General features: G+C 63.1%; 108 protein-coding genes, 3 tRNA genes and 5 pseudogenes (1 of these 116 cut by a window edge). 85 read left to right on the top strand and 31 right to left on the bottom strand.

Annotated features, from left to right (window positions below; translation table 11 throughout):
• On the bottom strand, window positions 1-595 hold the 5' portion of the coding sequence (locus IPM20_05175; protein ID MBK9131018.1) for an HDOD domain-containing protein. Its footprint begins 257 nt before the window's first position; 595 of the gene's 852 nt are visible here — the first part of the coding sequence; the start codon lies at window positions 593-595; the stop codon falls past the left edge of the window.
• Window positions 596-691: 96 nt separating this feature from the next.
• Window positions 692-1,732: a folate-binding protein YgfZ gene (locus IPM20_05170; GenBank protein ID MBK9131017.1), complete on the bottom strand. Its 1,041-nt coding sequence runs from the start codon at window positions 1,730-1,732 to the stop codon at window positions 692-694.
• A 99-nt stretch (window positions 1,733-1,831) separates the two neighbouring features.
• Here IPM20_05170 and sdhC point away from each other — a divergent pair, with 99 nt between their 5' ends.
• Genes sdhC through IPM20_05140 form a run of 6 tightly spaced genes read left to right on the top strand, consistent with a single transcriptional unit; the run spans window position 1,832 to window position 5,722 of the window.
• Window positions 1,832-2,218 (top strand): succinate dehydrogenase, cytochrome b556 subunit, encoded by a 387-nt coding sequence (gene sdhC / locus IPM20_05165; GenBank protein ID MBK9131016.1) that lies wholly within the window; start codon window positions 1,832-1,834, stop codon window positions 2,216-2,218.
• Window positions 2,215-2,556, top strand: a complete 342-nt coding sequence (gene sdhD, locus IPM20_05160) for a succinate dehydrogenase, hydrophobic membrane anchor protein (GenBank protein MBK9131015.1) — start codon at window positions 2,215-2,217, stop codon at window positions 2,554-2,556. The genes sdhC and sdhD overlap by 4 nt, the downstream gene beginning before the upstream one ends.
• Window positions 2,553-4,331 (top strand): succinate dehydrogenase flavoprotein subunit, encoded by a 1,779-nt coding sequence (gene sdhA, locus IPM20_05155; GenBank protein MBK9131014.1) that lies wholly within the window; start codon window positions 2,553-2,555, stop codon window positions 4,329-4,331. Before sdhD ends, sdhA begins: the two co-directional genes overlap by 4 nt.
• A gap of 11 nt (window positions 4,332-4,342) precedes the next feature.
• On the top strand, window positions 4,343-5,038 hold the full coding sequence (locus tag IPM20_05150) for a succinate dehydrogenase iron-sulfur subunit (GenBank protein ID MBK9131013.1): 696 nt from the start codon (window positions 4,343-4,345) through the stop codon (window positions 5,036-5,038).
• Window positions 5,035-5,298, top strand: a complete 264-nt coding sequence (locus IPM20_05145) for a succinate dehydrogenase assembly factor 2 (protein ID MBK9131012.1) — start codon at window positions 5,035-5,037, stop codon at window positions 5,296-5,298. Before IPM20_05150 ends, IPM20_05145 begins: the two co-directional genes overlap by 4 nt.
• Window positions 5,261-5,722 carry a hypothetical protein gene (locus IPM20_05140; protein ID MBK9131011.1) on the top strand — a complete coding sequence of 154 codons (462 nt, stop codon included), beginning with the start codon at window positions 5,261-5,263 and terminating at the stop codon, window positions 5,720-5,722. The genes IPM20_05145 and IPM20_05140 overlap by 38 nt, the downstream gene beginning before the upstream one ends.
• On the opposite strand, the gene nadB is transcribed toward IPM20_05140, so the two are convergent.
• On the bottom strand, window positions 5,710-7,347 hold the full coding sequence (gene nadB, locus IPM20_05135) for an L-aspartate oxidase (GenBank protein ID MBK9131010.1): 1,638 nt from the start codon (window positions 7,345-7,347) through the stop codon (window positions 5,710-5,712). The two genes, IPM20_05140 and nadB, sit on opposite strands and share 13 nt — an antisense overlap.
• Before the next feature lie 209 nt (window positions 7,348-7,556).
• On the opposite strand from nadB, the gene rpoE reads away from it, so the two are divergent.
• The 13 genes and pseudogenes from rpoE to IPM20_05070 all read left to right on the top strand — a co-directional run bounded on the left by rpoE (window position 7,557) and on the right by IPM20_05070 (window position 17,885).
• Window positions 7,557-8,132, top strand: a complete 576-nt coding sequence (gene rpoE / locus IPM20_05130) for an RNA polymerase sigma factor RpoE (protein MBK9131009.1) — start codon at window positions 7,557-7,559, stop codon at window positions 8,130-8,132.
• Between the two features lie 38 nt (window positions 8,133-8,170).
• Window positions 8,171-8,890, top strand: coding sequence for a sigma-E factor negative regulatory protein (locus IPM20_05125; protein MBK9131008.1), 720 nt, complete (start codon window positions 8,171-8,173; stop codon window positions 8,888-8,890).
• A gap of 174 nt (window positions 8,891-9,064) precedes the next feature.
• Entirely contained in the window at window positions 9,065-9,580 is a 516-nt protein-coding gene (locus tag IPM20_05120) for a SoxR reducing system RseC family protein (GenBank protein ID MBK9131007.1), read from the top strand.
• 75 nt (window positions 9,581-9,655) lie between these two features.
• Window positions 9,656-11,071, top strand: a pseudogene (locus tag IPM20_05115) (DegQ family serine endoprotease).
• Between the two features lie 93 nt (window positions 11,072-11,164).
• Entirely contained in the window at window positions 11,165-12,961 is a 1,797-nt protein-coding gene (gene lepA / locus IPM20_05110) for an elongation factor 4 (GenBank protein MBK9131006.1), read from the top strand.
• Window positions 12,958-13,788 carry a signal peptidase I gene (gene lepB / locus IPM20_05105; protein ID MBK9131005.1) on the top strand — a complete coding sequence of 277 codons (831 nt, stop codon included), beginning with the start codon at window positions 12,958-12,960 and terminating at the stop codon, window positions 13,786-13,788. Before lepA ends, lepB begins: the two co-directional genes overlap by 4 nt.
• A gap of 86 nt (window positions 13,789-13,874) precedes the next feature.
• Window positions 13,875-14,219: a DUF4845 domain-containing protein gene (locus IPM20_05100; protein ID MBK9131004.1), complete on the top strand. Its 345-nt coding sequence runs from the start codon at window positions 13,875-13,877 to the stop codon at window positions 14,217-14,219.
• On the top strand, window positions 14,216-14,896 hold the full coding sequence (gene rnc / locus IPM20_05095; GenBank protein MBK9131003.1) for a ribonuclease III: 681 nt from the start codon (window positions 14,216-14,218) through the stop codon (window positions 14,894-14,896). Before IPM20_05100 ends, rnc begins: the two co-directional genes overlap by 4 nt.
• Window position 14,897: 1 nt before the next feature.
• On the top strand, window positions 14,898-15,782 hold the full coding sequence (era, locus tag IPM20_05090; GenBank protein ID MBK9131002.1) for a GTPase Era: 885 nt from the start codon (window positions 14,898-14,900) through the stop codon (window positions 15,780-15,782).
• Window positions 15,772-16,623 (top strand): DNA repair protein RecO, encoded by an 852-nt coding sequence (gene recO, locus IPM20_05085; GenBank protein MBK9131001.1) that lies wholly within the window; start codon window positions 15,772-15,774, stop codon window positions 16,621-16,623. Before era ends, recO begins: the two co-directional genes overlap by 11 nt.
• Window positions 16,620-17,363 (top strand): pyridoxine 5'-phosphate synthase, encoded by a 744-nt coding sequence (gene pdxJ / locus IPM20_05080; protein MBK9131000.1) that lies wholly within the window; start codon window positions 16,620-16,622, stop codon window positions 17,361-17,363. Before recO ends, pdxJ begins: the two co-directional genes overlap by 4 nt.
• Window positions 17,360-17,749, top strand: a complete 390-nt coding sequence (locus tag IPM20_05075) for a holo-ACP synthase (protein ID MBK9130999.1) — start codon at window positions 17,360-17,362, stop codon at window positions 17,747-17,749. The genes pdxJ and IPM20_05075 overlap by 4 nt, the downstream gene beginning before the upstream one ends.
• 59 nt (window positions 17,750-17,808) lie before the next feature.
• Window positions 17,809-17,885 (top strand) — tRNA-Met (locus IPM20_05070).
• A gap of 2 nt (window positions 17,886-17,887) precedes the next feature.
• Here IPM20_05070 and IPM20_05065 read toward each other — a convergent pair.
• From IPM20_05065 to IPM20_05055, 3 genes are all read right to left on the bottom strand, one after another.
• Window positions 17,888-18,034: a hypothetical protein gene (locus tag IPM20_05065; GenBank protein ID MBK9130998.1), complete on the bottom strand. Its 147-nt coding sequence runs from the start codon at window positions 18,032-18,034 to the stop codon at window positions 17,888-17,890.
• 649 nt (window positions 18,035-18,683) lie between these two features.
• On the bottom strand, window positions 18,684-18,929 hold the full coding sequence (locus IPM20_05060) for a hypothetical protein (protein MBK9130997.1): 246 nt from the start codon (window positions 18,927-18,929) through the stop codon (window positions 18,684-18,686).
• 51 nt (window positions 18,930-18,980) lie between these two features.
• Entirely contained in the window at window positions 18,981-19,226 is a 246-nt protein-coding gene (locus tag IPM20_05055) for a hypothetical protein (protein MBK9130996.1), read from the bottom strand.
• A gap of 839 nt (window positions 19,227-20,065) precedes the next feature.
• Here IPM20_05055 and IPM20_05050 point away from each other — a divergent pair.
• The 3 genes from IPM20_05050 to IPM20_05040 all read left to right on the top strand — a co-directional run bounded on the left by IPM20_05050 (window position 20,066) and on the right by IPM20_05040 (window position 23,133).
• A complete protein-coding gene (locus IPM20_05050; protein ID MBK9130995.1) occupies window positions 20,066-20,311 on the top strand; it encodes a hypothetical protein in 246 nt (81 codons plus the stop codon).
• A gap of 823 nt (window positions 20,312-21,134) precedes the next feature.
• Entirely contained in the window at window positions 21,135-21,515 is a 381-nt protein-coding gene (locus tag IPM20_05045) for a peptidylprolyl isomerase (GenBank protein MBK9130994.1), read from the top strand.
• Between the two features lie 733 nt (window positions 21,516-22,248).
• Window positions 22,249-23,133 (top strand): sulfotransferase, encoded by an 885-nt coding sequence (locus IPM20_05040; GenBank protein MBK9130993.1) that lies wholly within the window; start codon window positions 22,249-22,251, stop codon window positions 23,131-23,133.
• Window positions 23,134-23,212: 79 nt separating this feature from the next.
• Here the strand turns inward: IPM20_05040 and IPM20_05035 are convergent, their stop codons facing one another.
• A complete protein-coding gene (locus tag IPM20_05035; protein ID MBK9130992.1) occupies window positions 23,213-24,139 on the bottom strand; it encodes a hypothetical protein in 927 nt (308 codons plus the stop codon).
• An 8-nt stretch (window positions 24,140-24,147) separates the two neighbouring features.
• The gene (locus IPM20_05030) at window positions 24,148-25,194 is read right to left on the bottom strand and encodes a hypothetical protein (protein ID MBK9130991.1); all 1,047 of its coding nucleotides are present in this window, start codon (window positions 25,192-25,194) and stop codon (window positions 24,148-24,150) included.
• 395 nt (window positions 25,195-25,589) lie between these two features.
• Between IPM20_05030 and IPM20_05025 the strand changes: the two genes are divergently transcribed.
• The 18 genes and pseudogenes from IPM20_05025 (at window position 25,590) to IPM20_04940 (ending at window position 44,765) form a co-directional block, all read left to right on the top strand.
• Window positions 25,590-25,880 (top strand): hypothetical protein, encoded by a 291-nt coding sequence (locus IPM20_05025; protein ID MBK9130990.1) that lies wholly within the window; start codon window positions 25,590-25,592, stop codon window positions 25,878-25,880.
• Between the two features lie 131 nt (window positions 25,881-26,011).
• Window positions 26,012-27,334, top strand: a complete 1,323-nt coding sequence (locus tag IPM20_05020) for an HlyC/CorC family transporter (protein ID MBK9130989.1) — start codon at window positions 26,012-26,014, stop codon at window positions 27,332-27,334.
• A gap of 615 nt (window positions 27,335-27,949) precedes the next feature.
• Window positions 27,950-28,402: a ribosome maturation factor RimP gene (gene rimP / locus IPM20_05015; protein MBK9130988.1), complete on the top strand. Its 453-nt coding sequence runs from the start codon at window positions 27,950-27,952 to the stop codon at window positions 28,400-28,402.
• A 32-nt stretch (window positions 28,403-28,434) separates the two neighbouring features.
• Window positions 28,435-29,999 (top strand): annotated as a pseudogene (gene nusA, locus IPM20_05010) (transcription termination/antitermination protein NusA).
• Window positions 29,987-32,464 (top strand): translation initiation factor IF-2, encoded by a 2,478-nt coding sequence (gene infB / locus IPM20_05005; protein MBK9130987.1) that lies wholly within the window; start codon window positions 29,987-29,989, stop codon window positions 32,462-32,464. Before nusA ends, infB begins: the two are co-directional and overlap by 13 nt.
• Before the next feature lie 32 nt (window positions 32,465-32,496).
• Window positions 32,497-32,874: a 30S ribosome-binding factor RbfA gene (rbfA, locus tag IPM20_05000; GenBank protein ID MBK9130986.1), complete on the top strand. Its 378-nt coding sequence runs from the start codon at window positions 32,497-32,499 to the stop codon at window positions 32,872-32,874.
• A 5-nt stretch (window positions 32,875-32,879) separates the two neighbouring features.
• The gene (gene truB, locus IPM20_04995) at window positions 32,880-33,797 is read left to right on the top strand and encodes a tRNA pseudouridine(55) synthase TruB (GenBank protein MBK9130985.1); all 918 of its coding nucleotides are present in this window, start codon (window positions 32,880-32,882) and stop codon (window positions 33,795-33,797) included.
• Between the two features lie 106 nt (window positions 33,798-33,903).
• Window positions 33,904-34,173: a 30S ribosomal protein S15 gene (rpsO, locus tag IPM20_04990; GenBank protein ID MBK9130984.1), complete on the top strand. Its 270-nt coding sequence runs from the start codon at window positions 33,904-33,906 to the stop codon at window positions 34,171-34,173.
• A gap of 130 nt (window positions 34,174-34,303) precedes the next feature.
• A pseudogene (gene pnp / locus IPM20_04985) lies at window positions 34,304-36,326 on the top strand (polyribonucleotide nucleotidyltransferase).
• Window positions 36,327-36,475: 149 nt separating this feature from the next.
• A complete protein-coding gene (gene cysM / locus IPM20_04980) occupies window positions 36,476-37,384 on the top strand; it encodes a cysteine synthase CysM (protein MBK9130983.1) in 909 nt (302 codons plus the stop codon).
• Window positions 37,385-37,386: 2 nt separating this feature from the next.
• Window positions 37,387-38,160 carry a 3'-5' exonuclease gene (locus tag IPM20_04975; protein ID MBK9130982.1) on the top strand — a complete coding sequence of 258 codons (774 nt, stop codon included), beginning with the start codon at window positions 37,387-37,389 and terminating at the stop codon, window positions 38,158-38,160.
• Window positions 38,161-38,235: 75 nt separating this feature from the next.
• On the top strand, window positions 38,236-38,703 hold the full coding sequence (locus tag IPM20_04970; protein ID MBK9130981.1) for a CYTH domain-containing protein: 468 nt from the start codon (window positions 38,236-38,238) through the stop codon (window positions 38,701-38,703).
• Entirely contained in the window at window positions 38,697-40,223 is a 1,527-nt protein-coding gene (locus IPM20_04965; GenBank protein MBK9130980.1) for an ABC transporter substrate-binding protein, read from the top strand. The genes IPM20_04970 and IPM20_04965 overlap by 7 nt, the downstream gene beginning before the upstream one ends.
• A gap of 33 nt (window positions 40,224-40,256) precedes the next feature.
• Complete coding sequence (locus IPM20_04960; protein MBK9130979.1) at window positions 40,257-40,742, top strand: L,D-transpeptidase; 486 nt, start codon at window positions 40,257-40,259, stop codon at window positions 40,740-40,742.
• 138 nt (window positions 40,743-40,880) lie between these two features.
• On the top strand, window positions 40,881-41,810 hold the full coding sequence (locus IPM20_04955; protein MBK9130978.1) for an ABC transporter permease: 930 nt from the start codon (window positions 40,881-40,883) through the stop codon (window positions 41,808-41,810).
• A gap of 2 nt (window positions 41,811-41,812) precedes the next feature.
• Window positions 41,813-42,619, top strand: coding sequence for an ABC transporter permease (locus IPM20_04950; GenBank protein ID MBK9130977.1), 807 nt, complete (start codon window positions 41,813-41,815; stop codon window positions 42,617-42,619).
• A 26-nt stretch (window positions 42,620-42,645) separates the two neighbouring features.
• Window positions 42,646-43,689 (top strand): beta-N-acetylhexosaminidase, encoded by a 1,044-nt coding sequence (gene nagZ / locus IPM20_04945; GenBank protein MBK9130976.1) that lies wholly within the window; start codon window positions 42,646-42,648, stop codon window positions 43,687-43,689.
• A 38-nt stretch (window positions 43,690-43,727) separates the two neighbouring features.
• Complete coding sequence (locus IPM20_04940; GenBank protein ID MBK9130975.1) at window positions 43,728-44,765, top strand: c-type cytochrome; 1,038 nt, start codon at window positions 43,728-43,730, stop codon at window positions 44,763-44,765.
• Between the two features lie 39 nt (window positions 44,766-44,804).
• On the opposite strand, the gene IPM20_04935 is transcribed toward IPM20_04940, so the two are convergent.
• From IPM20_04935 to IPM20_04925, 3 genes are all read right to left on the bottom strand, one after another.
• The gene (locus IPM20_04935; protein ID MBK9130974.1) at window positions 44,805-45,641 is read right to left on the bottom strand and encodes a peptidylprolyl isomerase; all 837 of its coding nucleotides are present in this window, start codon (window positions 45,639-45,641) and stop codon (window positions 44,805-44,807) included.
• Window positions 45,642-45,748: 107 nt separating this feature from the next.
• Complete coding sequence (locus IPM20_04930) at window positions 45,749-46,048, bottom strand: YciI family protein (protein ID MBK9130973.1); 300 nt, start codon at window positions 46,046-46,048, stop codon at window positions 45,749-45,751.
• A complete protein-coding gene (locus IPM20_04925; GenBank protein MBK9130972.1) occupies window positions 46,049-46,606 on the bottom strand; it encodes a septation protein A in 558 nt (185 codons plus the stop codon).
• 80 nt (window positions 46,607-46,686) lie between these two features.
• Between IPM20_04925 and IPM20_04920 the strand changes: the two genes are divergently transcribed.
• From IPM20_04920 to lolD, 10 genes and pseudogenes are all read left to right on the top strand, one after another.
• On the top strand, window positions 46,687-47,547 hold the full coding sequence (locus tag IPM20_04920) for a PHP domain-containing protein (protein ID MBK9130971.1): 861 nt from the start codon (window positions 46,687-46,689) through the stop codon (window positions 47,545-47,547).
• 54 nt (window positions 47,548-47,601) lie between these two features.
• Complete coding sequence (locus tag IPM20_04915; protein MBK9130970.1) at window positions 47,602-48,222, top strand: threonylcarbamoyl-AMP synthase; 621 nt, start codon at window positions 47,602-47,604, stop codon at window positions 48,220-48,222.
• Window positions 48,223-48,285: 63 nt separating this feature from the next.
• Window positions 48,286-48,978 (top strand): site-2 protease family protein, encoded by a 693-nt coding sequence (locus IPM20_04910; GenBank protein ID MBK9130969.1) that lies wholly within the window; start codon window positions 48,286-48,288, stop codon window positions 48,976-48,978.
• Between the two features lie 50 nt (window positions 48,979-49,028).
• Window positions 49,029-50,246 carry a tryptophan--tRNA ligase gene (locus IPM20_04905; GenBank protein ID MBK9130968.1) on the top strand — a complete coding sequence of 406 codons (1,218 nt, stop codon included), beginning with the start codon at window positions 49,029-49,031 and terminating at the stop codon, window positions 50,244-50,246.
• Window positions 50,247-50,250: 4 nt separating this feature from the next.
• Window positions 50,251-51,093 carry a segregation/condensation protein A gene (locus IPM20_04900; protein MBK9130967.1) on the top strand — a complete coding sequence of 281 codons (843 nt, stop codon included), beginning with the start codon at window positions 50,251-50,253 and terminating at the stop codon, window positions 51,091-51,093.
• Window positions 51,068-51,787 (top strand): SMC-Scp complex subunit ScpB, encoded by a 720-nt coding sequence (gene scpB, locus IPM20_04895; GenBank protein ID MBK9130966.1) that lies wholly within the window; start codon window positions 51,068-51,070, stop codon window positions 51,785-51,787. Before IPM20_04900 ends, scpB begins: the two co-directional genes overlap by 26 nt.
• Window positions 51,788-51,916: 129 nt before the next feature.
• The gene (locus IPM20_04890) at window positions 51,917-52,813 is read left to right on the top strand and encodes a pseudouridine synthase (GenBank protein ID MBK9130965.1); all 897 of its coding nucleotides are present in this window, start codon (window positions 51,917-51,919) and stop codon (window positions 52,811-52,813) included.
• A gap of 70 nt (window positions 52,814-52,883) precedes the next feature.
• Window positions 52,884-53,582, top strand: a complete 699-nt coding sequence (locus tag IPM20_04885) for an endonuclease (GenBank protein MBK9130964.1) — start codon at window positions 52,884-52,886, stop codon at window positions 53,580-53,582.
• A gap of 50 nt (window positions 53,583-53,632) precedes the next feature.
• Window positions 53,633-54,879, top strand: a pseudogene (locus IPM20_04880) (lipoprotein-releasing ABC transporter permease subunit).
• Window positions 54,872-55,594, top strand: coding sequence for a lipoprotein-releasing ABC transporter ATP-binding protein LolD (gene lolD, locus IPM20_04875; GenBank protein ID MBK9130963.1), 723 nt, complete (start codon window positions 54,872-54,874; stop codon window positions 55,592-55,594). The pseudogene IPM20_04880 and the gene lolD overlap by 8 nt, the downstream one beginning before the upstream one ends.
• 21 nt (window positions 55,595-55,615) lie before the next feature.
• Here the strand turns inward: lolD and IPM20_04870 are convergent, their stop codons facing one another.
• Complete coding sequence (locus tag IPM20_04870) at window positions 55,616-56,146, bottom strand: DUF2062 domain-containing protein (protein ID MBK9130962.1); 531 nt, start codon at window positions 56,144-56,146, stop codon at window positions 55,616-55,618.
• A gap of 64 nt (window positions 56,147-56,210) precedes the next feature.
• Between IPM20_04870 and IPM20_04865 the strand changes: the two genes are divergently transcribed.
• The 6 genes from IPM20_04865 to kdsB all read left to right on the top strand — a co-directional run bounded on the left by IPM20_04865 (window position 56,211) and on the right by kdsB (window position 61,707).
• Window positions 56,211-58,505, top strand: a complete 2,295-nt coding sequence (locus IPM20_04865; GenBank protein MBK9130961.1) for a DNA internalization-related competence protein ComEC/Rec2 — start codon at window positions 56,211-56,213, stop codon at window positions 58,503-58,505.
• Between the two features lie 97 nt (window positions 58,506-58,602).
• Window positions 58,603-59,232 carry a MotA/TolQ/ExbB proton channel family protein gene (locus tag IPM20_04860; GenBank protein ID MBK9130960.1) on the top strand — a complete coding sequence of 210 codons (630 nt, stop codon included), beginning with the start codon at window positions 58,603-58,605 and terminating at the stop codon, window positions 59,230-59,232.
• Entirely contained in the window at window positions 59,229-59,654 is a 426-nt protein-coding gene (locus IPM20_04855; protein MBK9130959.1) for a biopolymer transporter ExbD, read from the top strand. The genes IPM20_04860 and IPM20_04855 overlap by 4 nt, the downstream gene beginning before the upstream one ends.
• A gap of 66 nt (window positions 59,655-59,720) precedes the next feature.
• Entirely contained in the window at window positions 59,721-60,758 is a 1,038-nt protein-coding gene (locus tag IPM20_04850) for a tetraacyldisaccharide 4'-kinase (GenBank protein MBK9130958.1), read from the top strand.
• A gap of 2 nt (window positions 60,759-60,760) precedes the next feature.
• Complete coding sequence (locus tag IPM20_04845) at window positions 60,761-60,940, top strand: Trm112 family protein (GenBank protein MBK9130957.1); 180 nt, start codon at window positions 60,761-60,763, stop codon at window positions 60,938-60,940.
• Complete coding sequence (kdsB, locus tag IPM20_04840) at window positions 60,940-61,707, top strand: 3-deoxy-manno-octulosonate cytidylyltransferase (GenBank protein ID MBK9130956.1); 768 nt, start codon at window positions 60,940-60,942, stop codon at window positions 61,705-61,707. Before IPM20_04845 ends, kdsB begins: the two co-directional genes overlap by 1 nt.
• Window positions 61,708-61,711: 4 nt before the next feature.
• Here kdsB and IPM20_04835 read toward each other — a convergent pair whose 3' ends face one another.
• Complete coding sequence (locus tag IPM20_04835; GenBank protein MBK9130955.1) at window positions 61,712-62,023, bottom strand: hypothetical protein; 312 nt, start codon at window positions 62,021-62,023, stop codon at window positions 61,712-61,714.
• A gap of 93 nt (window positions 62,024-62,116) precedes the next feature.
• Between IPM20_04835 and IPM20_04830 the strand changes: the two genes are divergently transcribed.
• The gene (locus tag IPM20_04830) at window positions 62,117-62,599 is read left to right on the top strand and encodes a low molecular weight phosphotyrosine protein phosphatase (GenBank protein ID MBK9130954.1); all 483 of its coding nucleotides are present in this window, start codon (window positions 62,117-62,119) and stop codon (window positions 62,597-62,599) included.
• Window positions 62,600-62,617: 18 nt separating this feature from the next.
• Here IPM20_04830 and mltF read toward each other — a convergent pair whose 3' ends face one another.
• Complete coding sequence (gene mltF / locus IPM20_04825; protein MBK9130953.1) at window positions 62,618-64,057, bottom strand: membrane-bound lytic murein transglycosylase MltF; 1,440 nt, start codon at window positions 64,055-64,057, stop codon at window positions 62,618-62,620.
• Between the two features lie 94 nt (window positions 64,058-64,151).
• Between mltF and IPM20_04820 the strand changes: the two genes are divergently transcribed.
• The 8 genes from IPM20_04820 to IPM20_04785 all read left to right on the top strand — a co-directional run bounded on the left by IPM20_04820 (window position 64,152) and on the right by IPM20_04785 (window position 74,780).
• Window positions 64,152-64,244, top strand: a tRNA-Ser gene (locus IPM20_04820).
• Between the two features lie 782 nt (window positions 64,245-65,026).
• Window positions 65,027-66,778, top strand: a complete 1,752-nt coding sequence (gene glgP, locus IPM20_04815; GenBank protein ID MBK9130952.1) for an alpha-glucan family phosphorylase — start codon at window positions 65,027-65,029, stop codon at window positions 66,776-66,778.
• 222 nt (window positions 66,779-67,000) lie between these two features.
• On the top strand, window positions 67,001-67,933 hold the full coding sequence (locus tag IPM20_04810; GenBank protein MBK9130951.1) for an acetate/propionate family kinase: 933 nt from the start codon (window positions 67,001-67,003) through the stop codon (window positions 67,931-67,933).
• Window positions 67,934-68,082: 149 nt separating this feature from the next.
• The gene (locus IPM20_04805; GenBank protein ID MBK9130950.1) at window positions 68,083-70,467 is read left to right on the top strand and encodes a phosphoketolase family protein; all 2,385 of its coding nucleotides are present in this window, start codon (window positions 68,083-68,085) and stop codon (window positions 70,465-70,467) included.
• 151 nt (window positions 70,468-70,618) lie between these two features.
• Window positions 70,619-71,302: a TIGR04211 family SH3 domain-containing protein gene (locus tag IPM20_04800; GenBank protein ID MBK9130949.1), complete on the top strand. Its 684-nt coding sequence runs from the start codon at window positions 70,619-70,621 to the stop codon at window positions 71,300-71,302.
• Between the two features lie 134 nt (window positions 71,303-71,436).
• A tRNA-Ser gene (locus tag IPM20_04795) sits at window positions 71,437-71,527 on the top strand.
• 377 nt (window positions 71,528-71,904) lie between these two features.
• A complete protein-coding gene (locus IPM20_04790; protein ID MBK9130948.1) occupies window positions 71,905-73,017 on the top strand; it encodes a mechanosensitive ion channel family protein in 1,113 nt (370 codons plus the stop codon).
• Window positions 73,018-73,172: 155 nt separating this feature from the next.
• Complete coding sequence (locus IPM20_04785; protein ID MBK9130947.1) at window positions 73,173-74,780, top strand: NAD(P)/FAD-dependent oxidoreductase; 1,608 nt, start codon at window positions 73,173-73,175, stop codon at window positions 74,778-74,780.
• Window positions 74,781-74,803: 23 nt separating this feature from the next.
• Here the strand turns inward: IPM20_04785 and greB are convergent, their stop codons facing one another.
• Complete coding sequence (gene greB, locus IPM20_04780) at window positions 74,804-75,352, bottom strand: transcription elongation factor GreB (protein MBK9130946.1); 549 nt, start codon at window positions 75,350-75,352, stop codon at window positions 74,804-74,806.
• A gap of 8 nt (window positions 75,353-75,360) precedes the next feature.
• On the bottom strand, window positions 75,361-77,079 hold the full coding sequence (gene dauA / locus IPM20_04775) for a C4-dicarboxylic acid transporter DauA (protein ID MBK9130945.1): 1,719 nt from the start codon (window positions 77,077-77,079) through the stop codon (window positions 75,361-75,363).
• Window positions 77,080-77,371: 292 nt separating this feature from the next.
• Here dauA and IPM20_04770 point away from each other — a divergent pair, with 292 nt between their 5' ends.
• Window positions 77,372-79,336 (top strand): amylosucrase, encoded by a 1,965-nt coding sequence (locus IPM20_04770; GenBank protein ID MBK9130944.1) that lies wholly within the window; start codon window positions 77,372-77,374, stop codon window positions 79,334-79,336.
• A gap of 322 nt (window positions 79,337-79,658) precedes the next feature.
• Window positions 79,659-80,360 carry a YebC/PmpR family DNA-binding transcriptional regulator gene (locus tag IPM20_04765; protein MBK9130943.1) on the top strand — a complete coding sequence of 234 codons (702 nt, stop codon included), beginning with the start codon at window positions 79,659-79,661 and terminating at the stop codon, window positions 80,358-80,360.
• A gap of 33 nt (window positions 80,361-80,393) precedes the next feature.
• On the opposite strand, the gene msrB is transcribed toward IPM20_04765, so the two are convergent.
• The 5 genes from msrB to IPM20_04740 all read right to left on the bottom strand — a co-directional run bounded on the left by msrB (window position 80,394) and on the right by IPM20_04740 (window position 83,674).
• On the bottom strand, window positions 80,394-80,840 hold the full coding sequence (gene msrB, locus IPM20_04760) for a peptide-methionine (R)-S-oxide reductase MsrB (GenBank protein ID MBK9130942.1): 447 nt from the start codon (window positions 80,838-80,840) through the stop codon (window positions 80,394-80,396).
• A gap of 85 nt (window positions 80,841-80,925) precedes the next feature.
• Complete coding sequence (locus IPM20_04755) at window positions 80,926-81,774, bottom strand: aldo/keto reductase (GenBank protein MBK9130941.1); 849 nt, start codon at window positions 81,772-81,774, stop codon at window positions 80,926-80,928.
• Between the two features lie 117 nt (window positions 81,775-81,891).
• Window positions 81,892-82,494: a DUF4202 domain-containing protein gene (locus IPM20_04750; protein ID MBK9130940.1), complete on the bottom strand. Its 603-nt coding sequence runs from the start codon at window positions 82,492-82,494 to the stop codon at window positions 81,892-81,894.
• A gap of 39 nt (window positions 82,495-82,533) precedes the next feature.
• Window positions 82,534-82,959: a DUF4399 domain-containing protein gene (locus IPM20_04745; GenBank protein ID MBK9130939.1), complete on the bottom strand. Its 426-nt coding sequence runs from the start codon at window positions 82,957-82,959 to the stop codon at window positions 82,534-82,536.
• A gap of 163 nt (window positions 82,960-83,122) precedes the next feature.
• Complete coding sequence (locus tag IPM20_04740) at window positions 83,123-83,674, bottom strand: NAD(P)H-dependent oxidoreductase (GenBank protein ID MBK9130938.1); 552 nt, start codon at window positions 83,672-83,674, stop codon at window positions 83,123-83,125.
• A 172-nt stretch (window positions 83,675-83,846) separates the two neighbouring features.
• Here IPM20_04740 and IPM20_04735 point away from each other — a divergent pair, with 172 nt between their 5' ends.
• From IPM20_04735 to IPM20_04725, 3 genes are read left to right on the top strand one after another with little or no spacing between them, the layout of a single operon-like run.
• A complete protein-coding gene (locus tag IPM20_04735) occupies window positions 83,847-83,993 on the top strand; it encodes a hypothetical protein (GenBank protein MBK9130937.1) in 147 nt (48 codons plus the stop codon).
• Between the two features lie 40 nt (window positions 83,994-84,033).
• The gene (locus IPM20_04730) at window positions 84,034-85,476 is read left to right on the top strand and encodes a DHA2 family efflux MFS transporter permease subunit (GenBank protein MBK9130936.1); all 1,443 of its coding nucleotides are present in this window, start codon (window positions 84,034-84,036) and stop codon (window positions 85,474-85,476) included.
• A 57-nt stretch (window positions 85,477-85,533) separates the two neighbouring features.
• Complete coding sequence (locus IPM20_04725) at window positions 85,534-86,061, top strand: SRPBCC family protein (protein MBK9130935.1); 528 nt, start codon at window positions 85,534-85,536, stop codon at window positions 86,059-86,061.
• 116 nt (window positions 86,062-86,177) lie between these two features.
• On the opposite strand, the gene IPM20_04720 is transcribed toward IPM20_04725, so the two are convergent.
• A complete protein-coding gene (locus IPM20_04720) occupies window positions 86,178-87,119 on the bottom strand; it encodes a LysR family transcriptional regulator (protein ID MBK9130934.1) in 942 nt (313 codons plus the stop codon).
• Between the two features lie 133 nt (window positions 87,120-87,252).
• Here IPM20_04720 and IPM20_04715 point away from each other — a divergent pair, with 133 nt between their 5' ends.
• The 3 genes from IPM20_04715 to IPM20_04705 all read left to right on the top strand — a co-directional run bounded on the left by IPM20_04715 (window position 87,253) and on the right by IPM20_04705 (window position 89,453).
• Window positions 87,253-87,870 (top strand): FMN-dependent NADH-azoreductase, encoded by a 618-nt coding sequence (locus IPM20_04715; GenBank protein MBK9130933.1) that lies wholly within the window; start codon window positions 87,253-87,255, stop codon window positions 87,868-87,870.
• A gap of 151 nt (window positions 87,871-88,021) precedes the next feature.
• Entirely contained in the window at window positions 88,022-88,894 is an 873-nt protein-coding gene (locus IPM20_04710; protein ID MBK9130932.1) for a pirin family protein, read from the top strand.
• A gap of 187 nt (window positions 88,895-89,081) precedes the next feature.
• Window positions 89,082-89,453 carry a homoserine dehydrogenase gene (locus IPM20_04705; protein MBK9130931.1) on the top strand — a complete coding sequence of 124 codons (372 nt, stop codon included), beginning with the start codon at window positions 89,082-89,084 and terminating at the stop codon, window positions 89,451-89,453.
• A gap of 103 nt (window positions 89,454-89,556) precedes the next feature.
• On the opposite strand, the gene IPM20_04700 is transcribed toward IPM20_04705, so the two are convergent.
• The 8 genes from IPM20_04700 to pepN form a co-directional block, all read right to left on the bottom strand.
• On the bottom strand, window positions 89,557-89,910 hold the full coding sequence (locus tag IPM20_04700; protein ID MBK9130930.1) for a phage holin family protein: 354 nt from the start codon (window positions 89,908-89,910) through the stop codon (window positions 89,557-89,559).
• Between the two features lie 102 nt (window positions 89,911-90,012).
• Window positions 90,013-90,279 carry a late competence development ComFB family protein gene (locus IPM20_04695; GenBank protein MBK9130929.1) on the bottom strand — a complete coding sequence of 89 codons (267 nt, stop codon included), beginning with the start codon at window positions 90,277-90,279 and terminating at the stop codon, window positions 90,013-90,015.
• Between the two features lie 310 nt (window positions 90,280-90,589).
• A complete protein-coding gene (locus tag IPM20_04690) occupies window positions 90,590-92,446 on the bottom strand; it encodes an ABC transporter ATP-binding protein (GenBank protein ID MBK9130928.1) in 1,857 nt (618 codons plus the stop codon).
• A gap of 138 nt (window positions 92,447-92,584) precedes the next feature.
• Window positions 92,585-93,235: a TetR family transcriptional regulator gene (locus IPM20_04685; GenBank protein MBK9130927.1), complete on the bottom strand. Its 651-nt coding sequence runs from the start codon at window positions 93,233-93,235 to the stop codon at window positions 92,585-92,587.
• Window positions 93,236-93,244: 9 nt separating this feature from the next.
• A complete protein-coding gene (locus tag IPM20_04680) occupies window positions 93,245-94,666 on the bottom strand; it encodes an efflux transporter outer membrane subunit (protein ID MBK9130926.1) in 1,422 nt (473 codons plus the stop codon).
• Complete coding sequence (locus tag IPM20_04675; GenBank protein ID MBK9130925.1) at window positions 94,663-97,821, bottom strand: multidrug efflux RND transporter permease subunit; 3,159 nt, start codon at window positions 97,819-97,821, stop codon at window positions 94,663-94,665. Before IPM20_04675 ends, IPM20_04680 begins: the two co-directional genes overlap by 4 nt.
• Window positions 97,822-97,864: 43 nt before the next feature.
• Window positions 97,865-99,052, bottom strand: a complete 1,188-nt coding sequence (locus IPM20_04670; GenBank protein ID MBK9130924.1) for an efflux RND transporter periplasmic adaptor subunit — start codon at window positions 99,050-99,052, stop codon at window positions 97,865-97,867.
• Between the two features lie 273 nt (window positions 99,053-99,325).
• Window positions 99,326-101,950, bottom strand: coding sequence for an aminopeptidase N (gene pepN, locus IPM20_04665; protein MBK9130923.1), 2,625 nt, complete (start codon window positions 101,948-101,950; stop codon window positions 99,326-99,328).
• Between the two features lie 202 nt (window positions 101,951-102,152).
• Between pepN and IPM20_04660 the strand changes: the two genes are divergently transcribed.
• From IPM20_04660 to IPM20_04645, 4 genes and pseudogenes are all read left to right on the top strand, one after another.
• Window positions 102,153-103,127 carry a trypsin-like peptidase domain-containing protein gene (locus IPM20_04660; GenBank protein ID MBK9130922.1) on the top strand — a complete coding sequence of 325 codons (975 nt, stop codon included), beginning with the start codon at window positions 102,153-102,155 and terminating at the stop codon, window positions 103,125-103,127.
• A gap of 158 nt (window positions 103,128-103,285) precedes the next feature.
• Window positions 103,286-103,894 carry a transcriptional repressor LexA gene (gene lexA / locus IPM20_04655; protein ID MBK9130921.1) on the top strand — a complete coding sequence of 203 codons (609 nt, stop codon included), beginning with the start codon at window positions 103,286-103,288 and terminating at the stop codon, window positions 103,892-103,894.
• 53 nt (window positions 103,895-103,947) lie between these two features.
• Window positions 103,948-105,131 (top strand): annotated as a pseudogene (locus IPM20_04650) (DNA polymerase IV).
• A 733-nt stretch (window positions 105,132-105,864) separates the two neighbouring features.
• Window positions 105,865-106,407, top strand: coding sequence for a cytochrome b (locus IPM20_04645; GenBank protein MBK9130920.1), 543 nt, complete (start codon window positions 105,865-105,867; stop codon window positions 106,405-106,407).
• Window positions 106,408-106,421: 14 nt separating this feature from the next.
• Here the strand turns inward: IPM20_04645 and IPM20_04640 are convergent, their stop codons facing one another.
• Window positions 106,422-107,903 carry a polysaccharide biosynthesis protein gene (locus tag IPM20_04640; protein ID MBK9130919.1) on the bottom strand — a complete coding sequence of 494 codons (1,482 nt, stop codon included), beginning with the start codon at window positions 107,901-107,903 and terminating at the stop codon, window positions 106,422-106,424.
• A 1,032-nt stretch (window positions 107,904-108,935) separates the two neighbouring features.
• On the opposite strand from IPM20_04640, the gene IPM20_04635 reads away from it, so the two are divergent.
• The 8 genes from IPM20_04635 to IPM20_04600 all read left to right on the top strand — a co-directional run bounded on the left by IPM20_04635 (window position 108,936) and on the right by IPM20_04600 (window position 114,573).
• Window positions 108,936-109,874 (top strand): DnaJ domain-containing protein, encoded by a 939-nt coding sequence (locus IPM20_04635; GenBank protein ID MBK9130918.1) that lies wholly within the window; start codon window positions 108,936-108,938, stop codon window positions 109,872-109,874.
• 4 nt (window positions 109,875-109,878) lie between these two features.
• Entirely contained in the window at window positions 109,879-110,187 is a 309-nt protein-coding gene (locus IPM20_04630; GenBank protein ID MBK9130917.1) for a MerR family transcriptional regulator, read from the top strand.
• 37 nt (window positions 110,188-110,224) lie between these two features.
• The gene (gene trxC, locus IPM20_04625; protein MBK9130916.1) at window positions 110,225-110,659 is read left to right on the top strand and encodes a thioredoxin TrxC; all 435 of its coding nucleotides are present in this window, start codon (window positions 110,225-110,227) and stop codon (window positions 110,657-110,659) included.
• A gap of 156 nt (window positions 110,660-110,815) precedes the next feature.
• Window positions 110,816-111,208: a PA2779 family protein gene (locus IPM20_04620; protein ID MBK9130915.1), complete on the top strand. Its 393-nt coding sequence runs from the start codon at window positions 110,816-110,818 to the stop codon at window positions 111,206-111,208.
• Between the two features lie 77 nt (window positions 111,209-111,285).
• Window positions 111,286-112,170, top strand: a complete 885-nt coding sequence (locus IPM20_04615; GenBank protein MBK9130914.1) for a PA2778 family cysteine peptidase — start codon at window positions 111,286-111,288, stop codon at window positions 112,168-112,170.
• A 605-nt stretch (window positions 112,171-112,775) separates the two neighbouring features.
• Window positions 112,776-113,015 carry a hypothetical protein gene (locus IPM20_04610; GenBank protein MBK9130913.1) on the top strand — a complete coding sequence of 80 codons (240 nt, stop codon included), beginning with the start codon at window positions 112,776-112,778 and terminating at the stop codon, window positions 113,013-113,015.
• 365 nt (window positions 113,016-113,380) lie between these two features.
• Window positions 113,381-114,106 (top strand): M48 family metallopeptidase, encoded by a 726-nt coding sequence (locus IPM20_04605; protein ID MBK9130912.1) that lies wholly within the window; start codon window positions 113,381-113,383, stop codon window positions 114,104-114,106.
• 233 nt (window positions 114,107-114,339) lie between these two features.
• Entirely contained in the window at window positions 114,340-114,573 is a 234-nt protein-coding gene (locus IPM20_04600) for a hypothetical protein (protein ID MBK9130911.1), read from the top strand.
• The last annotated feature ends 211 nt before the right edge of the window (window positions 114,574-114,784 follow it).

Genomic DNA, 114,784 nt, shown 5'->3' with positions numbered 1-114,784 from the left:
ACTTCCAGCTCCCCAGCACCAGCGCCCCGACCCGCGTGTGCAGGATCTCGAGCAGGCGGTTCAGCGCGGCTTCGTCCGCCGCGATGTCCGGCAGCATCTCGGCGTATTCCAGGATCGGCAGTTTGCCGATGTCGTGCACCAGCCCGGCCAGCATGGCCTCGTCGGCGTTCAGCGGCGTGAAGTTGTCCGAGATGATGTAGCACAACGCCGCGACCTGCACGCTGTGTTCCCAGTTGCGCGCGAGCAGCTGCTTCTTGAGCGGCGAGGCAAGCTTGTGCTGGTAGAGCTGTTCCATCGCGAGGCTGGTGACCACGCTGCGCACGTTCGTGTTGCCGAGTCGGGTGATCGCGGTGCGGATGTCCTCGATCTGGTCGTTGACGCGATACAGCGGGCTGTTTACAACACGGAGCAGGCGGGTGGTCAGCACCGCATCGGCGCTGATCACGCGCACGATCTGGCTGGTGGTGACGTTGCGGTCCTCCAGCAGCCGGCGCGTCCTGAGCGCGATCTCCGGCAGGGCCGGCAGGACCACCCGGTTGGCGCGGATGTCCGCGACCAGGTCGTGCCAGAAGGTTTCGATTTGCTGGGATGCCATGGCGTGAATCGATCGTGGATGGGCTGTCTCAGGCTATCGGCGTGTCCGGGAGTTCTTGAAGGCAGGATGCGCGCCACGCGGGCGCCGGACCGGAGATCAGGAGAAGGCCGGCAGTCCCGCGGGGGGCTGGAGGGTGAGCTTAATTTCAGGATTATCTTTTATATACAGATTGTTACCGGAGGAATATTCGGTCGCGACCACGGCCAGCAGGTCGCAGCCGCCGGCCGGGGCCGGGGTGGCTGAGACGATGTGTCCGACGGCCTGGCCATCGTCTCCCGTGGCGTGCAGCGGGGTTCCCGGCGCGGGCGGTTCCACGTCGGCATGGCCGAGGTACATCCGGCGTTTGACGCTGCCGCGGTAGTGCAGGCGGGCGACGATCTCCTGGCCGGTGTAACAGCCTTTCTTGAAATTGATCCCGCCGAGCAGTTCCAGGTTGACGGTCTGCGGGATGAATTCCTCGACCGTCGCGGGGTAGACGTCCGGGATGCCGGCCAGGATGTCATGGCGGTCCCAGGCCGTGGCGCCCACCGGCGTGGCCCGCGCGGCCAGTGTCGTCCAGGCGCGTTCCATGTCGGCGGGCGGGCCGTACAGGGCGAAGCGCGGCTGCCGGCCCGGCAGGCGCAACACGGTCAGGGCGCCGTCGCGGCCCACCGCGTCGGGTTCGGCGGGGACGGTTGCGATCAGGTCCCCGAGGATCGCCTCGGCGTGCGGTCCGGTGAGGCCGATGCCGATCAGCGCCGCGCCGGCGTCCTCCAGCGTGACCTTGGACATCAGTACGTACTTCTTCAGGCGCGCCAGTGTCCCGTCCAGCAACGGGCGGGGCAGTTGCAGATATAAGGCGTCGTCGCGGCGGAAGATGCGCAGCAGGGCGAGCAGGCGCCCCTTCGGGCTGCAATAGCCGCTGAGCTGGCTGTGTCCCTCGACGACGAGGTCGATGTCATTGGTGAGTTGACCCTGGAGGAACTTGCCGGCGTCCGCGCCGCGGACGGCGATCAGGCCGCGATGGCCCAGGTCCGCGATGACATCGCCGCTGTCGGAGGCTTGCAGCTCGCGCGCGGGGTTCCCGAAGTCCTCGACTCGATCGCCCTCGATCCGGGCGCCGGCCTTGAGGAGGAATGTGTTCCAGTGTGGATTCATGCGGATTTATGGATTTACCGATCGGATCTGGGATCATAGCGGAATTCATGCAGGGGTGTAAGGCTGGACGTCGGGAGCGGCTGAGCTACACTAGACGCCGTGACAGCGCCCAATACCAAAAAACGCCCCGCCTTCCTGACGCTGACCCGCATCCACTTCCCGGTGATGGCCGTGCTCTCCCTGGGGCATCGCCTCAGCGGCGTGCTGCTGGTGCTGTCCGTGCCGCTGCTGGCGTACCTGTTCGACCGCTCGCTGGCGAGCGCGGAGGGCTACGCCGGGGTCAGCGCGCTGCTGCGGGGTGACGGTGCGCGCGTCGTCCTGCTGCTGATGGTGTGGGCCTTCGCGCATCATCTGCTGGCCGGGGTCCGGTTTCTGCTCATCGATCTCGATGTCGGCGTCACGCTGCGCCCCGCGCGCGCGAGCGCGTGGGCGGTGCTGATCGGCGGTGTCCTCGCCATGCTCGGCGCGGCGCTGTTCCTGCCGTGAACCGCCGCGCCCGCGGATTGCGCGCCTGGCTCTGGCAGCGCCTGAGCGCGGTGTATCTGTTGTGCTATGCGCTGTTCGCCATGCTGGCCTTCGCCGTGTCGCCGCCGGATTCCTATGCCGCATGGCGCGCCTGGATGGCGGATCCGCTGGTCGGGCTGGCGACTGCGTTGTTTTTCGTCGCCCTGCTGCTGCATGCCTGGGTCGGCATGCGCGATGTCATCATCGATTACGCGGGCGTGCTGTCGCTGCGTCTCGCCCTGCTCACGCTGACCGCGCTCGGCCTCGCCGGCACCGGGCTGTGGGTGCTGCGGACACTCTATTCCCTGCATAGCCCATGAACATTCCGCGCAAAGAGGTGGAGCGCCGCCGCTTCGACACCCTCGTGATCGGGGCGGGGGGAGGCGGCCTGCGCGCCGCCTTGCAACTGGCCCAGGCCGATGCCTCGGTGGCGGTGGTCTCCAAGGTGTTCCCGACGCGTTCCCATACGGTGGCCGCCCAGGGCGGCATGAACGCCGCGCTCGCCAATGTTCTGCCCGACAACTGGCACTGGCATATGTACGACACCGTCAAGGGCAGCGACTGGCTGGGCGACCAGGACGCGATCGAGTACATGTGCCGCGCGGCCGCGCGCCTGGTGATCGAACTCGAGCACTTCGGCGTGCCGTTCTCGCGCCTCGACAACGGCAAGATCTATCAGCGCCCCTTCGGCGGCCAGAGCCAGAACTTCGGCGGCGAGCAGGCGGCGCGCACCTGCGCCGCGGCGGACCGCACCGGGCACGCCATCCTGCACGCGCTGTATCAGCAGAACATTCGCGCCAGGACCCATTTCTTCGACGAGTACTTCGCGATCGACCTGCTCAAGGACCGCGAGGGGTATATCCTCGGTGCGCTGGTGCTGTGCATCGAGACCGGCGAGCCGCTGGTGATCGAGGCCAAGACGACCCTGCTCGCGACGGGCGGCGCGGGCCAGCTCTATCGCACGAATACGAACGCGCGCATCAATACCGGCGACGGCATGGCCATGGCGCTGCGGGCAGGCATTCCGCTACAGGACATGGAGTTCATCCAGTTCCATCCGACCGGCATCGCCGGCAAGGGCATGCTGATCAGCGAGGCGGCGCGCGGCGAGGGCGGCTACCTGGTCAATCGCGACGGCGAGCGTTTCATGGAACGCTATGCGCCGCATGCGAAGGACCTCGCCAGCCGCGACGTGGTGAGTCGCGCCATCGCGACCGAGGTGCGCGAGGGGCGCGGCTGCGGCCCCGATGGTGACCACGTGCTGCTCAAGCTCGATCACCTCGGGGCCGAGGTGATCCACAAGCGCCTGCCCGGCATCCATGCCATGGTGCAGACCTTCCTGCGTATCGATCCAGTGTCGCAGCCCGTGCCGGTGTTTCCGACCTGCCACTACACGATGGGCGGCATCCCGACCAACCGTTTCGGCCAGGTGGTGGCGCCGGAACGGCAGGGGCCCGAGGAGCCCGTGATCGGCCTGTACGCGGTGGGGGAATGCGCCTGCGTGTCGGTGCACGGCGCCAACCGGCTCGGCGGCAATTCCCTGCTCGACATCGTCGTGTTCGGCCGCGCGGCGGGCAATCACATCATCGAGTATCTGAAGGAGGCGCGTTATCACCGTGCGCTCGAGCCTGAGACGATCGAGCAGTCGCTCGCCCGGCTCGCGCGCTGGGACGAACGGCGCGGCGACGAGACGGTGAGCGGCCTGCGGGCGGAGTTGCAGCGTACGATGGAGCACTACTGCGGGGTGTTCCGCAGCGAGGAGGTGCTGCAACAGGGGTTGGCGCGGATGCGCGAACTGGAACAGAGATTGCAGCAGGTTACGCTGAATGACCGCAGCCGCGTGTTCAATACCGCCCGCATCGAGGCGCTGGAACTGGAGAACCTGATGGACATCGCGCTGGCGGCGGTGAGTTCGGCGCTCGCGCGCCGGGAGAGCCGGGGCGCCCATTCGCGCATCGACTACCCGCACCGCGACGACGAGCACTGGCTCAAGCATTCGCTGTACTTCAAGGACGGCGGCGTGCTGGATTACAAGCCGGTGCGCATGAAGCCGAGGACGGTGGAGCCGTTTCCGCCGCAGCCCAGGGTGTACTGATCATGGAACGCATGCGCTTTTCGGTGTACCGCTACAATCCCGAGACCGACGCCGACCCCGTGATGCGCGACTACGAGGTCGACGGCCTTGCGCCCGACATGATGCTGCTCGATGCCCTGGCGCGCATCAAGGCGCAGGACGAGACGCTGAGCTACCGGCGCTCCTGCGGCGAGGGCGTGTGCGGATCGGACGGCGTGAACATCAACGGCCGCAACGGCCTCGCCTGCATCACCCCGCTCAGGGGACTCAAACAGCCGATCGAGATCCGGCCGCTGCCGGGCCTGCCGGTGATCCGCGACCTGATCGTCGACATGGAGCAGTTCTATCGCCAGTACCGCGAGGTTAAACCGTATTTGATCAATCACGATCCGGTCCCGGAGGTCGAGTTCCGCCAGAGCCCGGCCGAGCGCGAACGGCTCGATGGCCTGTACGAGTGTGTGCTGTGCGCCTGCTGTACCACCGCCTGCCCGTCGTTCTGGTGGAACCCGGACAAGTTTCTCGGCCCCGCGGCATTGCTGCAGGCGCGGCGCTTCCTCGCCGACAGCCGCGACCAGGCGACCGAGGAGCGGCTCGATGCGCTGGAGGATGCCTACAAGCTGTTCCGCTGCCACACGATCATGAACTGCGTGCAGGTCTGCCCCAAAGGGCTCAACCCCACGCAGGCCATTGGCGAGATCAAGCAGATGATGCTGAAGCAGTTCATATGAGCGACGCCCGCGAACCGGCGCCGGAGCTCGCGCGGCTGCGCTGGCAATGCCGGCGCGGCATGCGGGAACTGGATCTGCTGCTGGAAGGTTTCCTCGATTTTGGATACACCGATGCAACGGAGTCGGAGCGGGCCGCGTTCCGGCGCCTGCTGGACTATCCGGATCAGCTGCTGCTGGAATACCTGCTGGGCTCCCTGGCCCCGGGCGAACGGGAGATGTCCGATGTCATCCTCAGGATACGCGGCGCCGCTGCGGCTTGACCTGCGTCCGTCGCGCCGGCTCGCGTGCTATCTGTTGGCGGTGCACGGCGGCGCCCTGGCCTGTCTCCCGGCGCTCCCGCTCGGCGCCATGACGGGCGGCCTGCTCGCGGTCCTGATCCTGCTCTGTCTCGCGAGAAACTACACCTCGCGCGTGCTCATGCGGGGCGGACACGACGTCGTGGCCCTGGTCTGGACCCGGGAAGGCGACTGGCGCCTGATCGAGCGCGGCGGACGGGAACGGGTCTGTCATTTGCGGGCGGACTCCTACGTCCATCCGGCGCTGACCGTGCTCAATTTTTCCGGCGAATGCCGCCGTTCGATCGTGCTGCTGGCGGACAGTCTGGAGGGGGAGGTCCATCGTCGCCTGCGCGTCCGGCTCGGCCTGCGCGGCCAGGGGGCGCCGGAGCAGGGCTATCCGGCCTGAGCGGCGACGCCGTCGCGGATTTTCGGCGTGAGGATTGTGTTGCGCGCTATCTGGGCCGGATCGGCTGCCGGGTAATCCAGGGTGTAGTGCAGGCCGCGGCTTTCCTTGCGCAGCAGCGCGGAGCGGATGATCAGCTCCGCGATCAGCACCAGGTTGCGCAGTTCGAGCAGGTCGCGCGTGACGCGGAAATTGCCGTAATACTCATCGATCTCCTGCTTGAGCAGCTCGGTGCGGTGCAGCGCGCGCTGCAGCCGCTTGTCGGTGCGCACGATGCCGACGTAGTCCCACATGAAGCGGCGCAGCTCGTCCCAGTTGTGCGCCACCACCACTTCCTCGTCGGAGTCCGTCACCTGGCTTTCGTCCCACGCCGGCAGCGGACCGGGCGGGGCGAGGTCCTGCAGCCGCTGGAGGATGTCCCCGGCGGCGGATTCCGCGAACACCAGGCATTCGAGCAGGGAATTGCTGGCCATGCGGTTGGCGCCGTGCAGGCCGGTGGAGGTCATCTCGCCGATCGCGTAGAGTCCCTCGATGTCGGTGCGTCCGCGCAGGTCCGTGATGACGCCGCCGCACAGGTAATGCGCCGCCGGTACCACGGGGATCGGCTCGCGCGTGACATCGATGCCGAGATCCAGGCAGCGCTCGTGGATGGTGGGGAAGTGCGTGCGGATGAATTCCGCCGGTTTATGGCTGATATCGAGATAGACGCATTCGATTCCGAGGCGCTTCATCTCGTGGTCGATCGCGCGCGCGACGATGTCGCGCGGGGCGAGCTCGCCGCGCGGGTCGAAGCGCTCCATGAACCGGCTGCCGTCGGGCAGCAGCAGGCGGCCGCCTTCACCGCGCACGGCTTCGGTGATCAGGAAGGACTTCGCCTTGGGATGGTACAGGCAGGTCGGATGGAACTGGATGAACTCCATGTTGGCGACCCGGCAGCCCGCGCGCCAGGCCATGGCGATGCCGTCGCCGCTCGCGATGTCGGGATTGGTGGTGTAGAGGTAGACCTTGCCCGCGCCGCCGGTGGCGAGCACGGTGCAGCGGGCGGCCACGACGGAGACCCGGTTGTTATCGCGCAGATCGAGCAGATAGGCCCCGACGCAGCGGCCGCCGCGCGGGGTGGCCGGGGTCTTCTCCCGGATCAGGTCGACGGCGAGATGGTATTCGAAGACGGTGATGTTGGGATGCTCGCGCGCCTGCCGCTCCAGGGTCGTCTCGACCGCGCGCCCGGTGGCGTCGGCCGCGTGCAGCACGCGGCGGTGGCTGTGTCCGCCCTCGCGGGTGAGATGGTAATCCGCGCCCGTTACGGAGCCCTCGGCCCGGGTGAAGGCAACGCCCTGATCGATCAGCCACTGAATACACCTGCGGGCGTGTTTGACGGTATACTCGACCACCGCGGGATCGCACAGGCCGGCGCCGGTATTGAGAGTGTCCTCGACGTGGGATTGCAAGGAGTCCTCCTTGTCGAGCACCACCGAAATCCCCCCCTGGGCATACAGCGTCGCGCCCTCGCTGAGGGCCGCCTTGGAGATCAGGGCGATGCGGGCGGACGGGGCCAGCCGGAGGGCCAGGCTGAGGCCGGCGGCCCCGCTGCCTATGATCAGAACATCGTAGTGACCGGAGGGGTGCATATCAGCTCGGCCTTAGACCTTGATTAAATTGGGTAATATGACTGATTCGACAGCAATTTTTTGATAGAATCCCACCCACTCGCGCGGGAGGCACTAGCTATATATCATAAAAGCCTGAAACAGAAACCTAATTAGCTGAACTTAACGATAACAACACTGTCACACCACTTGAGCAAGGCGCGATGCCTTTGCGGGAGGGGCCAGCCCGGATGGGCGATAATAATGTTGACCAGGCACTGGTCGAGCGTGTTCAAAATGGCGACAAGAAAGCGTTTGATATCCTTGTACAGAAATATCAATATAGGCTCACTAAATTGATATCGCGCTATGTCTATGATCAGAGTGAAGTTATGGACGTAGCACAGGAGGCATTCATCAAAGCGTATCGCGCCCTTCCCAGCTTCCGCGGCGAGAGCGCCTTTTACACCTGGCTCTACCGCATCGGAGTCAACACGGCAAAGAACTATCTGGTGTCCCAGGGCCGGCGGCCGCCAAGTGTGGACATCGACGCGGAGGAGGCGGGATATCTGGAAGGCGAATCCGAACTCAAGGAATACGCCACTCCCGAGCATCTCCTGGCCAGGGACGAGATTGAGAATACGGTGCACAGTGCCATTGAAAAATTGCCGGAGGACCTGCGCATGGCGATCACCCTGCGCGAGCTCGACGGTCTGAGTTACGAGGAGATCGCCGAGCGGATGAATTGCCCGGTGGGCACGGTCCGTTCGCGTATTTTTCGCGCACGCGAGGTCATCAACGGCAAGCTCAAGCCGCTGTTGGATTGATAACGTTTCGAAATAATAATCGTAGACAGGTGTTGCCCATGATGGAGAAAAACGCGGACAAGGTTTCCCTGCTGATCGATGGCGAACTCGATGAATGCGACATGGCATGCGTCATGCGGGCCATGAAAGAGGACGACACGGCGGGGGCGCGCTGGCGAAACTACCATCTGATCCGGGACGCCTTGCAGGGCAACCTGCCGCGGCACCTGCCGCAGGACCTGGCCGGACGCGTCGCACTGGCCCTCGAACACGAACCCATCCATCTCAATCCCCAGCACCGCCACTCCTCTGCTCCAACCCCTTTCAGAACGTCGTCCAGGGCCCGCGCCACGGTGAGTTTCGCGCTGGCCGCCTCGCTGTCCGCCATCGCGGTATTCGGGGTCGGTGTGATGGAGCTGAACAACGGGTCGCAGCAATCGACGGCGATGAACATGGCCTCCATCACGCCCCCGTTGCCGCAGCAGGCGGCGACGGTCGCCGCCGCGGCCGTGCCGCAGGCTTCCGCGCCGGCGGTACAACTGGTGGCGGAGGCGGCGCCGCCCGCCAAGCCACAGGGTAGCGTCACGGTGCTTGCCTCCGCCAAGCCCGTGGAACCGGCCGCGACGCGCCGTTCCAGCGTGGCGGTGCATGAGGTATCTCCAACGGCGACCGATCTGTACGACTATCTGGTAAATTCCCATCGCTACGCGCCCGGCGCGGCCGATACCCAGGCGATGCTCTCCTATGTCCAGCTGGTCGGTTACGGTCCCGGTCGTTAACGTCCGCGGCAGGTACCTCACGTCATATCCCCGCTCGCACATTGCGCGCCCTGTTCCGGAACTGCCTCCCGGCATATTTCCGCCATTTCCCGGTGAAGCCAGGCAAGGTTCTTCACGCATCGATGGAACCGCGGGCTCTTCTCGCCAGTCATACGACATATCGGTAGCTCGGACATGATGACGGAAACGGCAAAGGTCATTGGAACAGAGGGGGAACATGCCTGGGTGGAAACGCAGCGCATGACTACCTGCGGCAGTTGTTCCGTGCAGAAGGGTTGCGGAACCAGCGTCCTCGCCAAGGTGCTGGGTAACCGCGTCAACCGCATCCGCGTGATCAATACGATCGGTGCCAGGACCGGCGAATGGGTCGTGCTGGGCCTCGAGGATGGCGCGCTGGTGCGCAGCTCGTTTGCCGTATATGCCATGCCGCTGATCTTTCTGCTGCTGGGAGGTATCGGCGGCGGTCTGCTGGCGGACGGCCTCTCGTGGCAATCGAAGGATGCGGCCACGGCCGTGTGCGGTGCGCTGGGCTTCCTGCTGGGCCTGGTCTGGGTGCGTCGGTATGGCCATGCCGTGGCACTGGATCCCCGTCATCAGCCCAGTCTGGTCGGTTTTGCCGATACGGCCGGGGCCGATGAACACAAGATCGTGGTAGAGGACATCGTGCGCGATTACCGGCGCAAGATGTGAATCGGATGGATGATGCAACGAACAGGAGTGCTCATGAAGCGTAATGCGGATCAAGGGAAAGTGTGGCGGCTGTCGATGAGCATGGCCATGCTGGCGCTGTTGACGGTTGCCGCGGGCGCGGGCGCGGCGGTGAAGGACCTGCCCGATTTCACCGAACTGGTGGAGCAGAGCAGTCCGGCGGTGGTCAATATCAGCACCACCACCAAGATCAAGCAGGAGCAGTTCCGCAATCCGCATGGGGAGGCGATGCCCGACCAGCAGCCCTTCGATGATTTTCTGCGACGCTTCTTCGGCGATCGCGGCGACGGCGGCGGTACCGAGGAATTCGATGAGAAGTCCCTGGGTTCGGGCTTCATCATTTCGAAGGATGGCTACGTCCTCACCAACAATCACGTGATCCGGGACGCGGACGAGATCGTCGTGCGGCTCAGTGACCGGCGCGAGTTTCGTCGCCGAGGTGGTGGGCAGCGACAAGAACAGCGACGTCGCCCTGCTCAAGATCGATGCCGACAACCTGCCGGTGGTCAAGATCGGCAGTTCGGCAGACCTCAAGGTGGGCGGCTGGGTGCTGGCGATCGGTTCGCCCTTCGGTTTCGAGCATTCGGTTACCGCCGGCATCGTGAGCGCGAAGGGCAGGAGCCTGCCCAACGAAAACTATGTCCCGTTCATCCAGACCGATGTCGCGATCAACCCCGGCAACTCGGGCGGCCCGCTGTTCAATATGGACGGCGAGGTCGTTGGAATCAATTCCCAGATCTTCAGTCGTACCGGGGGATTCATGGGCCTGTCATTCGCGATTCCGATCGATATCGCGATGAGCGTGGTGGATCAGCTGCGCAACTCGGGACATGTGACGCGCGGGTGGCTGGGGATTCTCATCCAGGACGTGGACCGCACCCTGGCGGAGTCCTTCGGCATGACCAAGCCGATCGGCGCGCTGGTCGCGCGGGTCCTGCCCGACAGCCCGGCGCAGAAGGCGGGCATCGAAGTGGGTGACGTCATCGTCGAGTTCGACGGCAAGGAGGTCGAGAGTTCGGGGGCGCTTCCGCCCATGGTCGGCGTGTCCAAGATCGGGGAGAAGTTGCCGCTCAAGGTCATTCGCAAGGGCAAGTCCCTGACCCTCAAGGTCACCATCAGTGAACTGCCGGAAGAGGACGAGCTCGATCTGGCCGCGGCGAGCGGGGACGGCGACAGCACCCGGATCAAGCGACTGGCCATCACGGTGGCGGATCTGACCGCGGAACAGAAACAGGAACTGGACGGCAAGGGCGGGATCGTGGTCGATTCGATCGAGAGCGGCCCGGCCTCCAAGGCGGGAATCCGCAGGGGGATGTCATCCTGCAGTTCAACAACGCCGATGTGGGGACGGTGGAGCAGTTCAAGAAACTGGTGGCCGATCTGCCGGCCGGGAAGGCGGTGCCGATCCTGGTGCAGCGTCGGGGCAGCCCCATTTTCCTCGCCCTGAAACTGGATGAGGACGCCAAACAGTAACTGTCTGATCATTTCCGGCTCTGTTATGATAGCCAGGGGAGCGCGTTGGGCGCTCCCCTTTAATTTTTATGGACCGGGAAGAATTCGCCATACATGCGGCACATTCGTAATTTTTCGATCATCGCCCATATCGATCACGGGAAATCGACGCTCGCCGACCGCATCATCCAGCGTTGCGGGGGCCTGAGCGAGCGCGAGATGGAGGACCAGATCCTGGATTCCATGGATCTGGAGCGCGAACGCGGCATCACCATCAAGGCGCAAAGCGTCTCGCTCGACTACACGGCGCGGGACGGGACGACGTATCTGCTCAACTTCATCGATACCCCGGGCCATGTCGACTTCGCCTACGAGGTATCGCGTTCTCTGGCCGCCTGCGAGGGGGCCCTGCTGGTGGTGGATGTCTCCCAGGGGGTCGAGGCGCAGACGGTGGCCAACTGCTACACCGCCATCGAGCAGGGGCTCGAGGTGGTGCCGGTGCTGAACAAGATGGATCTTCCGACCGCGGAACCCGAGCGGGTGATCCGCGAGATCGAGGACATCATCGGGATCGAGGCGCGCGAGGCGGTGCGCATCAGCGCCAAGACCGGCCTGGGCATCGATGACCTGCTGGAGGAACTGATCCGGCGCATCCCGCCGCCGCGCGGTGAGGAAAAGGCGCCGCTGCAGGCATTGATCATCGATTCCTGGTTCGACAATTATCTCGGCGTGGTGTCGCTGGTGCGGGTCATGCAGGGACGACTCGATGTCGGCAAGAAGATCACCGTGATGTCGACCGGGCGCGGCTACCCGTGCAACAAGGTGGGAACATTTACCCCCAAGCCGAAGGAGGCGAAATGCCTCAGTGCGGGCGAGGTGGGGTTCGTGATCGCCGGTATCAAGGAGGTCGACGGGGCGCCGGTAGGCGATACCTTCACCATGGCGGAAAACCCGGCCGCCGAACCACTGCCCGGTTTCAAGGCGATCAAGCCGCTGGTGTTCGCCGGCCTGTTCCCGATCAATGCCGAGGATTACGAGGGCTTGCGCGATGCGCTCGGCAAGCTGCGCCTGAACGACGCTTCCCTGTTCTACGAGCCGGAGAACTCGCAGGCCCTGGGTTTCGGCTTCCGCTGCGGATTCCTCGGCATGTTGCACATGGAGATCGTGCAGGAGCGCCTGGAGCGCGAGTACGATCTCAATCTGATCACCACCGCGCCGACCGTGGTCTACCAGGTGCTGACCACCAAGGGTGAGGTGATCGAGGTGGACAATCCGTCCAAACTGCCCGAGGTCGGTTACATCGCTGAAATCCGCGAACCCATCATCCGGGCGGATATTCTCGTGCCGCAAAATTATCTCGGCTCCGTCATCAATCTGTGCGTCGAGAAGCGCGGCACCCAGAAGAAGATGGAATACCACGGCAACCAGGTCATCCTGACCTATGAGATGCCGATGAGCGAAGTGGTGCTGGATTTCTACGACCGCCTCAAGTCGGTCAGCCGCGGCTACGCCTCGTTCGACTACAGCTTCGACCGCTACCAGGCCGCCGACCTGGTCCGGCTCGACCTGCTGATCAACGGCGACCGGGTCGATGCCCTCTCCATCATCGTCCACCGCGACCGCGCCAACTCGCGCGGTCGCGAGCTGACGGAAAAGATGCGCGAACTGATACCGCGCCAGATGTTCGATGTCGCCATCCAGGCTTCGATCGGGGCCCGCATCGTGGCGCGTGAGACGGTGAAGGCGCTGCGCAAGAATGTGACCGCGAAGTGCTACGGCGGCGACATCACCCGCAAGCGGAAGCTGCTGGAGAAACAGAAAGCCGGTAAAAAGCGCATGAAGCAGATCGGAACGGTGGAGATTCCGCAGGACGCGTTTCTGGCGATACTACATACAGGGAAAAAAGAATGAATTTCGACTTTCAAGCCGTAATGGTGCTGGCCCTGCTCGTGACAGGATTGATCTGGGCATTCGACGCCTATGTGCTGCTGCCGCGGCGCGAGCGGGCCGCCGCCGCACTGACGCAGGGCGGGGGACAGGAGGCCGGCGAGGAGCAGGTCAGGCGCGTTCGCAAGGAACCCTTGCTGGTTGAATACGCACGCTCCTTTTTCCCGATCATCCTGGTTGTGCTGGTGCTGCGCTCGTTCCTGGTCGAGCCCTTTCGGATTCCCTCCGGCTCCATGATGCCGACGCTGCTGGCGGGGGACTTCATCCTGGTCAACAAGTTTTCCTATGGAATACGCCTGCCTCTGGTCGGTACCAAGGTGGTGGATATCGGTGAGCCGCAGCGGGGCGATGTTGTGGTCTTCCGTTTCCCCAAGGACCCGGCCACCGACTACATCAAGCGCATCGTCGGGCTTCCGGGTGACCGCATCCGCTATCAGGACAAGATGGTCTACGTCAACGGGGAGAAGGCGACGCAGGAATATGTCGGCATTTACGCCGGCGTCGGCGCCGGTCTGGGGATGAGCGGCGCCAGCCTGCGCACGGAACAGCTGGGCGAGGTCAGGCACGAGATCCTGATTCAGAACAGCCGTCATATCGCCGAAGGCGAGTTCATCGTGCCGGAAGCCCATTATTTCGTCATGGGTGACAATCGGGACAACAGCAACGACAGCCGGTTCTGGGGCACGGTGCCGGAAGAGAATCTGGTCGGCAAAGCGTTTATGATATGGATGAACTGGGATTCCGCCAAAGGCGGCATCACCTGGAACCGTATCGGAAACCTGCTCAACTGAACGCGGTTTTCACCGCTTGGGGCGCGTATGGGGCAATCTCTCAGGGAGGTCCGGATATGAGACGGTGCGGGAATAAGCAGGAAGGAATGACGTTTCTCAGCCTGTTGATAGTGCTGGCGGTGATCGGATTTTTCGCCTACATCGGGATCAAGCTCACCCCCGTGTATCTGGAGCATTTCAGCGTCACCTCATCGCTGCAGTCACTGGCGGAGGAGGAGTCACAGGGGCTGGCCGTCGGCGAGTTGCGTTCCCGGTTGCTGAAACGACTGGAAATCAACAATGTGAGTCACGTGACGGAGAACGATATCAGTATCAGGAGCGATGCCGGCTCGAAGACGGTCACCGTCCAGTATGAGGTGCAGGAACCGTTCTATGGCAATGTCAGCCTGTTGCTGTCCTTTGAAGACAGCGTGACACTCGCTGGCAATTGAATCCCTCCCACGACAAGCTGTGCCGACGGCTCGGATACCCGTGTGCCCGCGAGGATCTGCTGCTGATGGCATTGACCCATCGAAGTTACGGCAGCCCCAATAATGAGCGCCTGGAGTTTCTGGGAGACGCCGCCCTGAGCCTGATCATCGCCGAGATTCTGTACGCGCGCTTTCCCCGCCAGGATGAGGGGGCGCTGAGCCGCCTGCGCGCCAATCTCGTCAACGGCGAGGTGCTCGCGCGCCGGGCGCGTAACCTCGATCTGGGGGAAGAATTGCTGCTGGGGCCGGGGGAGTTGAAGAGCGGGGGTTACCGCCGCGATTCCATTCTCGCCGGCGCGCTCGAGGCGCTGATCGGGGCGGCCTACCTGGAGTCCGGGCTCGATGCTGCCCGCCAGCTGGTGCGGACGGTGCTGGGCGAGGAGATCGAGGCGGTATCTCCGGATCAGGCCACCAAGGATCCGAAGACGCGCCTGCAGGAATATCTGCAGGCGCGCCGGATGCCGTTGCCGGAATACCGGGTCATGACCGTGGAGGGGCAGGATCATGCCCAGTTGTTCCGCGTCGAATGCCGGGTGACCGGCCTGGATGAGGCGCTCTCGGGCGAGGGAAACAGCCGTCGCAGGGCTGAACAGGACGCCGCCGGGAAGGCCCTGCAACTGTTACAGGAGTCGTCCTGAGATGCATCGCTGCGGTTATGTCGCCATCGTGGGGCGGCCGAACGTCGGCAAGTCCACATTGTTGAACCGGATCCTGGGTCAGAAGATCACTATCACGTCGCGCAAGCCGCAGACCACCCGGCATCGGATTCTGGGCATCAAGACGACGCCCACGGTTCAGGCCATTTATATCGACACGCCCGGACTGCATCGCGGTGTACGCCATGCGATCAATCGCGTGATGAACCGCACGGCCACGGCCGCGGTCGCCGACGTCGACGTCGTGCTGTTCGTGGTCGAGTGCCTGAAGTGGGAGGAAGAGGACGAGCACGTGCTCGGCCTGCTGGCGTCGGCGGATGTCCCCGTCATTCTGGTGCTGAACAAGGTCGACCGGCTCAAGGACAAGGAACAGCTGCTGCCATATATCGCCCGGATGAAGGAAAAGCGGGACTTCGCCGCGATCGTTCCCGTTTGCGCGACGCGGGGAACCCAGACGGAGGTGCTGGAGGAGGAGGTCCGGCGGCTGTTGCCGGAGTCGCCGCCGTTCTTCCCGGAGGAACAGGTGACTGACCGCAGCGAGCGTTTTCTTGCCGCCGAGCTGGTGCGGGAAAAACTGACGCGCCTGCTCGGCGACGAGCTTCCCTATGCGGTCACGGTCGAGATCGAGGAATTCAAGGAAGGTCCGGAACTGACGACGATAGGCGCGGTGATCTGGGTCGAGCGTGATGCGCAGAAGGCGATCGTCATCGGCAGACAGGGCCATATGCTGAAACAGATCGGTACGCAGGCCCGCCAGGAGATGGAGCGCCTGTTCGGCGTCAAGGTGTACCTCCAGCTGTGGGTCAAGGTGAAGGAAAAGTGGTCCGACGACGAGCGCGCCCTGCGCAGCCTGGGGTATGGCGACTGAGGCGGTCGTGTCAACGGCCCTGGCGGGCGCCGCCTATGGCAGGGCCGTGCTGGAGCCGGCGTATGTGCTTCACCACCGACCCTATCGCGACAGCAGTCTTCTGCTGGAAATACTCGCCGCCGGATACGGCCGTCTCGCGCTCATCGCCCGCGGGGCGCGGCGCCCGAAGTCGCGTCTGCATGGGCTGCTGCAGCCGTTCCAGTCCCTGTATGCAAGCTGGTCCATGCGCGGGGAGCTGGGTACCCTGACCGCGGTGGAAAGCCGCGCCGGCGAGGGTCCGCGTGGGCGCGCGCTCATCAGCGGGTTCTACATGAACGAATTGCTGATGCGACTGCTGCATCGCCATGACCCGCATCCTACGCTCTTCGCCGTCTATGAATCGGCGCTGCGGGGGTTGGCCGCGCCCGGGCTCCACGCGTCCGCGGAACAGGCGATCCTGCGCATGTTCGAGCTGACGCTGCTGCGCGAGCTGGGTTATGGCCTCGTGCTCGATCGCGAGATCCTGGGAGGCGAGCCGATCCGGCCCGAGGGCGTGTATGATTATTATCCCGAGCGCGGACCGGTCCGTGCGGATGCTGCGGGTTCCAGGGTGGCGGAGACGGGCGCAGAGGAGTATGTCGCGCGCGCACGGCCGGTGCGACTGCATGGCGGCAGCCTGCTGGCCCTGGCGCGGGGGGAGCTGTGTGATCCCGTGCAGCTGTCCGAGGTGAAGCGCCTGATGAGGACGGTCCTGGATGGAAGGCTAGGTGGGAAGCCGTTGGCTAGCCGGAAGCTGTTCCGGCGGGGCGGGCGGATGGAAGCAAATGTGGAACCGATGATGAAAGATGAGGGCCGCCTATGACGGCGCGGGATCAGGACATCCTGCTGGGCGTGAATATCGATCATGTCGCGACGCTGCGGCAGTCGCGTGGCACGCGTTATCCCGACCCGGTTCAGGCGGCCATCGAGTCGGAGCAGGCCGGTGCCGATTGCATCACACTGCATCTGCGTGAGGACCGGCGCCATATCCAGGAGCGCGACGTGGAAATGCTGCGGGACATCCTGCAGACGCGCATGAATCTGGAGATGGCGGTGACGGCGGAAATGCTGGCGTATGCCGAACGCATCCGCCCGCACAACTGCTGCCTGGTGCCGGAGCGGCGCGCGGAACTGACTACCGAGGGCGGTCTCGACGTCGCGGGACAAGAGGCGAGGATCAAGGTCGCCTGTGAGCGCCTGGCCGCTGCCGGATGCATCGTATCCCTGTTCGTCGACGCCGAACTGGCCCAGATCGAGGCGGCGGCACGCGCGGGCGCGCCCGCAATTGAAATTCATACCGGACACTATGCCGATGCCGCCGGTCCGCGCGCCGCGCGGGAGGAGCTGGAGCGGATACGACGGGCGGTCGATGCCGGTCTGGCGGCAGGTCTCCAGGTCAATGCCGGGCACGGGCTGAATTATCACAACGTCGCGCCGATCGCGGCCATCCCCGGTATACGCGAACTGAATATCGGGCATGCCATCGTGGCGCGCGCGTTATTTACCGGCCTGGGTGAGTCGGTACGTGAAATGAAACGGCTGATGGTTGAGGCGCGCCGGTGATCCACGGCATTGGAACGGATATCGTCTCCGTCGCGCGCATGCAGGCCAACCTTGATCGCTACGGTGACCGCTTCGCACGGCGGATCCTTGGTGAGCATGAGTATGAGCAGTACCAGGGGATTATTCATCCCGCGCGTTTTCTGGCCAAACGATTCGCCGTCAAGGAGGCGGTGGCCAAGGCGCTTGGCACGGGCTTGAGCGCCGGGGTCCGGCTGCGGCAGATCCGTGTGGAGCACGACGACCGCGGGAAACCCCGTCTCGCCTACAGCGGGCAGGCCGCAACCCTGTGCCGCGAGGCGCAAATCTGCCAAAGCCATGTCTCCATTTCCGACGAGGCCCAGTACGCGGTGGCCTTTGTCGTCCTGGAGAGCCAGCAGGCTCCATGAGGGCGGCAGCTTGCTTAGGGAGCCCGGGTTCTGTACCATAGGCACCCTTAAAGTTCAGGTGCGGGGTGGAGCAGCCTGGTAGCTCGTCGGGCTCATAACCCGAAGGTCGTTGGTTCAAATCCAGCCCCCGCTACCACATTATATATCTTGCTGTTTTCCTTGTTGTTTGTAGTTTCCTCCAGCAGTCGCCAGCTTAAGCATGCCTGCATAGTCGCCGCGCAGTTCCGCGACCAGCTCATACAACTCCGGCACCATACGCATCGCACCCCACACCAGATTACGCACCGCTGGGCTTGCCCGTTATACATCCCCGAGGCTTATCCCGGCTGGCTTGCACCATGTGTTATTAGGTATCCCTGACACGCGGCAGCGGGCCGTACCAGCTTGTCCTGGGATATGGTGTCCTGCTATGTAACCGAGCCCGCTCGGCTTCTGGTCGTTCTAACTCCACCTTAGTACCGGCGGTTACTATGCCTCGCTTGATGGCAGCCAACAAATGATCGGTATGTCATCCTGATGCACAGGATGCGACCAGGAATTTGAGCGGGAAGCGGTGGCGCTGTAGAAAGAAGCTGTCCGACCAGCGCCCTGCGGCCGTCGTGAATCACCTGGCCCGCGACTTTAGCGCCGATGCGCCGACGAACACCAGGCAGGTCACCGACATTACATACAGACATTACATACATCGGCACGGCTCAGCAGCGGCTGCATTTGTGTGTCGTTCCCGATCTCTGTACCCCGGGGTCCAGTCGGTTGATCGATGAGCCCACGACACAGGAATGACAGCAGGTAATCCACAGTCAGTGCTGATGGGTATGGCAACGATCAGACCGCAAGGTAATAAGCTTCCTGTCTACCTGGACCAAAAGATCGGTCAGCTCGGAGTTGATAGGGAATCACGTCACCGCACATGCGCTGTAATGTCGGGTGCCCATCAGCCCTGATGTGCCAGCGTCTTGCGCCCCGCAATCCCCTGGTCCATCAACGCCGTGAACACGGCCTTGATCGGATCCCAGCCGGTGAAGGTCGAGATCCCGAAATAGATCGCCAGGAACGGAAGCATCACCATCCATCCCATCGGCCCGCTAGACTGCAGCGTCACGGCGATCAGCGCGATACTTACGATCAGCAGGGCGATGCGCTGGATGCCGCCCTGATTGGTACGTGATAGATTCGTCATGTCAGTAATCCTCGTCTGTTCGTTAAGCTTGCGTTCGGAAACCAGGGAGCATCAATTCTGATGCGCCAGTTTCTCGTTATGGCCGGTGGATTGTCCCGCCAGGGCCGAAACGATGGCCTTGACCGGATCCCAGCCGGTGATGGCCGCGATGCCGGGATAGATCGCGATCAGGGGCAGGATCACTTCCCAGCCCAACACGCCGCTGGATAGCAGGGGCACCGTAATAAGCGTCAGGCTCACAGCCAGAAAACTGATGCGCTGAGTATTGCTCTGGTTGATGCTCGTGTTCTTAGTCATGGTTGTCATCCTCAAGTTTGATTGATGTATTGCCACACCTTGCGCTTTCGCTACCTTATTCACGTAGACGAGAACATTCAGGCATTACGCATGTTATGACGATCACTCTCGTAAACGGTTCCAACGTAACGCTTAACTGACGCTTAATAGAACCTTTGTGAAAAGATTCACGGCGGATATCACGGGAAATATCGCAGCGAGCGTGGGCTATTTGACGCGGGACGAAATGTTTCTTTCCCGTTCGATGCTTAAAAGTTTCTTAAGAACTGTTCATGCGGACAGAAAGCGTCAGTTCAGTCACGCTATCGCATACAGATGTTGCTACCGTTTGACCGTAACAGTCGTTCACATACGACGGATCTCGCGACGTGTCTGTGGCGCGTCGTTTGCGACGAGACTCAACGAGGGATGGTTATATCTCGACGATCGGTCTTCGTATTAGTGCTGGTCAGCGGTCGGGGCACAATAATCTGCCCGGCGGTCTCTGATGCAGGTTGATAGAAGCAAAATCACACATTTGGAAAGAAGGAGGTCATGCCGAAGAAGACGTTCTCGCTGGAAAAGGTTGCCGCCATACTGCGGCAATGCACCATGCACATGACGGGATATCAATAAAGAGGAATTTGTACTGATTCTCCAATGTATAAATTACGAAACCAACTGCTACAGCAGGATCAAGGCATTTATGCAAGGCGTAGGACCACATGATGACAGATAGCCCGAACACCCGGGCGTCGCTAATTTGACGCTTGTCGTTATTTAACGACTCTTGATCGTGAAACATTTTTATTATTAGCATGTCGAAGAAAGAGATTGGTGTTCACACAGGGGGTGTGTTTATGACGATGTCTATCGCCATCAGTAGTGAAGAAATCGCAGCGGGGATTGATCGCAAGCGGGCAAATGATATTGCCGAAAGAGTTGCACGATGGGTTCAAATCAGAGCCAATACCGCGTGGACCCCTTCAAACTTACTTACCCGGGAATTTTTCGCGCAATGCGCATATAACTATGCCTATGAAGTCGCTTTCGTGAAAGCCATTGCGAAGCAGAAAGCAATGCTAATGGGATTTAGACACTTCTAGATTAGCCCTCCAGGGCGATCGACGATTGACTGTCACTCCGAGCAAGGCGAAGTGTCTACAGAGTGTGAGTTAAGCTTGAATGTTTCTCAGCCGTCACCCGAGTTTGTCGCCAGGCACACGATAGCATGCTGTTGAGGGTCGCCCGCGAATGGGGGCAGCCGGTGATGGGTTTTGCGCCACTAGCACGCACACAACCACATAGGGTGATAATGTTCTGGGGTGTGTGTCATGCGGATGTGCAGGAAGCACAGCCTGGAGATTCAGCAGCAGGCCGAGATGCTGGCCATATAATTCAGATATTGCCGCAGACGGGTTTCGAAATCTCGATCGGAAAAGAGACCCGTCCGTGGGTCAACTAATGGCGGTAGTGGAAGGCGGGACTACAGCCATCATTTTGCCGGCTCGCAGGAGAAACGAGCAGCTACCCATTAATTCGGTCGCCGTATCGAAATACTTTAAAAAAATAGGGGATTAGAATTTGTGTAAACTGCCATCGGCGGCGGGTCTTAACCCCCCGCATGGTTGTAACAGCCGACCGTCGGGCGGTTAATAAAGCGCCACTCTCACGGCACTCTCATTGATATCAAAATCGAGCTGCTTTGAGGTGGTGGCATCATAGTAGTCAATATATCGTGTTGGTACGGCTCGGCGCTGTGTTGCGGGATTAGCGATCAGCTCTGTGAGGAGGATATATGGAAATCTCCCAGGATTGTGCTGTCGCAATTGATTTCACGATGACTGACATCGATGGCACTGAATATAGCTCGACCAAAACCTTTATCCTTACAGATATCTACATGGTCATAGAGCAGTTGCTGCGGGTCTGGAAAAGGTGTTGGAAGGTAAAAAGGCGGGAGATTCATTCAGTGTGACGCTGAGCCCCGAGGATGCCTATGGACTATGGGATGAAAACCGTCGCACAGTATTATCCCGCGAAGACTTTAGCAACGATGAGCTTGTCATCGGTAACCGTGTTGACATCATGACCGAAGGCGGCAGGCGCATGGTTACGGTGATTGAGTTCGATCAAGATGAGGTTGTTCTGGACACCAATCATGAGCTGGCAGGTAAAACCCTGCAATTTGAAGTCAAGATACTCAGTGTGCGCAAAGCTACCCTCCATGAACTCGGTTGCGGCACTGCGCACGAAACCGTACAAGAGGCACAAGGAAGCATCAGGGATGCATCGGGGTCGCGGATATAAAAATGAAACGCGATACATTAATGCGTTCCATCGGATACTCGAAGGGAAATGGCGAGGCTGAAGAATAGTGCTTAAGGTACTGTACCTCCAAAAATCTTCGGCTACGTGGTACGCGGGAGAAAGTTAGAAGCGTCGGCTTTTAGCTGAGATGGACAGTTTTGACTACCCCTTGTGTACTGCTTATATCCATATCAAGTATTGATACTTGATGCGGTGGGGTACGTACAAACTGCTCGTGTTCGTAACGCAAAATCGAGTCTCGCGACCACCCCTGTTTGTTCTGGATTCCTCCGTTGTTTTTCCAGCTTGTGTCATCGCTCCGTGCCCGGAAGTGGAATACCGGTTTTGTCGCCAAATTTCTTCACGTATGTCGAGGCATCTGTCTTGACCCTGGTGCCGGAGTTTTTCGGCCGTATTAGCCTGCGATTTTCCCGCTACTTATGAAGTTTATTTTTCAATACGCGATGGTGTGCGCCGGAGAATGCCCTCAATGTGGATCCTTCATCCGATGAAGAGTTTTCAGTGGTAAGGTCGTCCAAGGCCTACCCAGATCCATGAGAATAATTTATAGGCTCATACTGGTTATGGATGGGGTGATGTGCCCGGTGGACAATTTAGCTTGATCGATATCTTGGGCTGGTTAAAATATGGAACCTTGCAGTGATTTCTGTCGTCAGGTAATAAGTTACAGCGCAAATGTAATATAAATTTCAAAATAGTTCATATCAGTTGTGTGGTCGGGATATTGAAAAGCCAATCACAAAATACCCAACTGTTTTTCTGTTTTGGTCCCGCCAAGTCGGGGACGACGCTGTTGCAGCGCGCACTGAATTTGCACCCTCAGGTTTCCTGTCCGTCCGAGTATGATTGCCGTTCCCTCTATGAAGGGCTCAAATGGGTTTTCGGTGAATTCAACAAGGTACTGCAGCTGTACGACCGACGCACGGGCGGGCAGGGAGCGGCCCTGGTAGGAGGTGAAAGCGTCAATGCCGTTTTTCGCTCGGCGCTTGAGACCATGATGCGCGAGGCGGCCAAGGGCAAGCCTATCATCGGGGCCAACGACAACAATATCATCGCCAACCTCGACTTCTTCAACAATCTGTTCGACCAGCCCCGTTTTATCGCGATCTTCCGGAATCCCATCGACCAAGGACTGTCAGCCTGGCATCACAACCTGCGTCTGGCGCGGGAGGAGAATGATCCGCGTCACAGCGAGTTACTGACCCAGTGCGGCGATCTGGCGGGCTGGCTGCGCCAGTCGGCGCATCTCTTCATTCAGAATGTCGATCGCTGGCGCGCCTTTTCGGAAGGGCGCGATAATGTGTACATGCTTCGCTATGAAGATCTGGTGACCCGCCGCATCGAAGCCCTGCGCGGGATTTTTTCTTTTCTGGGTGCAGACACCGGCGACGCGATACTCGAAAAAATCGCGTCGGAAACAGACATTGGCCGTATGCGATCTACCTCGAAAAATCCCGGATTCTTCCGGTCGGGGTCGATCGAGATGGGGGGTGAGGAAATCACGCGGCAATTGCGCGCGGAACTCTCGGAAATGACAGCCGACTCCATGGAAAAAATTGGCTACCGTGTTGATCTGGGTCTGCCGTTGAGAGCATGACGGCCGGTTCCGCTGAATTTCCAGACGGAACCGACCGCTTCTCCCGAGTTACGTCCCTGTAGCTCCCTTCGGTGTTATATCAGGGACCCGATGGCGCCGCGCCCAGATCCCAGAGGGCGGTATCCCAGTCCCACGAACCATTGTCGGTGAATGAGGCGGCGGAACCCAGCGCCATGTAGGTCGAGGTGCCCGCTGCAGCATTGGTGCCGGGGGCCGTCACGGCCACCGAGCCCCAGTTGGTGTACTTCTGGTACCCGAACTGACGCGCGCTTGCCGCGGCGTTGCCCGGCATATCCGCGCCGATCCACACCACGCTAAGTCCGTCGGTCGAGGCATAGGCCAGAGCCGGCATGATCGTACCGCCCAGGGTTCCACTGGTGGTCGGCATGAACGCCGCGCCATCGATCGAGGCGTAGGTGAATTTGCCAACCGCCGCAACGCCAAGGTTCTGGTCGATGCGCTGGCGCGCGTTACCATTCACGCCATCCTGCTGGAAGGTCTGGCTCGCGACCTGCTGGTTCATGTACAGGTCGGCGCCGCCACCGCCGCTGGTGGGGATGGTGAGATCGCCGCCGTTCTTGAAGGCGGCCTCGAAGAGTTTCATCCTGAAGTCCATGCCGCCATCCACGATGCCCTGACTGACCGCGACGTTATTGGTGTTGACGCCGCTGGCGAAGGTCTCGGTTTCCTGCCAGAACGCCAGGCCCGCGGCCGGGGTTCCGTTGGCATTCTCTTCCACCGTGATGGTGCGGATGAACGAAACCCCGCTGCCGGGGTCGGTCACCTGCTGCATGAACATCCCCGGGCTGGTGGCGTCGAGCGTCACACAGGTCCAGGTGGTCGAGCACTCGGTCGAGGTGTCGGTGACGACGCCGTTGGTGACAGAGTATTGGTCGAAGGCGAGCGGGCCGTCATGTAGAATCGCGGCACCGGCCAGGGCAGCGCTCGAGACAAAAAGACCCCCCATCGTTGCCGTTGCCGCCTTGAGAAGATACTTGTAATTCATGTTTTCTCCTATCGCAATGCGATGTTCGGTGTGCCGTTAGGGCAGGATGTAGTCGTTGGCGTAGGTGCCCGAGCGGGCGGCGCAAGCAACCCGCTGCTGATGGAGTTGGTGAAATACTCCTGTGGCTGCGTGCCGAACAGCGCCGTGTTCCATCCGAACTGTGTTCCACTGATCTCCGCGCTCGCACCGCCAGAGATGTCGACCACAAAATTGCCATTACCATCCGCATTGCTTGCCGTCACCGAGGTGCCTCCGGCATTGGTTTTCTGCGCCTGACCCGTCGTAGTGACCACGGTGTAGCGCTGCAGGCCCAGGGTACGATCGAACTGGCTGCCGATACCCGAGGCGGCCTGCGTCAGCCAAACTGCCGTGACGGCATTACCGGCCGCATAGGCGAGGGTCTGTTCCTGTGACCCGCCCGGATCGAGAGTCAGGGTGCCGCCCGCGGAAAGCAGGCCCGCGCGCCGGACAGTGATGGTGCCTTCATTGCCCGTGCCGCCGCCGGCGGTTCCGCCGGTCGAAAAGTGATTCAGTTCCAGATAGGTGGTAGCACCTTCATGGAAGTGCCAGTCCATGCTGCGCGTGGTCGCGCCCAATCCCTGTTCCTGATCGGCGATAAACGCAGCGATGCCGATCAGGGTGCCTGAGCCGATTTCGGCCATGGTCGACATCGCATCGTTACCGATCTGGGTGCCGGCCTTGATGATGCTGCGGTTGACATAGTCGCCGGAACCGTCCTGCGCCCCGATCATGCCTTCGCTCCTGAAGCCCAGTGACTGAACGGCCGCCAGGTCACTTGCGCTGGCGCCTTCATCGGTCACGATGGTGCGAAAGTAGGCGACAGTGGTGTCGGCATTGTCGGTGACCCGCTGCTGCAGGATTCCGTTGCCGGTGGCGTCCAGGCTGGTGCAGGTGTATCCGGCCGGACAGGTCGCCGTGATTGTTCCACCTGGAAACCGTCCATGCGTCATATCCCCGATGGGAGCCGCCATGGCTGCACCGCCCACGAACAAGGTGGCCGCGGATGCCATGGTTATTGCTGTAATTTTCTTCATTGAGATGCTCTCCTGTATGTGTACGCACACATGTTTCTCAGCTAGATGTAGCGGCATCTCGTGCGAAATTATTAGTTCGACGCCCCAAATAATTGTTGTGAAAACAGGAGCTTTTTGCACACGATCCGGAAACGTTTCAATGTGGGAAGAAAGGCTGACACGTAACAGTACGACGTGTGATGACGGTCACGCTTTCTTCAAGATCTCGAATGAGCAGGATGCTGTTCAATCCAGATATTTACTTGGTTGTGCTGGTCTGATGACGGGCGCTGTACCGTGAAGCCATCGGTTGATGGGAATATTTTCAAGTGATTTCATAGGGTTTATGGACATGGATGCCTGGCTTTATTCATAATGAGATTCACGTGGGTAATATCCGGAGACGTGATACACATATGGAATATTTCTTTCCAGTTCTGCTGGCAGTGTTGCTGATCCTGTTCCTGGTGACCAATTTCGATCTGGTATCCACGGTCGTAGGTTACCTGCTGATGGTTGGTATGATCACGGCAGTCGTTGGCGCGATCGCTTACGGCTTGTATGAAGCTCTGGGGTCCCGGAGCGCGATTTTTCTCGTGCTTGTCGCTTTGGGGATATGGGCAGTCACCAGGGCGCGTGATTCTGTGAACGGATTTATCAAGGGATTCGCCACGGGTTATCGCGCCGGGCCAGGTGAAAAGGCCTGACAACAATGCAACCATGCAGCTTCAGCGTCTTTCTTTTGGCATGTGCCGTAACACGGCATTAAGCGGCAACACTGCGGTTTGGTCCGAGCGACTCCGCGCCCCATTCACAGAGCCTGTGGTCTGATCGGTTCATGACGTTTCCCTGGGAACTGATCGTCATCCTGCTGCTGATCCTGCTCAATGGCTTTTTCGCCATGTCCGAACTCGCAGTGATCTCCTCGCGCCGTGCCCGCCTTAAGGCCCTGGCGGAGGCGGGCAGCAAAACCGCGCGCAGTGCACTGAACCTCTCCGAGTCTCCCGGTCCGTTTCTGTCCACGGTCCAGATTGGCATCACCATGATCGGGATCTTTGCCGGCGCCTATGGAGAAAAGACCCTGACGGCCTCGCTTTCGGGGTGGCTGGCGCAATTTCCCGGGTTCGTATCGGTCAGCGATATCCTGGCGTTGGCGGTCGTCGTCGCGGGGATTACCTATTTTTCCCTGATCCTGGGCGAGCTGGTGCCGAAGCGGATCGCACTGGCGAATGCGGAGCGTATCGCATCCCTGGTGGCTCCACCCATGAAGCTGCTTGCCACGATCTTTACGCCGATCGTGGTCGTGCTGGATGCGTCCACCCGTTTCGTGCTCCGGATTCTGGGCCGCCATGCCGTGGCGGCGAACAAGATTACCGATGAAGAGATCAGATCCCTGATTTCCGAGGCGGCCGACACAGGTGTGGTCGAGCGCGCCGAGGGAAACATGATTCGCGGTGTGATGCGTCTCGCCGATCGCCCCATCCAGGCCTTGATGACGCCGCGAGTCGAGATCGTATGGATCGATATCGAATCGACGGAGCAGGATATCCGTCAGTTGCTGCGAGACAGTACATACAACCGGTTCCTGGTCAGCCGGGGTGAGCTCGATGATGTCGTGGGCGTCGTCCAGATGCGCGATCTGCTGGAGCGGAGGCTCGCCGGGCAGGCGCTCGATGTGCGGGAAGTGCTGCGGCAACCGCTGTTTGTTCATGAGAATATCAGTGCGTTGAACGCCCTGGAACAACTGCGTGGGAACGAAGTGCGGATGGCTGTTGTGGTGGATGAATATGGTGAGATCCAGGGATTGGTAACCCCGACAGATATTATGACGGCGATCGCGGGTGAGCTCGCCGAAAGCGCGGACGAGGGCGAACCGCTGGTCGTCCGCCGGGAGGACGGTTCATGGCTGCTCGACGGCGGCTTACCCGTCGACGAGGCGCGCGATCTGCTCGGACTGCATTCGTTAACCCAGGGCGCATCGTTTCATACCTTGGCCGGACTGATGCTGCACCAATTCGGTCGTGTTCCCTCCGCAGGCGAACATTTCGTTCTGGACAACTACCGGTTTGAGGTCATCGACATGGACGGGCATCGTGTTGACAAGATATTGGTGTCGCCCGCTGGCGCACCTCTGGAAACCGATATCGCCACCTCGGGATAGACCGCTATCACTCTGCAAACTTCACCAATTCCCTTGCCTGCAAGGATCGGTGCGCCCTGTTCTTAAACGCAAACATTTCTCATTTATAAATTTCCAGTCCCCGTCCCCGAGGGGTAACCGCACACGTTCCATGTTTATTTGGGCAGATACACCCCGCCACGGGTCGATGTTGCCGCGAGGTGTAGATTCGCGATAGCGGCTCTCGCCGGAAGCTGGGCGGCCGAGTCGATGCTCAGGCGGAGCATACCCGCGAATTCGATCGATGTTCTGAGCTCAACTCCGCCGGACCGCTTTCTGAACCGCTTCGCCGCCGGCCTGAGGTTCAGGGAATCCGGAAGTGAGCGCGCTGGATCCATGGCGGCCCATTGAAGCGATCATGGTTGTATATCATGGAGTTAAGTGTTTGTTGAAAAACAAAAGTCATATTCCTATAATATGGCACCCACCGGAGCCGGTCCGCCGTAGTCTATGACTTGCGCTGCGCACCAACGGGGCGGGAACTGTAGCAGCGGTTTCCGGTCTACACAGGCAGCCGATGCCGTTCTGGCACCGGGCGGGGGAATTGAAGTGGGCCTATGGGCCCATTTTTGTTTTTAGCAGGGTTGATGCATGGGCATGGAAATTACCGCGCGATTACGGCAGCTGCTGGAGCCGGCGGTGGCGCTGCATGGCTGCGAATTGGTCGCCGTGGAGTATTTCCCGCAGGGCAACAACCAGACGCTGCGCGTGTACATCGACAAGCAGGACGGTGTTACGGTCGATGACTGCGAACGGGTGAGTCATCAGATCAGCGGTGTGCTCGACGTTGAGGATCCCATCGCAGGCCATTACCTGCTGGAGGTATCCTCGCCAGGGCTGGACCGGCCGCTGGAAGGTGCGCGCGACTTCGAGCGTTTTCGGGGCAGAGAGGTTCGTTTGCGCCTGCATGCGGCGTTGAACGGGCAGCGTAATTTCAAGGGATTGTTGATGGGCTTGCGTGGCGCGCAGGTGGTGCTGGAAGTCGACGGCCGCGAAATCGAGCTCCCATTGCGGGATATCGATCGGGCGCGTCTGGTCCCCGACATCTGATATGTAGTAATGATCAGGCAGAGGCAACAGAGATGAGTAAAGAAATTCTGATGGTCGTGGACGCGGTGTCCAATGAACGCGGCATCGGCAGGGACGTTATCGTTGGCGCGATCGAGTCGGCGCTGGCGGCCGCCACCAAGAAGCGCTACACCGAGGATGTCGACGTGCGGGTTTCCATCAATCGCGATACGGGCGATTACGAGACGTTCCGCCGCTGGCAGGTGGTGGAAGATTCCGTGGTCATGGAGAATCCCGATGCCCAGATCCGCCTGGATGATGCGGTGGACGTGAATCCCGATGTCAAGGTCGGCGACTTCATTGAAGAACCGATCGAATCCGTGGCCTTCGGCCGCATCGCCGCCCAGACCGCCAAACAGGTGATCATTCAGAAGGTGCGCGAGGCAGAGCGCGCCCATATCGTCGAACAGTATCATGACCGGGTGGGCGAACTGCTTACCGGGGTGGTGAAGCGGGCCGATCGTGGCAGTATTGTGATCGATGTCGGCGCCAATGCCGAGGCCCAGCTATCCCGCGAGGATATCATTCCGCGTGAATCCGTCCGGCCGGGTGACCGCCTGCGCGTGTACCTGAAGGCGGTGCGGCCCGAATCACGCGGCCCGCAGCTGCACGTCAGTCGTACCGCGCCCGAACTGCTCATCGAGCTGTTCAAGCTCGAGGTCCCCGAGGTGGGAGAAGGTTTGATCGAGATCGTGAGCGCGGCGCGTGACCCCGGCTCGCGCGCCAAGATCGCGGTCAAGGCCCATGACGAGCGTATCGATCCGGTGGGCGCCTGCGTCGGCATGCGCGGCTCGCGCGTGCAGAGCGTCTCCAACGAACTGGCGGGCGAGCGTATCGATATCATCCTGTGGGATGAGAATCCGGCCCAGTTCGTGATCAATGCCATGTCGCCCGCCGAGGTTGAGTCCATCGTGGTGGACGAGGAGTCGGGCAGCATGGATCTGGCGGTCAAGGAGGAGCACCTGTCGCAGGCGATCGGCCGCGGCGGCCAGAACGTGCGGCTGGCCAGCCAGTTGACCGGATGGGAGCTGAACATCATGACCGAGCAGCAGGCCGAGGAGAAGAGCGAGGCAGAGGCGAACGCGCTCAAGCAGCTGTTCATGGAGCAGCTGGACGTGGACGAGGAGATCGCCTCCATCTTCGTGCAGGAAGGTTTCTCGAGCATCGAGGAAATCGCCTATGTGCCCACCAAGGAATTGATCGAGATCGAGGAGTTCGACGAGGACATCGTGCAGGAGCTGCGCGCCCGGGCGCGCGACGTGCTGCTGACGCGCGCCATTGCGAACGAAGAAGACACGGACGGACGGGAGCCGGCGGAGGACCTGCTCGCGCTGGATGGCATGGATGCGGAGCTGGCGCACAAGCTGGCGGCCAGGGGATCGTGACCCAGGAGGATCTCGCCGAGCAATCGGTCGACGACCTGCTCGAGATCGAGGGCATCGAAGAGGGGCAGGCACGCGAGCTGATCATGGCCGCGCGCGCCCCTGGTTTGCCGCGGAAGAGCAGCAAAGCTGATATTTTACTCTTCGATCGATATAGAGAACCGAAACGGAAGCATTCAACTTCATGGCGGACGTGACAGTAAGACAACTGGCGGAAGTGGTCGGCATCCCGGTCGATCGTCTGATCCTGCAACTGGGCGAGGCAGGGTTGCCGATCACGGACGCGGATCAGACCATCAGCGACAAGGACAAGATGGAGCTGTTGACCCATCTGCGCAACTCGCATGGCAAGGACAGCGACAAGAGCGAACCGAAGAAGATCACGCTGCGGCGCAAGACGGTCGGCGAGCTCAAGCTGACTACGCCGACGCACGGACGCGCCAAGCCGCAGACGCGCAAGGTGAACGTCGAATACCGGCGCAAACGCACCTACGCCATGCGCGGCGAATTGCCGCCCGAGGGAGCCGAGCCGGCCGTTGAGGAACAGCCGATGGCGCCGCCGGCGGAGCAGGCGCAGGTCGAGGTGCCGGCGCCGGTCGTGGAAGCCGCCCCGCCGGTCATCGTCGAGCCGGTGCGCGAACTGGTGCCCGACATCATCGTGGTTCCGTCCACCGTGGAAGCAAAGCCGGTGGATGGGGCGCGTCCTGCCGCGCCCGCAGCCGAGACGGAGGAGTCCGGCGACAAGAAAGGGAAGCGCCGCAAGAAACGCGACGAACGCGGGACCAAATACGGCCGCGAGGAGCTGCATGTCAGCGCGGCGCCGGGCGGCGCTCGGCGCAAGAAGAAGACCAAGATGAAAACCGCGTCGTTCAATACGCCGCGGCACGGCTTTGAGAAACCGACCCAGCCTATCGTCCGCGTGGTGACCATCCCCGAGACGATCACGGTGGCCGAGCTGGCGCAGAAAATGTCGGTGAAGGCGGCCGAGGTCATCAAGGCGATGATGACCATGGGCAGCATGGTGACCATCAACCAGGTAGTCGATCAGGAAACGGCGGCGGTGGTGGTCGAGGAGATGGGCCACAAGGTGCAGTTGCTGCAGGAGAACGCGATCGAGGAGCAGGTGCTCGAGCGCGATCATGAGGATGAAGGTGAGGAGACCCCGCGTCCCCCCATCGTCACCATCATGGGGCACGTCGACCACGGCAAGACCTCGCTGCTCGACTACATCCGTCGCACCAAGGTGGCCGCCGGCGAGGCCGGTGGGATCACCCAGCACATCGGCGCCTACCATGTGGAGACCGATCGCGGCGTCATTACCTTCCTCGATACCCCCGGTCACGCCGCCTTCACCGCGATGCGCGCGCGCGGCGCCAGGATCACCGACATCGTGGTGCTGATCGTGGCCGCCGATGACGGCGTCAAGCCGCAGACCCTGGAGGCGATCAAGCACGCCAAAGCCGCCAAGGTGCCGATCGTCGTCGCCATCAACAAGATCGACAAGCCGGACGCGGACCCGGATCGCGTCAGGCACGAACTCGCCGCGCAGGAGATCATTCCGGAAGACTGGGGCGGCGATACCATATTTACCCAGGTTTCCGCCAAGACCGGACTGGGCGTCGATGACGTGCTGGAGGCGATCCTGCTGCAGGCCGAGGTGATGGAGCTCAAGGCGGTGCCGGAGCGCGCCGCGGCCGGCACCGTGATCGAGTCCAGCCTCGACAAGGGGCGCGGGCCGGTCGCCACGATCCTGGTTCAGAACGGCACCCTGCGCAAGGGCGATGTGATCCTTACCGGCACCGAGTACGGTCGTGTACGGGCGATGCTCGATGAGAGCGGCAAACCGGTGGACGCCGCCGGTCCTTCCATGCCGGTGGTCGTGCTGGGTCTTTCCGGAACGCCGAACGCGGGCGACGACATGGTGGTGGTGGCCGATGAGCGGCGCGCGCGCGAGGTCGCGCTGCATCGCCAGGGCAGGTATCGGGACGTCAAGCTGGCCGCGCGCAAGGCGACCAAGCTGGAAGACCTGTTCACGGGCAAGGAAGGCACCCCGACGCTCAACATCGTGATCAAGGCCGATGTGCAGGGTTCGGTCGAGGCGTTGAAGGATGCGCTTACGCAGCTGTCCGGCGAGGAAGTAGCCGTCAATATCATTTCGGACGGCGTCGGTGGCATAACCGAGTCCGATATGAATCTGGCGCTGGCCTCGAACGCGGTCGTTATCGGATTCAACGTGCGCGCCGACAGCGTGGCGCGGCGTCTGGCCGAGGAAAACGGCATCGACCTGCGCTACCACAGCATCATCTACAACGTGATCGAGGAAGTGAAGCAGGCGCTCTCCGGCATGCTGTCGCCGGAGTTCAGGGAACAGATCATCGGTCTGGCCGAGGTGCGCGACGTGTTCAAGTCGCCCAAGTTCGGCGCCATCGCGGGTTGTCTCGTCGTCGAGGGCGTGGTGCGCCGCAGCAATCCGATCCGTGTCCTGCGCGACAACGTGGTCATCTACGAGGGCGAGCTCGAGTCGTTGCGCCGCTTCAAGGATGACGTCAACGAGGTCAAGGCCGGCACCGAATGCGGTATCGGCGTGCGTAATTACAACGATGTCAGGGTCGGCGATCAGATCGAGGTCTACGAGAGAGTCGAGGTGAGGCGGCAGCTGTAATCCGCCGCAACGGTAGTTGCGGGCCGAACACTATGTCGAAAGAATACAGCCGCACATTGCGTATCGGCGAGCAGATCCGGCGCGAACTCGCCGTACTGATCCAGCAGGAAGTGAAGGATCCCCGGCTCGGCATGGTGACGGTGGCCCATGTCAAGGTATCGCAGGACCTGTCCCACGCGAAGGTATACGTGACCGTGCTCGGCGGTGAACAGAGTTCCGCCGGAGAGACGCTCAAGGCGCTCAATCGCGCGGGCGCGTTCCTGCGCCATGAGCTCGGCCGGCGCCTCGTGCTGCGCGTGATGCCGCAGCTGCACTTCGTGTACGACGAGTCACAGGAAGACGGGGCCCGTCTGGTCTCGCTGATCAACGCCTCCGTGGCCGCCGACAAGAAGAAAAGCGAGGGAGGCTGACCGCGATGGGACAGCGGCGGCGGGAGGGAGAGCGCGACGTCAGTGGCATCGTGCTGCTGGACAAGCCGGCCGGCATCACTTCGAACGCGGCCCTGCAGGCGGTGAAGCGACTGTTCCGGGCGCGCAAGGCCGGGCATACCGGCAGCCTCGATCCGCTCGCCACCGGCCTGCTGCCGGTCTGTCTGGGTGAGGCAACCAAGCTGTCCGGCTTTCTGCTCGACGCCGACAAGCGTTATCGTACCGTGATCGGCCTCGGTGTCACGACCACGACCGGCGACGCCGAGGGGGAGACGCTGCGTGTGCGCGAGGTCACCGGCCTGGATCGGGGCCGGGTGGAGGAGACGGTGGCGCGTTTCACCGGGGCGATCGAGCAGGTCCCTCCGATGCATTCGGCCCTCAAGCGCAACGGCGTGCCGCTCTACAAATTGGCCCGCCAGGGCGTTGCGATCGAGCGTGAGCCGCGCCCCGTCGTTATTCACGAACTCACGGTGGTGCGTGTCGAGCCGGACAGCATCGAGCTTGATGTGCACTGCTCCAAAGGCACCTACATCCGGGTTCTGGCCGAGGATATCGGGGAGGCGCTCGGCTGCGGTGCCCATGTCCGTTTCCTGCGCCGGACCGGCGTGGGAGGTTTCGACACGAGCCGGATGGTCGCGCCGGAGACCTTGCGCGAACTCGCCGAACAGGGCCAGGAGGCCCTGGATGCCCAGCTGGTATCGATGGAGGAGGCCCTGGTGCACTGGCCGGACGTCAGGCTCTCGCCGGACGTGGCGTTTTTCCTTCGCCGCGGCCAGGCCGTGTTCGTTCCCCATGCGCCGGCGCGCGGCTTCGTACGAATCTATACCCGGGAGGACCGGTTTCTGGGTATCGGACATGTCCTGGAGGACGGACGGGTGGCGCCGAAACGGCTGGTAAACTGTTGAAATGGCTGCCGGCGGGGGGCGTCGGGATTGTCTTGTAAGCCGCAGGGAATACAAGCTAAAATATGCCCCTCTTTAAACGACTCAAACTGTTGAAACGGGAAACGCGATGGGATTAGACGCTCAAGCAAAAGCAGACGTGGTAAAGAAGTATCAACGCTTCGCCGGTGACACCGGTTCGCCCGAGGTTCAGGTGGCGCTGTTGTCGGCGCGCATCGATCAGCTGTCCGATCATTTCAAGGAACACAAGCACGACCATCATTCGCGTCAGGGACTCCTGAAGATGGTGAGCGCGCGCCGGAAGCTGCTCGATTATCTGCGCGCCAGCGATGTGACGCGCTATCAGGACCTGATCGCCAGCCTTGGCCTGCGCAAGTAGTCATTGTCCACTGTCACGGCTCGAAGCGGGTGACGCCGTCGCCCGCGCACGGCTGTTCCCTGCACCGGGGCTTGCCCGGACGCGTGTCAGTGATCCCTGATCCCATCCAGTCTTTCTTAAGGAATTTACCGTGACCCCAGTGAAAAAGACATTTCAGTACGGCGACCACAAGGTGGTCCTCGAGTGCGGCGAGATAGCGCGACAGGCGACCGGCGCCGTAATGGTCAGCATGGGCGATCACCGTAAATTATCAGGAACGGACGTATGCGGCCGGCAAGATTCCGGGCGGATATTTCAAGCGTGAGGGGCGGCCCACCGAAAAGGAAACCCTCACCTCCCGCCTGATCGACCGCCCCCTGCGACCGCTGTTCCCCAAAGGATTCATCAACGAAGTACAGATCATCGCCACCGTGGTCTCGCTGGACAAGGAGATCGATCCGGATATCCCGGCCATCATCGGTGCTTCCGCGGCCCTGGCGCTGTCCGGACTGCCCTTCAATGGCCCGATCGGCGCGGCCCGCGTCGGTTATCTGAATGGCAATTTCATCCTCAATCCGACCTTCTCGCAGCTGGCCGAATCGCAGCTCGATCTGGTGGTCGCGGGCACTGAAGGGGCGGTGTTGATGGTGGAATCCGATGCGCGCGAGCTGCCGGAGGCCGTCATGCTGGACGCCGTACTGTTCGGTCATCAGCAACAGCAGACCGTGATCAAGGCCATCCGTGAACTGGCCGCCGAGGCCGGAGCACAGTCCTGGAACTGGCAGGCCCCGGAAGAGGATCGTGATCTGCAGGCACGCGTCCAGTCCGAGTGCGCCGCCGATATTGCCGCCGCCTACCAGATCCAGGAGAAGAAAGCGCGCCAGTCGCGGCTGTCCGAGATCCGCGCCGGTATTATCGGCCGTCTGGCCGGGGACGAAGGGGCGGACTGGTCGGAGGACGCGGTCAAGAATGCCGTCTCGAAGATCGAAAAGAAGACCGTGCGCGAACGCATCCTGGCGGGCCAGCCGCGCATCGACGGCCGCGACACGCGTACGGTGCGTCCGATCTCGATCCGCGTCGGCCTGCTGCCGCGCGTCCACGGTTCGGCGCTGTTCACGCGTGGCGAGACCCAGGCCCTGGTCGTGACCACGCTCGGCACCGGCCGCGACGCGCAGATCATCGACGCGATCGAGGGCGAGCGCAAGGAGCCCTTCATGCTCCATTACAATTTCCCGCCCTACAGCGTGGGTGAGACCGGCATGGTGGGTTCGCCGAAGCGCCGCGAGATCGGCCACGGCCGGCTGGCCAAGCGCGGCGTCGCCGCGGTGCTGCCGGACATGGACAGCTTCCCGTACGTGATTCGCGTGGTCTCCGAGATCACCGAGTCGAACGGCTCCAGCTCGATGGCGAGCGTGTGCGGTGCCAGCCTGTCCCTGATGGATGCGGGCATCCCCGTCAAGGCCCCGGTCGCCGGCATCGCCATGGGTCTGATCAAGGAAGGCGAGCGCAGTGCCGTTCTGACCGACATCCTGGGGGATGAAGACCACCTCGGCGACATGGATTTCAAGGTGGCCGGCACCGCCAACGGCGTCACCGCGCTGCAGATGGACATCAAGATCGACGGCATCACGCGCGAGATCATGCAGGTGGCGCTGGCGCAGGCGCGCGATGGCCGCATACATATCCTGGAGCAGATGAACCGTGTCATCTCCAAGCCGCGCGAGGATATCTCACAGCACGCGCCGCGCATCATCACCATCAAGATCAATCCGGACCGGATCCGCGACGTGATCGGCAAGGGCGGCGCTACTATCCGCGCGCTGACCGAGGAGACCGGCACCAGCATCGACATCACGGACGACGGCACGGTGAAGATCGCCTCGGTCGACCAGGTCGCCAGCGACGAGGCGGTGCGGCGTATCCGTCAGCTGACGGCGGATGTCGAGGTCGGCAGTATCTACGAGGGCCGGGTCTCGAAGCTGATGGACTTTGGCGCCTTCGTCACCATCCTGCCGGGCAAGGACGGTCTGGTGCACATCTCGCAGATCTCCAACGAGCGTGTCGACAATGTCAGCGACAAGCTGTCCGAGGGCAAGATCGTCAAGGTCAAGGTGCTCGAGATCGACAAGCAGGGCCGTATCCGCCTCAGCATGAAGGAAGTGGAAAACAGCTGACTCTGCCTCGGATAGACGTGAATGAAAAAGGGGCGCAAGCCCCTTTTTTGTCGCCTTTCATCGCCGCGCGCGGCGCGGACTGAAGTTGCCGCCTCGCGGCGCGCGGGGATACAATGAAAAACCTTGGTTTTCCGCGCAACCGGCCGCCCATGAATGCTTCCTATCCGACGATCGAGGATTTTGTCGGGAACACCCCGCTGGTCAGGCTGCAGCGCCTGCCGGGCCGTTCCGGCAGCACCGTGCTGCTGAAACTGGAGGGCAACAATCCCGCCGGCTCGGTGAAGGACCGCCCGGCGCTGAGCATGATCCGTCGCGCGGAGGAGCGCGGCGACATCCGTCCGGGCGACACGCTCATCGAGCCGACCAGCGGCAACACCGGCATCGCGCTGGCGATGGCCGCGGCGATCCGCGGTTACCGCATGATCCTGATCATGCCGGAACACATGAGCCTTGAGCGCCGCGCGCTCATGCGTGCGTTCGGCGCTGAGATCATCCTGACGCCGCAGGCGGGCAGCATGGAGGCGGCGATCGACCTCGCCCAGCGGATGGTCGCCGAGGGGAGAGGGGTGATGCTCGACCAGTTCTCCAATCCGGACAATCCACGCGCGCATTACGAATCCACCGGCCCGGAGATCTGGCGCGATACACAGGGGACGATCACCCACTTCGTCAGCTCCATGGGCACCACGGGCACGATCATGGGTACCTCGCGCTATCTCAAGGAGATGAACCCGGCGGTGCAGGTCATCGGGGTTCAGCCGGGCGAGGGCGCCTGCATCCCCGGCATCCGGCGCTGGCCGGCCGAGTACCTGCCCAGGATTTATGACGCGGAGCGCGTGGACCGGATCATCGACGTCACCCAGCAGGAGGCGGAGGAGACCACGCGCGCGCTGGCGGCGCGTGAAGGCATCTTCGTCGGCATCTCGTCCGGCGGCGCCGTGGCCGCCGCGCTCAGGCTGCTCCCGGAGATCGATCACGGCGTCATCGTCGCCATCGCCTGCGACCGCGGCGACCGTTACCTGTCCACGAGCGTGTTTGGCGCGGAAGACTCACGGTGAGAATGAACGTCCTCGTTTTCGATATCGAGACCGTGCCGGATGTCGCCTCCGGACGGCGTCTGTACGGGCTCGAGGGTCTCGACGATGCCGAGGTCGCGAATGTCATGTTCCACAAGCGGCGCCAGGAGACTGGCGAGCACGATTTCCTGCGCCTGCATCTGCAGCGCGTGGTCGCGATCTCCGCCGTGGTCCGCAGCGGAGACCTGCTCAAGGTGTGGTCGCTTGGCGAGCCCGGTGCCCCGGAGGAGGAACTGGTGCGGCGCTTCTACGACGGCATCGAGAAATTCACCCCCAACCTGGTGTCCTGGAACGGCTCCGGTTTCGACCTGCCCGTGCTGCATTACCGCGCGCTGCTGCACGGCATTGCCGCGCCGCGCTATTGGGAAACCGGCGACGAGGACACTGCCTTTCGCTGGAACAACTATCTCAGCCGGTTCCACTGGCGCCACATCGATCTGATGGATGTGCTGGCGGGTTACCAGGGGAGGGCGGTCGCGCCACTCGACGAGATCGCCACGATGCTCGGTTTTCCCGGCAAGCTGGGCATGGATGGATCTAAGGTATGGGGCAGCTTTCTCGCCGGTGACATCGAGGGCATCCGCAACTACTGCGAGACGGACGTATTGAATACCTATCTCGTGTATCTGCGTTTTGAGCTGATGCGCGGACGCATGAGTCGCCCGCGTTACGAGGAGGAATGCCAGTTGCTGCGTGACTATCTGGCGCGGGACGGCCGGGCCCATTTCGGCGAATTCCTGGGCGCCTGGCGTGACTGACCCGGCACATCCCTTGCTTCGCCGACCCCGCCAATACCGCATCTGCGCCCGGCGCACGGAGGGCGCAACGATCGCATGGCACAGGAGATAGAGCGCAAGTTTCTCGTCACGAGCGATGACTGGCGCGCGCAGGCACGGTCGAGCGCGCGTTATCGCCAGGGCTATCTCGCCAACGAAGGGCGCTGTTCCGTCCGTGTCCGGGTTTCCGGCGCGAACGCCTACCTCAATATCAAGAGTGCGACCCTGGAGATTGTGCGGACCGAGTATGAGTACCCGATTCCGCTCGCCGACGGCGAGGAGATGCTGGAGCGGCTGTGCAGCGGCATATTGATCGAAAAGACACGCCATTTCGTCGACTATGGCGGCTACGTATGGGAAATCGACGTGTTCGAGGGGGTGAACCGCGGCCTGGTGATCGCCGAGATCGAGCTGGACCACGAGCATGCCGAGTTTCCACGGCCGTCGTGGGTCGGTGCGGAGGTGTCCGACGATCCGCGCTACTACAACGTGTATCTGGCGCAGATCCCGTATACGCGATGGTGAGAGCCGGATCCGGTCCCGCGCCGTGGCGCGCGGTCGTGATACTGGCCATGTCGCTGGTCGTGTGCGGCTGCGGTCAGGCGCCGCACGAGGGTCTGCGCTTCGGCGTCCCCGTGATGCCGGTGACGCTGGATCCGCGTTTCGCGACCGATGCCGTGTCGGTTCGCATCAACCGGCTGCTTTACCAGCGTCTGGTCGATTTCGACGACAGCGCGATGCCCCGGCCGGAACTGGCGGACTGGAATCGGATCTCCCCGAACCTGTACCGCTTCACCCTGCGCGGGCCGCGCCCGGGATTCAGCAATGGCGCGCCGCTGACCGCGCGCGACGTCAAGGCGACCTACGACTATATCCTGGATCCGCGCAACGCCTCCCCGCATCGGCTGTCGCTGGCCAATATCGAATCGATCGCCGTTCAGGGCCAGGACGTGGTGGAATTTCGCCTGCTGCGTCCCGACCTGCTGTTCCCCGGCCGGCTCGGCATCGGGATCCTGCCGGCGGACCTGATCGCGGCAGGGCATGCCTTCAACCGCGAACCGGTGGGCAGCGGGGCCTTCGAGTTCACGGCCTGGGCTGGCGAAGGCCGCCTCCGGCTGCGCCGGCGCAGCGACGGGCTCGGGCTGGAATTCATCGCCGTGAACGATCCGACGGTGCGTGTGCTGAAGCTGCTGCGGGGGGAGATCGACATGGTGCAGAACGATCTGCCGCCCGAGATGATCGATTACCTCAAGCACCAGCCTGGCATCGCCGTGCAGGAAGTGAAGGGGACGAATTTCGCCTATCTTGGCTTCAACCTGCGGGACCCCGCTACCGGGACGCCCGCCGTCCGCGCGGCAATCGCCAGCGCGCTGGATCGTGCCGCCATCGTCCGCTATGTGCTGGGCGGCGCGGCGCATCTCGCCAGCGCGGTGTTGCCTCCCGAACACTGGGCCGGAAACCCGCGTCTCACCCCGGTTCCGTACGACCCGGAACGCGCGCGCCGCCTGCTGCGTGAGGCGGGCTACGGTCCGGAGCATCCGCTGCACCTGGACTACAAGACCTCGACCGATCCGTTCCGGCTGCGTCTGGCCACCATCATCCAGAGCCAGCTCGACGCAGTGGGCGTGCAGGTCGGGATCAGGAGCCTGGACTGGGGTACGTTCTACGGCGACATCAAGGCGGGCAATTTCCAGATGTATAGCCTGATGTGGGTGGGCATCAAGCTGCCGGAGATCTTCCGGTATGCCTTCCACAGCAGCGCGGTTCCGCCGGATGGCGCCAACCGCGGGCGTTTCGCCAGCGCCGCAGTGGACCGGTTGATCGAGCGGGCGGAGGCGGCGGACAGCCTGGAGGGCCAGGCGGAACTCTATCGCGCCGTGCAGGCCGATCTGCTGGAACAACTGCCCTATGTGCCCCTGTGGTATGAGGACCATGTCTTCATCACCCGCAACGATATCGCGGGTTACCGTGTATCGGCCGACGGGAATTACGACGGGCTGGTCTACGTCGAACGGCGGCCGCCTGCTAACATAGCGGCGAACTGATCGGATGGGGTACGCGGGATGACGCCGGATGAGATGAAAGAACGTATCGTGGAGATCTCCATCGGCAAGCAGCGGCTGCAGCTTCGCGAGGGTTCCGGGATATTGATGGATATCCCGGTGTCCACGGCGCGAAACGGTCCCGGAGAAACGACCGGCAGCGAATGCACGCCGCGCGGCTGGCATACGATTCATGCCAAGATCGGTGCGGGATGTCCCGCCAACACGGTATTCGTCGGCAGGAAGCCGACCGGGGAGGTGTATTCGAAACAATACGCCGCGGGCACCACCGCGCGCGACTGGATCCTGACCCGGATACTATGGCTGGAGGGTCTCGAGCCGGGTCGTAACTGCGGTGGCGAGGTGGATTCGCGGCAGCGCTACATCTACATCCATGGTACACCGGACGAGGTTGCCCTTGGGGTTCCGGGTTCGCGCGGCTGCGTGCGCGTGCGCAATAATGACGTCATTCAATTGTTCGACCTGGTGGAGGTCGGGACGAGGGTGAACATCGAAGAATAGGGGGCAGTCAAATAAATAGGGGACTGAATTCAATTCTGTCCCCTGTCCTTATTGAATGGTGTGGGTGAACAGTAAGGCGAGAAGTGTAGGGTGTGAGGTGTAAGGCGTGAGGCGTAAGGAAAAAACTCTTTGGGCGGCATGACCAAATTTCTGCTGGCGCGGTGTGGCAGCGCATTGCTGGTGCTGCTCGGCGTGTCACTGCTGGTGTTTCTGCTGATACATTTGATCCCGGGTGACCCGGTCGAGGTCATGCTCGGCGAATCGAGCCAGCCCGCCGACCGCGCGGCCCTGCGCCACGCCCTCGGTCTCGATCTGCCCCTGCACCTCCAGTTGGTGGATTATTACCGTCACCTGTTCAGTTTCAACCTCGGTGAGTCGCTCTATTCCCGTCGACCCATCGCGGATATCCTGCTTGAACGCCTGCCCGCGACCCTGGAACTGGCCGTGGCCGGATTGGGTGTTGCGGTGTTGATCGCGGTCCCGCTGGGGACGTTCGCCGCGACGCACCGCGGCAGCGCATGGGATCTGGGCGCGATGTCCTTTTCGATGTTCGGCATCTCCATCCCCAATTTCCTGATGGGACCGTTGCTGATCCTGGTATTTTCACTGTGGCTCGGCTGGCTGCCGGTAAGCGGGCGCGATGAGCCGGCCTCGCTGGTGCTGCCGGCGTTGACGCTGGGCACGGCGCTGGCGGCCATACTCTCGCGCATGCTGCGCGCCGCGCTGCTCGAAGTCCTGGGTGAGGATTTCATTCGCACCGCCCGCGCCAAGGGGCTCACCGAAAGCGCCGTGATCTTCCGGCACGCAATGCGCAACGCGCTGCTGCCGGTGATCACGCTGCTCGGATTGCAGCTGGGGGCGCTGCTCGCCGGCGCGGTGATCACCGAGACGGTGTTTTCCTGGCCCGGCATCGGCCTGCTGACCATAGAGTCGATCCATCGGCGCGACTACCCGGTGGTGCAGGCCTGCGTGCTGCTGATCAGCCTGGGCTATGTGGCGGTGAATACCTTCACCGATCTGGTCTACGCCCGCCTCGATCCCCGCATCCGCTTCGGAGGCACGGCCTGATCATGCGCCTGTGGTTCGGTGGCCTGGTGATCGGATTGTGGTTGCTGCTCGCCTGCGTCGGACTGGTGTTCCCGCTGCGTCCGGACGAAGTGGATCTCACCCGCATCCTGGTGGCGCCGGGAGACGGTTCCTGGTTTGGTTACGACGACCTGGGGCGTCCGCTCTGGGATCGTGTCGTGGTGGGGGCGCGCTATTCGTTTTTCGTCGCCTTTTTTGTCGTGCTGATCTCGGCCTCCGTCGGGACCTTGATTGGCGCGATGAGCGCCTACCTGGGCGGCTGGATCGATCACGCGACGACGCGCGTCATCGATGTCTTTCTCGCCTTCCCCGGTATCCTGCTCGCGATCGCGCTCGCCGGCGTGCTTGGGGCGGGGATCAACAACGTGGTGATCGCCCTGGTGGTCGTGGGCTGGGTCGGCTTCGCGCGGCTCGCGCGCGCGCAGGTACTGTCTCTCAAGGACCGGGAGCATGTGCAGGCGGCGGTGGCGCTCGGCGCCAGCCGCACGCGCATCGTGCTGCGCCACCTGCTGCCGCTGATCACCGCGCCGCTGATCATCGAGGCGACCTTCGGGGTGGCGGGCGTCGTCATCGCCGAGGCCGGGCTGTCCTTTCTCGGTCTCGGCATCCAGCCGCCGACGCCGTCGTGGGGCAGCATGATCCGCGACAGCGGGCGTTACATGCTGGTGTCGCCGCATATGATGCTGGTGCCGGGCGTTGCGTTGATGCTGGTCGTGCTGGCGGTTAACATGCTGGGCGACCATCTGCGCGACCGCCTGGATGTGCGCCTGGTGGAACGGGATCGCCCATGATGCGGCGGAGATAGGAGGGAGCGAGCTTGTCACTGGGACCGATCATGATGGGTCTGGCCGGGACCGGGCTGGACGCCGAGGAACGCGCGTTGCTGCGTCAGCCGCAGGTTGGCGGTGTCATCCTGTTCAGCCGCAACTATGAGTCTCCTGCCCAGATTGCCGCGCTGACGGCCGAGATCCACGCCCTGCGCGATCCACCGCTGCTGATCGCCGTTGATCAGGAAGGCGGCCGCGTGCAGCGGTTCCGCGCGGGATTTACCCCGCTGCCGGCCGTGGCCCGCCTCGGCGAACTTTTCGACAGCGATCCCGCCCAGGCGCGCCACTGCGCGGAAGCGACCGGCTGGCTCATGGCGGCCGAGCTGCGCAGCGTGGGTGTGGACATGAGTTTCACCCCGGTGCTCGATCTCTCCCGCGGGGTGAGCCAGGTCATCGGCGATCGCGCATTCCATCGCGACGCCGCGACCGTCGCGGGGCTCGCACGGGAATACGTGCGTGGCATGCGGCGCGCCGGCATGGTGGCGACCGGCAAGCACTTCCCCGGCCACGGCTCCGTCGCGCAGGATTCCCATCTCGAACTGCCGGTGGACCCGCGGCCGTATCGGGATCTGGCGGGAGAGGACCTGCTGGCCTTCGAACGCATGGTTGGGCACGGAATCGAGGCGCTGATGACCGCGCATGTGGTGTACCGCGACATCGATCCCGCGCCGGCGACCTTTTCGCGTTTCTGGCTGCAGGAGGTACTGCGTCGCCGCTTCGGCTTCCAGGGTGTGATCTTCAGCGATGATCTCCACATGGGCGGGGCGGAAGGTGTCGGCGACATGCCGGCGCGCGCGCGCGCCGCCCTGGACGCCGGCTGCGATATGCTGCTGGTGTGTCACGGCACCGGGCCGGTGGCTCAGCTTGTCGAGACGCTCGCGCAATGGAATAATCCGGTGTCGCAGCTGCGGCTCGTGCGCATGCACGGGCGCGGCGGCGCGGGATACGAGGAGCTGCGCCGGGACCCACGCTGGCGGGAAGCGGTACGGCGGGTGGAATCCTACGACAAGCCCCATACCCTGGATCTGATGTAGGATGCGCGCCTGCGGGCGTTCATTACGGCGGAATTCTCATGCTGACAGCCATACGATCATGCGCTCTTGCCGCAGCGGCAGCGTGCGTCCTGCTGGTCGTGCCGGTGGCGCACGCGTTCGAACCGTTCAGCCCGCTGCCGGAGGCGCCGCCCATTCCCGCGGACAATCCGCAGACGCCGGAGAAGATCGCGCTGGGCCGGCAGTTGTTTTTCGATCCGCGGCTGTCGGTCGACGGCGGTGTATCCTGCAATTCCTGTCATGACCTGCGGCGCGGCGGCACCGACGGCCTGATCCTGTCGACCGGCGCGCGGGGCAAGGTCGCGACGCGCAATACCCCGACCCTGTGGAACGTCGCCTATCAGACCGCCTATTTCTGGGACGGGCGCGCGGCAAGTCTGGAGGAGGCGATCGCGCAGCATATGGTCGATCCCGCGATCATGGGCCAGCCGGACCTCGACGCGGCGTTCGTCCCATTGCGCAAGCCCGCCCTGTACCGGAAACAGTTCTCCGCGGCATTCGGCGGCTGGCGTCCGCTGCGGCCCCGCAACGCCGTCGCCGCGCTGGCCGCCTATGTGCGCACCCTGGTAACCCCGCGCGGACCGTTCGACCGCTATCTTGAGGGCGACCGCGCGGCGCTGTCGGAGGCGGCGTTGCGCGGACAGCACCTGTTCGTGGAAAAGGGCTGCGCGGCCTGTCATTTCTGGGTCAATTTCGCCGGCCCCATACCCGGCCTGGTGATCCCGATGGGAGAGGGATTCTATGAATTATTCCCGACCTTCAGGGGCAGTCGCTACGACGCTGAATACGGGCTGCTCGGCGCCGACCTGGGGCGTTACCACATCGACGGCCGCGAGGACCACAAGTATCTCTGGCGGGTGCCGACCCTGCGCAACGTGGCCCTGACCGCCCCGTATTTTCACAACGGTTCGGTCGCCACCCTGGAAGAGGCGGTACGGGTCATGGCCAAGACGCAGTTCGATCTGGACGTGACCGGGGACGAGGTGGCGGACATCGTCGCCTTCCTGCACGCCCTGACCGGGGAGTTTCCTCCGTCCGAATCCACGACCGCGCCCTGACGCGAGGACGCAGTGCCCGGTGCCCGGGTCCGCAGCGGATTATTTGCCGCTCGTGATCTCGATCTTGCTGTGCTGGCGGAGCTGGGCGATATATCTGCCGATGTTCTCGTTGCGCAGCTGCCGGCTCAGGTCGTCCTTGACCGCGTCGAAATCGGGTGGCGGGAGGATGCGGGTCTCGCTCAGTTTGAGCACATGCCAGCCGAACTGCGTCTGCACGGGCGCCGTGCTGAAGGCTCCCGTCTTCAGGGCGCCCAGGGCATCACGTATCGGCGGCGCGATCTGGTCCGCCGGCAGCCAGCCGAGTTCGCCCCCGTTCTGGGCGGTGGAGTCGAGCGACTTCTCCCGTGCGAGCTGGGCGAAGTCGACCCCCTGCTTGAGGCGATCGATCAGGCCCTGCGCCTCGGCCTCCGTCTTGACCATGATGTGGCTCGCCCGGTACTCCTTGACCGGCTTCGAGGCCAGGGTCTTGTAGGCGTCCTGCAACGCCTTGTCGCTCGGCGGCACGCTGGCAATCTGGCGCAGCGCATAACCGGCGATGATGTTGTGGCGCTGATTCTCGATGGCGATGACGACCTCGGGATTCTTGTCCAGGCCTTTTGCCACCGCGTCCTGAAAGACCAGCTCGCGATTGATGTATTCCTCCTGCAAGGCGCTGAGCTGCTGCTGGTTCAGGTTTGTCGGCGCGACGTTCTGGCCGACCCGGGTGCTGACGAAGGAACCGAAATCGGCGCTGGTCACGTTCTGGCCGTTGATGACGGCGATGACCTTGGGGCTTGCCCCACCCGCCGGATCGGACTCGGCATGCGCCGGTATCTGCGCCAGGAGCAGGCCGGTCATGGCGGCGGTCAGCAGAATGGAGTGATGCGGCATGTGCATGAGCGATTCCTTCGATTTTTGAGCTCGATGTTTGAACGAAAGGGAATATGGGCCGGCGGTCATGTCCGGCGTCATGTCGGATCCTGTGCGCGGGCGCTCGATCAAGGCTAGGGGAGCACTTTTATCAAGGGCTTGACGGTGACTGACTTATAGACACCGTTTTTCAGAAAGGGTTCGGCGTCCGCCCATTCCCGCGCCTCCTGCAGGGACGGGAATTCGGCCACGATCAGGCTGCCGGTGAAGCCCGCCGGCCCCGGATCCGCGCTGTCGATAGCGGGGTGGGGTCCGGCGAGAAACAGTCTGCCCTGGTCCTTCAGCGCAACCAGCCGTTCCAGATGGGCGGGCCGGTACTGGCGGCGTGCCTCGAGGCTGTTTTCCCGGTCCTCGCACAGGAAGGCGTAGATCATTCAGTTTTTGTCCCCGCCGTCGGCATCATGCGTGATGTAACGGCCGATATAGAACGACTGCGCGATGATAAACACGAGCGTCAGGCCTATGATCCCGAAAAGCTTGAAATTGACCCAGGTATCTGTGTCGAAATTATACACCACGTACAGATTGATGAAGCCTACGGCGATGAAAAACAGCGCCCACGCCAGATTCAGCCGGTACCATATCGGCCGGGGCAGGCTGATGGCCTGATTCATCAGCCGCTGGACGACGGGTCGGTCCCCGATGAAATGGCTGGCGATAAAGACCAGACCGAACAGCCAGTTGAGCACGGTCGGCTTCCACTTGATATATACTTCGTCCTGCAGCAGCAGTGTCGCTCCGCCAAACACCACCAGCAAGGCGAGGGTGATCATGTGCATCTTTTCCAGCCGGCGGTGCCTCAACCAGTAGATTCCGGACTGGGCGATCCCGGCTGCGATCGCGACCGCGGTGGCGATATAAATGTTGTCACCGGTGAGCTTGAAGGCGGCGAAGAACAGCAGGACAGGAAAGAAGTCGAACAGAAGTTTCATCGGGGGGCTGGCTGCGGTCCGGAGGAGGGGGATGCGGTATCTTACAACGAAGCCGGGTGTATTGGCAGATCGGGGGTGGCATGAGCGGCCGTTTTGATCTGCACAGCCATTCCCGCTGTTCCGACGGAGCGTTGAGCCCTGCCGATCTGGTGCGGCATGCCCGTGCCTGCGGCGTGGATGTGCTGGCGCTGACGGATCATGACACCACGGCGGGTATCACCGAGGCGCAGGCAGCCGCACGGGAGGCCGGCATGCGGCTGATCGCCGGGGTCGAGGTCTCGGTGAGTTGGGCGCAACGGGTCATACATATCGTCGGTCTGGACATCGATCCGCGCTGCGCCGAACTGCAGGACGGTCTCGACCGCCTGCGTGGCGTGCGGCGGGAACGCGCGCGATCCATCGCAGAACGGCTCGCGCGCTGCGGGATCCCCGGCGCGCTGGAGCTCGTGGAAACAGGCGTGGGCGCGGAGGCCATCGGCAGGAACCATTTCGCACGGTTCCTGGTCGAACAAGGGCACGTCAAGGATGCCAAGCGCGCCTTCAAGCGCTATCTCGGCCGCGGCGCCAGTTGTTACGTGGCGAGCGAATGGGCCGGACTCGCCGAGGCGGTGGACTGGATCCGCGCGGCGGGCGGTATCGCCGTGGTGGCTCACCCGGCGCGTTACTCGATGTCGCGCAACGTGATGCGCCGGTTCCTGGCGGAGTTCACCGCCGCCGGTGGCGGCGGCATCGAGGTGGTGTCGGGTAGCCACGATGCCCAGCAGGCCCGCCTGCTCGCCGAGCATGCGCGCGAATTCGGTCTGTGCGCCTCGGCGGGTTCGGATTTTCACGCGCCGGAGAACGGCTGGACCGTGCCCGGCCGGCTCGCCCCGCTGCCGTCGGGCTGCGAGCCGGTATGGACGCGCTGGTCCGGGTCGCGCGACACGGGCGCGGCGTCCTGACGCATCTGGCGAAAGTCCGCGTATTCGCATCGCGCGGGGAGATGAGGTAGCCGAATGCAGTACCTGCAAATCCATCCGGTCAACCCGCAACCCCGGCTGATCAGCCAGGCGGTCGCGATCGTGCGCAATGGCGGGGTGATCGTCTATCCCACGGATTCCTGTTACGCGCTGGGCTGCCAGATCGGCGACAAGGCGGCAATGGAGCGCATCCAACGCCTGCGTAAGCTCGATCCCACCCATAATTTCACCCTGGTGTGCCGCGACCTGTCGGACCTCGCGACCTACGCGCGGGTCGGGAACCCGGAGTTCCGCCTGCTCAAATCGCTCACGCCCGGTCCCTATACCTTCATCCTCACGGCCAGTCACGAGGTGCCGCGCCGGCTGCAGAACCCCAAGCGCAAGACCATCGGGCTGCGCATTCCCGACCAGCCCATCGCGCGCGCGCTGCTGGAGGCGCTCGATGAGCCACTCATGAGCGTTACGCTGATCCTGCCGGATTCCCCGCTGCCGCTGTCCGATCCGGAGGAGATCCGCGAGCAGCTCGAGAAGCAGGTCGACGCCATCATCGACGGCGGCAGCTGCGGCAACGAGCCGACCTCAATCATCGATCTGACCGGAGAGGTGCCTCGCGTGGTGCGCCAGGGCAAGGGCGACACCTCATTCCTGACCGCCTAGCCGGGGCCGGGATCCGTTCGCATCCCCGCCGCAGGCCTGTAAACCGGGTATAATGCGGGCGTAATGGATCAATTGAGTCTGATACAAAAACTGGCGGTCTGGGTCATGCCGGTGCTGCTGGCGATCACGGTGCACGAAGTGGCCCATGGCTGGATGGCGCTTCGTCTGGGGGACCGGACGGCGCTGATGCTGGGCCGGCTCACCCTCAATCCGGTGAAACACATCGACCCGATCGGCACGGTGCTGCTGCCCGCGCTCCTGTTGTTGATCGGCGGCTTCATCTTCGGCTGGGCCAAGCCGGTCCCCATCACCTGGGAGAATCTGCGTCATCCCAAGCGGGATATGGCGCTGGTCGCGCTGGCGGGTCCATCGGCGAACCTGCTCATGGCGGTCCTCTGGCTGCTGACCGTGAAGCTCGGCATCGCCATAATAGGGTCCGTTCCGTGGCTGGGCCAACCCCTCATTTATATGGGCGTGGCCGGGATCTTCATCAACACGATTCTGATGGTGCTGAACCTGTTGCCGTTGCCGCCGCTGGATGGCGGCCGCATCGTCGCCGGCCTGCTGCCCGGCCCCCTGTCCTGGCAGTACAGCCGCATCGAACCCTACGGGATGCTGATCGTTCTCGCGCTGTTCTTCACCAAGCTGCTCGGCAAGATCATGTGGCCGCTCATGTCAGGTTTTTTCCTTGTGCTATTCTATCTCGGTCAATTACCCGCCGGCCTGTTCCGGTCGGTGCTGCAGGCGATCATGTGAACGATCGTGCGCGAAAATAACAAGAACGAGCGGAGCGGGGAGTCAGCGTGATCAACGGTTTACCGCAGAGTCAGCGGGTCCTGTCCGGAATGCGGCCGACCGGCGCCCTGCACCTGGGGCATTACCACGGTGTCCTGAAGAACTGGCTCAGGCTGCAGCACGAGTATGAATGCTTTTTCTTCGTGGCGGACTGGCACGCGCTCACCACCGAATACGAGCACAAGGAGATCATCGCGCGCAGCTGCTGGGAGATGGTGATCGACTGGCTCGCGGTCGGCATCAACCCGGAGGCCGCCACGCTGTTCATCCAGTCGCGCCTGCCCGAGCATGCCGAGCTCCATCTCATCCTGTCGATGATTACGCCGCTCGGCTGGCTCGAGCGGGTGCCCAGTTACAAGGATCAGCAGGAAAAGCTCAGGAACCGCGATCTCAGCACCTACGGCTTCCTCGGTTACCCGCTGCTGCAGAGCGCCGACATCCTGATCTACCGGGCCGGCCTGGTGCCGGTCGGGGAAGACCAGGTCGCCCACATCGAGTTGACGCGCGAGGTGGCGCGGCGCTTCAACCACCTGTATGGCCGCGAGCCGGAGTTCGCCGCCAAGGCAGAGGCCGCGCTCAAGAAGATGGGCAAGAAAAACTCCAATCTCTATGTAGAGTTAAGGCGTCAATATCAGGAGAAAGGTGATCATGAGGCGCTGGCCAAGGCGCGCGCGCTGCTGGAGCAGCAGCAGAACATCACCCTGTCCGACCGCGAGCGCCTGTTCGGTTATCTGGAGGGCGAGGGCCGGGTGATTCTGCCCGAGCCCAGCGCCCTGTTGACCCAGACCCCGAAGATGCCGGGCCTGGACGGCCAGAAGATGTCAAAGTCCTACGGGAACACCATCGCGCTGCGCGAGGAGCCGGCGCTGGTGGAGAAGAAGCTGCGTACCATGCCGACCGACCCCGCGCGGGTGCGCCGCACCGATCCCGGGGATCCGCTCAAGTGCCCGGTGTGGGGCTTCCATCAGATCTACTCCGGCGAGGAGACGCGCGCCTGGGTCATGGACGGCTGCCGCAGCGCCGGGATCGGCTGCCTCGAGTGCAAGCAGCACGTCATCGACGCGGTGCAGGCGGAGCTTGCTCCGATCCGCGAGCGAGCGGAAGAATTTTCCAGTAATCCCGCCGAGGTACGCCGGATTATTGCGGCAGGTTGTGAAAAGGCGCGGGCTGTGGCCACGGACACCATGCAGGAAGTCCGTCAGTCGCTCGGATTAGTTGATATTATATAGCGCCATGAGTCAGGACCCCTCCAGCGAAGTCCCGTCGTCCCGTCCGCAGCAGCAGGAGATGCCCTTTGCGCTGGTGCACGGCAAGGCGGTGACCGAGCCCCCGCGTGATCTCTACATCCCGCCGGATGCGCTGGAGGTATTCCTCGAGGCCTTCGAGGGACCGCTCGATCTGCTGCTGTACCTGATCAAGCGTCACAACCTCGACATCCTCGACATTCCGATTGCCGAGATCACGCGGCAGTACATGGAATACATCGACCTGATGCGCGAGATGCGCTTCGAACTGGCGGCCGAGTACCTGCTGATGGCGGCCATGCTGGCCGAGATCAAGTCGCGCATGCTGCTGCCGCGCCCGGCCGAGATGGAGGACGAGGAGGATCCGCGCGCCGAACTGGTGCGCCGGCTGCAGGAGTACGAGCGTTTCAAGCAGGCCGCCGCCGATCTGGACGCGCTGCCGCGCGTCGACCGCGAGGTGTTCCCGGTCGCGGCGGAGGTTCCCGAGGCCAAGGTGGTCAAGCTGCCGCCACGGGTGGAACTGCGCGACATCCTGCTGACCTTCCAGGAGGTGATGGCGCGCGCCGAGATGTTCAGCCACCATCAGATCGTCCTGGAACCGCTCTCCGTGCGCGAGCGGATGTCGATCATTCTGGAGAACGTGAACGCGGAGCAGTTCGTCGAGTTCGCCTCGCTGTTTACCCCGGAGGAGGGGCGGCGCGGCGTGGTGGTGACCCTGCTCGCCATCCTCGAGCTGATCCGCGAGTCGCTGCTCGAACTGATCCAAACCGAGGCCTTCGGGCCGATTTATGTGAAGGCACCCCAGCATGTCAACGAATCCACCGCCCATTAAGGACATCATCGAGGCCGCACTGCTGTGCGCCGATCAGCCGCTGACCCTGGAGCGGCTGGGCGACCTGTTCGACGAGGACAACCGCCCGGCGCCGGAGGAACTCCATGGCGCCCTCGACGCGATCGCGGCGGAGTGGGCCGGACGCACGCTCGAGCTGAAGCAGGTCAGCAGCGGCTATCGGTTGCAGGTGCGCCAGGAATATGCCCCCTGGGTCGGGCGGCTCGCCGAGGAGCGCGCGCCGCGCTACTCGCGCGCCCTGCTCGAAACACTGGCGCTGATCGTCTACCGCCAGCCGATCACCCGGGCGGGCATCGAGGAGATCCGCGGCGTCAGCGTCAGCACGCACATCATCAAGACCCTGCTCGAGCGTGAATGGATACGCGTGGTCGGTCACCGCGACGTGCCGGGCAAGCCGGCGCTGTACGGCACGACACGCAAGTTCCTCGACTATTTCAATCTCCAGAGCCTGAGCGAACTGCCGGCGCTGGCCGACATCAAGCCGATCGACCATCTGCAGAAAGAGCTGGATCTGGCGGCCGCTGCCATCGGAGCGGCGGCGGCTGCCCCCGCCTCGGAACCGGGCGAGGTCTACTCCATGGATGCCGCGCGCCAGCCGGCGGTCAACGACGCGGATCCCGAGGACGCGGCCGACGACGAGGTCGAGGCGCGGGAAACCGCCGACGCCCTCAACTGATCACCGTATCATGGCGGTCGCGACCGTGTCCGCCCGCGTGCCCGTAATTTTCGTGAGTCCTCTTGCGTCCGCAACCGATCCGGTGCCCCGTCTTCGCGCCTGCCATCATGACAGGCGCGGGAGTGTCTGATGAGCGAGCGTGTGCACAAGGCGCTGGCGCGTCTCGGCTACGGCTCGCGTCGCGAGATCGAGGAGTGGATCCGCGCCGGGCGCATCGAGATCAACCGCAGGCCGGCGCAGACCGGGGCCACGCTCACGCCCGGCGACATCGTCAGCGTGGACGGCCGGCAGGCCTTCACCTATGAAGGCGCGCCTGCCGCCAGCCGGGTCCTGGTGTATTACAAGCCCGAGGGCGAGATCTGCACGCGCGCCGACCCGGAGGGTCGTCCCACCATCTTCGATCGTCTTCCGCGCATCAAGAACGCGCGCTGGGTGAGCGTGGGGCGCCTCGACATCAATACCGCCGGACTCATCCTGCTGGTCACGAACGGCGAACTGGCCAACCGCCTGATGCATCCCGCGCTGGGTGTCGAGCGTGAATATGTCGTGCGGGTGCTGGGCGAGGTGGATACCGCGGCACTGACCCGACTTCGCACGGGCGTCATGCTGGAGGACGGCGAGGCGGCGTTCGACCAGATCTACGAGATCGGCGGCGGCGAGGGCGCCAACCGCTGGTTCGGCGTCGTGCTCAAGGAAGGCCGCAACCGCGAAGTGCGGCGGCTGTGGGAATCCCAGGGTGTCAAGGTAAGCCGGCTCAAACGCGTCCGTTTCGGCCCCATCACGCTGCCGCGCCGCTTGCGCCGCGGCCACTACGAGGAAATGGAAACGTCCGCCGTCGCCGAGCTGCTGCGCTTCGCCGGGATGGAGGCCGGGGCGAAGGCGACGGTGGAAAGCGCCCGGGAGCCGCGGCGCCGGGGTCAGCCGCGCCGGGGAGCGTATCAGCAGGCGGCGAAGAAACAGTTTCAGAACAGGACTAGGAACAGAAAAGGACCACGGACCAAGTCTAAAGATACAACTCCCGGATAGCGTAGTAGCATGCAAAGGTTGTTTTTTAGCCAGTCCTTGGCCCTTGGCGCGTAGCCCTGAATCCACCCTCATGGCAGGCAGTGCAGCTTTCCTGAACTTCTTCGACCGCCTGTTCATCGCCTACGGTCCCCAGCGCTGGTGGCCAGGTGAGACGGTGTTCGAGGTGATGGTCGGCGCGGTTCTGACCCAGAACACCGCCTGGTCGAACGTCGAGCGCGCGATCGCCGCCCTGAAAGAGAATGACGCCCTCGATCCGCAACGACTGCTCTCGGCGGGGGCGTCGACCGTGGCCGGCTGGATCCGTCCGGCCGGGTATTTCAACGTCAAGGCGAAGCGGCTGCGCAATTTCTGCCACTGGTACCTCGGGGAGGGCGGTTACGTCGCATTGGCCCGGCGCGATACCGGAGCGCTGCGGCACGGCCTGCTCTCTGTAAACGGCATCGGTCCCGAGACGGCGGATGACATCCTGCTCTACGCCTTTAATCGTCCGGTGTTCGTGATCGACGCCTACACACGCCGCCTGTTCTCCCGGCTCGGGATGTGCGAGGCGGACGTCGGCTACGAGTCTCTGCGCGCGGCAATCGAGCAGGGGATTACGCGTGAACTCGCCCGGGCGCGCGGCGCCGGCAGGGCGGCCTGGAAACGGAATTGTGTTCCCCTCTACAACGAATATCACGCCCTCATCGTTGCCCATGCGAAACGCTCCTGCCGCGTACGGCCGCTGTGCCAGGACTGCTGCCTGGCGGCCGTCTGCCCCGGTCGGCGATGACTCCACGCGCGATGGCCCGCCCGCGCCGATTTGTGGTTTAATGCACAGTCATGTTCAGACCCTTGGAAGTCTTCATCGGCCTGCGCTACACGCGCGCCAAACGCCGCAACCATTTCATCTCTTTCATCTCGCTCATCTCGATGCTCGGCATCGCGCTCGGCGTCACCGCGCTGATCACCGTGCTGTCGGTAATGAACGGTTTCGAAAAGGAGCTGCGACTGCGCATCCTGGGCGTGGTATCGCACGCCACCGTACAGAGCGACGCAGGAGGCGTGCGTGGTTGGGAGGGGCTGCGGCAGAAGCTCGAGACCTATCCCGGCGTGACCGGCGTCGCGCCCTTCGTGCACGCGGAGGGTATGATCAGCCACGGTGACCGCGTCGCCGGCGCCATACTGCAGGGCATTCTGCCCGCGGAAGAATCCGAGGTGTCCGAGTTGCCGCACAAGATCGTGGCGGGCAGCCTGGATGCCCTGACGCCAGGTTCCTACGGCATCGTGCTGGGGCAGGATCTGGCCTATACCTTGGGCGCGACCCTGGGCGATCAGGTGATCGTGATCACGCCGCAGGCCAGCGTCACCCCGGCGGGTTTCTGCCGCGTCTCAAACGTTTCACGGTGGTCGGCATCTTCAGTGTCGGCATGTACGAATACGACAGTGCGCTGGCGCTGATGCAGCTCGATGACGCGGCGACGCTGTACCGCCTCGGCGACAGCGTCAGCGGACTCCATCTCAAGCTCGACGACATGTTCAGGGCGCCGGCGCTGAGCCGCAGCCTCGAGGCCACCCTGCCGGTGGAGTTCCGCGTCATCGACTGGACCCGGCAGCACAGCAACTTTTTCCGCGCCGTGAGGATGGAGAAGACCGTGATGTTCGTCATCCTCTTTCTGATCGTGGCGGTGGCGGCGTTCAATCTGGTGTCGACGCTGGTGATGATGGTGACCGACAAGCGCAGCGACATCGCCATCCTGCGCACCCTGGGCTCGAGTCCGGGCAGCATCATGGCGATCTTCATCGTGCAGGGCAGCGTGGTGGGCGTGATCGGGACCCTGATCGGGCTGGCCGGCGGCGTCGCGCTCGCGCTCAACATCGAGACGCTGGTGCCGGCCATCGAGCGCCTGTTCCACGTACAGTTCCTCGCCCCTGACGTCTACTACATCAGCGATCTGCCATCCGACATGCGCTGGAGCGACGTCTTCAGCATCGGCGGCATCGCCCTGGTGCTGTGCTTGCTCGCCACCCTGTATCCGGCCTGGCGCGCCGCGCGCGTACAGCCGGCCGAGGCCCTGCGCTATGAGTGAAGGCGCGATCCTGCGCTGCGAGCGCCTGGCGAAGACCTACACCGAGGGCCCTGTCGCCGTCGAGGTGCTCGCCGATATCACGCTGGCGGTCGCCGCCGGAGAGCGTGTCGCGATCATGGGCAGCTCGGGCGCCGGCAAGAGCACCTTGCTCCACCTGCTGGGAGGACTCGACGCACCGACACGCGGAGAGGTCTGGCTGGGCGATCAGCGCCTGTCCGGGCTCGGTCCGGTGGCGCGCGGCCGCCTGCGCAACGCGATGCTGGGTTTCATCTATCAGTTCCATCACCTGCTGCCGGAATTCACCGCGCTGGAAAACGTGGCGATGCCGCTGCTGATCCGCGGTGAAAGCCCGGCGCGTTCGCGCGAACTGGCCGCCGCCATGCTCGAGCGCGTCGGCCTGAAGGCGCGGCTCGCGCACAAGCCCGGTGAGCTGTCCGGCGGTGAACGCCAGCGCGCCGCGGTGGCGCGCGCACTGGTGACACGCCCGCGCTGTGTGCTGGCGGATGAGCCGACCGGCAATCTCGATTTCCGCAACGCGCGCGAGACCTATCGCCTCATGCTCGAGTTGAACCGGGAGCTCAATACCAGTTTCGTGATCGTAACCCATGAGCGCGCGCTGGCGCGGCAGGTGGACCGGGTGCTGTTGCTGGAGGCGGGCCGACTGACGCCCGCCGCGGCGGTGGACGATCCGGCCGTCGAGCCGGCGGGCGCCTGAGTCTCCTCATCCCTGCCCGCGTCAGGGCGTCACTTGTTTGCCGCGACGTTGCTTGCGCGCCTCCCAGCTTCTGACCACCTGCAGGCGCCAGAGCCCGCGGATCACGAGGTTGCCCGCGATCGCGCTGACCGTCGCGACGATCAGGCAGCCGAGCAGGAAGGGCTGCCATATGGATGACAGCTCCGTCGTGAGCCAGTTCAATGTCGGTTCAAAGTGGATCTGGCGCGCCGGTTCCTGCAGCAGCCAGGCGCCGATCTTGTAACAGAAGTACAAAAGCGGCGGCATGGTGACGGGATTGGTGATCCAGACCAGGGAAGCGGCGATCGGCAGGTTGACACGCGCGGCGATGGCGATCGCTGCGGCGATCGCCATCTGGAACGGCACCGGGATGAAGGCGACGAACAATCCGACGGAAAACGCTCCCGCCACGGAGCGCCGGTTCATGTGCCACAGGTTGGGGTCATGCAACAGGGCGCCGAAAAAGCGCAGGTGCTTGTGCTCCTTGATGACGTGGTGCTCGGGCAGCAAACGCTTCAGCAGTCTTTTCGGCATGGGAAGTATGGGATAGAGTCTCCGCAGACGGACATTATCCATAATCCTGCACAGGGACAGAAGTATGGGTCAGGGATCGACCTCATTTCTGCTCGGCGTGCTGGCCCTGCAGGGCATGCCGGAATTGCCATCGGCGGCCTGGGCGCTGGCGCTGGTTCCCGTGGCGCTGCTGGCATTCCGTTTCTCCCCGCTGCGCCTGCCCGCCGCCTGCGCGGCGGGGTTCCTTTGGGCCCTGTTGTGCGCGCAGCACATCCTGGCCACCGGCCTTGCTCCCGAGCTGGAAGGCCATGACGTGGTGGCGGAAGGGGTCGTCGTCGGCCTCCCCGAACGGGTGGGGCGGTCGACACGCTTCCAGTTCCTGATCGAACAGATGAGCACGGGCGGGATCGAACAGTCCCCTCCGGGGCGTGTCCGGCTCAGCTGGTACAACGATGCCCCGGCCTTGCGCGCGGGCGAGCGCTGGAACCTGCGGCTGCGGATGAAGCGTCCGCACGGTTTTCATAACCCGGGGGGCTTCGATTTCGAAGGCTGGCTGTACCAGAACCGGATCCGTGCCACCGGCTACGTACGGCCGGCGGAAGCCAATCGCCGCCTGGCCCCGGCAAGCGCCGGCCATTCCCTGCAGCGCCTGCGCCAGAACCTGTTCGAGCGTCTGGAAGCGGCGCTCGCCGGGCGTGATCTGGGCGGCGTCATCAGTGCGCTCGCGATCGGTGAACGCCAGGGCATCACCCGGGCGCAATGGGACGTGTTCCGCCGTACCGGCACCAGCCATCTGGTCGCGATCTCCGGTCTGCATGTGGGGATGGTCGCCGGCCTGGCCCTGTTCGCCGTCCGCCGCGTGTGGGCCCGGCTGGGGACACTCCCGCTCTATTTTCCGGCGCAACAGGCCGCCGCGGTCGCCGCCCTGATGGCCGCGCTGGCCTATGCCGCGCTCGCGGGTTTTTCCATCCCTACCCAGCGGACGGTCATCATGATCGGGGTGGTAGTGGTGGCCGTGCTGCGCCGGCGACAGCAGGCCGCGGGACACACGCTGATGACGGCCCTGCTGTGCGTGCTGTTGTACGACCCGCTGGCGGTCATGAATAGCGGCTTCTGGCTGTCCTTCGGCGCCGTGGCGGCGATCCTGTTCGGCATGAACCGGCGCGCGGGACGCGAGACCTGGTGGCGGCGCGTCGGCCGCCTGCACGTGCTGGTCGCCGTGGCGCTGGCACCCTTGCTGCTGGTGATGTTCCAGCAGGTGTCGCTGGTTTCGCCGCTGGCCAATCTCGTCGCCGTCCCCTGGGTCACGCTGGGGGTGGTCCCGCTTGTACTGGCGGGCTGCGTGCTGCAGGCCTTGACGCCCGTGCTCGGGGATCCGGTCCTGCGTCTGGCGGAGACCCTGCTGTCCTGGCTCTGGCCGCTGCTGGAGTACCTGTCATCCTGCGAGGCATTACAGTGGACACAACATACTCCGCCGGTATGGGCCACCGCCGCGGCGGTGCTCGGCGTGAGTCTGCTGATCGCGCCGCGCGGTCTGCCGGGGCGCTGGCTGGGTCTCGTGGGTCTGCTGCCCGCGCTGCTCGTCACGCCGCCCCGGCCGGCGGCGGGTGAATTCTGGTTTACCCTGCTCGACGTCGGGCAGGGGCTCGCCGCAGTGGCCCGGACGCGGAATCATGTGCTGGTCTATGATACCGGACCGGGTTTCAGCGCCGACTTCGACGCCGGCAGCGCCGTAGTGTTGCCCTATCTCCGGTTCCATGGCCTGAGTCGAATCGATACGCTGATCATCGGGCACGGCGACAACGACCATATCGGAGGGGCGGCCGCGCTGTCCGGGGCAGTCAGCGTCGGACGGGTACTTTCGAGCGTACCCGGGCAGATCCCCTGGTGGCGCGCCGGGCACTGTCGGCGTGGACAGTCCTGGGAGTGGGACGGCGTCCGCTTCGAGGTCCTGCATCCCGGCGGCGGGGAGGGGAGTCGCGGCAACGACGCCTCCTGTGTCCTGCGTATCGGCAACGGTTCGGGCGCCCTGTTGCTGACCGGGGACATCGAGGCGCGGGCCGAGGCGGAGCTGCTGAGGGGCGATCCAAGCGCCCTCGCCGCGGATGTCCTCGTCGCGCCACACCATGGCAGCAAGACTTCGTCCACCGCGCAGTTCATCGCGCAGGTCGGGGCGCGCCATGTGCTGTTCCCGGCCGGATATCGCAATCGCTGGGGATTCCCGCATCCGGCGGTGCTGGAGCGGTATCGGGAGGCGGGCGCACGCCTGTACAGCAGCGCCGAGCACGGCGCGTTGACGGTCCGCTTTCCTGCCGACGGAGCGATGACCCCGCCGGCCGCGTACCGGGATGAGTTCCTGCGTTACTGGCACGATCGCTGACGCCGGCACGGACGGTTTCCGGGTGCAGGTGAATCAAGTATCATAGGCGCGGTCATTTTCTCGTCCTCACAGGCAGCTCTGACAGGGAAGGTAAACCGTGTTCGAAGTGATCAAGGCGGGCGGCTGGGTCATGCTGCCGATCATCCTGTGCTCGACGATCGCGCTGGCGATCGTGCTCGAGCGCTTCTGGGCACTGCGCAGGCAGCGCATCTGTCCCGGCAATCTCGTCAGCCAGATCTGGCACTGGGCGAACAAGGACGAGCTCGATGCGGCGCACATCGCGGAACTGCGCGCGAGTTCACCGCTCGGGCGGGTCCTTGCCGCCGGCCTGATGAATTTGAATCGCGACCGCCAGATCATGAAGGAAAGCATCGAGGATACCGGCCGCCATGTGGTGGTGGAGCTGGAGCGTTATCTGAATACCCTCGGCACGATCGCCGCGATCAGCCCGTTGCTCGGCCTGCTCGGCACCGTGCTCGGCATGATCCGAATCTTCACCGCCATCAACGTCGCCGGGCTCGGCAACCAGGCGGTGCTGGCGGGCGGTATCGCCGAGGCGCTGATCACCACGGTCGCGGGCCTCTCGGTGGCGATCCCGAGCATCATGTTCTACCGCTTTTTCCGCGGGCGGGTCGACGAACTCGTGGTCTACATGGAGCAGCAGGCGCTCAAGATGGTGGAGATCCTCCACGGCGAGCGGTCCATGGAGGCGGGTTCCACGTCATGAAGCTGCGCCAGAGCCGTCGCGAGGAACCCGAGATCAATCTGATCCCGCTCATCGACGTGATGCTGTTCCTGCTGATCTTCTTCGTCGTGACGACCACCTTCACGCGCAATTCCGGCATCACCCTGAATCTGCCCGAGGCGTCGCCGCGGCCGGTGGAGGAGCGGGAAGCCCCGATCGAAATCGTCGTCGACGCCCAGGGTCGCTATTACGTGAACGATCAACTGGTGGTGAACAAGCAGATCGAAACGCTGAAGAAGGCGCTTCAGCTGGCGACGCAGGGCAAGGATCACCCGGCGCTCGTGATCAGCGCCGACGCCAATGCCACGCATCAATCCGTGGTGACCGCCCTCGATGCCGCGCTCCAGCTCGGTCTCGTCCAGGTATCGATGACGACGCGCCAGCCGGAAGGCGCGCGACCCTGAACGGGTGGGCGGTGTCGCCGTCCATGCCGCCAGCCTCGCTACCCGCCGCCTGAGCGGGGGCGCTCCATGTCGAACCGCCGCACCGTGACAGATCTGCTGCTCGAATCCTGGTACGGCAAAAGCCCGCTGGCGACACTGTTGCGTCCGCTGTCCTGGATCTATCGCCTGTTGATCGTTCTCCGCCGCGGGATGTACGTGCTGGGACTGCGCCGGGTCACGCGGCTTCGTGTGCCCGTGATCGTGGTCGGCAACATCACGGTCGGCGGTACCGGCAAGACGCCTTTCGTAATCTGGCTCGCCGGGCTGCTCGTCCGGGAAGGCTGGAGGCCAGGCATCATTGCACGCGGCTATCGCGGACAGGCCCGCCACTGGCCGCAGCAGGTGCGGCCGGATGCCGATCCGGCGATCGTCGGGGACGAGCCGGTGCTGCTGTCCAGGCGCTGCGCCTGCCCGGTCGCGGTGGGACCCGACCGTGTCGCCGCGGCGGAGGCCCTGTTGCATTACCACGGCTGCGACATCGTGATCTCGGACGATGGCCTCCAGCACTACGCACTGGGACGCGACATCGAGGTCGTGATGGTGGATGGGGTGCGCCGTTTCGGCAACGGCTATTGCCTGCCCGCCGGACCGTTGCGCGAGCCGCCGGGACGCCTCGCGCGGGTCGACTTTACGGTTGTCACCGGCGGTGCCGCGCTGCGGCATGAGTACCCGATGACGCTGCAGGCCTCCGCGGTACGCAACGTCCGGCGCGACAGCCTGGCGTACGCGCCCGACAAGTTTCCGTACCGGCAGTTCCACGCGGTCGCCGGCATCGGTCATCCAGCGCGCTTCTTCCGCCAGCTCAAGCAGCTCGACTTCGGTTTTACCGAACATGCCTTTCCCGATCATCACGAGTTTACCGCGGCAGATCTCGCCTTCGGCGACGATCTCCCGGTGATGATGACGGAAAAGGACGCGGTCAAATGCCGGCGTTTCTGTCATGATAACTGCTGGTATCTGGCCGTCGACGCGCGGCTGGACGAACGGCTGGAGGCGCGTCTGCTGGCCATGGTGCGCGGCCTGCGCGGGACGGCGGCGGAGGAGGCCGCAGAACGGAGGGGATGATGATGGACAAGAAACTGCTCGATATTCTCGCCTGTCCCCTGTGCAAGGGGCCATTGGTTTACCGGAAGGAGGCGCACGAACTGGTCTGCAAGGGAGACCGCCTCGCATTTCCGATCCGCGACGACATTCCCGTGATGCTCGAGGACGAGGCGCGCGAACTTGCCGCCGACGAGGAAATCTGATGGGTTTCACCGTCGTCATCCCGGCACGCTATGCGTCGACGCGCCTCCCCGGCAAGCCGCTGCGACTGATCGCCGGCCGGCCGATGATCGAGCATGTCTACCGGCGCGCCCGCGCGAGCGGGGCGGACGAGGTCGTCATCGCGACCGATGACGACCGCATCGCGGATGCGGCCGCGGAGTTCGGCGCCCATGTCTGCCTCACCGCCGCGACCCATCCCTCCGGTACCGACCGCCTGGCCGAGGTCGCGCGGCAGCTCGACTTTCCGGACGACCGCGTGCTGGTCAATCTGCAGGGTGATGAACCCCTGATGCTGCCCGCTTTGATTGACCAGGTGGCCGCGGACCTTGCGGCGCACGACGCGGCATGCACCGCCACGCTGTGTGAGCCCATCACGACGGCGGCGGAGCTATTCGATCCCGGCGTGGTCAAGGTGGTGACGGACGAGCAGGGCTATGCCCTGTATTTCAGCCGCGCGGTCGTTCCCTGGGACCGTGACGCCTTCGCCGTCTCGACGCGGGAGCTGCCGGCCGGATCGGCCTATTACCGGCACATCGGCCTCTATGCCTATCGCGCGGGCTTCATCCGCGAGTTCGTCGGCTGGGCGCCGTGCGCGCTCGAGCGCACCGAGATGCTGGAACAGCTGCGGATACTCTGGCGTGGACGCCGGATCCATGTCGCCCGGGCATGTGAACGGCCTGGACCCGGGGTCGATACGGAACGCGATCTGGAGCGGGTGGAGAGTCTGCTGCGGGAGGATGGTCGCTGAGGGTTCAGCCGGCGGGCGCGCCGGTCTCTTCCGGCAAGGCATCGAGCAATTCGAGCTCCGTGGCGGGGAGGTCGATGGCGCCGCCCGCGGTCAGCGGCAGGTGGACGGTCACCGTGGACGGCACGCGCCGGTGCGCATCGCCGTGCTGGTCGGCCTGGATGGTGGAGTGGCTTTCGTCCTGCAGCACCAGTGCCGGTTCGTCCTCGATGATCTCGAGAATTTCATAGATTCGCCCCTGATAGCGCGCGCGCGCGCCGATCAGCCTGCGCAACTGGACATTGCGCCGTTCCAGGATGTCCGCTCGCAGATCGTTCATGAGGTCACAATAACGCGCTTCCCGGCGGGTTTCAATAACGGGGTGGATCCCATAAAATCTTCCCTCGGTCCTGAACGGATTATACGGGGTGTCATGGTCAGGGTTCTGTTCGTCTGCATGGGCAATATCTGCCGTTCACCAACGGCCCAGGGCGTGTTCGCCGAGCTGCTGCAACGCGAAGGCCTGACGGAACAGGTTCACGTCGATTCCGCGGGTACGCATGCCTATCACACCGGAAGCGCGCCGGATTCGCGCGCGCAGGCGGCGGCGCTGCGGCGCGGCATCGACCTGAAATCGCAGCGGGCGCGCCAGGTCAGCGACGACGACTTCGAACGCTTCGATTACATCCTCGCGATGGACCGCGAGAACCTGGCGCTTCTGCGGGAGCGGTGTCCGGAACACTTTGCCGACAAGCTCGGACTGCTGCTCGAATACGCCCCCCATCTCGGCATCGAGGAGGTGCCCGATCCCTACTACGGCGGCAGTGCCGGATTCGAGCGCGTGCTCGATATGGTGCTGGAGGCGTCGGGAGGCCTGCTGCGGGAAATCCGCGCGCGGCATCCGGCGGTGCGGTGATCGCCCCGCGTGAAGCGCCTACAGCACCGGCGACGTTGCCGCGGCGCCGGTGAGCGGTGATGACGTGATCGCGGTGAGCTGCGGTTGCATCGCCTTGCCGGGATCCGTGCGCCACACCAGGATGTCGTAGTAGCTGCGGATGTTCTCGACGTATTGCAGCGCCTCGTATCCGCGCGCGTAACCGTGGCGTGTCTGTTCGAACCATTCCTTCCGGGCGAGCAGGGGAAGGTTTTCCTTGACGTCCATCCACTTCAGCGGATCGCCGCCGCGTTGAGCCGTCAGCGTGCGTGCGTCCTCGAGATGGCCCAATCCCATATTGTAGGCGGCGAGGGCGAACCAGCTGCGGTCGGGTTCGGCGATGTCCGGCGCGATACGCTGTTTGATGAGGCTGAAATAGCGCGCGCCGCCCTCGATACTGTCATTGGGGTCGATGCGATCCGTGATGCCGAGTTCACTCGCGGTGGTGCTCGTCAACATCATGATGCCCCGAACGCCGGTGGGGGAGACGGCCGCCGGGTTCCAGTGGGATTCCTGGTAGCCCATGGCGGCGAGGAAGCGCCAGTCCAGGTTCTGGCGCTGCGCCGCCGCGACGAAGTAGGGCTTGTATTCGGGCAGACGCGCGTAGATATGCGAGATGAAGCGCCGGGTTTCGACGTAGTCGAAGTCCTGCACGTGTCCGTAATAACGTTCGTGCAGTTGCCGCAGCTGGCCGTTATCCCGAATCTGCGCGAAGAATTCCTCGGTGGCGGCGACCAGACTGTCATCCTCGCCCTTGCTGAAGGCCCAGGCCAGGGGTTGGGGATCCGTCACATCGAAGGCGACGCGGAGCTCGGGGTAGAGGCGCTGGTTCAGGCTGACGTCGTTGGAGTTGGCGACCGTGTAGCTGATCTCGCGTTTCCACACCCGGTGCAGCAATTGTCTGCTGTCGGCGTCCTCGTTCTCGTACCAGTTGATATCCGGGTGGCCCGATGCGAGCCACTTGAGTCTCTCGGCATGACTGCTGCCGCTGACGACGTCGATCACTTGTCCGTCCAGATCCGCCAGACTGGCGGGCGGAGAGGTTCCCTTGCGATAGACCAGCTGTTGTGAGATCCGGTCGTAGGTCGGACCGAATCGTACCAGCCCGCCGCGTTCCCGCGTGACGGCAAGACCCGCAGCGGCCAGGTCGGCGCGACCGTCCGCCACCATCGGCAGGATCGCGCTCAGACTGGCCGGGGCCAGAATCCGGAGTTCGACGCCGAGATGGTCCGCGAACAGCCGGGCAAGATCGTATTCGAATCCGCTTGGCCCCTCGGTGCCTTCGTAATAGGTGGTCGGGCTTGCGCGCGTGACCACCACCAGCTGTCCCTCGTCCAAGATCCGCTGGAGCTTGGTCGGAGGGGTCGCGTATGCGGCCATCATCAGGCCGGCGGCGCCGGGGACGAGGAAAGGCAGCAGGGCGCGAATCCGGCTAGCCATGATCTGCGCACCAACCGCGGAGATTTTTGCTGTATAATGGCCGCGCCTTGGGGACGGGGCCTGCCCGCAGACGCCCGTCCACGTGCACATCCCCGGAGAGGTACCGAAGTGGCCATACCGGCACCGACTCGAAATCGGTTGGGGGCTTAAACGTCCCACGTGGGTTCGAATCCCACCCTCTCCGCCATTCCCATGCCAGTGGGCCGGTGTTTCGGTCCACTGGCATGGGAATCGACCGGCGGATCGAACCACGGAACGGACTGGGTCGACGACCGAGCACACCGCGGGCGGGAGAACACCACCCCGCCAGCGGCGCCGGGGCGCCCGAACCACCCTCTCCGCCAATATTTCGCTTCGAAGATCATGCCTGGAGCTATATCCCGGGCCGGTGTTCGCGCCCTGTCTGTTTTATATTTCGCCGTCGTTCAAGCTTGACGGGCGGGTTCCGGGTATCCGGGCCATGCCGGGGCCGAGGTGGCCCGGAACAACCCTTGTCTGGACTGGCGACGCATGGACTGTCGGACCGGGACTCTTGTCATCCGGTGCACGCAGCCCTGGATCCGTGCTTAAGCAGATCGAGGTGTGCGGGGATCGTCCCCGGGAAACAGGCCGGGGTCTGCCAGGACGATCTGGGGAGCATTCTATACCAGAATCGTCAAAATTGCGACGCTGGTCACGGATTACTCACCGCGTCAGGGGCTGGCGAATAACTGTCATATTATTGATTTAAATTACATTAAATTTGGTATTGTCGGTCTCGGTAGAGAGCTCCGCACGACGGATCCGAGACCGATTCTGAGACCCTGAGGGCGGATAGTCGGGTCGAAGCTGGAGTGTCCATGGGAGAATTCCGAGGATCCGGCGCCGCTTTCCTATGGGGTGTCAGGGTTGAATCCCTGGTGCGGTCGAATTTATGGGCCGAAGGGATTAGAGTTGGTGGAGCCATACGCATCATAAGGAAGTTGTTGCATGTCATCGACCGTCGTGCCGCTCGTGGAATCGGGCGCGGAAAGTGAATGGAAGCCTCTGCTGGACGGATTCGTCCATGAGCACCGCATCGCCTATTTCTCCATGGAGATCGCCCTCCAGGACGAGATCCCGACCTACGCCGGAGGACTTGGAGTGCTGGCGGGAGATACGCTCCGCTCCGCGGTCGATCTCGGACTGCCGCTGGTTGCGGTAAGCCTGGTCAGCCGGGCCGGCTACTTCCGCCAGGGCATCGATGCCGAGGGGAGGCAGAGCGAGGCGCCCGACCCCTGGTCGCCCGAGAGTCGGGCCCATCCGCTGGGGGCGAAGATCGCCCTCGAAATCGAGGGGCGCAATGTCTGGGTCAGGGCCTGGCTGTACTTGCTCAAAGGACAGCTCAAGGCGGCCCAGCCCGTGGTCCTGCTCGATACCGACCTGGAGGAAAACCATTCCGAGGACCGCCTTCTCACCCATTACCTGTACGGAGGGGACGAGGCCTACCGCCTGAAACAGGAGATCGTGCTGGGCATTGGCGGGGTGCGCATGCTGCAGGCGCTGGGTTTCAATATCCGCGAATACCACATGAACGAAGGGCATTCCGCGCTGCTGGCCGTCGAGTTGCTCAAGGTATTCGCCTACCGGCGCGAGGAAGTGCGCACGGGAGAGTCGCCGTACGATATACCGCGGGTGCGTGAGGTGTGCAATTTCACCACGCACACTCCGGTGTCCGCAGGGCAGGACCAGTTTCCCTACGCGCTCGTTAACCGGATTATGGACGGCACCGCCGATATCGGCATGATGCGGCGTCTCGCGGGCGACGAGAGCCTCAATATGACGCGTCTGGCGCTCAATTTGAGCGAGTACGTTAACGGCGTGGCGAAACGTCATGCCGAGCTGTCGAACCGCCTGTTTCCCGGCTATACGGTGCACGCCGTTACCAACGGCGTGCATCCCTTTACCTGGACCTGTCCGGAATTTGCCCGCCTGTACAATCAATACGTGCCGGGCTGGTGTCATGAGCCGGAACTGCTCGTGCGTGCCGACATGGCCATCGGCGACGACGAGATCTGGCGTGCCCACGAAGGGGCGAAGCAGCGCCTGATCGAGCAGGTCCGTGTCCTCGGGGCGACGGCTCTCGACCCCGCGCTCCCGCTTATCGGTTTCGCCCGTCGCATGACCGCTTACAAGCGGCCGGATCTCCTGTTCAGTTCGCTGGAACAGCTGCGTGCGCTGGCCCGGAGGCACCCGTTCCAGCTCGTGATCGCCGGCAAGGCGCATCCCCGCGATGACGGCGGCAAGGCGCTGATCGAACAGATACACCGGCATATGCGCGAGCTCGCCGATGTCATCACGATCGCGTTTCTGCCGAATTACGACATGGGAAAGGCCCGGCTGATGGTCGCCGGCGTGGATGTGTGGCTCAATACGCCGCTGCGCCCGCTGGAGGCCTCCGGTACCAGCGGGATGAAGGCGGCGTTCAATGGCGTTCCGCACCTGAGCGTGCTCGACGGCTGGTGGATCGAGGGGTGCATCGAAGGAGTGACCGGGTGGGCCATCGGAAATGCCGAGGAGTCGCAGAACGGAGACGATGCGCAATCCCTCTACACCAAGCTCGGCGATGTGGTGCTGCCACAGTATTACAATGATCGCGCCGCCTGGATCCGGATCATGAAGGGCGCCATCTGCAAGAACGCATCCTTCTTCAACAGTCATCGGATGATGCGACGCTACGTCTCCGAGGCCTATATCCGCTGAGGCGATGCCGGATTCGCATGCGAAGGGACGCGCACCCATGAGGCTGCTGACCGTCAATGCGGGCAGTTCCTCGCTGCGCCTCGCCCTGTACGAACGACGAGGTGCCGAGCTGGCCTGCCTGCGACAGGCTCATTACGAAGGCGCTACTCCCGAAGATTCCGCCCCGCTGGGGGAACTGCTGGCAGGATTCCGGGCGCCATCGACGCGGTCGCGCACCGGGTCGTGCACGGCGGCCGGCGCAGCCGTCCCTGCCGTATCGATGCCACCATCGAACGCGAGATCCGGGAATACGCGGTGCTCGCGCCGCTGCACAACCCGGCCGCGCTGGGCTGGATCGCGCGCTGTGGCCGCCATTTCGGCACGGCGATGACGCAGATCGCCGTGTTCGATACCGCGTTCTATGCCCACCTTCCCCCGCAGGCCGCCGAGTATGCGCTGCCGCATGAATTGTGTCGTGAGCACGGTCTGCGGCGCTACGGTTTTCACGGCAGCGCCCATGCCGCGATGTGGCGCCGCTGGCGCCTGCTGCGACCGGACCTGGCATCCGGCGGGCGGGTCATTTCGCTGCAACTCGGCGCGGGCTGTTCGGTGACCGCAACCGCGCAGGGTCGGGCGATCGATACCTCCATGGGATTCACGCCCAACGAAGGGTTGATGATGGCGACGCGCTGCGGCGACGTCGATCCGGGTTTGCTGATCCATCTCCAGCGCCATGTCGGCCTCGACGTCGCGTACCTGGAAGATCTGATCACACGCCGGAGCGGACTGCGGGGCGTGTCCGGCCTGAGCGACGACATGCGCGAGCTGCTGGGTTCCGACGAACCCCGCGCCAGGCTCGCCATCGAAATGTTCTGCTATCGCGCGCGCAAATACGTCGGGGCCTATCTGGCCGCGCTTGGCGGCGCGGACGCCATCGTGTTCGGCGGCGGTATCGGCGAGCACGCTCCCGAGATTCGCGCGCGTATCCTCGACGGTCTCGATGAACTGGGGATCCGGCTGGACCCGGTCCGCAACCAGTCGGCCCGTGGCGCCGACCACCGCATCAGCGCGGATGCCAGCCGCATCGAAGCGCATGTCATGGCGGTCGATGAGGGGCGGGTGCTGGCGGAGGAGGCGGAAAATCTATTGAACACAGGACTAAGGACTGAGGACTAAGGACTAAGTGAAGATCAAAAGCTTGTCTTGTTCTGGATGGGTGAAGTGGCTGAATCAGGAGCCATCTTTTTGAAGGAATGTTTTGTATTTTACTTAGTCCTTAGTCCTTAGTCCTTAGCACTTAGTCCTGATTTATAGGAGCAGATACCATGGATACCACGCACCCTGTTCAGACCGGGCCATTGTCCGCCAAGGAAGTGCGCACGATCGATGCCTGGTGGCGGGCGGCGAATTACCTGTCCGTGGGGCAGATCTTTCTGTTGGACAATCCGCTGCTGCGGGAACCGCTCAGGATCGAGCACGTCAAGCCGCGACTGCTGGGGCACTGGGGAACCACGCCGGGACTCAATTTCATCTACGCCCACATGAACCGCGCGATCCGCGCGCGGGATCTCAACGCGATATTCATCGCCGGGCCCGGTCATGGCGGGCCGGCGCTGGTCGCCAGCACCTATCTGGAGGGCAGCTACAGCGAGTTTTATCCCAATGTCACGCGCGATGCCGAAGGCATCAAGCGCCTGTTCCGCCAGTTTTCCTTCCCGGGCGGCATCGGCAGCCATGTCACCGCCGAGACGCCGGGATCGATCCACGAGGGCGGGGAACTCGGCTATGCCTTGTCGCACGCGTACGGCGCCGTCTTCGACAATCCGGACCTGCTTGCCTGCTGCGTGGTCGGCGACGGGGAGGCGGAGACCGGGCCGCTGGCCACGGCCTGGCACTCCAACAAGTTTCTCAACCCGGCGCGGGATGGCGCGGTGCTGCCCATATTGCACCTCAACGGCTACAAGATCGCCAATCCGACCGTGCTGGCGCGCATCAGCCGTGAAGAACTCGAGAGCCTGTTCGTCGGTTATGGCTACCGTCCGTGGTTCGTCGAAGGATCCGATCCGGCGCTCATGCACCAGCAGATGGCCACGGCCTTCGACCAGATGTTCGACGAGATCCGGCGCATCCAGCGCGAGGCGCGCGAGCACGGTGTGATCGAACGGCCGCGCTGGCCGATGCTGGTGCTGCGTACCCCCAAGGGCTGGACCGGGCCGAAGGAGGTGGACGGGCGCAAGGTCGAGGGCTACTGGCGCTCGCACCAGGTGCCGTTCGCCGATCTCGCCGAGAAGCCCGGGCATCTCGCGGTGCTGGAGCAGTGGATGAAGAGCTATCGTCCGGAAGAGCTGTTCGACGCCGGCGGCGCGCCGCTGGCGGAGATCGCCGCGCTGGCACCGCGGGGCGAACGGCGCATGGGGGCCAATCCGCATGCCAACGGTGGCCTGCTGCTGAAGGGGCTGAGACTGCCGGATTATCGCGACTATGCGGTGAAGATACCGGCACCCGGCGCCGTGACGGCCGAAGCGACCCGGGTTATGGGCGCCTTGCTGCGCGATGTCGAACGGCTCAACGCGGCGGCGCGCAATTTCCGCGTTTTCGGCCCGGACGAAACCGCGTCCAACCGGCTCAGCGCCCTGTTCGAAGTCACCGATCGGGCCTGGATGGCCGAGCGGCTTCCCGAGGACGACCATCTCGCGCCGGACGGGCGCGTGATGGAGATTCTCTCCGAGCATACCTGCCAGGGCTGGCTCGAAGGGTATCTGCTCACCGGACGCCATGGCCTGTTCTCCTGCTACGAGGCCTTCATCCACATCGTGGACTCGATGTTCAATCAGCATGCCAAGTGGCTGAAGGTGAGCAAGGAGATTCCGTGGCGGCGGCCGGTTGCCTCGCTCAATTACCTGCTTACCTCGCATGTCTGGCGCCAGGACCACAATGGCTTTTCGCACCAGGATCCGGGTTTCATCGATCACGTCGTCAACAAGAAGGCGGACATCATCCGCGTCTATCTGCCGCCCGACGCCAATACGCTGCTGTGCGTGACCGACCTCTGTCTGCGCAGCCGAGATTTTGTCAATGTCATCGTCGCCGGCAAGCAGCCGCAACAGCAGTGGCTCGATATCGATGCCGCGGTGAAGCACTGCGCCGAGGGCATCGGCATCTGGGAGTGGGCGAGCAGTGACCGGGACGGCGAGCCCGAGGTAGTGATGGCCTGCGCCGGTGACATTCCCACGCTGGAGACGCTGGCCGCGGTCGATCTGCTGCGCCAGCATCTGCCGGATCTGCGTGTGCGCGTGATCAACGTCGTCGACCTGATGACCCTGCAACCGCCGTCGGAACATCCCCATGGCCTGTCCGATGCCGATTTCGACGCCCTCTTTACCGTCGACAAGCCGATCATCTTCGCCTATCACGGTTATCCCTGGCTGATTCACCGTCTCACCTACCGCCGCACCAATCACCGCAATCTCCATGTGCGCGGCTACAAGGAGGAGGGCACCACGACCACGCCCTTCGACATGGTCGTACGCAACGATCTCGACCGCTTTCATCTGGTCAATGACGTCATCGACCGCGTGCCGAGGCTGGGCTCGCACGCCGCCTATCTCAAGCAGTTCCTGCGCGACAAACACATCGAACACCGCGAATACATCCGCCGTCACGGGCAGGACATGCCCGAGATTCGCGATTGGCGCTGGCCAAGCCGGTGATTTGCTGGTAAAAAGCCGATATCGGGGTGGGTTTTGGGGGCGGTCGAGAAGGAAAAACCGGCCGGGTGCGGTATTGGCCCGAATCTCGCATTGTCCTGTGGAAGGCATGCGAGCTATGTCCTAACCATACGCACAGGGAAACAGTGAAGCCATGACCAGATTCCTTATCATGATGCTCTGCGGCGTGTTCATCAGTCTTCCCCTGATGGCCCAGGAATCGTCGGAGCAGCAGGAAAATGTAAGATACGTCAGTGACATGCTTTATATTGACGTGCGCTCCGCGCCATCGCCCCAGGCCGGGAAGATCGAGGTGATCACCAGCGGGACACGCGTCCAGGTGCTGGAGGAGCGGCCGGACGATTTTGTCCGGGTGCGCCTGGATTCCGGCACCGAGGGCTGGGTCCTGGGCCGATTCCTGACCAATGAGCCGATCGCACGGACCCGGGTCGAGTCCGCCCAGTCCAAGCTGGACGGCCTGCAGACCGAACGCTCACGCCTCTACGCCGAACTCAATAAATACAAGGAAGAGCGCAACACGTACAAGACGGACCTGGAGAAGCTGCAGGCCGAGCACGAGGCCCAGGTGACGGAACTGGCGGATCTGAGGACCACCAGCAGCTCGGCGATAGACATCAGCAATCAGAACCGCCGTCTCCAGGCGGATCTGGAACAGGAAACCCAGCAGCGCGCCGAGGCCGAGGCCCGGGCCGCGGGTGCAACGACAAAGCTGTTTCTGGTCGGAGCGATCTGTGCCGCGGTCGGTGCGGCGCTGGGATTTTTCATCGGCAGCGCCCCGGCCCGTGCCGAAAAGAAGTGGCGCCGCATGCCGGTCTGATGCTCCTCGGTACCCGCCGGGAGGCCAAGGTCCCGGCAGTAATGGGTTTTTTCCGGTTCAGATTGTCTTGAGTTTGCCTATGTTGTAATCTTTCGCATCCCGCGGCTCCAGGCCCGCGCGGTGTTGCATTCCCCGGAGAGGTGTCCGAGCGGTCGAAGGAGCACGCCTGGAAAGTGTGTGTACGCCAAAAGCGTACCGAGGGTTCGAATCCCTCCCTCTCCGCCAATCCCTAAACCAGTAGACCGGTTTTTTCGGTCTACTGGTTTAGGGATCGATGGGTAGATTCGAACCCTCGGCGTCAAATAGACCGGGTTCGACGACCAGTGCGCGCGCAGCGTGCGCTGGGAGAACACCGTCGCACTAGCGGCGGTGGCCCGAAGGGCGAGGCCCGTTGTCAGGGCCGAGTAATCCCTCCCTCTGCGCCGCGTACATTCACACCATTAGTATCGATCGTGTGGACTGCCCACGTCGTGTGGGCACCCGATGTTCCGATGTGCTCGTCGTCTGCGTGAAATTTCTCGAATGGTATCCATTCCGGCGCGTCTTCGCGGATAATGAAAGTCCATTTCATTCGGCGCGCTATCAGTTCATTTTGAGGAATCATGGAAGCAGAAATTGAACGCTTCGACCCCGCCTTTCTGACCGAACCCTGGTTGATCCAGGTCCTGGTGGTAATTGCGGTGGCTATCACCGTCAATATCGGCTCATATTACCTGTTGCGTCATCTCGGCAGGATCTCCACCAGGAGTTCCACCTACTGGGACGATGCGTTCTTTCGTGCCCTCGGGGCCCCGCTCTCCCTGCTGATATGGAGCGTCGGCATCGCTGTGGCCGCCGGTATCATGCAGGCGCATTTCGAGGCGCCAATCCTGCGCCTGGTGGAGCCGGCGCGCAACATCGCGGTGATAGCGGCCCTGGCCTGGTTCCTGCTTCGCTTCATCGGCAATGCATCGCGGGACGTCGTCGCCGCGCGGGAGAGGACTGGCGAGGAGGTGGATCGCACCACCGTGGATGCCCTGTCTAAACTCGGGCGCATCTCGGTCATCATCGTTGCGGCGCTGATCATCCTGCAGACGCTGGGCTTCAGTATCGCCGGTCTGCTCACCTTCGGCGGTATCGGCGGCATCGCCGTGGGCTTCGCCGCCAAGGACATGCTGGCCAACTTCTTCGGTGGCCTGACGATCTATATGGACCGGCCCTTCGTGGTCGGCGAGTGGATACGCTCGCCGGACAAGGAGATCGAGGGCACGGTCGAATACATCGGCTGGCGGCATACCCGTGTACGCGCGTTCAACAAGAACCCGATATACGTCCCCAACGCCCTGTTCACCACTGTCGTGGTGGAAAATCCCACCCGCATGACCAATCGCCGGATCAAGGAAACCGTCGGCATCCGGTATGATGACATCGCGCAGATGGATGCCATCGTTGCGGACATTCAGGCCATGTTGAGGAACCATCCCGAGATCGACACCACCCAGACCCTGATCGTCAATTTCAACGCGTTCGGGCCTTCCTCGCTGGATATCCTGATCTACACCTTCACGAAGACGAAGGAATGGGTGCGCTACCACGAGATCAAGCAGGACGTGCTGCTCAAGGTGGCTGAGATCATCGCCCGTCACGGCGCGGAGATCGCCTTTCCGACACGCACACTGCACCTCGACACCAAGACCGTGGCGGCGGACGAGTCCGAGGGCAGCGGGAGAGTCTGACCGTTCACCAAGGGGCGCCCGGGAGGAGCGGGGCGCATTCATGTTATCAATCGTCTCGCTGGAGTAGACACAACCCTTGAGCGGATCACTGACGATCTAGCCTTCGAATGAGCTACACTACCGCCTGGCTCGATAACTACGGCCCGGTACCCAGTATGTTGCGTATCACCGAAATAAAACTTCCACTCGACCATCCCGCCGCCGCGCTAACTGTCGCGATAGTAAAACGGCTCGGGGTGGCCGATCATGAACTGATCCGCTATTCCGTGTTTCGCCGCGCCGTGGATGCGCGCCAGCCGGCCATCGCGTTCATCTATACGGTGGATGCGGAGGTCGGCGACGAGCCAGCGGTCCTCCAGCGCCTGAAGGACGATCGGCGCATCAGCCGCGCGCCCGACATCGGTTATCGTTTCGTCGCGCACGCGCCGGCGGGCTCCGCCCGGCGGCCGGTCGTGATCGGCACCGGTCCCTGCGGGTTGTTCGCCGGTCTGCTGCTGGCGCAGATGGGCTTCCGCCCGATCATCTTCGATCGCGGCAAGAGTGTGCGCGAGCGTACGCAGGACACCTGGGGCCTGTGGCGCAAGGCGGTGCTCGATCCGGAATCCAACGTCCAGTTCGGAGAGGGCGGCGCCGGGACGTTTTCCGACGGCAAGCTCTACAGCCAGGTCAAGGACCCGCGCCACCTCGGACGCAAGGTGCTCGAGGAGTTCGTCAAGGCCGGTGCGCCGCCTGAAATCCTCTACGTGGCCAAACCGCACATCGGCACGTTCCGGCTGGTGGGCATCGTCGAGGCCCTGCGCGAGACCATCCAGGCGCTGGGCGGGGAGATCCGTTTCCAGTGCAAGGTCGATAAGGTGGAGATCGAGCAGGGGCAGGTACGCGGCGTGGTGCTCGCCGACGGGGAACGCATCGCCGCCGATCACGTCGTGCTGGCGGTCGGGCACAGCGCGCGCGATACCTTCCAGATGCTGTACGACCGCGGCGTGCACATCGAGGCCAAGCCATTCTCCATCGGTTTCCGCATCGAACATCCGCAGTCGCTCATCGACCGCGCGCGCTACGGCAGGAACGCCGGCAATCCGCTGCTCGGCGCTGCCGACTACAAGCTGGTCCATCACTGCGGGAACGGCCGCTCGGTCTACAGTTTCTGCATGTGTCCCGGCGGCACCGTGGTGGCTGCCACCTCGGAGCCGGGACGCGTCGTCACCAACGGCATGAGCCAGTATTCGCGCAACGAGCGCAACGCCAACAGCGGGATCGTCGTCGGCATCACGCCCGCCGACTATCCCGGGCATCCGCTCGCCGGCATCGCCTTCCAGCGTCAGTGGGAGTCGCGCGCCTACGAGGCGGGCGGCGGCAATTACTGCGCGCCCGCGCAGCGCGTCGGTGATTTCCTGGCGGGACGACCCTCGACCGGTCTGGGTTCGGTCGCGCCGTCGTACACACCGTGTGTCCGCATGACCAGCCTCGACACCTGCCTGCCCGATTATGCCATCGAGGCGATACGGGAGGCGCTGCCCGCGTTCGGGAAACAGATCCGGGGATTCGCGATGGAGGATGCCGTACTGACCGGCGTCGAGACGCGCACGTCGTCGCCCATCCGCATTCTGCGCGACGCCGACTACCAGAGCGTGAACACCCGCGGTCTGTATCCGGCCGGGGAGGGCGCGGGTTACGCGGGCGGCATCCTGTCCGCCGCCATCGATGGCATTGAAGTGGCCGAGGCCGTTGCCCTGTCGATGACAAGGACGCGGGAAGGGTAAACGCCCCCGAAACCGATGGGCCGTCAATCCGGTCCGTAACTGACCGCGACGATTTCGAGGGTCTCCGCGCCGGACGGGGTGTGCAGCCTGACCGTGTCGCCGGCGCGCGCCTTCAGCAGCGCCTTGGCGACCGGGGATTGCCAGTTGATCTTGCCCTGTTCCAGGTCCGCCTCGTCGATGCCGACCAGCGTGACCGTGTGTTCGCTGCCGTCGTCGCGCGCGTAGGTGACGGTGGCGCCGAAGAATACCTGCTCCAGTCCCCGCTGCAGCTTCGGATCCACGACCTCGGCGCTTTCGAGCCGCTTGGTCAGGTAGCGCGCGCGGCGGTCGATCTCGCGCAGGCGCTTCTTGTTGTAGGTGTAGTCGCCGTTCTCCGAGCGGTCACCGTTCCCGGCCGCCCACGAGACGATCGCGACGATGCGCGGGCGTTCCTCGCGCAGCAGCCAGCGCAGCTCTTCCTGCAGAGCTGCGTAGCCGCCCGGCGTCATGTAATTCCTGACGTGGGCGGGAAGCGGGTCCGGTGTGTCCAGTTCCTCGTCCGTGTCCGTCTCTTTGGTGAAGGCCTTGCTCATGGACGGGTTCACTTCGGCCTGAGCTCGACGGCGCGCCGACAGGCCGTGGTGATGTCCGGGCAGAACAGCAGTTCGTTCTCGCGCGGCGCGATGCCGGCGTGGATCAGCTTCTGTTCCAGGCGCGGTGACAGACTGCTGAGCAGCACCAGTATGCCCTGCCGGTGCAGCCGGCCCAGCAGGGTCTCGAGCGCGACCAGGCCGGTCATGTCGATCATCGGTACATCCTTCATATCGAGAACGATCGCGCGGATGTTGCTGCGCACCCGCAGCAGCACGCTCACCGCCTTTTCCGCCGCCCCGAAGAAGAGCGGACCGTTGATGTCGTAGACGGCGACGTGTGATGGCAGGTTCGCGTGCTGGTGTTGGGGGCCATCGCTGATCAGTTCCGCCCCGGTCAGTTCCGACATGCGGCGGATGAACAGCAGCGCGGCCAGCACCACGCCCACCCCCACGGCGATCACCATGTCGAATACCACTGTCAGCGTGAAGCAGACCAGAAGCACCAGTACGTCGCTGCGCGGAGCCACGCGGACGATGTGACCGAAGTGCTTGGCTTCGCCGATGTTCCAGGCCACCATCATGAGGAAGCCGGCCAGGGCGGCCATCGGCACGTAGGACAGCCAGCGGGAGAAAAACAGGATGACCAGCAGGATCACCAGCGCGTGGACGACCGCGGCCACCGGAGATTGGGCGCCGGTACGTATGCTGGTCGCGGTGCGGGCGATGGCGGCCGTGGCCGTGATGCCGCCGAAGAACGGCGTGACGAGATTGCCGATCCCCTGGCCGACCAGTTCCGCGTTCGGGTTATGCCGGGTGGCGGTCAGACCGTCCGCCACGACGGCGCACAGCAATGACTCGATGGCGCCCAGCAGGGCGATCGCGAAAGCGGGGCCGATCAGTTCCTGAAACAGGCGGAACGAAAGATGCAGCGGTTCGCCGTCCGCACCGGTCATCTGCCACGGCAGGCTGAATCCGGGCAGCGTCGGCGGGATCCCGTGGCCGTGCACACCGTCGATCACGTATTCAAAGCGTGAGCCGATGGTCGCCACCGAGAAGCCATCCAGCCACTGCCCGCACAGCCAGGCGGTCGCTGTGCTCAGCACCAGTGCGACCAGATGTCCCGGCACCGGAAGTTTCAGCCTCGGCCACAGAATCAGCACGGCCATCGTCATCGCGGCGATCAGCGCATCCGGCCAGTGCGCGGTCGGCAGGGCCGAGATGATGGCGCTGACCATCTCGATGAAGTGACCTTCGGGCGCGGGCATATCCAGGCCGAGAAAGTCGCGTACCTGGAGCGCGGCGATGACGACGGCGATGCCCGCGGTGAACCCCGTCGTGACCGGATACGGGATATAGCGGATCAGTTGGCCCATGCGGGCCAGGCCCATGACGACGAGTATCATGCCCGCCATCGCCGTGGCCAGCAGCAGACCACCGAGCCCGAACTGCTGCGTTACCGGCAACAGGATCACCACGAAGGCCGCGGTGGGTCCAGAGATATTGAACCGTGACCCGCCGGTCAGGGCGATGAGAGTACCGGCGATCATCGCCGTATACAGGCCGTACTGGGGGGCGACGCCGCTGGCGATCGCCAGGGCCATTGCCAGCGGTATCGCGATGATGCCCACGGTCAATCCCGCGAGCACGTCCCGCCGGAACGCAGGCAGGCCGTAGCCCGAACGCCAGGATTCCCGGACGGCGGAGGCGATCAGCGCGGCCTGATACACGCGCTCATCGCCGGTTCTCCCCGTGCGCAGCTTCAATCTTCATGTGTTGCAACGCCGGCGGACACGGGAGATGAAAGAGTTGTCGATAACATCGGGGGGATGGTGAAACTCTGCGTTCTCTGTCGCTGTAGTGATCCAAGGATTTTCAGCGCAGGATTATACACGACGAGCGTTCATTGTTGGATACCGTTGGGTGTGAAGCGATTCGTGAGATTGATGATACACATGGGCAAATGTATTACCATAATCCCTTCAGGCGACATCGAAAGAAAGGCGCGGCTGTAATGTGGCGATGAATCAGCACGGATCCCGGGATTCCTCATGGCTGGGCAGGGAAGGCGCGGCCACGCTGCGGCGGCTGTTGCCGCGACTGGAAGCGCGTTACAGGGACAGGGTGGAGCCGGCGGAATGGGACGTCTACCTTGCTCGCCTGAAGCGCTATTTCCCGCGCCTGTTTCAGCGCCTGCACGGCCTGTATGGCGCGGACTACGATTTCTTCTATTACCTTGAGAACATCCTGTTTTCCGCCACCGGGATGTGGCTGGAGCGTTCCCCCGAGCTGAAGGCGCTCGATGCGATGCGGGAGGCGGATCCCCAGTGGTATCAGTCACACCGCATGGTCGGTGCCATGTGCTATGTGGATTTGTTCGCCGACGACCTGTCGGGGTTGCGCCGGCATATTCCGTACTTGTCCGAGATGGGTATCACCTACCTGCACCTGATGCCCGTGTTTCAGGTGCCGGACGGAGACAACGACGGCGGGTACGCCATCAGCGATTATCGCCGGGTCAGGCCCGCCCTCGGCACCATGGAGCAATTGGCGGATCTGGCCGCGGACCTGCGCAATCACGGCATCTCCCTGGTGCTCGACTTCGTTTTCAATCATACGTCCGACGAGCACGAATGGGCGCGCAAGGCGAAGTCCGGAGACGAGGAATATCAGGAATTTTATCGCATGTTCCCGGATCGCGGCGTTCCGGATACCTACGAGCGCAGCATGCTCGAGGTGTTTCCGGACGATCATCCCGGGGCGTTCACCTACCACAACCTGATGAAGAAATGGGTGTGGACGACGTTCAACAATTACCAATGGGATCTCAACTACGAGAACCCCGCCGTGTTCAATCACATGGTGGAGGAGATGCTGTTCCTGGCCAACCAGGGCGTCGAGATCCTGCGGCTCGACGCGGTGGCGTTTCTGTGGAAGCGCCCGGGCACGGATTGCCAGAATCTGCCTGAGGCGCACTGGATCATCCAGGCCTTCAATGCACTCGCCAGCATCGCGGCGCCGGCCATGGTCTTCAAGTCCGAGGCGATCGTACACCCCGACGAGGTCATCAAGTACATAGGAACAGAAGAATGCCCGTTGTCGTACAACCCGCAGCTGATGGCCCTGCTGTGGGATGCGCTGGCGACGCGCGATGTGCGATTGCTGGATCATGCCATGCGGCGCCGCTTCGCTGTGCCCCCGGGCTGCGCCTGGGTCAATTATGTAAGGTGTCACGACGATATCGGCTGGGCCTTTTCCGACGACGATGTCGGGGCGGTCGGATTCGGCGCCCGGGAGCACCGCCAGTTCCTGAGCCGGTTCTACACCGGGCGGTTCGACGGCAGCTTCGCGCGCGGCGCGCCGTTCCAGGAGAATCCGCTGACCGGCGACGCCCGTGTGTCCGGCACCTGCGCCTCGCTGGCGGGCCTCGAACGGGCGCTGCAGGAAGACGAACCGGAGCGCATCGATCTGGCCATCCGCCGCATCCTGCTGCTGCACGGCATCGTCATGACTATCGGCGGCATACCGCTGCTCTACCTCGGCGACGAGGTCGGCACGCTCAATGATTACAGCTATGACGAGGATCCCGCCAAGGCGGGGGACTCGCGCTGGCTGCACCGTTCGCGTTTTGACTGGGCCCAGGCGGAGGAGCGCCACGATCCGGAAACGGTTGCGGGACGGATATACAAGGGTATGCTGCGCTTGATCCAGCTCAGGCAGCAGAACCTGGCGTTCACCCGCGCCGACACCGAATTCACCGACACCGGAAACCGGCATGTGTTCGGGTATTTCCGCAACCATGACCAGTACAGCGTGCTGGTGCTGGCGAACTTCAGCGAACGCGAGCAGCGGCTGGAGGCGCGCCGCCTGCGCCACATGGGCATGCGCAAGATACTGGTCGATCTGTATGCCGGCAGGACCGTCGCGGCCACGCAAGAATTGATTCTGGAGCCCTACCAATTGATGGTGCTGAGCCGGGCGGGATAATTTTCTGCTGTCGGGTCCTGCCGGTCTCGATGAGACGATAGGCGTCAGGCCGTCCGAAGTGCAGACCTTCTTCGGCCGGTGACTCATCATGAGCCGAGGGTTGGCGGAATGGCAGGGTGGTAATGCGCCATTCCCGATGATGAATGCAACCGTCATCCTGGTCTGTAGGCGGGTGATCCCGGCTCGATCTGTGCGGACGACAATTGCGCCGGAAACCGGGATCCCTGTAATATTGCCGGCTTACAATTCATTGTCGAAGTGACATCTTCGGAATCGGCCTCGGTTTCTGACCAGTGGCCGGGGGCCGCATCGGGAGGTTGAAATGGGTGCACAGTGGAAAGCAAAGGGCAAAGAGGCCGCGGCGAATGCAAAGGGGCGGATCTTCACCCGGCTCGCGCGGGAAATCATGGTGGCCGCGCGCTCGGGCGCCGATCCCGATATGAATCCACGTCTGCGGCTCGCCGTCGATCAGGCCAAGAAGGCCTCGATGCCGAAAGACACGCTCGAGCGCGCCATCAAGAAGGGCGCCGGCCTGCTCGATACCGGGGTGAGTTTCGAGAAGCTGACCTATGAAGGCTTCGCGCCGCACCGCGTTCCGGTGATCGTCGAATGCCTGACGGACAACGCCAACCGCACCGCTTCCAATATCCGCGTTCTGTTCCGCAAGGGACAGCTTGGCTCATCGGGCTCGGTGTCCTGGGATTTCGATTACCTCGGGATGATCGAGGCGACGCCGGATGCCCCGGACGCCGACCCGGAGACCGCCGCCATCGAGTCCGGGGCGCAGGATCTGGAGCCGGGTGAGGATGGCGCGACCCTGTTCTACACCGAACCCACCGACATGGATGCAGTCTCGCGCGCCCTGCCCGGGCAGGGCTTCACGGTGCAGTCCGCCCATCTCGGCTACCGGGCCAAGAACCCAGTGGCGGTGGGAGACGCCGAACGCGCGGAGGTCGAGGCCTTTCTCGAGGCCATCGACGCCGACGACGATGTGCAGCGTGTTTTCGCGGGGCTTGCCGATTAAGGCCGCCAGCGCCGGGATATTGCCCCGGCTGCGTCAATCTTCCAGTTTTCTGAGCGCCAGCGCATTCATGCAGTAGCGCAGGCCGCCGGGTGGCGGGCCGTCCGGGAAGACATGGCCCAGATGGGCGCCGCAGGTGTTGCAGGTAGTCTCGATACGCCGCATGCCGTACGAGCTGTCGTTATGATAGGCGATGGCATTCTCCCGGATGGGCTGGGTGAAGGACGGCCAGCCGGTGCCGGAGTCGAACTTTTCCCGAGCATCGAACAGCAACTCGCCGCAGCAGACGCAGGTATAGCGGCCGGGCTCGAACAACGCGCACATCTCCGAGCTGAAGGCGCGTTCGGTACCCTTCTCGCGCGTGACATGATATTCCTCCGGACTGAGCTGCGTGCGCCATTCGGCGTCGGTCTTGTTCACCCGTCGCTCCGGATCGGGATTGCCCTGGCCGGCGAATCGGATCACATCGTTCCAGTTCAGCATGTCGTGCCTCCGGTGTTGCGGCCGGGCCGGCGGCTGCGCCGGCATGGCCTGGTATCATGATCAGGACGGGTGGCAGCCAGCCCGCTTATTCCAAAGTCGTCGCGATCGATGCGCGTTCTTCCTCGCTGAGGCTGAAGGCGAATATCGCCAGATCCTCGCGCATGTGTTGCTCCGCGGTGGTTCCGGTCAGCGGGGCGACGCCATCCTGCGTCAACCAGCGGAACAGGATCTGCGCGGGCGTGACCCGGTGTTTCCGGGCCGACGCCTTGAGTACGGGATGCGCGAGCAAATGCGGGTTTGCCGTGAGCGTCCAGAAACTCTGATAGACGATGTCGTGATCACGGCAGAAGGCGCGTATCTCGCGGTCGTAGCGGGTCTCGGCATAGAAGCGGTTCTGCACCACCGCGGGCCGGACCCGCGCCGAGCGCCACAGTCCCTCCAGATAGGCGGGATCGTAACAGTTGCTGATGCCGATCTGGCGTGCACCACCGGTCTCGACGATCGTTTCCAGCGCCCCCCAGACTTCGCTCAATTGCCGGGCGCCGGGCATCGGGGAGTGTAGCAGCAGGCAGTCGAGATATGTCGTTTGCAGGTTCCGCAACGAGGATTGGAAGGACTGTGCGACCTGATCCGCGAGCGGGGCGGACGGATCGTAGGGAATCTGTTGCGGATCCTGGCCACCGATTGGCGTGAATTTCGTCTGCAGATACAGGTCGGCGCGCGCGAGTCCGCCCTCGAGAGCGACCCGAAGGCCGGCGCCGACGTCGGCCTCGTGGTAGTGCCTGGGTTGTCCCGCGGTGTCGAAGCCGCGGAAGCCGCATTGCAGGGCCAGGCTCACCAGCTCCTGTGTCCTGTCCTTCTTCCAGGCCGTTCCATAGAGAATGCGGGGAACGCGCACGCTCTGGTGGGAGGTGAAGTATTGATTCTCGCTCATGCGATGAACCCCCTACAGGAAGGATGGAGTCCCGGGCGCGTTGTATGCGGTAGGTGGTGCAGGGCGGCGGATCACAGCACATCTATATCCACGCTGTGCGGCTTGTCTCCGGGTCCGCTATGCGATGGCGCGCTGGATCAGCGGCACGAGCGGCTCGGGCAGACGGATCCCGCCCGACAGGGCAAAGTCCCGCGCCCCGACGGACATCTTCTCCCAGGTCTTGCGGATGATGCCGTGCCATTTCATCTCGTCATACTCAGGGTGCCTGGCGGCGAAATCGAGCATGTAGTGTTCGATGAAAACGAGTGCGGTGACATCTTCCAACAGCTGGGTGTCCGCGTTTTTCTTGAGCGCGCGCTTTCCGACAGCCTTGCGGACGCGCTCGATGGTGCCGGATTCGCAACCGGCCTGTGCCAGTAGTTCGGCCGCGGTATCGGCATGGAAACGGTAGAGATCCTTGCGCCACTGCAGATAGCCTTCGCGATCCATCGGGTAGGCGTCGCGCGGCGAGGTCCAGCGCCGGATGTGCTGCGCGCGTACCGCCAGCCTGATGGCGTCATCCGATTGTGGGCAGAATCGCTGCAGCATATCGGACATGCGATGAGAATAGAGCAGTTCCTTCGGCCAATCCTTTCCCTCGGCGGATTCGTGATTCGGATCCGCGCCGTTGGCGGCATCGATAAGCGCAAGGGCCTTGTCGACGGCGGTCTGCTGCGGCATGGTGTTCCCGGAGGATTTCGGGTGCGTCATGGTGCAGGATCACTGCACGGTGATCGTGATCTTTTTCGAGACCAGGGGCGGTTCATGCGGCATATGGGCGTCGTCTCCCATCAGGAGCTGGAACGTATGTGTGCCGGGCTTGAGTTCTATTCGGGTCTCGGTCTGGCCACCGCCGAAGTGGATATGGCGGTCGTCCTTGGGGATTGGCTGATCGAGCGGCGGCAGATCCGAATCGATGACCAGATGATGGTGTCCCGTGTTCTCCCTGGCCACGCCGGCCGGCGCGACCCCGACCCCGCGGGCGCCGAAGCGTACCGTGACGGGACTGGTCACCGTTGCTCCGTCCTCGGGTGAGATGATGTAAACCTCCGCCCCGGCGGGCGCGGGTGTGGCCCCCCAGGCCAGTGTGCCGATCAGGGATAGGGATCCGACAGCGAGAAGGGCAATCACGACGCGGGATTTCATGGGCATGCTCCTTGTGAGGGTACGCGGGTGAGTCCGGAGCCGGACCGAATACTGTCCTGCTGCAGGCCCGATATCCTCGCACAAGAGCGCTCGATTTCCAACCACGCGGGGCAGCCGTCCGGCGCTTTGGGCGTCCCTGCGCCGCGACAGGGTACGCCTTCACTCACGATCGAACGAAGGCGACGAATTCCTGCATGAACTTCCTCAATTGCTCCCGCATCTTGTCGTCGATCATGTCGCCCGTCTCGTTGAATACGCCGGCGGCGTGCGATACCAGCAGACGCGCGCCGTACCAGGGGCGCATGCCCAGGGTGCGTATCACGGGGAGCCAGGCATTCTGGGAGAGGATGGTCCCGAAGCCCCCCGGAGAGGCCCCGATGATTGCGACCGGGCGGCCATTGAACACCCGGGGGATGTCGGACGAGGGCCGGGAAAGCCAGTCGATCGCGTTCTTGAATACGCCGGGTATCGAATGGTTGTACTCGGGCGTGACCAGCAGCAGCCCGTCACCGGCGACGACGCGCTCCTTCAGTGCGGCGACCGGTGCGGGAATGCCCTCCGTGGCTTCGATATCACCGTCATAGAGCGGAATGCCCTTGATGCTCGCGATGTCCAGGCGGGATTCCGCAGGCATCAGCCGTGCCGCGGCGCGCAGCAGCGCCGCGTTGTAGGAGCCGGCACGCAGACTGCCGGAGATGCCTGTGATCGTGGTCATATCGTTTCCCTCCGGATCGACCGGCAAGTCAGGATGCCGGTTCGCCTATAATCCTGCCGGAGCTTGACATCGTCAACCCGGTCGCCTCGGTGGTGGTCGAGCCTGAAGGCGTCGGCGCGATGCTTGACAGTCCTGCGGAGCAGTTATAGTTTACTTTTGCCCGGACAGCGGTGTGTTCCGTGAGTTCGTCGTACCCGAACGCGTGGTGTTCGATGCGCCGGAAGAGCGCGATCCGGTGGTCGGGCAGTACAACGCCATCGGGGGCGATCTGCAGACGCCGGACCGGTTCGCCGATCATCTGGCGCGGATGCCTACCTGACGTGCTCCGCATCGACGAAAAAAATCCCGTACACATCCCCATGACCGATATTCTCGACAACAGAAAACGCTGGTGGGCGCTCGTCGTGCTCTGCCTCGGGGACCTGATGATCGTGCTGGACATGACGATCGTCAACGTCGCGCTGCCGTCGATCCGGGAGCACCTCGCCTTTTCCGAGACCACGCTGGTCTGGGTCGTCAATGCCTATCTGCTCACCTTCGGCGGTTTCCTGCTGCTGGGTGGACGGCTGGGTGATCTGTTCGGCTATCGCCGGCTGTTTCTGGGCGGCATCGTCTTTTTCACGCTGGCCTCGCTTGCCTGCGGGCTTGCCGGCTCACAGCAGATGCTGATTGCCGCCCGCGCGATCCAGGGACTGGGTGGTGCCGTGGTCTCGGCGGTCGCGCTGTCCCTGATCATCAGCCTGTTCACGGAACCGGATGCGCGCGCGAAGGCGATGGGTGTCTTCGGCTTCGTCATGGCCGGGGGCGGCAGTATCGGGGTGCTGCTGGGCGGGATACTCACGGACGCCTTCGACTGGCACTGGATCTTCCTGGTCAACATTCCCGTCGGTCTGCTGGTGTTCGTATTGTGCCTGCTGCTGATACCGGCGGATCGCGCGACGGCCGCCGGCGCACGTCTCGACATAGCCGGTGCGGTGACGGTGACCGCCGCGCTGATGCTGGCGGTCTATGCCGTCGTGAACGGTAATGAGGCCGGTTGGCTTTCCGTTCGCACGCTCGGCATGTTTGCCGTCGCGGCCCTGCTGCTGTCCCTGTTTCTGTGGATCGAGGCCAGGGTGCAGTCGCCACTGATGCCGCTCGGCTTGTTCCGGTTACGCAACGTCGCCACCGCGAACCTGGTGGGCGTGCTGTGGGCGGCGGCCATGTTCGCCTGGTTCTTCGTTTCCGCGCTGTACATGCAGCTGGTGCTTGGTTACAGCCCACTGCAGGTCGGGTTGGCGTTCCTGCCGGCAAACCTGATCATGGCGGCGTTTTCGCTCGGGCTGTCCGCGAAGATGGTGCTGCGCTTCGGCATCCGCCTCCCGCTCGCGGCTGGCCTGCTGGTGGCCACTTTCGGTCTGGTGCTGTTCGCCTTTGCACCGGTCGGCGGCGAGTTCCTGATCCACGTGCTGCCCGGCATGCTGTTGCTGGGCCTCGGCGCCGGCATGGCGTTCAACCCGATGCTGTTCGCCGCCATGAACGACGTGCCGCCGGATGAAGCAGGGCTTGCCTCCGGTGTGGTCAATACCGCTTTCATGATGGGAGGCGCGCTCGGTCTCGCGGTGCTGGTCAGCCTGTCCGCCGCCCGCACGGAAAATCTGCTCGCGACGGGTAGGGATGCACTGACCGCGCTCAACGGAGGCTACCAGCTTGCCTTCGCCGTCGGTGCGGTCTTCGCGGCCATGGCGGCCGTTATCGGCCTGATACTGCTGCGCGCCGGGGTGAAGGGGGCTGCGCGGGAGGCGGCGATCGAGACGGTGTGAGCGTTTAATGCGCGGGGTTGCCACTGCAAGTTGTCCGATTAGAGGAGGGAGGTCGCCATGCTCAAAAAAATCGCCCTTGCCATAGGTGTTCTTATCGTCATCATCCTGGTCTACGCCGCGACCAGGCCCGACAGCTTCCGCGTCGAACGCAGCGCGGTGATCGGGGCGCCGCCGGAGGAGATTTTCACGCACCTCGAGGATCTGCACCAATGGGCGGCCTGGTCGCCCTGGGAGAGAAAAGATCCCGCCATGAAGCGAACGCACAGCGGCGCGGCGCGCGGTACGGGCGCGGTATACGCCTGGGACGGTAACGACGATGTGGGCCAGGGGAGCATGGAGATCATCGAGACCGTCCCGCCGTCCCGGCTGGTCATCCGGCTCGATTTCATAAAGCCCTTCGAGGCGCATAACATCGTGGAATTCGCGCTACGGCCGGAGGGAGGGTCGACGAACGTCGTCTGGTCCATCCACGGTCCCAGCCCCTATGTGTCGAAACTCATGGGCCTGTTCTTCGACATGGATGCACTGATCGGCAAGGACTTCGAGGACGGTCTCGCCAGACTGAAGACGCTTGCCGAAGCTTGAACGGAAGGGATTCCTGATGCCATCCCAGGGGAGAAAATAAATCTGTCCCTATTTTTGAGCCGTGTCGAAGGGCGGCAAGCCATGCGCCGGCAGCAGCAACGTGGCATGGCGGGAACTCACTGATCGCACAGCTCCGCCAGGCGCTCCGCCGCGTGGTCGATGAACGTGCGCACGGCGGGGAGGAGTCCGCGCCGGGAGATGTAGACGATGTGCAGGCTGTCGCCGGGCGGATGCCAATCCGGCAACACGATCTCCAGTCGTCCGGCTTCGATATCCTGCTGGCAGAGTTCGTCCGGGATCGCACCGATCCCGAGCCCGTCCAGGACGGCCTGCCGGAGCACCAGCCAGTCGGTCGAGTCGAGGCGGGGTCGGTACGGGACGACGGCGGTTTCCCCCGCCGCGTTGGTGAGATTCCAGGCATACCCTGTGTCATGGCGGCTTTTCGCCACGCTGGCGAATCGCGCCAGGTCGCCGGGTTGTCCCGGCCGGCCGTGTCGATCGAGAAAGGCGGGCTGCGCGACCAGGTAGGTACGGCTCTGGCCCAGGGTCCGCGCGACGAGGCTCGAGTCCTCCAGCGGCTGGATCCGGAAACGGATCGCCACGTCGATCCCTTCGTCGATCAGGTTCACCATGCGGTCCGTGGCCAGCAGCGAAAGCTGCACCTCGGGATAACGCTGCATGAATTCCGTGATGATCGGTCCGAGTTCGGATTGCGCCGTCAGCGCCGGACAGGTCACGCGCACGCGCCCGCGCGGCACGGCCTGTACCTGCTCCACCACCTCGGCGGCAGCCTCCGCCTCGCTGACGATCGTGCGGCAGTGCTGGTAATACTGTTCACCGATGGGTGTCAGTGCCAGCTTGCGCGTGGTGCGGTGCAGCAGGCGTATGCCGAGGCGCTCCTCCAGGTCGGCGATGCGCCGGCTGATGCGGGAAGTGGTGAGTCCCGCCACCCGGCTGGCCGCGGTGAAACTGCCGAGTTCGACCACCTGGGCGAACAGGTAGAGGTCGTTCAGGTCCGGCAGGGTGGACCGGTCCGTGATCTGCTGATTGTTGCTCATAGCATGAAAGTCATTGATGAAAACGCTATCTAATCATTAATTGATATTATCCGTAACATTAATCCTCAAGAAAGCGGTTGTAAAGGGCAGGGTGGCCGGTCCGCCGCAATCTACCTGAATGAGGAGAACAGTCATGAAGCTGCTGCACATCGATTCCAGCATACTGGGCGACAATTCGGTCACGCGCGAACTCGGCCGGGAAGTGGTCGAACAATGGCGGCAGCGCCACCCCGGCATCGAGATCATGTATCGGGATCTGGCCGTAGAGGCGCCCGGCCATCTGACCGCCGATTCGCTCGTCGCGCGGCAGGTGCCGCCGGAACGGCTCAGCCCGGCGCAGCGCGCGGAGGCGGAACTCGGCGAACGACTGCTGGCGGAATTTCTCGCCGCGGATGTGATCGTGCTCGGCACGCCCATGTACAATTTTTCCATTCCCACCCAGCTCAAGGCCTGGCTCGATCGGGTGCTGGTCGCGGGACGCACGTTCAGGTATACGGAGAACGGACCGGTGGGCCTGGCCGGTGGCAAGCAGGTTGTGATTGTATCCTCGCGCGGCGGCGTCTATTCGGAAGGCCCGGCGCAGGCGATGGATCACCAGGAATCGTACCTGAAGGCGGCGCTCGGTCTCGCCGGCATCACCGACGTGAGCGTCATCCGCGCCGAGGCGGTGAATATGGGCGCCGCGCGCCGCGCGCAGTCGATCGCCGCGGCCCTGGATCAGGTGCGTGGCCTATCGAAGAAGGCCGCCTGATATGCATGAGCAAGAGGGGACGGATTTCACAATCCGTCCCCGGGTTCAGCTCTCAGGGCGTGGGGAGAGGTTTCAGAGAAAGGGGACAGATTTAAAATCTGTCCCCATGTTCGTGATATCCGTCCCCGAAATCGGGACAAAGGAGTCGGCCATGAAAAAACTCGCATTCATTCAGAGTCAGGACACCGGCCACTGGGTCGGAGACGGTTTCCCCGTGCGCAGCATCTTTTCCTACCATGATCGCAGCGCCGAACTGTCGCCGTTCCTGTTGCTGGACTATGCTGGACCCGCCACCTTCGCGCCGACGACGGCGCGGCGCGGGGTCGGCGAACATCCGCACCGCGGTTTCGAGACGGTGACCATCGTCTATTCCGGCGAGGTGGAACATCGTGACTCGACCGGCGCGGGGGGCACCATCGGTCCCGGGGACGTGCAATGGATGACGGCGGCCGGCGGTATCGTGCATGAAGAGTTCCATGCCCCCGGTTTCGCGCGCGCAGGTGGTCTGTTTGAGGTCATCCAGTTGTGGGTGAATCTGCCGGCACGGCACAAGCTGGACGATCCCGGCTACCAGCCGATCACCGACGCGGACATTCCGCGCGTCGAGTTGGAGGACGGTGCGGGATCGGTGCGGGTGATCGCGGGGCGGTTCGGCAATGCCGTCGGACCGGCGCGCACGTTTACGCCCATGAACCTGTGGGATATACGGATGAATGCCGGCGCGCGGGTGGAGCTCGATCTGCCGGAGGGGCACACCGCCGGTGTGTTCGTGCTGCGCGGTCGCATCCGGTTCGGTTCCGGCGAGACGGTCACTGACGCGCAGATTGGGGTGCTGGAGCGAGCGGGCAGCCGCGTCATCGTCGAGGCGGAGCAGGACACCGTTCTGCTGCTGTTGAGCGGCGAACCCATCGACGAGCCGGTGGTCGGCTACGGTCCATTCGTCATGAACACCCAGCAGGAGATCCGCCAGGCCATCGCCGACTACCAGAGCGGAAAGATGGGGCACATCGCCCGGCGCGCGTAGTCGTTCGTTATCGCCGGCGGGGTCCCGCGTGGGCGGATCAATCTGCCCGCGCGGAGATTCCCCAGTCCCGGGCGCCAGCGCGGGAATCCTTGATCCTGTAATTGGCACGAGTGTTGCTAATTCCACGGGGTATCATTACGGTCCGCCGCCGTTCGCGGAACATCGACCATGGATCAGGGAGGCTGCAATGGGTGCAAAGATCGCAATCGTGGGTTTGGGCAGAATCGGTTCCACCGTCCTCGAACAGCTGCAGGGTCGTCAGCGGCAGGGAATCGAGATCGTATGCGTCAGTGAACTGCACGATACGCCTGGCAAGCGCAAGGCGCAGGCCAATGGCCTGTCTGTGCTGGACATCGATCAGGTCGTCGCCAGGGGCGATGCCGTCGACATGATCTTCGACATGACCGGCATGACGCAGGTTCGCAAGGAGCTGCGCGAAAAGCTGTTCGCGTCGAACAACAAACATACCGTGGTGGTGCCGGAGAACGTGGCCTACCTGATCTGGGCGCTGCTCTCCGGCGAACATGTGCCGGACAAGGATCACCGCAGCGGATATTGATCCGCCATTCGCCACGACGGAGCGGGCAGTGCCGGAAACGTTCAGGCGCGCCCGGCGCCTGTGACGGCATTGCCTTTGCTTTTGGGCGTTAGTCCGGGAAATATCATCCCCGGGCCTGCATCCCGAACAGCAGGTTCAGCACCAGGCTCAACACCGAGATGAACAGCGCCACCCCCACTGCCGGCCAGAAGCCGGTGACGTCGAAGCCGGGAACGACGTAGGCGACCAGCAGCAGGATCAGGGCATTGATCACCAGCAGGAACAATCCCAGCGTCACGACAGTGACGGGCAGGGTCAGGATGACCAGGATCGGTTTGATCACCGCGTGTGCGATGCCGAACAGCAGTCCGGCCACGAGCAGGCTGCCAAGGCCGGAGTAATGGACGCTGGAAAAAAGTTCAGCGGAGACCCACAGTAACAATGTGTTTACGCCCCAGAAGACAAAAAAGCGGATCATGGGCGCCTCGCCAGGATTTGTTGGTATTGGTACGGATTGTAAATCGGTTCCGGGCAGGGGTAAATCGCGCAGCCTCGTTATGAGGCACTGCATTCCGGGCGATCAGCGGGGATTCGCCAGGGCGATCTCATAGGCCTGTTGTACCGCGGCATCGACGTCTGCCAGCATCTTCTGCTGTTCCTGATCGGTCATGTAGAAGGTGGTGTCCACCTGATGACGGATATAGCGGGCGGGCAGGCGGTTCAGGGACAGGCAGGCGATATCCAGCACGGCATCCATGCTGCCGATCTTGCGCGTATCGACCAGCGTTCGCTGGATATGGTCGAACACGAGCCTTTCGTAATAGTTGACGATCGAACTGTTATCCACTTTTATCCTCTGTCGTCATTTAGTGACCGCTGAAGTTTCTGGTATCACCCTGGATAGCAGATAGCCCCAAAGCGCGCAGGATTATAGTGCATTGTCCAATTGGACGCACGCCATGTGCGGAATTGGGGGTGAAATCGGTGTCCGTCTGAAGGCGTAAATTCAGGATATTCCGTACAACGGCTGATCCCGATGGCCGCCACTGGGCGAAGGCGATATCCCAAAGAAGGGCAACCTTGTTTGTTGCGGCTGGCCGGCAGGCTATCCAGACGCACTGTCGGCGTATTCCGATACCGGGGAGGCAGGCCCCGAGTCAGGAGAGTGCTACATCCCGAGCCTGGTTCGCATCCTCGCCGAGAAAGCCGCCGGACTGATGCGCCCAGAGCTGGGCGTAAAGTCCGTCGCGGGTGATCAGTTCCGCATGCGTGCCTTCTTCGATGATGCGGCCCTGGTCGAGCACGATGAGGCGGTCCATCATGGCGATGGTGGACAGGCGGTGGGCGATGGCGATGACGGTCTTGTTGCGCATGAGCCGGTAGAGATTTTCCTGGATCGCGGTTTCGACCTCGGAATCGAGCGCGGAGGTGGCCTCGTCGAGGATCAGGATCGGCGCGTCCTTCAGCAATACGCGCGCGATGGCGATGCGCTGGCGTTGGCCGCCGGACAGCTTGACGCCGCGTTCGCCGACGTGGGCATCGTAGCCACGGCGCCCCTTCGCGTCCTGCAACTGCTCGATGAAGTCGTGCGCCCGCGCCTGGCGTGCCGCGGCGATGAGGTCCGCTTCCCTGGCGTCCGGCCGTCCATACAGGATGTTGTCGCGCACCGAGCGATGCAGCAACGAGGTGTCCTGGGTCACCAGGCCGATCTGTGCGCGCAGACTTTCCTGCCCGACATCCGCGATGTTCTGTCCGTCGATCAGGATACGACCGGTCTCGACGTCGTGAAAACGCAGCAACAGGTGCACCAGGGTCGATTTGCCGGCGCCGGAGCGGCCGACCAGCCCGATTTTTTCGCCAGGTTCGATGGTCAGCGAGAAATCTTCGATCACGCCGGCGCCTTTTCCGTAATGGAAGCACAGATGATCGAATTCGATACGGCCGCGTGTTACGGCGAGCGAAGGGGCATCTGCCCGGTCGAGCACTTCGCGCGGCCGGGCGATGGTGGAGATGCCGTCCTCCACCGTGCCGATGTTTTCGAACAGGGCGGACATCTCCCACATGATCCACTGCGACATGCCATTGAGCCGCAGCACAAGGGCGATCGCGGCGGTGATCGCGCCGGCCGAAACGGCGGCGTGCATCCACAGCCAGATCGACAGCGCGCCGGTGGCCAGGATCAGCAGCACGTTGTTGATCCATACCGACATCACCAGGCCGGTGACGAGCCGCATCTGCGGGTAGACGGTGAGCAGGAACTCTTCCATGCCTTCGCGCGCGTAGTCCGCTTCCCGGCGCGAGTGCGAAAACAGCTTCACCGTGGTGATGTTGGTGTAGGAATCGACCACCCGACCGACCATGGCCGAACGCGCGTCAGCCTGGCGCGCGGATACCCGGGACAGGCGTGGAATGAAGTAGTACAGGGTCACGATATAGATCGCTACCCAGAGCAGCAGCGGGAGCGCCAGGCGAGCGTCCGAGCCGGCCGCGATGACCACGACGCCGCCGAAGTAGACCACCACGTACAGGATCACGTCGAGCAGCTTCATGACCGTCTCGCGCACGGCGAGCGAGGTCTGCATCACCTTGGTTGCGATGCGCCCGGCGAAGTCGTTCTGAAAGAATGCAAGGCTCTGCCCCAGCAGATAGCGGTGCGCCTTCCAGCGGATGATCATCGGGTAGTTGCCGAGCAGGGCCTGATGGATGATCAGGGAGTGAATCAGCACCGCGACCGGTAGCGCGATCAGCACGGCGAGCGCGGACCACAGGAAACCGCTGCCGGCGCCGAGGATATCCGCGCGGTCGGTGTGCGTCAGCCAGTCGACCAGACGGCCGAGATAGTCGAACAGCGAGACTTCCAGGATCGCGATCAGCCCGGTCAGCAGCGCCATGATCGCCAGGTGGGGTTCGATGCCGCGCGTGTAATGGCGGCAGAAGGCGAACAGTCCCTTCGGCGGAGTTTCGGGCTCCTGCGGCGGGAACGGTTTGATCAGTTTTTCGAAGAAAGCAAACATTGCGACGCTCGATCCTTTGGTCCGCCGGTGTGGCCGACCGTCCGATGCGGCTATCGGCTGAGGATAAGCGCGGGGCGACGGTATGGACGGAGGGGCGGCCGGGGCAGGGACGAATTTTCGCGCATTCGCCCGGCCTGATCAAGCCGCCGTCGGGTCGCCTCCGCCCGGGGAGGATTTATACCGCATCGAGATATGGGATTCGATCAAGGCCTCAGCCTTGTCGCGGATGATGGAGCCTTCGATGTCGGCGAGCCACAGATTGATCAGCCCCTTCATGAACAGGTAGCTGTCGAGTGCGTACTGACCCGGATCTGCCCCCGGGCGCAGTAACCCCTTTCGTAGCGCATTTTCATACGCGCTGGTGAGTTTGTGGATATAGGCGCAGCCTGTCCGCGTGATGCGGTTGTCGAGTCGGGAGAACTCGTTGACGTATTCGCACTTGGAATTGATGATCTCGAAGGTGGTGCGCGCGACCTCATCCTCCCGCAGCAGGCGCAGGATTTCCACCATGCTCGCCTGGACGTCGCGCAGCGGATCTCCTGGACTCTGTACCGGAAGATTTTCGTCGATGATGTCCACCAGCGGGACGGACACCTGCTCCATCATGGCGAAGAACAGGTCGGGCTTGTTCTTGAAGTGCCAGTAGATGGCGCCGCGCGTCACGCCCGCTTCCTTGGCGATGTCGGCGAGGGTGGTGTGGCTCACGCCGCGTTCGGCGAATACCCGCCGCGCCGCGGCGATGATCTCGAGTCGCGTCTGTTCGGTTTCCGCCTTTGTCCTCCGTACCATGAGGCTCCGTCAGCGCGCGTCCGGTTCAACTGCCGCTGACCAGCCGCCGCCGAGTGCCTTGATGAGGTCGACGCTGTAGGCAAGCTGGGCCTGTCGGTGCTGGATCAGTGCCTGCTCCGCCGTGTTGGCGGTGCGCTGGGCGTCCAGGACCTCCAGATAGCCGGAATAGCCCGCCTCGTAACGCTTCTGGGACAGGCGCAGCGCACTGCGCGCTGCCGTCACGCGCTTTTCCTGGTCTTCCGCGGCGGCACGGGCCGATTCCGCGTTGGTGAGCGCATCGGCCACTTCACGGAAGGCGGTTTCGACGGCCTGCTGATAATCCGCCAGCGCCTGGCTTTGGACCGCTTCCGCCTGGCGCGTGCGCGCCGAGTAACGTCCGGCATCCAGAAGGGGCATGGTGGCGCCGAGACCGATCGACCAGATACGTGCCCCCGATTCCAGCAGGTCACTGAACTCCTCGCTCTGGCCGCCGAAGGCGCCGGTGAGGGTGAAGGTGGGGAACTGAGCGGCCCTGGACACGCCGATGCGGGCATTGGCCGCGATCAGGGCCTGTTCCGCCTGCTGTACGTCGGGTCGGCGTTCCAGCAGCGTGGACGGGAGGCCGGCAGGCGGTTCCGCCGGCAGCGGAAGTTGCATCAGGTCACCCGGCGCGAGGGCCAGGTCCGGCGTTCCAGTGAGTACGCCAAGCTGGTGCTCGACCAACGCGCGTTGGCGCTGGAGTTCCCGCAGCTGCAAAGCGACGTCGGCACGCCCGGTCTCGGCCTGATACACGTCGAGTTCGGAGGCGAGTCCACCGGTCGCCCGGCTTCGGGCCACCGCCAGCGACTCCTCGCGGGTAGTCAGTGTCTGTTGTGTGACCGTGATCTGCGCATCGAGTGAGCGAAGCAGGAAGTAGGCCTGCGCCGTGGCCCCGGTCAGGGCCAGTGCCGTGACGTCGCGACCGTAGCGGGTACCGAGCAACTGGGCCTGCGCGGCCTCGGAGGCGCGCCGCAGGCGGCCCCACAGATCGAGCTCGAACGAGGTGGAGAGCGCGAGCCGGTGGGAGTTGGAGACAGGCGAGACTCCGGCGGCAAGTGGCTGCGCATTGAGGGTACTGGAGCGCGTGCGGCTGCTGGACAGGCCGAGATCGATCTCGGGGAACAGCGTGGCCCGGGCTTCGGACAGCACGGCCTCGGCCTCGTCGATCTGCGCCACGGCGCGGCGCAGATCCGCGTTGTTCTGCAGCGCCTGCGTAATGAGCCGATCAAGCTCGGCGTCGCTGTACAGCGTCCACCAGTCGGGCGTGATCTCCGCCCCGGCCGTATCCGCGGCGTTCGCGTCCGGGTAGTGATCGGGAAGGGCGAGTTCCGGTCGATGATAGTCAGGGCCGACGGCGCAGCCCGTGAGTGCCGCGACCAGGGCCAGAGGGACGGCGATGGGGCGAGTGATCATGGCTGGCCCTCCGGTGCGGTCGGATGCGTCGGTCCGTGATGATCATGGGAATGGACCGGTCGCGGTTTACGCGCGAGCAGGGTGAAGAAGAGCGGGACGAAGATCGGCGCAATGAACGTCGCGACGATCATGCCGCCGAACACACCCGAGCCCATGGACTGCCGCGCCGCGGCACCGGCGCCAGTGGCGAGGACCAGCGGCACCACGCCGAACACGAAGGCGAGCGAGGTCATCACGATGGGCCGGAAGCGCAGCCGCGCCGCCTCCATTGCGGCTTCCACCGCCTTCTTGCCCTCGCTCATCCCCTGCATGGCGAATTCCGCGATCAGGATGGCGTTCTTGGCCGCGAGGCCGATCAGCACCACGAGGCCGATCTGGAAATAGATGTTGTTTTCCATGCCGCGCAGGAACACGAATCCGAGCGCGCCCAGCACGGCGAACGGGACGGCGAGCAGCACGGACATGGGTACGCCCCAGCGTTCATACAGCGCCGCCAGGATCAGGTACACCATGATGAGCGCGAAGCCGAAGGCGAACACCGAGGCCGTTCCGGTACGCTTCTCCTGGAAGGCCTGCCCGGTCCAGGCGACGTCGTAACCCTTGGGCAGGCTGCGCGCGGCGACGCGCTCGACCGCCCTGATGGCCTCGCCCGAGCTGTAGCCGTGCTTGGCATTACCGATCACTTTGGCGGAGATGTAGCCGTTGTAGCGTTCGAGCAGCTCGGGCCCGATGATGGACTGTACCTGTATGAGAGCCTTGAGCGGGATCATGGCGCCGGTGGTGGTTGAGCGCACATAGATGTTGCCGAGATCTTCCGGCCTGGCGCGGTAAGACGCGTCAGCCTGGATGGTGACGCGGTAGGTGCGTCCCGCCTTGTTGAAGTCGTTGACGTAGAGCGATCCCATCTGGGCCTGCAGCGCGGCGAAGACGTCGCTGACAGGCACACCCAGCGCCAGCGCCTTCTCGCGATCGACGTCGACGCGCAGTTGCGGCGTGGTCGGACGGTACAGGCTGCGCAGCGATTCCAGCACCGGGTCCTTGCCGAGCTCGGCGACGAAATCATTGGTCACCTGGGCGAGACGCTGGGTGTCGGGGTTCTCGCGGCCACGCACATATAGCTCGAAACCGCCGGTGGAGCCCAGGCCGCGGATCGAGGGTGGATTGATCGCGAAGGCGAGGCCGTCGGAGAGCATGAAGCCCTTGCCGCTTACTTCCTGCACCAGCTCCTGGGCGGTCTGCTTGCGTTCATGCCAGGGCTTGAGCGGCATGAAGATCGTCGCGGAATTGGTCTTGTTGCTGCCGGTGACGAGGTCGAATCCGTTGACGATGAAGATGTTCTCGATCGCCTCGTTACCGGCCATCATGCCGCGCAGCTGCTCGGTGGTCTTCATCGTGCGTTCCAGCGTGGCGCCGTCGGGCAACTGGGCCACGGTGATGATGTAACCCATGTCCTCCACCGGGACGAAGCTGCCGGGGATGCGCAGGAACAGGAGGCCGGACAGCCCGAGTACGGCGGCGAAGGCGGCCAGCGAGACGATGCGGTGCCGGATCGCCAGCGTGACCGCGCCGAGGAAGTGGCGCGTCAGCCAGGCGAAGAATCGGTTGAAAGGACGGAACAGCCGCGCGGAGATGCCGCCGTTTTCCCGTTCGCGCGGCTTGAGCAGCAGCGCGCACAGCGTCGGCGTCAGGGTTAGGGCGACTACGCCGGACAGCGTTACGGCGATGGCGACCGTCACCGCGAACTGGCGATAGAGCTGGCCGGCGATGCCGCCGAGAAAGGCGACCGGCAGGAATACCGCCACCAGCGACAGCACGATGCCGATGACCGCGTTCTGAACTTCGCGCATCGCTTCCACCGCGGCTTCGAACGGCTTCAGCTTCTGCTCGCGCATCAGGCGCTCGACGTTTTCCAGCACCACGATGGCGTCGTCGACCACGATGCCGACCGCCAGCACCATCGCAAACAGCGTAAGCGTGTTGATCGAGAACCCGAACAGCCACAACCCGGCGAAGGTGCCGATGAGGGAGACCGGCACGGCGATCATCGGAATCAGGGTCGCGCGCCAGCTCTGCAGGAAGACGAAGACTACCAGCAGCACCAGCACCGCGGCCTCGAGCAATGTGTGCACGACCGCCTCGATGGAGGCGGAGACGAAGCGGGTGGTGTCGTAGGGGATGAGGTAATCGACGCCCGCGGGGAAGCGATCGTGCTTCAGCTCCTCCATCCTGGCCCGGATGTCATCCGCCACGTCGAGCGCGTTGGCGCCGCTCTGGAGGAACACGCCGAGCGCGACGGCGGGCTGGCCGTTTACGGTATTGGCCTGGTCATAGCTCTGCGCGCCGAGCTCGACGCGCGCGACGTCCTTCAATCGCAGCACCCCATTCGGTCCATTCGAGCGCAGGATGATCCGGCCGAATTCCTCCGGCTCCAGCATTCGTCCCTGCGCGGTGACGGTGTAGACCAGTTGCTGGCCTTCGGGCGCTGGGGCGGCGCCGATCTTGCCGGCGGCATACTGGGCGTTCTGCGCATTGATCGCAGCGGTGATGTCGGCGGTGGTCAGGCCGAGCTGCGCCATCCGGTCCGGCTTGAGCCAGATGCGCATGGAGTAATCGCGCGCGCCGAACACGATGATGTCCGCCGTGCCCGGGATGCGCTTCAGTTCATCGACGATGTTCTGGGTGGCGTAATTGGACAGAAAGAGCATGTCGCGGCTGTCGTCGGGCGAGCGCAACGCCACCACCAGCAGTATGTTCTGCGAACGCTTCGCCACGGTGACGCCGTTGCGCCGGACTTCTTCGGGCAGGCGCGGGGTGGCGAGCTGGACGCGGTTGTTGACGTTGAAGGTGGCTTTGTCGATGTCGGTGCCCACCTCGAAGGTTGCCGTGATATTGATGGTGCCATTGGAGGCCGAGGTCGAGTTGTAGTAGAGCAGATCCTCCACGCCGGAGAGCTGTTCCTCGATTGGCGCGGCGACGGTCTTGGCCAGTGTCTCGGCGGAGGCGCCCGGATAGCTCGCCGAAATCGTCACGGTGGGTGGCGCGATCTCGGGATACTGCGCGATCGGCAGGATGTTCGCGGCGACCAGGCCGGCCAGCACGATGATGATGGCCAGCACGGAGGCGAAAATGGGACGTTCGATGAAAAATCTTGACATGAGCGGTTACCGCCGTGGGTTATTGCACGGGTTGCAGGTCGATTCAGGGTTTGGCCGCCGCCGGAGGGGCTGGCGGCGTGCCCGGGGCGTGGGGCGCGACCGGGGCGCCGGGACGCAGCTTCATCAGATTGTCGATGATGACCTTGTCTCCGGGCGCCAGTCCCTGCGTGATGACCCAATCGTGATTCGACCAGCCGGCGGTTTCCACCGGACGCGGCGCCACGGTGTTCTCCGGCGAGACGAGGAAGAGGACCTTGCCCTGTTCGGTCTGCGCCAATGCGGCCTGCGGGACCAGATAGGCCTCGCGTTGGCCGACGATGACCTGGACACGAACGAACTGGCCGGGCAGCAGCAGTCGGCCGGGATTGGAGAATTCGGCGCGCATCTGCACCATGCCGGTCTGCGTGTCCACCGTAGAGGCGGTGAAGTTGAGTTTGCCCGTCACGTCATAGAGGCTGCCATCGGCCAGGGTCAGCTTCACGGCGGCTTTGTCCCCTTGCGTGCGCAACTGGAGAGTTTCCTCCTCGGAAAACGAAAAGCGCACCCAGACCGGATCGATGCTGCTCATCGTGGTCAGCAGGCCGGAATCGGAGCCGGCCGTGATCAGGGTGCCGAGCGAATGCTGGGCGCGACCCGTGACTCCCGTGATCGGCGCGACGACGTCGGTGTATGAGAGGTTGAGCTCGGCATCACGTACCCTGGCTTCGCCGGCCGTGACCGCGGCCTGCGCCGTTTGCAGCGTCGTGGCGGCATCATCGTATTCCTTGCGGCTGACGGCCTTTTCCTCGACCAGCGACTTGAGGCGCGCGGCCTCCCGCTCGGCTTGTGTAAGATCGGCCTGGGCCTGTTCCAGGGTGGCGCGTTCCTGCGCGAGGGCGATCTCGAACGGTTCGCGGTCGATGGTGAACAGCGTGGCGCCGGCCTTGACCGGGTCGCCTTCCTGGTACGCCTGGCGGGTCAGGGTGCCGGAGACGCGCGCGCGCACCTCGATGTCCTTGGAGCCTTCGATCTGGCCGACGGTTTCAATCGTGATCGGGACCTGTTGCGCCCTCGCTTCGATGACCGATACCGGCATGGCGGGCATCTGCGGCGCGCCCGCACCCGTGGCCGCATCGCCCTGGCCGCAGCCGGTCAGCAGGATCGCGATGCCTGCCGTCACGAGTGTCAGGTACGGCAAGCGGTGAATTCGTGAATGGGTGTCGCTGGCAATTTTGAGCAATGGAGGCGCCATGGTCGTTGATGTCCCGTGTGACGGAGATGATGGTCGAAGCCCGGATTATATATACAAACACGTATGTATGTATACCGGACGATTATTGGGGTCATTACTATATATAGTGCGTCGTTTACTCCGCCGGCACCGGACCCGGGACCAGCCTCACACTCCGCAGTGCATGGGTACGGTCGATCCCGGCGGAATTGCCCGCGCTTGCGCCGTTACATGGAATGACCAGACGCCATCCGATTGGTTCCGCCTGGGACGGAATCACGGTAGCTGAGTGGGTCAGGCCAATGCGCGCTCAACGATCTCGAATACATCGCGCGACAGGCCGGGATGCGTGCGCAGGGATTCCAGCGCGATGCGGGCCTGCGCCTGATGCGCGGTATCGAATCGGCGCCAGCGATCAAAACTTCGCGCGAGGCGGGCCGCGACCTGCGGGTTGATCGCATCCAGGCGCAGGATCTGGCCGGCCATGAAGCGATAACCGGCACCATCAGCGGCGTGGAAGCGCACATGGTTGGCGCCAAAGCCACCGAGCAGGGCATAGACCTTGTTCGGGTTGCGCAGGTCGAAGGCCGGGTGTCCGGTCAGGCGTGTCACGTCGTGCAGGGCATCCGGATGGCGGCTGGTGGCCTGAATCGTCAGCCATTTGTTCACCACCAGGGCCTCACGCTGCCAGCAGGAATAGAAGTCGTCGAGGGCGCGCTGGCGTTCCGGTCCCGTGCATTGGGCGAGGGCGCTGAGGGCGGCGAACTGATCCGTCATGTTGTCCGCCGTTTCGAATTGGCGCATCGCCAGTGCGCGCGCGGCCGGCGTGTCCAGTTCGGTCAGGTAAGCGAGGCACAGGTTGCGCAGGGCGCGCCGCCCGGCGTCGGCGCCATCGGGCCGGTAAGCGGTGGTCGGCGCCAGGCGCGCGTAGCAGGCCTCGAACTCCTTGCCGAGGCGCTCGGCGAGAAAGCGGCGCAGGCCGTTGCGCGCGGCGTGCAGGGCGTCGGGATCGACTGTCTCGAGGTGTTCCGCCAGTGTGGCCTCCGCCGGCAGGGTGAGCGCCTCGGCCGCGAAAGCGGGGTCGGCATCGGCCTTCGCGAGTACGCGCGCGGCGGCCTGCGCGAAATCCTCGGACCAGGCCGGCATGCTCCCTGCGGACAGCGCGGTGGTCGCGGCGAGGATCAGGCGGCTCGCCAGGCGTTGACCGGCCTCCCAGCGGTTGAAGGGGTCGCTGTCGTGCCCGAGTAATCGGGCCAGATCCTCATCCGTATACGGGAAGTCCAGCACCACCGGCGCGGAAAAACCGCGCAGCAGGGAAGGCACCGGCGCCGTATCGATACCCTCGAAGACGAATTCCTGTTCCGTCCCGGTGAGCGACAGCACGCGCTGAGTGGCGTCCGGTCCGCCTGGAATGCGCAAGGACAGGTCGGCGCCGTCCCGGGTGACCAGGCCGATCGACACCGGGATATGGTACGGCCGGTTCTCCGGATGGGTGGGGCAGGATTGCTTCAGCGTCAGGGTATAACGACGCGCCGCGGCATCGTGGCGGCCGCTTGCCGTGACATGCGGCGTGCCGGCCTGATCGTACCAGCGCATGAACTGCGACAGATCCGCGCCGGAGGCGTCCGCCATCGCCACAACAAAGTCGTCGCAGGTCACCGCCTGGCCGTCGTGACGCGCGAAATAGAGATCCATGCCGCGGCGGAAGGCCTCTGCGCCGATCAGCGTATGAATCATGCGCACGACCTCGGCGCCCTTCTGGTAGACCGTGGCGGTATAGAAGTTATTGATCTCGACGTAGGAACCGGGGCGCACCGGATGCGCCATGGGTCCGGCGTCCTCGGGGAACTGGGCGGCGCGCAGGCTGCGCACGTCGCGGATGCGGCTGATGCCACCATGGGTGTCGATGCCGAACTGCTGGTCACGGAATACGGTCAGACCCTCCTTCAGCGAGAGCTGGAACCAGTCGCGGCAGGTGACGCGATTGCCGGTCCAGTTGTGAAAGTATTCGTGCGCCACCACGCGATCGATGTTGGTGTAGTCGGTGTCAGTGGCAATGTCTGGCCGGGCCAGCACGTACTTGGTATTGAAGATGTTCAGGCCCTTGTTTTCCATGGCGCCCATATTGAAATCGCCGACGGCGACGATCATATAGTGATCGAGATCGCACTCCAGACCGAAGACATCCTCGTCCCAGCGCATGGATTTCTTCAGCGCCTCCATCGCATGTGCGCACTGATCGAGCTTGCCGGATTCGACGTAGACGGCGAGCTCGACCGTGCGTCCGGAACGCGTGCGGTAGGTGTCGCGCAATACCTCGAGGTCGGCCGCTACCAGCGCGAACAGATAGCAGGGTTTGGGGAAGGGGTCCTCCCAGCGTGCCCAGTGCCGGCCGTCGGGTTCATCACCGCTGCCGACGGGATTGCCGTTCGACAACAGCAGCGGCAATGTCGTTTTGTCGGCGTGGAGGGTGACCACGTAGAGCGACATCACATCCGGGCGATCGGGAAACCAGGTGATGCGACGGAAACCTTGCGCCTCGCACTGGGTGAAATACCCGTTGGCCGAGCGGTACAGTCCGGACAGCTTGGTGTTCGTGTCAGGGCGGATGCGGCAGACGGTCTGCAGCGTAAAGGCGTCGGGGACGTCCGTGATCGTGAGCTGCGTGGCGGAGAGCGAGTAGCGCTCCTGTAACAGCGGGTTGCCGTCAATGGAAACACTGATTGTCTCCAGCTCATCGCCGTCCAGCGTGAGTGATGCGCCGGCCGCGCGCACGGCGGAATTGCGCCGCACGGCCAGCGTTGTGGTGACGCGGGCCTCATCCGGACGAAAATCGACGTCCAGCTCGATGCGGTCGACCAGAAAGGGCGGAGGTGTGTAGTCCTTGAGCAGGACGGGATGCGGGGTGTCGGTTTTCATCGGGACTCGCGGGTTGCGGTTGTTCGGGGCGCATCGGATTGGCGGACGACATCTCCAAGTGCGATGACCGTCATGATACGCGATACGACGATTGCGGCGAAACCGCTGTAATCCGTCGTGGCGCAGAGGGTGGCACGTTCATGGCTTGAATTCTCCGGCTGCGGACTCCACATGAGGAAAAGAGGGTCAAGGAGGCGGATCCATGGAGCATTCTGACGAAATCGGTTTGTCGAACGAAGCGCTGGACAGCTACTCGCGGACCGTGGTCGGCGCCGTGGAACGCGTTGGCCCGGCAGTGGTCGGCATTTATACGCCGGGATCCGGTAGCGGCGCGGCGCGGGATCACGGCGGGGCCGGCTCGGGTGTCGTGGTGACTCCCGACGGTTACCTGCTCACCAATGAGCATGTCGTGCAGCACCACGATCGGGTTCGGGTTTCATTCGAGGATGGACGGAATGCGGACGCCCGGGTGGTCGGGCGTGACGCCGCGACGGATCTCGCCGTGGTGCGGGCGGAGGCTGCCTCGTTGCCTTATGCCGAACTGACGGATCTGGCGCGGCCCCGTGTCGGCCAACTCGTCGTCGCGGTCGGCAATCCCTATGGCTTCGAGTCTACGGTGTCGGCCGGCGTCGTCAGCGCGATCGGGCGCGCGTTGCGGAGCCGTCACGGACGCTTGATTGAAGGGATCGTGCAGCATACCGCGGCCCTCAATCCGGGGAATTCCGGAGGACCGCTGGTAAATGCCTCCGGCAGGATCGTCGGTATCAATACCGCCATCATCGCGATGGCGCAGGGTATCGGTTTTTCCGTTCCCGCCGTGACAGCGGAGTGGATCTTGAGCGAGATCCTTGCGCATGGCCGCGTGCGCCGGGTTTACCTCGGAGCGGCCGGGCGTGATCGCCCGCTTGACCGCAGACTGGTACGTGCGCTTGATCTGCCGGTGGCGTGCGCCTTCGAGGTCGTCGGGCGTGAACCGGACAGTCCGGCCGCCAGTGCCGATCTTCGTTCCGGTGATCTGATCATCAGCGCGAACGGGACGCCCATCGACGGAGTTGATGCCCTGCATCGCTTTCTGGCCCGCTGGCCAATCGGCGCCGCGCTGAACTTGCAGGTACTGCGCCGCACACAGCGTATCGAGGTGACCCTCACCCCTGAGCCGCAGCGCACCGGGCGCTGAATCAATTTTCTGCGTCCGGGTACCGGGTGGGATCATCACCCGCCGGCTGTGTTATTCCCCAGGCAACCGACTGATTTTATGTTTAATTTTTGATTCCTCTTGTATGTTCTCTTAATGTTCTCTATCTTGGATGGGGGTACAGGACCCGAGGAGGCCATATGTTGACGCCGTCGCAACAAAAGACACTGGATTTCATTCGCCGATACCGGCGTTTGCAGGGGGGATGTCCGAGTCTGATGGAGATCGCCGCCGGTATCGGGATCCGTTCCCGCGGCGTGGCCCATCGCTATGTGCAGGCGCTGATCGTGGCGGGCTACCTGCGCCAGCATCCCGGCCGCAAGCGCGGCCTGGAACTGACGGAAAAGGCGGAGAAGATTTCAATACCTGCTACCACGCTGCCTCTGCTCGGATCTATCGCGGCAGGTCGGCCAATCGAGGCGGTACCGGGCGAAGATACGATCGATTTGACCGCCTTCCTGCTCGGGCTGAACCGCTATGCATTGCGGGTGCGCGGCGATTCGATGATCGAGGCGGGGATTCTCGATGGCGACACAGTGATCATTGATGCGCGCGACAGCGCCGATGATGGTGCGATCGTGGTTGCCCTGATCGATGAGGTCGAAGTGACATTGAAGCGTTTGCAGTACCGCAAGGATGGCAGCATACAGCTGAGCGCGGCCAATCCCGCGTATACGCCGATGATCTATGGCGCCGCGCGCGTACGCATCCAGGGGGTGGTCGTCGGCGTCCTGCGGAGTTATCGGTGAGTACCGAGGCACGGACAGGAGGAGCGTGGTCCCGCGCCGTCATCCTGGTCGACATGGATGCATTCTTCGCCAGCATCGAACAGCGCGACCGCCCGGCCTGGCAGGGACGTCCGGTCGCGGTGACCAACGGATCGCTCGGAACCTGCATCATTACCTGTTCCTATGAGGCGCGCCGCCATGGAGTACGTACCGGGATGCGGTTGCGCGAGGCGCGCCGCCTGTGTCCGGATCTCATTCAATGCGCGGCGCGCCCGGAGCATTATGCCGCGGTCTCGACGGATATCATGCGCGCGCTCGAGGAAATCACTCCCGATGTCGAGGTCTTTTCCGTCGACGAGGCCTTTCTGGATGTGACGCGCTGTCAGCGCCTGTGGGGCACGCCGGAGACGATTGCTCATATGGTTCGGCGCAAGGTCAAAGAGGTTTCCGGCCTGGGGTGTTCAGTCGGAATGAGCGGGGACAAGAGCACGGCGAAGTTCGCCGCCGGGCTCGCGAAGCCGGGAGGATGTACCCTGATCCCGCCGTGGGAGGCCGCCGACCGACTGCGCGATGTGCCGGTAACGGAACTGTCCGGGATCAAGGAGGGGATCGGGGATACCTCGCGCGGCACGGGGCGCGTACCTGCGGCGAAGTCGCGCGCCTTCCGGTCAGCGTGCTCGCGCGACGCTTCGGGAATCTGGGTCGGCGTATCTGGTACATGTGTCAGGGACTGGACCCCGAGCCGGTGCGCACCATCGTGTCCGCCCCCAGGTCGATCGGGCATGGCAAGGTGACGCCACCCGGAACGCGCGATGCACAACTGATCCATGCCTATCTGCTGCATATGAGTGAAAGGGTGGCGGCCCGATTGCGGCGTTGCGATTTGGAGGCCCAATGTTATGGCATCGGGATGCGCACGCGCCTGGGCTGGGTCGGTGGCCGGCTGCGCACGCCGTCGTTCACGCAGGACAGTCGTCCCGTGCAGGCGCTCTGCCGGCATGTGATGCAAAGAGAGTGGCAGGGTGAAGGTGTCTATCAGGTGCAGGTGACGGCGCTCGATCCTCGGCAGGCCGGTTGTCAGGCGGAACTGTTCGAGGCGGTCCCTGCCAAGGCGCAGATGATCAACAACACGATGGACGCGATCAACCGGCGCTACGGGGCGTTCACGCTTGCCCCCGGCAGCTTGCTGAACCGATCCGCGACACCCGATGTCATTTCTCCCGCATGGAAGCCGTCCGGCCATCGCCGGACGGTATGAGCCCTAGGGGGAATCTCCGTACGGTATCTGTTTGTCGAATGCCTCGCGAAGGCGCGCGGCACCTGGAGTTTTTTCTCCACCCCAGAATTTTCCTCAGGGATAGGCTCAACAAGAGGAAGAACTGGTCTGGATGATCAAGTAACCTAATGTATTTAAAAAACATTATGATATTTTTTTGATGATATATGAAATTATTTGATTTAATCATATTCTGGGGGTATGATTCATAAATATTTTATTTTCGTATGAATTAATCGACTGCAGGGATTTGTACAGGAGGAAACATGAGCCGATTGATCAAGAGATGGTTTTCCCCAAAGGCGAATTCCACAAAAAAGATGGTTCGCGAAGGCAAGTCTGTACGAGCCCCCTTGATCGTATCGTTTGACGGGCGGGTAGTGCGTCTGCGCCTGCCTGAAGGTTGACGGGGTCGATCGATCGCACCGTTCTCATGGACTGGTCCGTGGCACATGGACGTGCACCCGATTCATGGAAACAAATGTTGAAAGGGGCCAAGGTCAAGGAATTCGATTTTAGCACCATCGTTTAGTCTCTCACTCCCTCTGTCCCGCTCTCGGGATGTGCCCCGTTTCTCTGTCATGAAACGGGTTTTTTTTATCGCACGCAGTCGCACGTAAAAAACCGTTGGCATATGAAATTCCTCCGTTGATGTTCCGGGTCGCGGCGTTAAAATACATCGAATTCCAGTCCCGGTCCTATGGAAGTAATTCGCATGCCTGTCCGCAATTCGCGCGAGGCCTACGGGCTGGTTTCGAAACTCTTGCACTGGCTGATCGCCGTTCCGGTACTGGGGCTGATCCCGGTGGGCTGGTACCTGGGCGGGCTCAGTGAGGAAAGCGTTTTATACTGGCGCCTGCTCGAACTGCACGAAACCCTGGGCATCTCGGTCTTCACGCTAACACTGGCCAGAATCGCCTGGCGCGGGATCAGTCCGAATCCCGGGTTTTCTTCCACCCTTCTCCCTTGGGAGCGCAGGGCGGCCACTCTGATCCATGGAACACTCGTGGCTTTGCTCGCGTGTATCCCGGTGCTGGGTTTCCTCTTCGTGGCCTCCGACGGAGAGCCTGTCGAATTGTACGGGCTGGTGGCAATTCCGCCCATCGGCCAATGGAGTAAAGGTGTGCGTGAGTTACTCTTCGATCTGCACGGCTATGCGGCCTATGCCTGTGCCATGCTAGTTGCCATTCATGTGCTGGCCGCGCTCAAACATCACTTCGTGGATCGGCGCAGTTCCCTCCGGCGCATTGCGTTCTAGACGCAGGTGCCATGTCACTCCCGAAGCGGTTGCAACAGCCGTCTGCCGTCCGCGACATAGGCCACAAACAGATATACGACCAGACACAGCGTGGCGCTGATCGGCCAGGGCAGCGTTTCCCCCTCGGTGATCATGCCGTGGGAGAGATAGAGGATGAGGCCCAGGGCAATGTAACCGAAGATGCGTGCAAGCTCATAGGGCACGGGATAGAGGCGTCGACCTAACAGGTAAGAGACGGCCGCCATGCCGGCGTAACAGGCCAGCGTTGCCCAGGCGGCGCCCATGAACCCGAATATGGGCACCCACCACAAGTTCAGGGCGACGGTTACTACCGCACCTCCCACTGCGACCCAGGCGCCTGTCAGGGTCCGGTCCGTCAGTTTGTACCAGACGGAAAGATTTATATAGATTCCGAGAAAGAGGTTAGCCAGAAGCAGCACGGGGACTACCGTGAGTCCGGCGCGGAAGGGTTCGCCGATGAAGTACTTGAAGATATCGATATATAGCGTCACCAGCAGGAAGATCAGCATGCAGAAGATGACGAAGGCCGTCATGACACGGGCATACAGCGCCTTGCTGCCTTGTTCTCCCGCATGGGCGAAGAAGAACGGTTCGCCTGCATAGCGGAAGGCCTGAATGAATAGCGACATCAGGATTGAAAGCTTGTAGCAGGCGCTATAGATGCCGAGCTGGGCGAGATTCATGTCGGCATCGTAGGGCAGCAGGTATTTCATCAGCGCGCGATCGAGCATCTCATTGGTGACCCCGGCGAAGCCGATCACCATCATCGGCAGGGAGTAGCGCATCATCCGCGCGAAGAGATCGCGGTCGAATCCCGTGCCGAGGTCGCGCAGCTGGGGCAGGAGCAGCAGCCATTTCACACCGCTGCCGATGAGATTGGCGATGAAGACGTAGCCCACGCCGATCGAGGGATCCCACAGGCGTCCCAGCATTGAAGCGGGATCCTGATCATAGGCGTTCCGGCAGAGAACGATGAAGAACAGGTTCATCGCGACCGTGATGGCGATTTCGACCAATTTGATGGCGGCGAAGCGCCATGCCTTCTCTTCGGCCCGCAGGCGTGCGAAACAGACCGCCGCCGTGGAGTCAAGGACCAGGATGGCGGTTATCCAGATGATGTAATCCGGATGATCTCCATGATTCAGCGTATCCGCGATGGGCTGGGAGAAAAGGGCAACACCGGCGAAAAAGCCCAAATTGGCGCCGAACAGCACGCGCTGTGCCGTAGCGTATACGGTGTCCTTCCCGCTTTCGGGAAGGGTGCCGCGAAAGCGAAAATACCCGGTCTCCAGTCCGAAGACGAGCAGCACCGCGAGGAAGCCAGCATAGGCGTAAAACTCGGATACCACGCCGTATTCAGCCGGCGAGAAATAGTAGGTGAACAGCGGAACCAGCAGGTAATTGAGAAATCGCCCGAAGATGCTGCTGAGGCCATAGATGGCCGTCTGGGAGGCGAGGCGTCGCAGAGGATTCAAATGTCGGTCCGTGGCCTGTGCTTGGTCAGTCGTGAGCGCTGCGTGGGGCGGATTGCCGGCAGTATAGGAGAATCGATCACGGGATCCAACAAACCGGAAGAATGAATCCTGCAGGAACAAAAAAATCGCCCCGCATAAACGGGGCGTCAAAATTTACAATAGGAGAGACGTTACGTAGCCGACGGAAGATTACCCTCGGGTAGAAGGAAATCTTCCAGGCGCAATCAGCATCTGGCTTTCAGACAGCCGTTGCGCCGGTCGCCGAATGGGGTCATATAGAGTCCGGGAACGATATACCGGACGGGTTTGTTTTGCGTCCGGTTGCTGGATTCATGCGTTGCCGCGGGATGAGCCGTATTCTGGGTACTGTCCCCGTCCTGCTTCATCTTCAAAAGATTCATGGCTGTGCTCCAGTAGATGCCATCGAATTGAGTGCGAAAAGAGTAACAAGGAGATATGAAAAAAACAAGTAATATCTTAATTTAATATTTAAATATTTTTATGTCATTGTTTAAAATACATAAATTATCGGATGGCGTGTGTTTGGGGATTGGGTGATCGCCGGGATAATCCGTAAAGGTTCCGGCCTGGAATCGGGAATGCGTCCGCTGCATGGGTCGGTCCGGATCCGCCAGGAAGGCTGCTGGAAGGCCGCGAGATTCAAGCTTATGCCCCGACGCACGATAAGGTGTCTGCACTCTATGAACGTGCTTAGTCGCGTGCCTATTGGGGCATGGAAGTCATATCGAACTGCCCGGCTAATGATCAAAGCTTGAGCCCCGGCCAAAGCCGGGGCTTGTTTTTTGGCGTCTGGCGCGCCCCTGTCTCGGAATTAATCTCCACGTTCGTCATTCTCCCGGGTCGATCGTCGATGGCGGCCATCATCTTGAATCCCCTTCCCGTGACCCAATATGTCATTAATATACGTTCCATACGCGTAAGGATGATTCGCCGGCATATCACCGCAGATTGGTATTTACCGCCCGGCCATCAGGCCGGAAGGATGCGTGGACCGGGCGGACGAGGCGACGGATGCAATACAAGGATTATTACAAGCTGCTCGAAGTTTCCCGTGATGCATCACAGGACGAGATCAAGCGCGCCTACCGCAAACTGGCGCGCAAGTATCATCCGGACGTCAGTCGAGAGCCGGATGCAGAGGAGAAATTCAAGGGGATCGGCGAGGCCTATGAGGTACTCAAGGATCCGGAGAAGCGCGCGGCATATGACCGCCTGGGAACGGATTGGCGCGCCGGGCAGGAATTCCATCCTCCGCCGGGCTGGGATGCCGGCTTCGAATTCAGCGGCGACGCTGCATTCACGGGTGAGAGCGCTGCGTTCAGCGAATTCTTCGAATCGTTGTTCGGGCATGGCGCTGCGGGAGCGCGCCGCGGGCAGGCCGGTTTCCGCGCCCGCGGACAGGATCATTTCGCCAAGATTCTGATCGCGCTCGAGGACGCCTACCATGGAGCGACCCGGCCCGTCACCCTGACCACACCGGAGTTGGATCCGCACGGGCGGCTGCATACCCGCAGGCGCACGCTGAACGTTCAGATTCCAAAGGGCATCCGGCAGGGACAGCACATCCGTCTGGCGGGGCAGGGTGCGTCAGGGAGCGGCGGTGTGGGGGATCTGTATCTGGAAGTGGCGTTTCAAACACATCCCTTTTATCGTATTGAGGATCGCGATGTTTATCTGGACCTGCCGGTGGCTCCCTGGGAGGCCGCGCTGGGCGCGACGATCCAGGCGCCGACGCCGGCCGGCAGGGTGGAACTCAAGGTCCCACCCGGTTCGGGCAATGGGCGCGCCTTGCGCCTCAAGGGGCGGGGCATTCCCGGAAATCCGCCGGGAGACCTCTACGTGGTGCTGCAGGTAGTGTTGCCGCCCGCGGATTCCGAGCCGTCCAGAGCGCTGTATCGGAAAATGGAGCGGGAGTTGAAATTCAATCCGCGCGCCCAGTTGGAAGAATGATCTCATGCAGGAACATGAGCTGATGGATATTCTGGCCGGTGAGATCGTCGATGAAGATGCGACCCTCACGCTGGCGGAGTTGTGCCGGGCCTGTGAGGCGGGCGAAGACTGGATCATGGGCCTGGTCGCGGAGGGAGTGCTCGAACCGCACACTCGCGCTGGGACCGAATGGCGTTTCCCCGGTGTCAGCCTCCGCCGCGCGCGGATCGTGATGCGGCTGCAGCGCGATCTCGGCGTCAATCTTTCCGGCGCGGCCCTGGCGGTGGATTTGATCGAGGAAATTCGGTGCCTGCGCGGGCGCGGTGAAATATGAACATATCGGGTGGCAGCCTGCCTGGATGAGGGGGAGCATGGATCCGCAATTGCATATTGTCTGCCCATTCTGCACGACGGTGAATCGGGTGCCCGGGGCGCGTCTGGGCGAGAATCCCGCTTGCGGGGCCTGCCACAAGCCCTTGTTCACCGCTCACCCGCTTGCGCTGTCCTCAGAGAATTTCCACAAGCATGCCTCGGCCAGCGACATCCCCTTGCTGGTGGATTTCTGGGCGCCCTGGTGCGGACCATGCAAGATGATGGCTCCCGCCTTCGAGCAGGCGGCGGCGCAGCTGGAACCGCAGGTGCGTCTCGCCAAACTCAATACCGAGGAGGAGCCGGAGCTCGGCACACGGTTCGGTGTTCGCAGCATACCTACACTGATGCTCTTCCATCGCGGCAAGGAGATCGCCCGCCAGGCCGGCGCCATCGGGACGGCCGATATCGTGCGCTGGGTGAACGCACACCGGTAGAATCGCGGGACCCGCCTCGTGTCGTGCAAAATGCCGGCATCTTTCATGCTAGAATCGCCGGGATTTCATGACAGACGAATCGTCCGCGATTACGCTTGCAGGCAGGGGATTCGTTTCATTTGATCCACAACCATAAGGAGCATCTCGATGAAGACGATGAGGCGCATCGCGCGCGGCATGAGTTCCCTGTTGATACCGGCCTTCCTTGCGCTCGGACTCCAGGCGCCGGCGCAGGCGGGCATGGTGGGTACCGATGCCATACTCGCCCAGGAGCAGTCCGCGGCGGAACGCGCGCGGGTTCTTGCCGCGCTGGAGCGGGAGGACGTGCGGCAGGGAATGGTCGCGCTCGGCGTCGATCCGCAGTCGGCGCAGGATCGCGTACTGGCGCTCACTGACGAGGAAGTCAGCCAGATGGCCGGCCGGCTGGATCAGCTGCCGGCGGGCGGTGATGCCCTGGGTGTGGTGGTGTTCATATTTGTCCTTCTGCTGGTGACTGACATCCTCGGCTACACGAACGTATTCCCCTTCGTGAAAAAGACGGTCAATTGATATTGGCGGTATGCGCCCGCCGCGTCTGGTTGACAGGCGTGGCGGGCGCATTGCTTTTACTCTGCGGTTGCGCGGGTGTGCCGCAGACCCAGGCCCTGCTGAGCAATCCTCCGCCGGAGCTCGGTCACAGCTTCGAACTGGATGAGGTCCCGTTCTTTCCGCAGGAGCGCTATCAATGCGGTCCCGCCGCGTTGGCCACGGTGCTGCGCTGGGGGGGGATCGAGGTGACGCCCGAGCAGATCGAACCCCGGATCTACCTCCCGGAACGCCAGGGCAGTCTGCAAGCCGAATTGATCGCCGCTGCGCGGCGCTATCAGCGCGTTTCCTATCCCTTGGACCCTGAATTGACGGCCATCCTGCGTGAGGTCAAGGCAGGACACCCTGTGCTGGTGCTGCAAAACCTCGCCTACAGCTGGTATCCGCGCTGGCATTACGCCGTGGTGGTCGGTTTCGATCTGGAGCGCAGAGAGGTGGTGTTGCGCTCGGGTACACACAAGCGTCATATCCAGTCCTTGCGCTCATTCGAGTACACCTGGGGGCGGGCCGGTCACTGGGCGGTTGTCATGCTCGATGCGTCGCTCGTGCCGGCGACGGCCTCCGAACAGGCGTATCTGCGTGCGGTGCTGGGTTTTGAACAGACCGGCGACTGGGTAACCGCGGCGGCGGCGTATCGCGCAGCGGCCGGACGATGGCCTGCCAGTGCCGGCGCCTGGTTTGGTCTGGGCAATGCGGCCTATCAGCTGCACGATCTGCGCGGCGCCGAGACCGCATTCCGGCGTGTATTGGAACTGCGGCCGGAGTTTCCCTCCGCCCTGAATAATCTTGCGCTCGTACTCTTCGAACAAGGTAGCGCAGATGAGGCCGTGGTTCTGGCGCAACGGGCGCTGGCAACCGATCCTGACAATCCGGCATTTCAGGCGACGCTGGATGAGATCATGCTTCGTATGAGCGGACATCCCTGAGTCGTTGATCTCCCCTTGCATGAGTGGTGTTCCGTGCGTGACCGACGCGGAATCATACTCGTGTCGCGCACGCCCGGACTTACGTTTCTGAAGCATCTTCCTGTTCCTTCGATGAGGCTGTCCTGTGCCTATAGGATCATCGAGCACGATTTCTGCAACAAGCTTATGCATTGTGAAGGATGCATGCGCATGAATACTCGCGATGACCGAGTATGTGCCGGAATTTCACTTTGGGGCAGGATTGTGGAATTTTCGCTTCCTGGCCTGTGTCGATTTGATTTCCGAGATCCTGTGCCGTGAGGGCTTCCATCAATATCATGATGTGATCCGAAAAGAGTAGGGCGTGAGGTTGTCACCCTTCTGTCTCCGTATGGAGACGCGCGCTTTGTGAGAGTCGTCACTAATTCGGCGCCCAGTGTAATGATAAATTCATCGACCTCGCGGAACTTTCAAACGCAGCTCTTCGTCATAGCTGATATCGTCGTCGCGGTTGGATAGCGATGATGATCAAGGCCGCGGGAGAAGCTGAAATAGAGGTCGAGTGCTTTTGGTGCGGTCTGTCAGTCGTTGAACAATGGAGGTGCACTATGATTCATGATTCCCATATGAACGAAGAAATATCCCATCGCGCAACCATGCTGGTTCTCAGCATAACGCTCGTTCTGGCTACGCTGTCGATGGAAGGCCCGTTGGGCTGGCGTTCGGTGTTCCCGCTGATCGCGATCTGGCCAGGAATCGCGGCGCTGGTCGGTTTGCAGCTGGCGCCGTGGGGCAGGATCTTCAGCAAGGCCCCCGGCAACAACACCGCGTCCATCGCATACAAGGATATGCCCACTCACGCGTGAGCCCGCCGCCTGATCATATCGGCGACCGCATGTCGCACAGATACTGCACTGTCATCCCTTAAGAGGTCCAGAGGCGTGCCGCGCCATACCGGAGCCGGTATGGCGCGGTGCACCGGGAGTGCGTTACGGTCTCCCGTCCTGTTGTCCTCCCCTGTCTTTTCCGTGATTAATGCGCGAGAATACAGTCCGCCGCGAAACGGGTATGTTGTAGTTTCGTAACATAATCGGTTTGGGCGGGTTTCGTGGCGGAATTGACATGGGAGGAACGTGTGAGGGTATCTGTCAGAACCTCTGTGATCGGAGTCCTGCTGGTTGTGGCGGCGGCTTGCGCGGTGTCCCCCACCGGGCGCAAGCAACTGACCTTGATGCCGGAATCGCAAATGATCGTGATGGGCGTCCAGTCTTTCAACGAGATCCAGGACAATACGCCACGCGAAAAGGATCCACTGGTCAACGCTTATGTACAGTGCGTTGCCGATGCCATCACGCGTTTGCCGGAGGTTCGCAAGCAGAGCGCGGATTGGCAGGTTGTCGTCTTCGATGATGAGACCGTGAATGCATTCGCACTCCCGGGGGGGAAGATCGGCGTCTACAAGGGATTGTTGCGCGTGGCGGAAACCCAGGGACAGCTCGCGGCTGTGTTGGGCCATGAAGTGGGGCATGTGCTGGCGCGGCACGGCAACGAGCGCGTATCCCAGCAGTTTGCCGTCGGCCAGACCCTGGCGATACTGGACGCATGGATGGCGGCCGGCAATAAGTCCAACCGGGATTCCGCCATGGCCCTGCTTGGGCTCGGGAGCCAGGTCGGTGTACTGTTGCCATTCAGCAGACTGCAGGAAAGCGAAGCGGATACCATCGGCCAGGACCTGATGGCGCGTGCGGGATTCGATCCGCGCGAGAGCACCATGCTGTGGCAGAACATGGGCAAGGCGAGTGGTGGTCAGCCCCCGGAGTTTCTCTCGACGCATCCCGCGCACATGACCCGCATCAAAGAGCTGCAGGCGGGCATGCCGCGCGCACTGGAGCTCTATCACCAGGCCCAGGCCGAGGCGCTGCGGCCTGATTGCCGTCCGCCTCCGCTGAAGGGTTGAGCCGGCGCCCTAAATCCAAATAATAAAAACATATTTTACATATACTTAAATATTATTTCTCATATAATACATTCCAAAATGAGGGCGTGAGGTAAGTGTAGGGTCTTGAGTGGCGGGGCTGTCGAAATCGGGGAACCGAGGTATAATTCGAGCACGTCATTGTGGATCCGGCGGGGATATACGCAGGATGCCGGGGATAGATGAAATCACGGCCGAGGGCTCAGGGGGGAATGATGTCTATCCTGTTCGATAATTCCGATCTGTCGAATAAATACCCCCCGGTGCATCTGCGCAGTAACCGCCTGTTCTACGTCGACCCGATGGCGGAGAGCGCGGCGCACGGATGGTATCTCAAGGTGCGCGGTCCCCGTTGCTTCGGGCCCTTCCGGAGCAAGGAAGAGGCCGACCAGACCCTGAATCTCATCCTGAACAGATACCGGCAGACGAAGGATTCCAGCGGCCGCTGATCGTCCTGTTCAGGGGGCGCGGAGAGGTCTCCGCCTACCTAACCCTTCCTCGTATTCACGCTGAATTCCGTCAGAAACGGCGGGCAGGGGCATTCACATCACCTGGAGTTCCCTTAGTTATTCCCGCGATGAATTCGGGCCAGCGTGCACTGGCACTTGGGCCTGCAGCGCGATGACCCCGTTCCGGATTTGAGAAAATGGCGTTTTTTCG

The sequence above is a fragment of the Gammaproteobacteria bacterium genome (genome assembly GCA_016716465.1).
Lineage (GTDB): Bacteria > Pseudomonadota > Gammaproteobacteria > SZUA-140 > SZUA-140 > JADJWH01.
The sequence above is the reverse complement of the archived record's forward strand: the minus strand, read 5'-3'. Positions and strand labels throughout refer to the sequence as shown.

Bases quoted from the DNA above. Each gene is read 5' to 3' on its own strand.
- IPM20_05170 (MBK9131017.1), bottom strand. From the start codon at position 1,732: ATGAATCCACACTGGAACACATTCCTCCTCAAGGCCGGCGCCCGGATC.
- sdhA (MBK9131014.1), top strand. From the start codon at position 2,553: ATGAACATTCCGCGCAAAGAGGTGGAGCGCCGCCGCTTCGACACCCTC.
- IPM20_05150 (MBK9131013.1), top strand. From the start codon at position 4,343: ATGCGCTTTTCGGTGTACCGCTACAATCCCGAGACCGACGCCGACCCC.
- IPM20_05145 (MBK9131012.1), top strand. From the start codon at position 5,035: ATGAGCGACGCCCGCGAACCGGCGCCGGAGCTCGCGCGGCTGCGCTGG.
- IPM20_05140 (MBK9131011.1), top strand. From the start codon at position 5,261: ATGTCATCCTCAGGATACGCGGCGCCGCTGCGGCTTGACCTGCGTCCG.
- nadB (MBK9131010.1), bottom strand. From the start codon at position 7,347: ATGCACCCCTCCGGTCACTACGATGTTCTGATCATAGGCAGCGGGGCC.
- rpoE (MBK9131009.1), top strand. From the start codon at position 7,557: ATGGGCGATAATAATGTTGACCAGGCACTGGTCGAGCGTGTTCAAAAT.
- IPM20_05125 (MBK9131008.1), top strand. From the start codon at position 8,171: ATGATGGAGAAAAACGCGGACAAGGTTTCCCTGCTGATCGATGGCGAA.
- IPM20_05120 (MBK9131007.1), top strand. From the start codon at position 9,065: ATGATGACGGAAACGGCAAAGGTCATTGGAACAGAGGGGGAACATGCC.
- lepA (MBK9131006.1), top strand. From the start codon at position 11,165: ATGCGGCACATTCGTAATTTTTCGATCATCGCCCATATCGATCACGGG.
- lepB (MBK9131005.1), top strand. From the start codon at position 12,958: ATGAATTTCGACTTTCAAGCCGTAATGGTGCTGGCCCTGCTCGTGACA.
- IPM20_05100 (MBK9131004.1), top strand. From the start codon at position 13,875: ATGACGTTTCTCAGCCTGTTGATAGTGCTGGCGGTGATCGGATTTTTC.
- era (MBK9131002.1), top strand. From the start codon at position 14,898: ATGCATCGCTGCGGTTATGTCGCCATCGTGGGGCGGCCGAACGTCGGC.
- recO (MBK9131001.1), top strand. From the start codon at position 15,772: ATGGCGACTGAGGCGGTCGTGTCAACGGCCCTGGCGGGCGCCGCCTAT.
- pdxJ (MBK9131000.1), top strand. From the start codon at position 16,620: ATGACGGCGCGGGATCAGGACATCCTGCTGGGCGTGAATATCGATCAT.
- IPM20_05060 (MBK9130997.1), bottom strand. From the start codon at position 18,929: ATGACGAATCTATCACGTACCAATCAGGGCGGCATCCAGCGCATCGCC.
- IPM20_05055 (MBK9130996.1), bottom strand. From the start codon at position 19,226: ATGACTAAGAACACGAGCATCAACCAGAGCAATACTCAGCGCATCAGT.
- IPM20_05050 (MBK9130995.1), top strand. From the start codon at position 20,066: ATGACGATGTCTATCGCCATCAGTAGTGAAGAAATCGCAGCGGGGATT.
- IPM20_05035 (MBK9130992.1), bottom strand. From the start codon at position 24,139: ATGAATTACAAGTATCTTCTCAAGGCGGCAACGGCAACGATGGGGGGT.
- IPM20_05030 (MBK9130991.1), bottom strand. From the start codon at position 25,194: ATGAAGAAAATTACAGCAATAACCATGGCATCCGCGGCCACCTTGTTC.
- IPM20_05025 (MBK9130990.1), top strand. From the start codon at position 25,590: ATGGAATATTTCTTTCCAGTTCTGCTGGCAGTGTTGCTGATCCTGTTC.
- IPM20_05020 (MBK9130989.1), top strand. From the start codon at position 26,012: ATGACGTTTCCCTGGGAACTGATCGTCATCCTGCTGCTGATCCTGCTC.
- rimP (MBK9130988.1), top strand. From the start codon at position 27,950: ATGGAAATTACCGCGCGATTACGGCAGCTGCTGGAGCCGGCGGTGGCG.
- infB (MBK9130987.1), top strand. From the start codon at position 29,987: ATGGCGGACGTGACAGTAAGACAACTGGCGGAAGTGGTCGGCATCCCG.
- rbfA (MBK9130986.1), top strand. From the start codon at position 32,497: ATGTCGAAAGAATACAGCCGCACATTGCGTATCGGCGAGCAGATCCGG.
- truB (MBK9130985.1), top strand. From the start codon at position 32,880: ATGGGACAGCGGCGGCGGGAGGGAGAGCGCGACGTCAGTGGCATCGTG.
- rpsO (MBK9130984.1), top strand. From the start codon at position 33,904: ATGGGATTAGACGCTCAAGCAAAAGCAGACGTGGTAAAGAAGTATCAA.
- cysM (MBK9130983.1), top strand. From the start codon at position 36,476: ATGAATGCTTCCTATCCGACGATCGAGGATTTTGTCGGGAACACCCCG.
- IPM20_04975 (MBK9130982.1), top strand. From the start codon at position 37,387: ATGAACGTCCTCGTTTTCGATATCGAGACCGTGCCGGATGTCGCCTCC.
- IPM20_04970 (MBK9130981.1), top strand. From the start codon at position 38,236: ATGGCACAGGAGATAGAGCGCAAGTTTCTCGTCACGAGCGATGACTGG.
- IPM20_04965 (MBK9130980.1), top strand. From the start codon at position 38,697: ATGGTGAGAGCCGGATCCGGTCCCGCGCCGTGGCGCGCGGTCGTGATA.
- IPM20_04960 (MBK9130979.1), top strand. From the start codon at position 40,257: ATGAAAGAACGTATCGTGGAGATCTCCATCGGCAAGCAGCGGCTGCAG.
- IPM20_04955 (MBK9130978.1), top strand. From the start codon at position 40,881: ATGACCAAATTTCTGCTGGCGCGGTGTGGCAGCGCATTGCTGGTGCTG.
- IPM20_04950 (MBK9130977.1), top strand. From the start codon at position 41,813: ATGCGCCTGTGGTTCGGTGGCCTGGTGATCGGATTGTGGTTGCTGCTC.
- IPM20_04940 (MBK9130975.1), top strand. From the start codon at position 43,728: ATGCTGACAGCCATACGATCATGCGCTCTTGCCGCAGCGGCAGCGTGC.
- IPM20_04935 (MBK9130974.1), bottom strand. From the start codon at position 45,641: ATGCACATGCCGCATCACTCCATTCTGCTGACCGCCGCCATGACCGGC.
- IPM20_04930 (MBK9130973.1), bottom strand. From the start codon at position 46,048: ATGATCTACGCCTTCCTGTGCGAGGACCGGGAAAACAGCCTCGAGGCA.
- IPM20_04925 (MBK9130972.1), bottom strand. From the start codon at position 46,606: ATGAAACTTCTGTTCGACTTCTTTCCTGTCCTGCTGTTCTTCGCCGCC.
- IPM20_04920 (MBK9130971.1), top strand. From the start codon at position 46,687: ATGAGCGGCCGTTTTGATCTGCACAGCCATTCCCGCTGTTCCGACGGA.
- IPM20_04915 (MBK9130970.1), top strand. From the start codon at position 47,602: ATGCAGTACCTGCAAATCCATCCGGTCAACCCGCAACCCCGGCTGATC.
- IPM20_04910 (MBK9130969.1), top strand. From the start codon at position 48,286: ATGGATCAATTGAGTCTGATACAAAAACTGGCGGTCTGGGTCATGCCG.
- IPM20_04900 (MBK9130967.1), top strand. From the start codon at position 50,251: ATGAGTCAGGACCCCTCCAGCGAAGTCCCGTCGTCCCGTCCGCAGCAG.
- scpB (MBK9130966.1), top strand. From the start codon at position 51,068: ATGTCAACGAATCCACCGCCCATTAAGGACATCATCGAGGCCGCACTG.
- IPM20_04890 (MBK9130965.1), top strand. From the start codon at position 51,917: ATGAGCGAGCGTGTGCACAAGGCGCTGGCGCGTCTCGGCTACGGCTCG.
- IPM20_04885 (MBK9130964.1), top strand. From the start codon at position 52,884: ATGGCAGGCAGTGCAGCTTTCCTGAACTTCTTCGACCGCCTGTTCATC.
- lolD (MBK9130963.1), top strand. From the start codon at position 54,872: ATGAGTGAAGGCGCGATCCTGCGCTGCGAGCGCCTGGCGAAGACCTAC.
- IPM20_04870 (MBK9130962.1), bottom strand. From the start codon at position 56,146: ATGCCGAAAAGACTGCTGAAGCGTTTGCTGCCCGAGCACCACGTCATC.
- IPM20_04865 (MBK9130961.1), top strand. From the start codon at position 56,211: ATGGGTCAGGGATCGACCTCATTTCTGCTCGGCGTGCTGGCCCTGCAG.
- IPM20_04855 (MBK9130959.1), top strand. From the start codon at position 59,229: ATGAAGCTGCGCCAGAGCCGTCGCGAGGAACCCGAGATCAATCTGATC.
- IPM20_04850 (MBK9130958.1), top strand. From the start codon at position 59,721: ATGTCGAACCGCCGCACCGTGACAGATCTGCTGCTCGAATCCTGGTAC.
- IPM20_04845 (MBK9130957.1), top strand. From the start codon at position 60,761: ATGGACAAGAAACTGCTCGATATTCTCGCCTGTCCCCTGTGCAAGGGG.
- kdsB (MBK9130956.1), top strand. From the start codon at position 60,940: ATGGGTTTCACCGTCGTCATCCCGGCACGCTATGCGTCGACGCGCCTC.
- IPM20_04835 (MBK9130955.1), bottom strand. From the start codon at position 62,023: ATGAACGATCTGCGAGCGGACATCCTGGAACGGCGCAATGTCCAGTTG.
- IPM20_04830 (MBK9130954.1), top strand. From the start codon at position 62,117: ATGGTCAGGGTTCTGTTCGTCTGCATGGGCAATATCTGCCGTTCACCA.
- mltF (MBK9130953.1), bottom strand. From the start codon at position 64,057: ATGGCTAGCCGGATTCGCGCCCTGCTGCCTTTCCTCGTCCCCGGCGCC.
- glgP (MBK9130952.1), top strand. From the start codon at position 65,027: ATGTCATCGACCGTCGTGCCGCTCGTGGAATCGGGCGCGGAAAGTGAA.
- IPM20_04805 (MBK9130950.1), top strand. From the start codon at position 68,083: ATGGATACCACGCACCCTGTTCAGACCGGGCCATTGTCCGCCAAGGAA.
- IPM20_04800 (MBK9130949.1), top strand. From the start codon at position 70,619: ATGACCAGATTCCTTATCATGATGCTCTGCGGCGTGTTCATCAGTCTT.
- IPM20_04790 (MBK9130948.1), top strand. From the start codon at position 71,905: ATGGAAGCAGAAATTGAACGCTTCGACCCCGCCTTTCTGACCGAACCC.
- IPM20_04785 (MBK9130947.1), top strand. From the start codon at position 73,173: ATGTTGCGTATCACCGAAATAAAACTTCCACTCGACCATCCCGCCGCC.
- greB (MBK9130946.1), bottom strand. From the start codon at position 75,352: ATGAGCAAGGCCTTCACCAAAGAGACGGACACGGACGAGGAACTGGAC.
- IPM20_04770 (MBK9130944.1), top strand. From the start codon at position 77,372: ATGAATCAGCACGGATCCCGGGATTCCTCATGGCTGGGCAGGGAAGGC.
- IPM20_04765 (MBK9130943.1), top strand. From the start codon at position 79,659: ATGGGTGCACAGTGGAAAGCAAAGGGCAAAGAGGCCGCGGCGAATGCA.
- msrB (MBK9130942.1), bottom strand. From the start codon at position 80,840: ATGCTGAACTGGAACGATGTGATCCGATTCGCCGGCCAGGGCAATCCC.
- IPM20_04755 (MBK9130941.1), bottom strand. From the start codon at position 81,774: ATGAGCGAGAATCAATACTTCACCTCCCACCAGAGCGTGCGCGTTCCC.
- IPM20_04750 (MBK9130940.1), bottom strand. From the start codon at position 82,494: ATGCCGCAGCAGACCGCCGTCGACAAGGCCCTTGCGCTTATCGATGCC.
- IPM20_04745 (MBK9130939.1), bottom strand. From the start codon at position 82,959: ATGAAATCCCGCGTCGTGATTGCCCTTCTCGCTGTCGGATCCCTATCC.
- IPM20_04740 (MBK9130938.1), bottom strand. From the start codon at position 83,674: ATGACCACGATCACAGGCATCTCCGGCAGTCTGCGTGCCGGCTCCTAC.
- IPM20_04730 (MBK9130936.1), top strand. From the start codon at position 84,034: ATGACCGATATTCTCGACAACAGAAAACGCTGGTGGGCGCTCGTCGTG.
- IPM20_04725 (MBK9130935.1), top strand. From the start codon at position 85,534: ATGCTCAAAAAAATCGCCCTTGCCATAGGTGTTCTTATCGTCATCATC.
- IPM20_04720 (MBK9130934.1), bottom strand. From the start codon at position 87,119: ATGAGCAACAATCAGCAGATCACGGACCGGTCCACCCTGCCGGACCTG.
- IPM20_04715 (MBK9130933.1), top strand. From the start codon at position 87,253: ATGAAGCTGCTGCACATCGATTCCAGCATACTGGGCGACAATTCGGTC.
- IPM20_04710 (MBK9130932.1), top strand. From the start codon at position 88,022: ATGAAAAAACTCGCATTCATTCAGAGTCAGGACACCGGCCACTGGGTC.
- IPM20_04705 (MBK9130931.1), top strand. From the start codon at position 89,082: ATGGGTGCAAAGATCGCAATCGTGGGTTTGGGCAGAATCGGTTCCACC.
- IPM20_04700 (MBK9130930.1), bottom strand. From the start codon at position 89,910: ATGATCCGCTTTTTTGTCTTCTGGGGCGTAAACACATTGTTACTGTGG.
- IPM20_04690 (MBK9130928.1), bottom strand. From the start codon at position 92,446: ATGTTTGCTTTCTTCGAAAAACTGATCAAACCGTTCCCGCCGCAGGAG.
- IPM20_04685 (MBK9130927.1), bottom strand. From the start codon at position 93,235: ATGGTACGGAGGACAAAGGCGGAAACCGAACAGACGCGACTCGAGATC.
- IPM20_04680 (MBK9130926.1), bottom strand. From the start codon at position 94,666: ATGATCACTCGCCCCATCGCCGTCCCTCTGGCCCTGGTCGCGGCACTC.
- IPM20_04675 (MBK9130925.1), bottom strand. From the start codon at position 97,821: ATGTCAAGATTTTTCATCGAACGTCCCATTTTCGCCTCCGTGCTGGCC.
- IPM20_04670 (MBK9130924.1), bottom strand. From the start codon at position 99,052: ATGGCGCCTCCATTGCTCAAAATTGCCAGCGACACCCATTCACGAATT.
- pepN (MBK9130923.1), bottom strand. From the start codon at position 101,950: ATGAAAACCGACACCCCGCATCCCGTCCTGCTCAAGGACTACACACCT.
- IPM20_04660 (MBK9130922.1), top strand. From the start codon at position 102,153: ATGGAGCATTCTGACGAAATCGGTTTGTCGAACGAAGCGCTGGACAGC.
- lexA (MBK9130921.1), top strand. From the start codon at position 103,286: ATGTTGACGCCGTCGCAACAAAAGACACTGGATTTCATTCGCCGATAC.
- IPM20_04645 (MBK9130920.1), top strand. From the start codon at position 105,865: ATGCCTGTCCGCAATTCGCGCGAGGCCTACGGGCTGGTTTCGAAACTC.
- IPM20_04635 (MBK9130918.1), top strand. From the start codon at position 108,936: ATGCAATACAAGGATTATTACAAGCTGCTCGAAGTTTCCCGTGATGCA.
- IPM20_04630 (MBK9130917.1), top strand. From the start codon at position 109,879: ATGCAGGAACATGAGCTGATGGATATTCTGGCCGGTGAGATCGTCGAT.
- trxC (MBK9130916.1), top strand. From the start codon at position 110,225: ATGGATCCGCAATTGCATATTGTCTGCCCATTCTGCACGACGGTGAAT.
- IPM20_04620 (MBK9130915.1), top strand. From the start codon at position 110,816: ATGAGGCGCATCGCGCGCGGCATGAGTTCCCTGTTGATACCGGCCTTC.
- IPM20_04610 (MBK9130913.1), top strand. From the start codon at position 112,776: ATGAACGAAGAAATATCCCATCGCGCAACCATGCTGGTTCTCAGCATA.
- IPM20_04605 (MBK9130912.1), top strand. From the start codon at position 113,381: ATGCCGGAATCGCAAATGATCGTGATGGGCGTCCAGTCTTTCAACGAG.
- IPM20_04600 (MBK9130911.1), top strand. From the start codon at position 114,340: ATGTCTATCCTGTTCGATAATTCCGATCTGTCGAATAAATACCCCCCG.